The following is a 112,507-nucleotide window of genomic DNA, read 5'->3' as shown; positions in this document are numbered from 1 at the left end:
TTTCCAGCATGATGTTGCGGCGCTATTGGCTTATGCCAATGCGCAAAACCTGCCCAAACCATACTATTTGATCGCGCATTCGATGGGTGGATGCATTGGATTGCGGTCATTGTTGAATGGGTTGGATGTGAAGGCCGCGATGTTCTCGGCCCCGATGTGGGGCATCCAAATGTCTGTGGCATTGCGCCCAATTGCATGGGGCCTTTCCGCCATGAGCAGACAGCTGGGGTTTGACGAAACTCTTGCCCCCGGACAATTCGAGAAACCTTATGTGCTGCGCGCGGCCTTTGAAGGTAACACGCTCACCAATGACCGTGACATGTTTGAAACTCTTGGACGGCAGTTGCGTTCGTACCCTGACCTTGGTCTTGGTGGGCCATCCTTGCGGTGGCTGAATACGTCGTTGCGTGAAATGCACCGCCTGAGCGCCCTACCCTCACCGACCAACATTCCCTGCCTTACGTTTTTGGGCAGCAAAGAGGCCATCGTTGATCCGGCACGTATCCATGAACGCATGGCAAGCTGGCCGGACGGGCAATTGCGTGTGATTGCGGGTGGCCAGCACGAAATGATGATGGATAGCCCGACGTTTCAGGCCAAAATCTTTGATGCGACGGTCTCTCACTTTCTCGATACGACGCATGCCAAGGTAATCGCCTAGATCATCTGTCTTTGACCTGGTTGGGGGCTTTCAACTGCCCTGACAGGCACCTATGTTGTGCCCAAACAATCGGTCAGAGGTATGATATGAATTTTCCACAGCCTGTATTTGATGCGAACGCCGAGGGCGGAAAAGACCTTGGAAACCTTCCTGAATGGGATCTCAGCGATCTTTACACCAGCGACGAAGCACCCGAACTCGCTTCTGATCTAGAATGGCTAGAGACCGAATGCGCTGCCTTCGCAACGGATTACCAAGGCAAGCTAGATCAGCTGGACGCAAGTGGGCTGCTTTCAGCGGTGCAGCGCTACGAACAAATTGACGTGATCGCTGGGCGGATCATGTCATTCGCCGGATTGCGCTATTACCAAATCACAACCGACAGCGACCGCGCTAAATTCATGGCCGACTGTCAGGACAAGATCACGACATTCACCACGCCGCTGGTGTTCTATGGTCTTGAATTCAATCGCCTCGACGATGATCACCTGAACACCCTACTGGCGGAAAACGCAGATCTGGCACGCTACAAACCCATTTTTGACCGTATGCGCGCAATGAAACCTTACCAGCTTTCAGATGAGCTGGAGAAATTTTTGCACGATCAGTCAACCGTTGGTGCGGCAGCCTGGAACCGGCTATTCGATGAAACCACTGCGGGGCTAGAATTCGAGGTAAACGGCGAAACGCTGAACCTCGAAGCAACGTTGAACCTGCTCACCGAACAAGACCGCAGCAAACGCGAAGCCGCGACACATGCGCTAGCAAAAGTGTTCCAAGAAAACATCAAGATATTCTCGCGCGTTCACAACACGCTGGCCAAAGAAAAAGAAATCGAAGACCGCTGGCGGAACATGCCGACACCACAAACTGGTCGTCACCTGTCCAACCATGTCGAACCCGAAGTGGTCGAGGCCCTGCGCGACGCCGTTGTGGCCGCCTATCCGCGTCTGTCGCACCGCTACTATGCGCTCAAGGCAAAGTGGCTAGGCTTGGATCGTATGCAAGTCTGGGACCGCAACGCGCCGCTCCCGATGGAAAGCGACCGTATTGTCGACTGGTCCGAGGCCACAAACACCGTGCTGGATGCCTATCGCAGCTTTGACCCGAAGATGGCTGAAATTGCGCAACCTTTCTTTGACAAAGGCTGGATCGATGCGGCTGTAAAACCCGGCAAAGCCCCCGGTGCATTTGCGCACCCGACTGTCACCCCCGTACACCCCTATGTGATGCTCAATTACTTGGGTAAACCGCGTGATGTAATGACGCTTGCGCATGAATTGGGTCACGGCGTGCATCAGGTGCTCGCGGCTGAACAGGGCGAACTCCTGTCGTCTACGCCGCTGACGCTGGCCGAAACCGCCTCTGTCTTTGGTGAAATGCTAACATTCCAGAAACTATTGGATGGCGCGAAAACCAAAGAAGAGCGCAAAGTCTTGCTGGCCGGAAAAGTCGAAGACATGATTAACACGGTCGTGCGACAGATCGCTTTCTACGATTTTGAATGCAAATTGCATGCCGCCCGCGCCGAAGGCGAACTAACGCCAGATGACATTAACGCGCTGTGGATGTCCGTTCAGGCAGAAAGCCTTGGCGATGTGTTCGACTTTGCACCGGGTTACGAAACCTTCTGGGCCTATATCCCGCATTTTGTGCACTCTCCTTTCTATGTCTACGCCTATGCGTTTGGCGATGGTTTGGTAAACGCGCTCTACGCGGTCTACGCCGAGGGCGACGCGGACTTCCAAGCCAAGTATTTTGATATGCTGCGCGCGGGTGGCTCAAAGCACCACAAAGAACTGCTTGCGCCTTTTGGTCTGGACGCGTCGGACCCAAAATTCTGGGACAAGGGTCTTTCGATGATCGAAGGCTTCATCGACGAACTTGAGGCAATGGAAGATTGACCAATGTCACACTGACGGCGCTCACCCCTGCCTTGGCTGAACAGCTAAGGCAGGTCACTGTCGCCGATGATCAAGTCGTCTTTTCCGGGCAACCCGCCGAATTTATCGACCTCAACGATCCTGCAATCGACGTACATGTCATCATGGCCGACGATCAGGTGGCGGGGATGTTCCGCATTGACCGCGGCTTTCATACCCATCACCAGTTCGCGGCCAGAGCGATCTATGGCTTGCGCACGTTTTTGGTAGATCAATCGCTGCAGGGACGCGGCATTGCCAAAGCTTGCTGTGCGCAGCTACGCGCCTATCTAACCGACCTCTACCCAGAGGCCGAAGCTATCATGCTGACAGTCAACTTACGCAATCCATTGGCCTATCGCGCCTACATCAGCGGCGGTTTCGTTGATACGGGCGCACAGTATATGGATGGCGGAGCTGGACCGCAAAATATCCTCAAACTGCCGCTCAACATAAATCACGAAACTGCCTAGCGCTTTCTGTCGCGACGTCGTCCCCCCACATGGCACGTATACTCAAGTGCATCTAAAACCTGAATTCGTGCAACCGCATCAGATGTCGCTTTGTGCGATTGGGAAACCATGGTGTAGTGCATCGCAACATGTGAATTTTGAGCGACGCCCAAATGGACGTTGCGTGCAGTCAGCCATTGAAAATAGCGATCAGGGGTTCTTATTTTCGTTGGTATCCAGAGGAGACAATTATGATCTGGTGGATAGCAGTTGGATTTATCGCGTTCTTCCTTTTCTTGATTTTCAACGATGTTATCTGGTTCGACAAAGCTGACAGAACGGCCCGGAAGCTCCTCAGAAAACTCAACAAACCAATATCAAAAAGCGAGGTGGATGCGGCGAGGCAGACGATGGAGAACGCAGAGCTGCCCATGGTGTCACTGTCGGTGAAGTTACGCGATAACCTTGAACCTTTGGACACGAGGCTGGGCGGGAAACCTTGGGTCCCGGATGCTGAAAATGACTGGCCCTCGACAGACGACGGTACGCCGCTGTGCTTTCTTACCCAAATCAATTTTGCTCAGGTGCCGCAGACACTCGATCTGCCGCATCAGGGATTGCTACAGGTGTTTGCGGATATCGATCTAGATCAAATGTCCAAGGATCGGCATTCACAAGAATCCCTTAAGCGAAATCAGAACATCTCCCACGTAATCAGATGGTACCCTCATCCTTCGAACGGACGTGTCCTCTCATATCCGTCAGGCGTAGGCAAAGTAGCCAACCAAGTTTCTTTATTGTCACAAGAGCCCGATGAGGAAACACTTGAGGCATTCGATAGCGACGTTTCAGACGAAGAACTCTTGCAGAATGGTTGGGCTGTCGCAATGGAAAGCACAAAGACAAAGCCGCCTGCCCTCGCACTCGCGAAACCGCATTGCAATCTATTCTACCATGACCAAGCCTACGCGAGACGCGTTCCCAAAGATGAACATGCTGCCCAAGCAATTCGGCGCCTTCATAGGAAAAGCCGAGAGCTTCAAAACCAACAGGAGGCTCACCGTATTGGCGGGCATCCCTACCTGTTATCAAAGCAGCAGAAGAAAGAAGCCAGCAAGGCCGGACTAGACAGAGTCCTGCTTCAGATTCGGTTCCAACTAGCCACCAAGATCCGTAGCGACGCCTATTTGATTCTCATGATTGCCCAAGAAGACCTGCGAGCAGGGAATATCGAGAAGGCCCGGTTTTTTTGGTCAGAGCACACATGAGGTTGAACCTCGGCCTCCCGTCTAAGCCGATTCTTTCTACGCGCTGAAACAGTCAGCATAGGTCTGGATAAGCATGTTTAAAGGCTAAGGGGCTTTAGGCAAAAAAACAGGCTCCAAAGTTATCTCTGGAGCCTGTCGTCAAATCATATGCTAAGTGCGACTTAGCGAACCTTCAGAGTGGCCAGACCAATCATCGCGAGGATCAATGATATGATCCAAAACCGGATCACGATCTGCGGTTCTGCCCAGCCCTTTTTCTCGTAGTGATGGTGAATCGGGGCCATCAGAAACACACGCTTTCCTGTGCGCTTGAAATAGAGCACCTGAATGATCACGCTCAGCGCTTCGACCACAAAGACACCGCCTACGATTGCAAGGACGATTTCGTGCTTTGTTGCGACGGCAATTGCACCCAATGCACCACCAAGGGCCAGCGACCCTGTATCCCCCATAAAGACCGCAGCGGGTGGCGCGTTGTACCACAAAAAGCCCAGCCCGCCGCCGATTAGACCTGCACAGAATATCAAAATCTCACCGGTTTGTGGGACATAGTGCACGTCCAGATACTCGGTAAAATCGGTGCGCCCGACAGCATAGGCGATAATCCCAAAGGCCGCGGCTGCAATCATGACTGGCATGATCGCCAATCCATCCAGCCCGTCGGTCAGGTTCACGGCATTGGCCGCACCAACGATCACAACAATTGCAAATGGGACGAACAAAATACCAAGGTTGATCAACGTATCTTTGAACACCGGCATCGCCAATTGGTTTGTCAGGTCATCAGGATGGTATGCCGCCGCCCAATAGCCTGCGATTCCGGCGATCAAAATACCTAGCAAAATGCGCACCTTACCAGAAACACCTGCGGTGTTTTGCTTTGATACTTTTGCGTAATCATCGGCAAAACCGATGGCAGCGAACGACAGGGTCACGAACAAGACCATCCACACGAATGGATTGTCCCAACGCGCCCACAACAAGGTTGATGTCGTCAGCGCACCAACGATCAAAAGCCCGCCCATCGTTGGCGTACCTGCTTTGGCGAAATGCCCTTCTGGTCCATCATCGCGGATGGGTTGCCCTTTGCCTTGTTTGCGGCGCAGCACGTTGATCAACGGCGGTCCAAAAATGAACCCAAACAAAAGCGAGGTCATAAACGCCCCACCCGCACGAAAGGTGATGTAGCGGAACAAGTTGAAAAAGTCGCCGCCATCGGAAAGTGATGTAAGCCAATAAAGCATGTCGGAATCCTATTCTTCTTGGGGGCGGCGATGCCCCAGTTTTCTTATGGCGTCAACGACCAGACTGATTTTACTGCTCGCCGAACCCTTAACCAGCACAACATCACCCGCATCGATCAGGCGTGATACCTGTGGCACCAGATCGGCCGAGCTTTGAGTCCATTTACCACGCTGATGTTGCGGCAAGGCGCGCCACAGGTGATACATGAGCGGCCCCGCGCAATGCACCTGATCAACGGCCTGCAAGTGACGGTTTTGTGCTAGCGCGCCGTGAAATGCTGCGCCATCAGCACCCAGCCCGCCCATATCGCCAAAGATGACAACCCGCCTACCCTTAACAATACGACCAACGTTATCAAAAGGTTGCGCGACGGCGATCATTTCCAGAGATGTATCAACAGAGGTCGGATTCGCATTTAGCGCATCGTCCAACAGTTCAATCGTGTCACTGTCGTTTGCCGGGTCCAGCACGATATGTTCGCGCGTACCACGTCCCGCGGATGGTCGCCACTCCGCGAGATCAAAGGTTGCGGTCACCGTATCTATGCCAACTTCTGCTACAACCCCTAATGCCCCAAGCGCGTTAACCGCAAAATGTCGCCCGGGAACGCCCAGTTTAAAGAGATAATCCTGCCCCTGCCCGCGTGCCATCACGACTGATACCTCGGCACCGAGGCGCAAATGCCGCAATGCCCAATCGCATTCCGACGGACCGAACGAAATAGCGCGACGTTTGCCCGCAGCCTTGCGTAACGGTCCCGCGTATTCTTCCTCTGCGTGGAAAATTGCTACGCCGTTTGCCCCAAGACCATCAAAGATCGTCGCTTTCTCTTGGGCAATCGCAGCGATACTTCCAAAGTTAGCTAAGTGTTCTGCAGCGATGCGGGTGACCAGCGCAACATCGGGTTGGACCAACTGTGAAAGCGGGCGAATATCACCGGGGTGGCGTGCGCCGATCTTGATCACAGCATAAACTGTATCGACCGGCATGCGCACGAGGCTCAACGGGACGTCAATCTGACTGCCGTATCGCGTATCCGACACGTGACAAGGTCCATGTTTCGCGAGCATCACTTTGATCATGCCGATTGTCGATGCTTTGCCAACGGAACCCGTTACAGCGATAATCTTAGCAGTGGTCCGATAGCGCGCGGCCCGCGCCAAATCTGTCAATGCGTGCATCGCATCAGGAACTGCAATACGGATCAGCCCCTTTGGCACGCGTACACCCGTATCAGCGACAATCGCGGCTACTGCGCCATTCTCGTGTGCTCTTGCAAGCGCCCGATCTTCCTGATCCCCCAGATGGATATACAGATCACCGTGTTGTACTGTCTCTGCGTCAATTGACACGCCGCTGGCGCTCCAATCCTCTGGCCCGGTTGCGCCTGTTGCCGCAATGACATCTTCACCTGTCCATAGCGGGGTCATATGCGCCCTTCCAGCGCAGCAACAGCCATGCTGGCCTGTTCGACATCATCAAATGGTAGAACGGTATCGCCAATCGTCTGGCCCGTTTCATGCCCCTTGCCAGCTACCAAGAGCGCATCACCCGATTGAAGCATATCTGTCGCGCGCAAGATTGCCTCTGCGCGGTCACCAACTTCGATGACTTTATCGGCTGCGGCGACCTCTGTCGCGCCGGCAATGACCGCTTTGCGGATTGCTGCCGGATCTTCTGACCGGGGGTTGTCGTCGGTGACAAAAATCAGGTCTGCATTCTCAGCCGCCGCACGCCCCATTAGCGGGCGTTTCGTCGTGTCCCGATCGCCGCCAGCACCAACGATGGCAATGATACGCCCCATGACATGTGGGCGCATGGCCGCAAGTGCGGTCTGAACGGCGTCAGGCGTGTGCGCATAATCTACAAAGACGGCTGCACCGTTTTCGCGCGTTGCGGCCAGCTCCATACGGCCATGCACAGTGCCCAAATGTGGCAAAGTATCAAAGACGTCTGACGGCTCGGCACCCGCAGCAATCACAAGACCAGCAGCAAGCATCACGTTGTCAGCTTGAAACCCACCAATCAAATCAAGGCGTACCTGTCGTGCTTTTCCCTGCCACGTGAATAGAATCTCCTGACCCGTTGCGTCAAACCGTTGTCCGGTGATGCGCAAGCGTGCATTTTCGTGACGTCCAACGCCGATGACTTCTTGGCCGCGCGCCATGCAGATTTCGGCGACCTGAAGGCCCTTGGGGTCATCCAAATTCACGACGGCCACACCATCGTCAGCCAGAACACGCGTGAACAAACCCATCTTGGCCTTGAAATAAGCATCAAAGGTTTCGTGGTAATCCAAGTGATCTTGAGAGAAATTCGTGAACCCTGCCGCCGAAAGCATGACGCCATCTAGTCGCTTTTGATCCAAACCGTGTGAAGATGCCTCCATCGCAGCGTGGGTGACGCCCGATGCGGCAGCCTTGGCCAAAACCGAATGCAAAGTGATTGGTTCTGGCGTCGTATGGCTCAAGGGATGCGTCCAAGCACCTTCGACACCTGTGGTGCCGAGATTGACACCCTTGATGTCCAATTCTTCCCAGATTTGCCGACAGAAGGTGGCAACAGACGTTTTGCCATTCGTACCGGTCACAGCAACCATCGTCTGAGGGTGCGAACCAAACCAAAGAGAGGCCGTTTGCGCCAGTGTTTGACGCGGATCTTGGGCCACAACCACCGCACAGTCTGACGCATCCAAAATATTAGCCGCGATTTGCGCACCTTCGCTATCGGTCAGAATAGCGACTGCACCGCCTGCGATTGCCGTTTCGACAAATGTGGCTCCATGTACGGCACTACCGGGCAAAGCCGCAAACAAGGCACCGGGCTGCACATTGCGACTGTCCACAGTCACCCCTGTGATCTGGGCCTCGCGTCCGTTGATCGCTGTTAGTCCCAGGTCCGCTAGAGATTTCATGGTATGCCTCGATCAGTTTGAAGTGAGTGTTACACTGACAGGTTGCGAACTGTCCACGTGCGGCCGCAAGCCAAGCAACGGCCCGACGCGACGTATCATCTCGGCCGCGACGGGAACAGCTGTCCAACCAGCGGTGCGGCGCGTTTCACCCAATGTGTAAACGGATGGTTCGTCCAGTGTCACAATCAATACATATTGCGGATCGCTGGCCGGAAACACAGAGGCAAAGGTGGCAATCACCTTATCGTCGTAATAGCCGCCACCAGTTTCACGCGGCTTATCGGCAGTCCCGGTTTTTCCCGCCACTTCATAGCCTGCTACCTCGCCCAAAGAGGCGGTGCCGCGTGTCACAACTTGGCGCAACATATGGACGGCGCTTTGGCTGACCGCGTCGCTCATTACGCGTGGGCCAACGACAGGCGTTTCGACCTTGCGCAATGTGGGCTCTACACGTGTGCCGCCATTGGCGACGGCAGCATATGCCGCAGCAAGATGCAAAGGTGAAGAGGAAAGCCCGTGACCATAGGAAATCGTCATCGCGGAAATCTCGGACCAGTGCGGCGGCAGCAATGGTTTACCAGTTGGGGCTTCGACCATCTCAACTGGGGTTGGCTCTAGAAAACCGAGCGATCCTAGGAATTCGCGCTGGCGATCAGCGCCGATCTGCATGGCAATACGGGCGGTCCCGACGTTGGACGATTCAACGATTACGTCAGTCGAGGTAAGTTCTGGACCATAGTCATGGAAATCACGAATACGAAAGCGCCCCCAAGTCAGCGGCCCTTGGGTGTCAATCATCGTGTTTGCGTTAATCAGTCCCAACTCCATGGCCTGCGCAACGGCAAAAATCTTGAATGTCGAACCCAGCTCGTAGACGCCCTGCACAGCACGGTTGAACAGTGGACTGTCTGATTGATCACCAGAAGTCAGCATGCGCGGCCGGTTATTTGGATCAAAGTCAGGCAGCGACACCATCGAAATAATCTCGCCAGTGTGCACATCCATCAAAACTGAGGCCGCGCCCTTGGCCGACATAATCGACATCCCACCCGCCAAAACCTGTTCAGCGGCGGCTTGAACGGTCAGATCAAGCGAAAGCTCGAGCGGCGCGCCCTCGTTTGCGGGATCTCTTAGGAAACCATCAAACTGGCGCTCTACGCCGGCCACACCAATGACCTCGGCGCTTGCAACACCTTCGCGACCATAGCTGGCGCCACCCAAAATATGGGCAGCCACAGAGCCATTGGGATAAAGACGCATTTCACGCGGCCCAAACAGCAAGCCCGGGCTACCAATGTCATGGACCGCCTGCATTTGTTCGGGGCTGATCTGACGCCGAATCCACAGGAATTTTCGCTCGCCCGTAAAATCAGCAAGCAATTCCTGTTCATCCAGTTCCGGGAAAATTGCAGCCAGCCCTTTGGCGGCATTTGCAGGATCAATCATATCGCGCGGATGCGCATAGAGCGAATGCGTCGCTAGATTGGTCGCAAGAATACGCCCATTTCTGTCCACAATATCAGCGCGTTGACCAATAATAGGGTTCCCGACTGTTGTCGCGCGTGGTTCTTCGGGCACCGAAGATGCCAGCGTCCCCATGCGGGCACCGATGGTGATAAAGGCGCAAAAGAACGCCAAACCCAGCACCAGCAAACGCCCCTCGGCACGTTGGCGGGATTTGTCATGCATCTCTTCGTGCCGTTTGGCCCGGATTTCGGCCTCGATCACATCTGGGTTTTCACCTGTTTCCCGCGCTTTCAAAATCCGCGCGAGAGGTCGCAGCGGCATGCGGGTCATAGCGGGTTCTCCACGTTCTGGAACGCGTCGCTGGACAGTTCGATTGGGTTTGTAATCGGCGCAATCGGCGGAAGCGGATAGATAATCTGATCCACGCGACCAAAGGCATCAGGCATAATGGGCAGCAGACCTAAACGGTCGAAATTTAACTCGGCCAGATCAGCCAGTCGATCAGGACGGTTCAGATAGGCCCACTCAGCGCGCAACATGCCCAGCCGTTCATGTGCAGCGCCGATCTGCTGGTGCAGATCTCGCACTTCGGCGATCGCAGCCTGCGTTTTGTAGTTTTCCTGATAGGCCCAAAAGGCCAGCCCCATCACAACAAGAGCGGCGACAACAAATAAAACACCACGCATCTACCTGCCCCCCTTTTTCTTTTTCATTGGCATACCCAGAACCGCAGGATCAATTTCCTCGGCGGGGGCGTCGGTACGGATCGCCACGCGCAACTTAGCCGAGCGCGAACGCGGGTTTTCAGCAAGCTCTTGATCGTCGGGACCAATCGCCTTGCGTTTCTCGATGCGAAATGCGGGCGTCACCTGTTCTGTTTCCGGTGCGTAACGGTTGGCATTTGCCACATTGCCCGAACGCGCCTGCAAGAAACGCTTTACCATGCGGTCTTCGACCGAGTGGAATGTCACCACAGCCAGTTGCCCACCGGGCTTAAGCGCGCGTTCAGCTGCCATCAATCCCGCAGCCAGTTCGCCATATTCGTTGTTCACCGCAATTCGCAGCGCCTGAAACGTGCGCGTTGCAGGATGCGATTGGTTCGGCTTTGCACGTGGCAAACATCCTTCGACGACTTTGGCCAATTGCAAAGTTGTCGTAATCGGACGCGCAGCGACAATCGCGCGTGCAATACGGCGCGAAGCACGCTCTTCACCGTATAAGAAAATAATATCGGCGATTTCGGCCTCATCGGCGGTGTTCACCAAATCCGCGGCAGAGGGACCGTCTTGCGACATACGCATATCCAGTGGTCCATCGCGCATGAACGAAAACCCGCGCTCGGCCAGATCCAACTGCATCGAACTCACCCCCAGATCCAAGACAACTCCGTCGAGATCAGAGGCGTATTCATCAAGCCGCGAAAAAGTACCTTCTTGGAGCGCAATGCGGTCACCGTATTGCCCCACCCAACTTGCTGCCATTTCAAACGCAAGCGGATCGCGATCAACGCCGATCACCTTATCCGCACCCGCAGCAAGCAATTCACGCGTATAGCCACCCGCACCAAACGTCCCATCCAGCCAAACGCCAGAAACAGGAGAGACCGCTGCGATGAGCGGTCTAATCAGAACCGGAATATGTGGTGCGTTGTCGGTGGCAGCTGACATTGTTCAACCTTTACTCATCAAGCAGGCTCAGCGGATCGAAATCATCACCCTGCTCATCCAACCAATCCGTCAGATCATCTGCAATTTCTTCGGCGTATGTCTCTGCTTTCCAGATTTCGAAATGATCACCAAGACCGCTGAACTTTAATTCTCCGTCCGTCAGGCCCAGCTTTTGTCGCTGCTTAATCGGCATGACGGTGCGCCCATCCTTATCGACATCCAGCTTAATGGACTGCCCAATAATCAAGCGCGACAATTTCTTCTTATTCGCAGAACCGCGTGGCATCGCGTTGATCTGATCCACGAGCGCCGTGAATTCGCTGACAGTATAGCCGTGCAGTTCGTTCTTGAGGTGATCACCATACAGCAAATACATGCGCGGCGACAAACCTGTTGTCCATTCAGGGTCTCCAGCTTCGAGCACACGGCGAAAATCAGCAGGGATCGACATGCGCCCCTTACTGTCCACCTTTTGGGTGTGTTCGCCTGTAAAACTCAGAACCACTGTCCCTCGGTCCCTTACCTCTGAATGCGGCCACTTATGCGGCCCTAAATGTAGGAACGGCGAATTGCGCTGCTGCCACTGCACAATCCGCCGCTTTACCCCTTATTTTCGGGGAAAAGTCCGACTGCGCGTGCCACCTGGGGGGATGTCTGCTCGCTCACGCGCCGGATCTGTTTTGGGTAATGACGAAGCCTGTAGAAACCTGCTTTTGCCGGTTGGGGTTCTTAACTGCCCCGTTTGAATGTGTGTCGTCGTTACCGTGCTCTTGTTTTGACAGCACTTGGGAATCGGATCAACAGTTTTTTGGGAATTCATGGAACCTCATGGGGATTTCCGCTGAGGCCAGCTTTGAGCCAGCAAGAATTCATTCGAAATTTAGAGAATTTGTAGTGGAATCAGCGAATTTCGGCACCACATCTAGTAGCGCTAGCCGCGTAGAAAAAATTTCCAGAAATTCCCCGAGACGACATCAAAAGCGCGCCTACTGCCGTCACGCTCGTGAATTTTCTTCAAAAATATTCACATGACGCCCTGGAAACCCGGCCTTAAGTCCGAATCACCAGCAGATTCCATAGTTTCCCATAGCGACCCTCAAAATGCGCAATACCCCGTGGCATTCCCGCCACAACCGGGTCGCCCAAAACAAAAAGAGGCGGCAGAGCATACGCTCGCCGCCCCTTTAGGTTGCTACAAAGAATGCGGCTAAGCCATTCCGCCATCAATAAAGCGGCGAGCCAACTGGCGATATGCATCTGCCATCGCCCCATCGCCAGCCGCGACTGGGACGCCCGCGTCACCAGCAAGTCGTGTATCCAAATCAATCGGCAAAGCCCCCAGCAACGGCACACCCATCGCATCAGCCTCGGCAGCTACACCGCCATGCCCAAAGATATGTGATTCATGCCCGCAATTTGGGCAGTGGAATGTCGACATATTCTCGATCAACCCAAGCACAGGTGTCTTGAGCGTCTTGAACATGTCAATCGCCTTGCGAGCATCAATCAGCGCCACATCCTGCGGCGTGCTGACAACCACAGCGCCGGTCAGATTGGTTTTCTGGCATAGCGTCAGCTGTACGTCACCCGTTCCCGGCGGCAAATCAACGATCAGGACATCTAATTCACCCCAAGCAACCTGCCCCAGCATCTGTTGCAAAGCCCCCATCAACATTGGCCCGCGCCAAACCACGGCCTTGTCGGGATCAACCATGAGACCAATCGACATCATCGTTACACCATGCGCCTTGAGAGGCTCGATGATTTTTCCGTCGGGGCTAGCAGGTCGTTTCGAGACCCCCATCATGCGTGGTTGGCTCGGCCCATAGATATCTGCGTCGAGCAACCCGACGCGGCGCCCCTCTTTTGCCAGCGCAACCGCAAGGTTTGACGAAACCGTGGATTTACCCACGCCACCCTTACCTGACCCAATCGCCAAAATGCGATCCACACCTGCGACAGGTGCAGGCCCGGCCTGCGGTGTCGGATGACGCCCCACCTTTAATGTGGGTGGCTCTGGGGCCTTGGGTGCTGGTCCGTGCGCGGTCAGCACAACCGAAACAGAGCTAACACCATCTAACGCGCCCACCAATTCCTCGGCCGCCTTGCGGATCGCGTCCATCTTGGATGCTTCATCAGGATTGGCAGCCTCGATCACAAAACGCACCGCACCAGATTCGATGGTCAGCGCCCGCACCATATCGCGTGAAACAAGATTCTCGCCGTCGGGCAATGTCAGCCGCGCCAGCTCGCCCAAAATTTCATCACGCGTAATTGCCATCCTTGGCCCCTTATTCACAAAGCGTCTATTTATCGACCAACATCTGGCACGAATTACGCAAACCGCAAGCCCTAGTGCCGATCTGCACAATATTACTACAGATTGATGACGTTAGGTCAGGGATGCTTATGCATTTTCTGCATAGCAGCAATGCCCAAACGTCCGTTGTGCAAGCGCAGCATAATCCTTCATAAGGAGGGCAACCAAGCGATACAGATCGCAACGACGTAAAAGATAGACGAGTAAAGAACATGACATACCAAACACAGACACAATTTGCTGGCGCCTCTTTTGCTGCACGCTTCTCCGCTTTCCGCGCTGAGATCGCTCAAAAAATCGCGAACCGCAAAGTCTACGCTGCAACAATTAACGAGCTGGAAGCTCTGAGCAACCGTGAACTGGCCGATCTGGGCCTGGGTCGCTCTGAAATCAAACGCGTCGCACTCGAAGCTGCGTACGGCAAGTAATTCAAAGATCGGAACTGTCGCTTCCTCCCTGAAAAGACAGTTCTGAACCGGCCCAAGTCTCCTCCTCCTCCCTGAGCTTGGGTCACATATAAGGTGGCGACATTCACCTCCTCCCGGATGTCGCCACTTTACAACAGTTTCGGAACCGCCACCTCCTCCCGGCGGAACCGATTATACCGCAGGCTACGTTCACCTCCTCCCGAGCAACGCCTGCGAGGAAGCGCCTCGCTCTTCTCCTCCCAGAGTAAGCAGGCGCCGATCATAGAGACGGTCATGCTCACCTCCTCCCGGGCATGACCGTTTTTTTGTGCGCAATCGTTGTGACCCTGTGAAAACTTCGTAAGGTGCCAACATGTCCATCCCACCCCGATTTCCAATCTCTGACGATCAGATTACACAGGTTGTTCATCTGTTTTATCAGGCGGTCCGCCACGATCCCGTTCTCGGATCCATTTTCGCACGCCACGTCCACGACTGGTCAACACATGAGGCGACGATTGTTCGTTTCTGGCGGAACGCAATTTTGTTTGAGCGCGACTATCACGGGAATCCGATGCAAACCCACATGCGGATTCAAGAAATAAACCCCAAACACTTTGACATTTGGCTCAGGCTTTTTGACGAAACACTGGAAACGCAGCTACCCGATGAAACAGCAGCTGCGTGGTCCGCATTGGCCCATAGAATTGGACGCGGTCTTCGCTATGCGAGCGAACCCAATGATGGGCCACCTGTGCTGCGTTAGACCACAGGTGCTAAAACGGGATGTCATCCGCCTGATCGGCCGCAACGATAAAGCGTGCCATCACATGTTTACTGCCCGCTTTGTCAAATTCGATGACTAGCTTATCGCCCTCTATCCCAATCAGCTCTCCATAACCGAATTTCTGGTGGAAAACGCGATCACCAACCGTAAAGGCGCTCACGGCCTCTAGGTCGATTGTGATACTTTGCGCACGCGGTTTGGCTGCTTGGCCTCGGTCTTGGCTACGGCTTTGCAGACGCTTCCAACCGGGCGAATCGTAAACATCGGCGCTATGCGCCTTTTGGTGCAGATTCGATTGCGTCGTCCCCGCTATCGTCGCAGACGACATGCCTGCTGCACCGTAGTTTCCTCCATAAAGACCCGGAGGCGTCAGCACCTCAACATGTTCTTCGGGCAGTTCGTCTATAAAGCGCGAAGGCAATTGTGATTGCCACTGCCCATAGACCCGGCGATTTGCAGCAAAGGAAATCGTACAAATTTCCTCAGCGCGGGTAATTCCAACATAGGCAAGGCGTCGCTCTTCCTCGAGGCCCTTAACGCCGCTTTCATCCATGGAACGTTGCGACGGAAACAGCCCGTCTTCCCACCCCGGCAAGAATACAGCCGGAAATTCGAGCCCCTTAGCGGCGTGAAGTGTCATAATACTGACCTTTTCACCCTGCTCTTCGGTGTCGTTCTCCATGATCAGGCTGACGTGTTCCAGAAAACCTTGCAGATTCTCAAAATTCTCAAGTGCCTTCACAAGTTCCTTGAGGTTCTCGAGGCGACCGGGCGCCTCGGGCGTTTTGTCGTTTTGCCAAAACCCTGTGTAGCCAGATTCGTCCAAGATCATTTCGGCCAATTCGACGTGCGTATCTGATTCCGCGATGACCTGTCCGCGCCAACGATCCAGCGCATCGACAAGAATACTGAGCTCTTTTAGCCCCTTACCGCCCAGCAGCTTACCCTGACAGACCAACCGCGCGCCTTCGACAAGCGAAACGCCGTTTTCACGGGCGGTGCGCTGGATTGTCTGAACCGCCTTTTCCCCCAAGCCACGTTTGGGCGTATTCACGATACGCTCAAAGGCTAGGTCGTCGTCATGGCTAACCGCCAAACGGAAATAGGCCATCGCGTCGCGAATCTCCATCCGTTCATAGAAACGCGGCCCACCGATCACACGGTAAGGCAAACCGATGCTTAGAAAGCGATCCTCAAAGGCGCGCATCTGATGTGACGCGCGCACAAGAATTGCCATGCGGTCCAGCCCCATAGGCATCATGCAGCGCGTGCCACGCTGCATGGCTTCGATTTCTTCACCCACCCAGCGTGATTCCTCTTCGCCATCCCAATGGCCGATTAGCCGCACCTTTTCGCCGTCCTCACGCGAGGTAAAAAGCGTCTTACCCAACCGCCCCTTATTGGTAGCAATCACACCAGATGCCGCCGCCAGAATATGTGGGGTTGAACGATAATTTTCCTCGAGCCGGACAACATGTGCACCGGGAAAGTCGGCCTCAAACCTGAGGATATTGCCAACTTCGGCACCCCGCCAGCCATAGATCGACTGATCGTCATCGCCAACGCAGCAGATGTTCTTGTCTTTGCTAGCAAGCAGACGCAGCCACAAATATTGGGCGATGTTGGTATCTTGGTATTCGTCCACCAGTATAAAGCGGAACCACCGCTGATATTGATCCAAAACATCTGGATGCTTTTGGAAGATGGTCACCATGTGGAGCAGGATGTCACCAAAATCCACTGCATTCAGGTCACGCAGCCGCTGTTGATACGCAGAATAAAGCGCGACACCCTGATGATCGAATACGGCATGATCGGCATCCGGGACCTTATCAGGCGTCCACGCTTTGTTTTTCCAATTGTCGATAATCCCCGACAGCATCCGCGGCGGCCAGCGTTTTGCGTCGATCCCAGCCGCTTCGATCAGCTGCTTCATCAGGCGAACCTGATCGTCGCTATCAAGGATGGTAAAATTCGACTTAAGCCCAACCAGTTCGGCGTGCCGTCGCAACAACTTGGCGCAAACCGAGTGGAACGTCCCGAGCCATGGCATCCCTTCAACGGCCTCGCCCATCAGCGCGCCGATCCGTTCTTTCATTTCGCGCGCAGCCTTGTTGGTAAAGGTCACCGCGAGAATTTCATGCGGGCGCGCCGTGCCTGTAGAAAGCAAATGCGCAATCCGCGTCGTTAACGCCTTGGTCTTGCCGGTTCCGGCCCCGGCCAGCATCAAAACCGGACCATGAAGTGTCTCAACCGCCTCGCGCTGCGCTGGATTTAGACTATCTAAATACGGCGTCGGACGCTGCGCCATGGCGCGCTGGCTTAGCGGAACTGCGGCCTCAAAGGCATCTTCTTCGGAAAAATCATTCATGACGCACACGATACCTGCAAAGCGCAGATAGGAAAAGCCTTGTTCACACAATGTTCCCAGCTTCCCTTGTCGAAATTGTTCAGCTACGCATGTCCTATGTTTCAGGTAATTCTTTTGGGAACCCTTGTCAGCGCAATGATCCCCCTTGGGGGCGTGATTGCCGCGAATGAAAATATCCAACGTGACTGGCTACGCACCGAATTGCGTCACAGCGTTGTCGCCTTTGGCGGCGGCGCATTGCTCAGCGCGGTCGCATTTGTTCTAATTCCCCAAGGGGATGAGGCGCTAAATACCTTTGCGGTTATTGGCTGGATCGCGGCGGGGGCGATTGCAATGGCTGTGGTAGATATGCGCCTGACCCGCCAAGGTTCGCACAAGGCACAGCTTGTTGCGATGCTATCAGATTTTATCCCCGAGGCGGTCGCATTAGGTGCGGTTATCGCCAGCGGCAAAAGCTCTGGGTTACTTCTCGCATTGATGATCGCACTTCAAAACCTGCCAGAAGGTTTCAACGCATTCCGCGAACAGCGCGATTCTGGTGCAAAATCGGGGGCAATCCTGCGAAATTTTGTGGGCCTCGCCTGTATCGGCCCAGCCTCGGCGCTCGCAGGATTTCTTTTGCTGGCCGATTTCCCGCAAGTAACCGGCGCGCTGATGCTGACGGCCGCAGGCGCGATACTCTACTTGATTTTTCAGGATATCGCACCGCAAGCCAAACTGGCCAATCGTCATGGCCCAGCACTTGGCGCTGTTGCGGGATTTCTTTTGGGCCTCTGCGGCCATCTCATGATTGGATAGATGCGTGTCACTACATACAAAATACCCAGCTATTGCCGACCTCAAGGCCCGCGCGAAAAAACGTATTCCGCACTTTGTCTGGGAATACATGGATAGCGCGACTGGGCTTGAAACCACGCAACATCGCAATCGTTCATCGCTAGATAAAATCCTATTTCGCCCATCAATCTTGCACGGTGAATTCACGCCGGATCTTAGCACAACGCTACTGGGCCGTGATTACCCGTTACCTATTGGTATCGCACCTGTCGGCATGTCTGGCATTGTCTGGCCCGGCGCCGAACGGATGCTCGCGCGCACCGCCGCGACTGAAGCCATTCCCTACACGCTTTCGACAGTTGCCAGCCAATTGCCCGAAGAAATCGGCCCGCTGGTGGGCGATCAAGGGTGGTTTCAACTCTATCCGCCTCGCGACCCGGAAATCCGCAAAGATATCCTAAGGCGCGCCAAAGATTCGGGGTTTCATACCCTTGTGCTAACTGTGGATGTTCCTGTCGCCTCACGCCGTGAACGTCAGACCCGTGGCGGGATGAGCAACCCGCCTAAACTAACGCCAAGACTTGCAATGCAAGCGGCGCGCTGTCCGGCATGGCTCAATGGAATTCGCAAGACCGGAATGCCCCGCCTGAAATTGATGGAGAGCTATTCTGACATCAAGACAGCCCTGCCCTCGACACAGCATATTGGCTATTTACTGCGGACCTCGCCCGACTGGGAATACCTGCGCTGGCTGCGCGCGCATTGGGATGGGCCACTGATCATCAAAGGGGTTTGCAACCCAGACGATGCCGCACAACTGTCGGACGAAGGCGTTGACGCGATTTGGGTCAGTAACCATGCGGGTCGACAGTTCGATGGTGCACCTGCAGCAATTGACGTTTTGCCCGATGTTCGCGCGGCAACCAACCTACCCATCATCTTTGATAGCGGGATTGCGGGCGGTTTGGATGTGCTCCGTGCAATTGCGCTTGGGGCAGATTTTGTCATGCTCGGGCGCGCATTCCACTATGGATTGGGGGCCTTAGGCGAATCCGGTGCTGCGCATGTCTTAGACATCCTACAGCAGGATATGATCAGCAACATGGGTCAAATTGGTGCTCGTAATCTTGCCGAAATTCAGCGTGCAAAGCTGTAAAACGTCACGTTAGCGCTAACAATGGGTCTGGACAATTGGCCGCAGCCCGCTAAGAATGCTGCAACTGCAAAGGGGAGTGCAATGACCGAGTTCAACAAGATTTTGATTGCCAACCGTGGCGAAATCGCGATCCGCATCATGCGTGCGGCAAACGAAATGGGCAAGAAAACCGTCGCGGTTTACGCTGAGGAAGACAAGCTGGGTTTGCACCGCTTTAAAGCAGACGAAGCCTATCGCATTGGCGAGGGGCTGGGCCCGGTTGCTGCCTATCTTTCGATTGATGAGATCATTCGCGTCGCCAAAATGGCTGGCGCCGACGCGATCCACCCCGGTTACGGGCTTTTGTCAGAAAACCCTGAATTCGTTGATGCCTGCGCCGCAAACGGTATCACCTTTATCGGCCCCAAAGCCGAAACCATGCGTGCCTTAGGCGACAAGGCCAGCGCGCGTCGTGTTGCGATCGAAGCAGGCGTGCCCGTGATCCCAGCAACCGAAGTTCTTGGCGATGATATGGCCAAGATCAAAAAGCAAGCAGCGGAAATTGGCTATCCCTTGATGCTGAAGGCGTCTTGGGGTGGCGGTGGCCGCGGCATGCGCCCGATCATGTCCGAAGACGAACTCGAAGAAAAGGTTCTCGAAGGTCGCCGCGAGGCCGAGGCCGCATTCGGTAACGGCGAAGGTTACCTTGAAAAGATGATCATCAAGGCGCGCCACGTCGAAGTGCAAATCTTGGGCGACACGCACGGGCAGATGTATCACCTATGGGAACGCGATTGTTCCGTCCAGCGCCGCAACCAAAAGGTCGTCGAACGCGCCCCTGCTCCATATCTGTCGGGCACACAGCGTGAACAGCTATGTAATCTGGGCAAGAAAATCTGTCAGCACGTGAACTATGAATGCGCCGGCACTGTCGAATTCCTGATGGATATGGACAGCGGCGAGTTCTACTTTATCGAGGTAAACCCCCGTGTTCAGGTGGAACACACCGTCACCGAAGAAGTCACTGGCATCGACATCGTGCGTGCGCAGATCTTGATCGCCGAAGGCAAGTCATTGGTCGAGGCAACAGGTTGCGCGTCACAATATGACGTTAAACTTGACGGTCACGCATTGCAGTGCCGCGTCACGACCGAAGACCCGCAGAACAACTTTATCCCTGATTACGGTCGCATTCAGATGTACCGTTCTGCGACTGGCCCCGGCATTCGTTTGGACGGCGGTACGGCCTATTCCGGCGCAGTGATCACGCGCTATTACGATAGCTTGCTAACCAAAGTGACTGCCCGCGCACCAACCCCTGAAATGGCAATCGCACGGATGGACCGCGCCCTGCGTGAATTCCGTATTCGTGGCGTTTCGACGAACATTGCATTTGTCGAAAACCTGCTGAAACACCCCACGTTCCTGAGCAACGAATACCACACAAAGTTCATCGATCAGACACCTGATCTGTTCAACTTTAGCAAACGTCGCGACCGTGCGACGAAAATCCTGACCTATATTGCGGATATCACCGTGAACGGCCACCCAGAGACCGCTGGCCGTCCGCGCCCTGCGGCCGAGGTCAAAGCGCCGAAACCTCCGGTAAAACCAATCACCGATTTCACGCCAGGCACCCGCAACATTCTCGAAGACTTCGGGGCAGAAGCCGTTGCCGATTGGATGCGCGACCAGAAACAACTGCTGATCACCGACACCACGATGCGGGACGGTCACCAGTCGCTCTTGGCGACGCGGATGCGGTCAATTGATATGATCAATGCAGCCCCCGCCTATGCGCAAAACATGAACCAATTGTTCAGCGTTGAATGCTGGGGTGGTGCGACATTTGATGTGGCCTATCGTTTCTTGCAGGAATGTCCTTGGCAGCGTCTGCGTGACATTCGTGCAGCGATGCCAAACATCATGACGCAGATGCTGCTGCGGGCGTCAAATGGGGTCGGCTACACCAATTACCCTGACAATGTGGTGCAGAGCTTTGTCTCTCAGGCCGCAAAATCTGGCGTTGACGTCTTCCGAGTTTTCGACAGCTTAAACTGGGTCGAAAACATGCGTGTCGCGATGGATGCGGTTGGCAAGGCCGGCAAGGTCATCGAAGGCACAATCTGCTACACGGGGGATCTGCGTGATCCGAAACGGGCAAAGTATGACCTGAAATACTACCTCAATATGGCGCGCGAGCTAGAAGAAGCTGGCGCACATGTGCTGGGTCTCAAGGACATGGCGGGCCTTATGAAACCTGCCGCAGCCAAAACGCTGATCACTGCCCTAAAAGAAGAAATCGGTCTGCCGATCCACTTCCACACCCATGATACTTCGGGCGCATCCATTGCGACCATTCTGGCGGCATCGAACGCTGGCGTAGATTGTGTGGACGCGGCGATGGATTCATTCTCTGGCAACACATCGCAACCGACATTGGGTTCGATTGTCGAAGCATTGCGCGGCGATGCACGCGACACTGGATTGGACATCGAGGCCATTCGCGAAATCAGCAACTACTTTGAACAGGTTCGCGCCCACTACACGGCCTTTGAATCAGGCCTTCAGGCACCAGCCTCAGAAGTTTACCTGCACGAAATGCCCGGCGGTCAGTTCACCAACCTCAAAGCGCAGGCTCGCAGCCTTGGCCTAGAGGAACGCTGGCACGAAGTGGCGCAGACCTATGCGGATGTGAACCAAATGTTCGGCGACATCGTCAAAGTGACCCCATCATCCAAGGTTGTGGGTGATATGGCGCTGATGATGGTCAGCCAAAACTTGACCCGCGCCCAAGTCGAAGACCCCAAGGTCGATGTCGTATTTCCTGACAGCGTTGTGGACATGATGCGCGGCAGCCTTGGTCAGCCTCCCGGTGGCTGGCCGGAAGCGATCCAAAAGAAAATCCTCAAGGGCGAAAAACCAATCACGGAACGCCCCGGAAAATCTTTGCCGCCTGTCGATCTAGAGGCGACCCGCGCTGACCTGTCCAACCAACTGGATGGTGCCGAAATCGACGATGAAGACCTGAACGGCTATCTGATGTATCCGAAGGTCTTTACCGACTACATGCAGCGCCACAAAACCTACGGACCAGTGCGGACACTTCCGACGCGGACGTTCTTTTATGGCATGGAACCCGGCGAAGAGATTTCAGCCGAAATCGACCCCGGTAAGACGCTCGAAATCCGTCTCCAAGCCGTTTCAGAAATGAACGAAGACGGCGAAGTCAAAGTGTTCTTTGAACTAAACGGTCAACCGCGTGCGATCCGGGTCATGAACCGTTTGGCCGCCGCCGAGAAAGTCTCGCGGCCCAAGGCTGAGGCGGGCAACCCCGACCATATTGGCGCCCCGATGCCAGGTGTTGTCGCATCGGTCGCGGTCACCGCTGGCAAAGAGGTCAAAGAAGGCGATCTACTGCTGACTATTGAGGCCATGAAGATGGAAACCGGTATCCACGCGGAACGCGACGCCATAATCAAGGCGGTTCATGTCCAACCGGGCGGACAAATCGATGCCAAGGATTTGCTGATCGAGTTGGAATAAGGCTCTTGCCTTTGGGCGGCAAATGTCGCCCAAAGGTGTCCTAGACACCTCGAAAGGCAAACCCAATGCTTTCCATAACCGCTATCTATGCAGCATTCATTTCTCTGATTTACTTGACACTGACAATTCGCGTCATTGCGATGCGTCGCGCGCTCAAGATTTCGCTGGGCGATAAAGATAACCCAGCCATCCGGCAACGTATCAGATCTCACGCAAACTTTGCTGAATATGCGCCAATGGGGATCATCCTCGTTGCGATCATTGAACTGAACGGTGGCGCAGCATGGATCGTGCACCTTTTTGGGCTGATGGTGCTTCTGGGTCGCGCAAGCCACGCCGCGGCATTTTGGAAACATCCGATGAATTTCCCGCTCCGCCAGTTGGGCATGTTGCTCACGATGGGGCAACTTGGACTTGCCGCAATTTGGCTCCTTTTAACGGCTGTCTTTTAAGTGCGGCACCTCGCCCTATTGTCGATACTGGTACCTGATTACGATGAGGGCATTGCGTTCTTTGTCGGCACAATGGGGTTTGAACTGCTCGAGGACACTGATCTGGGCGGAGCAAAGCGCTGGGTCCGCGTTGCCCCAAAAGGCGCCCAAACAGGGTTTCTACTCGCCCGCGCCGTCGGTGAACGACAAACCGCCGCCATTGGTAATCAAGGCGGCGGTCGCGTCTGGCTATTCTTGCATACCGACAATTTTGACAAAGATTACGCCGAGTTGCGGGCCAAGGGCGTACATTTCGAAGAAGACCCTCGCGACGAACCCTATGGCCGCTTAGCTGTCTTTAACGACCCTTTTGGCAATCGTTGGGACTTGATCCAACTTATCCCAGAACTGCAGCAATTGCCTTTGCGGTAACATCGACGACTTTGTCGATTTCTGCTTCGGTAATGCAGAACGGTGGGGCGAACCCGATGATATCGCCCTGCGGCATCGCCCGCGCAATGACACCCTGCTCTAGCATATTCGCAACAATCTGCGGGCAGATTTTGTCGGCAGGATCAAAACCCATCCGCGTATCTTGATCTTTGACCAATTCAACCGCGCAAAGCAGCCCTTCCCCGCGTACATCACCAAGGTTGATATGTTTGCCCAGCGCGTCCTGCATGGATTTGTTCAAATAGGCACCCATGCGCACTGCATTCGCAACCAAACCCAAATCGTCCAACAACTTAAGATTGGCCACGCCAGCAGCGGCACAAATAGGATGCGCTGAGTAGGTCCAGCCATGACCGATCGGGCCGTTTTCATCTGTGCCTTGTTCAAGCACTTTCCACATTTTGTCAGACACGATGGAGCCGGATAGCGGCGCGTAGGCCGAGGTTAGACCCTTGGCAATCGTAATCAAATCGGGCTTTAGGCCATAGTGCTCTGACCCAAACATGGTGCCTAATCGGCCAAATCCTGTCACCACCTCATCCGCGACCAGTAGAATATCATGTTTTTCCAGCACAGTTTGGATTGCTTCCCAATACCCAGCCGGAGGAGGAACAATGCCACCGGTGCCCAAAACGGGCTCACCGATAAATGCCGCGATTGTATCTGCACCTTCACGTTCGATCAGGGCCTCTAGCTCAGCCGCGCAATGGGCAGAAAACTGTTCTTCGGACATAGTGGGATCTTGGCGACGGTAGTAATACGGCGCCTCGGTATGAATGACCTGCGCAAGCGGGAGATCAAATTTCTTATGAAATAGGTCTAGCCCTGTCAGCGAACCAGTCATCAAGCCCGATCCATGATAACCACGCCACCGCGAGATGATCTTTTTCTTTTCTGGGCGCCCTAGAATGTTGTTGTAATACCAAATCAGTTTGATGTTGGTTTCATTTGCGTCGGATCCCGACAGACCAAAATAAACCTTGGACATGTGATCAGGTGCGCGATCCATGATCATTTTAGACAAGGTGATCGACGCCTCTGTCCCGTGTCCCACATAGGAATGGTAATAGGCCAATTCCTGCGCCTGTTTCGCAATGGCCTCCGCTATTTCAGTATGACCGTAACCAATATTTACGCAATAAAGCCCTGCAAAAGCATCGAGCAAGTGGTTCCCGTCGCGATCTTGGATGTAGACGCCTTTGGCCCCAGAAATCACCCGCGTTGGCGTTTCGCCGCGCGCATGCATCGCCAAATGGGTCGAGGGGTGAAAGAAATTCTCGCGATCCCATTGTTCGAGCGGGTCGTTCGTAAGCATGATACGTCCTTTTGATTAAGCAGAAATTTCAACGGCAAGCACGGCAAGACAATCGCCCGCGCCAATCAGCCCAGGAAAATGGCGCGCAGTCAGCATGCCATCCATCTGGGCAGTGACGGTTTGCGGCGGGCGGCCTGTGTGACGCTGATCCCAGATATGAGCGAGCACATCCCCGTTGCGCACCGTTTGACCCAGCGCGACGACAAATTCGACCAATCCGCCGTCCTCGGCAAAGTGGAAACACGCATCATCTGGTTGGGTCAGAACACGGGTGGGCGCGATATCCATCTGCCCCTCTATGATACCGGCGTGAATCAACAAATTGCGCAGACCTTTGCGGGCGATCTGTACGGTTTCTGGGGTCGCAGCCCCCCCACCGCCCAGCTCAGTCGTGACAAAGGTTTTGCCCTGCGATTCAGCTGCGTCATCATACATGCCCAGCGCGTCAATCTCGCGCATTTCCATACTAAACGGGGCGTTGAACGCATCACGCGCGGCCCGACAACGGGCCTGCTGCTCGACGTCATCCAACACATGAGACGCAGCAAAGGGCAGGAAATCTAACGTGCGCCCGCCCGAATGGAAATCAAGCACAATATCCGCCATCGGTAACAAAACCCGTTGAAAGTAATCTGCAATCTTTTCCGTCGGTCCACCGTCAGGCCGCCCCGGAAACGCGCGGTTCATATTCACCCCATCAAGCGGCGACACACGGGTGCCAGCCAGAAATGCCGGTAGATTCATGAATGGCACAATAATCACCGTACCCGTGACATCCTCTGCCCGCAGGGTCTGCGCGAGCGACACCAAGGCGAGCGGTCCTTCGTATTCGTCCCCATGATTGGCACCAGTCAAAAGCGCGCGCGGCCCTTCGCCATTCTTTACAATCGTGATCGGGATTTGGATGGTGCCCCAGGCGCTCTCATTATGGCTATGGGGTAATCTTAGATAACCGTGCTGCACACCATCAGCACCGAAATTAACCGTGGGAATGATAGGATTGTTTCGCATATTCTAGTCTTTGATCACGAGTTCACGCGGGGTCTTGCACAGGCACTCAACACCTTGATCAGTGATCAAGATCGGCTCTGTGATCTCTAAGCCACCATCATCCAGCCAAAGTGCGGGCATAAAGTGAAAGGTCATTCCCGGCTCTAGAACGGTTTTGTCCCCAGCACGGAACGACATTGTCCGCTCTCCCCAATCTGGGGGATACGACAGACCAATTGCATAGCCACAACGGCTATCCTTTTCAAAACCCAGTTTATTCAACGTGCCGTTAAAGGCGTTAGCGATGTCTTCACAAAGGTTACCCGGGCGGGCCTGCTCTAGCCCGGCTTCAACGGCCTCGAGGACCGCCTTTTCCGCGTCGAGATACTTTTGCGGCACTTTGCCAAGGAACAGCGTCCGCGACTGCGGACATTGATACCGCCGATGCGCCCCCGCAATTTCAAAGAATGTGCTCTCCCCCTCACGCAGAGGACTATCGTCCCATGTCAAATGTGGCGCGGTGGCGTCCATTCCCGATGGCGCCATGGGCACGATCGCGGGGTAATCCCCCCAATAGCCATCCGCACCCGCAACCGAAGTATGATAAATATCGGCAATCAATGCGTTCTTGGGCATTCCCGGTTCAGCCTTATCGCGAATCGTGGCGTGCATCTGTTCCACGATCCGTGCGGCTGCACGCATATAGCGCACTTCGGTCTCGCTTTTGATCGCGCGTTGCCAGTTCACCAGACCCGTCGCATCGACAAAGCGGGCGGCCTCGACCGCGCCTTGCAAGGTTAGAAATGCGGCGGCGGTGAAATAGTAGTTATCCATTTCGACGCCGATCCGGCACTTGGTCAATCCATAGTCATTCAACAATCGGCCAAGGTCGGACATCGGGTGTTTTGACGGATTTTGAACAAAGGTATCGTCATAACCAACGATATTCGCGTCTTTTAGATAGGTGGTCCGTTGCGCCCCAACCGCGTCCATCGCGCGCCCCCACCAGACGGGTTCGCGATCATGCGTGATCAACACGCCTTGGTGCACATAGAACGACCAGCCGTCATAACCCGTCAACCAAGACATATTCGACGGATCGGTGACAAACAGCGCATCCAAACCACGTGAGGCCATTTCGCTACGGGTTTTTGACAGTCGCGCAACATACTCTTGCACTGTGAACGGCAATTCGGGCATTCATGTCTCCTGGTTCCAAGTGGAGATATTATCTTTATCTTAAGATAATTATCTGCAAATATTCGTAATCTTCGCAGTGTTTTCGCGAAATTCCCCTATCAAAATATGAATTAGACCATGATTGACGACATTGATAAAAAAATCCTGCAACAACTGCAGCGAAACAACCAACTCACCAGTGCCGAGCTATCGGAACGGGTCGGGCTTTCGCCGACTTCTATTCAACGCAGAATTCATCGGCTGCGCGACAATAAAATCATCGAACAGGACATTTCGGTGGTTTCGACCACGGCAGTCGGCCGCCCATTGACGATGCTTGTCTCTGTAGAGCTTGAACGTGAACGATCAGACATCATTGACCGGTTCAAGAAATCCGTCCGTGATTGCCCCAAAGTTCAAAGCGCATACTATGTAACGGGCGAGACTGATTTCGTGATGATTGTGACGGCCAAAGACATGAACGACTACGAAGCGTTCACCCGCGATTTCTTTTATAACAACCAAGATATCAAGGGCTTCAAGACCACTGTTGTGATGGATCGGATCAAAGCGTCCTTTGAATTGCCGCTCGATTAAATCTTGATCGACCGGCCACTTCAGAAAAATGAGCGGCGCTTGTCTTTTTCGCTTGCGCACCGCGCGATTGCTTTATAGATCAGCCGCACAAACGGATGCGGGCGTAGCTCAGGGGTAGAGCATAACCTTGCCAAGGTTAGGGTCGTGAGTTCGAATCTCATCGCCCGCTCCAACAAAACAAGGCCTCTCGGAAACGAGAGGCCTTGTTTGTTTTTACCCTCACAATTTCTTTATACTTGCGGAAATTTTCTAATTTCAGGTCTTGCACCTTGTGCGAAGTGTTTGTAAATCACCCCTCACTAACGGACGCGGGCGTAGCTCAGGGGTAGAGCATAACCTTGCCAAGGTTAGGGTCGTGAGTTCGAATCTCATCGCCCGCTCCAGTTAGAAACAAAAAGGTCGCCTTTCGGCGGCCTTTTGTTTTTTGGAAATGCTTACTGAATTGGGTGTAATTGCCCTTCAGAAATGATCCCAATTGGCGCGACATCACGCAATCCGTCACGGCGCGCAAAGGATTCAAACACCGGCATTCGTACATCCTGTTCCGGGGCGCGATCAGCAAAGATAATCGGCTGCTCTGATAAAGCAGGCGTCAGCGCCGCCACATCAGCATATGACGGAATGGCCGGGGTGTTATCGCTCCCGTCGTCGTCATCATTCGCATCCTCGATGGCGTTTTTCGCAATCCGCGCCATCGCAACATCACGATTCGTTACAGAAGCCACACCAAGCCGCCCCAAAAGCCCTGCATCCGCTGATGCACCGACCAAGGCATGCAAGCTTGGGATCAAATCATAGAGCTCATCCGCACGCGCGCCGATCCGTTCGGTGACCAAAATTGTGCTGACATAGGGATTCGCTCGCTCTGCCGATAGGGCCAGCGCGTGGGTCAGCCTTCCATCGAACGCCTCGTCCATGACCAACAGATCCACCACATCCATCCTCACCAGGGCAGCAGCAACATCGTGACGGTCAACACAAAGGATCTGAAACCCTTTCTCGACAAATACCCGCGCGGTAGCCGCCGCCGCGAACGGGTCATTTCGCATGATCAAAGCCTTCATCGGATTCTCCTGACAGGTAAGCAATTTCTGTCACAATACGAATCCAACCCTTAAATATTGATAAAACTAAGCAGAATTCACGCCTAGGCTTGGCCCCTGCCCTTGTTCCGCCTATAGAAACACCCAAACACAGAAGGACGCGCGACATGCGGACAGCAACGATTACTCGCAAAACCGCCGAGACAGAAATCTCGGTGACCGTGAACCTTGATGGGAACGGTGTCTACGACAATGAGACTGGGGTCGGTTTTTTTGACCACATGCTTGATCAACTGTCCCGTCACGCGCTGATTGACATGACGATCCGAGCAAACGGAGATTTACACGTTGATGACCACCACACGGTCGAAGACGTGGGCATTGCAATTGGTCAGGCCCTGACACAAGCACTTGGTGATAAGCGCGGAATCCGGCGCTATGGCAGCTGCCATCTTGCGATGGATGACGCGCAGGTGCGTTGTGCGCTTGATCTATCCGGGCGCCCGTATTTGGTCTGCAATCTGGAACTTCCGTTTGGCAAAATCGGCACATTTGATACCGAACTCGTGCATGAATTTTTCCAAGCGCTCAGCACGCACGGCGGCATCACATTGCACATCGACAAAATTCACGGCTTCAACGCGCACCACATCACTGAGGCTGCGTTCAAATCTGTGGCGCGCGCGCTGCGCGAAGCTGTTGAGACCGACCCACGCAAATCAGACGCGATTCCGTCGACCAAGGGCAGCCTATGATCACTGCGCTAATTGATTACGACAGCGGCAATCTGCACTCCGCGCAGAAAGCCTTTGAACGCATGACCAAAGAGGTCGACGGCGGAGAAATCGTCGTCACCTCTGACCCTGACGTTGTGTCCAAAGCAGATCGTATCGTGCTACCGGGCGATGGTGCGTTTCCGCATTGCCGGGCACAGCTATTTGCGCGTAGCGGGCTGGCAGACGCCGTTGTCGAGGCCGTCACAACCCGCGCGCGACCTTTCATGGGAATCTGTGTTGGTATGCAGATGCTTGCCACGACGGGGCATGAATACGAGGAAACCCCCGGCTTTGGCTGGGTCGCTGGCGACATCCGCAAGATTACGCCGAGTGATCCATCACTTAAGGTGCCACATATGGGTTGGAACGATCTCATTATTGACGCCCCCCACCCGGTGCTTTCCGGCATTCAAAGCGGCGATCACGCTTATTTTGTGCACTCTTACGCAATGCAGGTCGCTAATCCAGCAGAACGGATTGCACATGTGGACTATGGCGGGGACGTAACTGCGATCATTGGACGCGACACGATCATCGGGATGCAGTTTCACCCCGAAAAAAGCCAAGATGCGGGCTTGCGTATGATCGGCAACTTTCTAACGTGGACCCCGTAACAAAGCGGGGTTTACACATGCTTTCTCGACGCTCACTGATTGTCGCCGCACTTAGTTTTGCCGCGGGGTGCGGCCGCCGCGAACGGCAAGACAACACATCGTCGCGGGCGCAAATTCCACTCTATCCGAATGAAACGCCAGAACTGCGCCGACTAATAGATCGTTACGCGCAGATCCACGATATTCCCGTGACCTTGTTGCATCGGGTGATCGTCCGGGAAAGCACGCACAACCCTGCTGCGCGGAATGGTCCCTACTATGGCCTGATGCAAATCCTGCCACCGACAGCACGCACAATGGGCTATCGCGGCGCACCCGAAGGGTTGCTCGATGCAGAAACCAACCTGATGTACGCGGGCAAATACTTGCGCGGGGCGTGGCTGCTGTCGGATGGTGACGAAGAAACCGCCGTAGGCTGGTATGCACGAGGATATTATTACGAGGCGAAACGACGTGGCATGCTCGTCGAAACCGGGCTTCGTGCGGGATAACAATGACGGATCACAACGGTAAAGAAGCAATCGCGCGTAACGAAATTAAGCGCGTTTTTGGCACCCCCGAAGGTGAAGACAATGTTTCGCTTTTTGTCACTCACCACCTCGATGAGTTGTCATCAGAGGAATGGCGCGAAGTTTGCGGAGCGGGAACCCCTAGCGCGCAACAGATTTTATCGTCTCTAGCGTTGGTCTCTAAATGGAGCAGTCAAGACAGCGAAATCATTGATATATTTGACTTTTCACTTCCCAAAAACACGACGCAATATGTGATTTCTGTCGCTTTTGACGGTGACGATATCTCCAAAATCACCATGGAAAGCTGAAAACAAAAGCCCCCTCATCGCTGAAGGGGCTTTGGCAGATTTCGGTGTTTTAGTTCACGCGTGTCCAGTTCTGGCTTGCACAGATCAGACCACCTGCCACACAGCCGCGAAGACGCAAAGCATTGCCGGATACATCCATCTTACCGACGTAAATCTTGTTGTTAGACGGGCGCCATACCTGCCCCTCGTAGGCACCACCACCTTGGGGCACCATGTCGATGACGATCTGACGCCCAAGGTTTGGTGACTGATATTCCCCACCGCTGTTAAATGTGCGCGAAATCGTACCGCAGACGGCATTCCCACATGGGGCTACAGTGACATGAGCGTATGCGCCATCGTCAACTTCGGTCTGCCATACACCAACGGCGTCTTGCGCTTGGGCAGCGCCTGCGATCGTCAAGGCAGCGGCAATCGCCAATATCCGGTTTTTCATATCTATTCCTCCCTAGATCTGCACAAACCATGCATGTGATCCATGATTCCGATCAAGCATGACGTAAGGTTGCGCCACGCGTTGCATTTCCGCAAGCGCCGTGCATAAACACGCCAAGACAATCGAAAGGCGGCACCAATGATCCTTTACCCTGCAATTGACCTCAAAGATGGTAACGCTGTGCGGCTTGTGCACGGGGATATGGATCAGACGACTGTCTTTAACGACGATCCTGCTGCGCAGGCCAAGTCATTTGTGGCAGCCGGTTGCGAATGGCTGCATCTTGTGGATCTGAATGGCGCTTTTGCCGGTGAACCAGTCAACGCAGCACCTGTTGAGGCAATTCTCAAGGCATGCCCCGTACCCGCACAACTCGGTGGTGGCATTCGCGATATGGCAACCATCGAACGCTGGCTCGACAAAGGTTTGGCCCGCGTCATTTTGGGAACGGTTGCTGTCGAAGACCCGGATCTGGTGCGCGAAGCAGCCAAAGAATTTCCCGGACAAGTCGCTGTCGGTCTAGATGCACGTAATGGCAAGGTCGCAACGCGCGGCTGGGCCGAAGAAACAGACGTGATGGTGACGGACCTGGCCAAATCATTCGAAGACGCAGGTATCGCGGCCATCATCTATACCGACATCATGCGCGACGGCGCGATGAAAGGACCCAATATTGACGCAACTGCGGCGCTCGCCAAGGCAGTCAATATTCCGGTGATTGCATCTGGCGGCGTGTCATCAATGGCGGACCTCAGCGCCCTAAAAGATACGGGCGTCATCGCGGGGGCGATTTCTGGCCGCGCGCTCTATGATGGGGCCATTGATCTGGCTGCCGCGCTCAAACTGCTGGCATAGGCGCAAATCGCTTGCGCTTACCACTGCAAACACGCAGGCTCTGCGCTGCACGACAAAGGCAAAGTAACACATGTTAAAAACACGGATTATCCCCTGTCTTGATGTCGCCGAGGGTCGCACTGTCAAAGGCGTGAACTTCGTTGACCTGATTGATGCAGGCGACCCTGTGGAACAGGCGATTGCCTATAATGCTGCGGGCGCGGATGAGCTGGTGTTCCTCGACATCAAAGCGACCCACGAAAATCGCGGCACAATGTTTGATCTTGCCACCCGCACGGCTGAGCAATGCTTTATGCCGCTGACGATCGGCGGCGGCGTGCGCACCCACCACGACGTGCGTGACCTCTTGCTGGCAGGGGCCGATAAAGTCAGCTTTAACTCTGCTGCAGTCGCCAACCCTGACGTGGTTGCCGAGGCTGCGATGCGTTTTGGCAGCCAATGTATCGTCGTCGCCATCGATGCCAAAACCGTGGCACCAGGCAAGTGGGAAATTTTTACACACGGCGGCCGTAAACCCACGGGGATTGATGCCGTCGAATTTGCGCGCACTGTTGTCGAAAAAGGTGCCGGTGAAATCTTGCTCACTTCAATGGACCGGGACGGCACCAAATCTGGATTTAACATCCCCCTCACCCGCGCAATTTCGGATGCCGTTGATGTGCCCGTAATCGCATCTGGCGGTGTCGGAACCCTCGACCACCTTGTCGAAGGCGTCACCGAAGGCGGCGCATCAGCCGTTCTCGCCGCTTCTATTTTCCACTTTGGGACATATACAATCGCCGAGGCCAAATCTCACATGGCTGCGGCTGGTATTCCGGTAAGACAATGACACTTGATGATCTCGCAACTTTGATTGCCTCTCGTAAAGGGGCAGACCCGGAAACCAGTTGGACGGCAAAACTCTTTGCCAAAGGGCCGGAAAAATGCGCCGAAAAATTCGGCGAAGAAGCCATCGAAGCGATTATCGAAGCCGTCAAAGGCGACAAGGCCAAGCTGACCTCAGAAGCTGCCGACGTGATCTACCATTTGCTGGTCATGCTGGCGGCGCGTGATGTTAGCCTCGATGACGTGGTCGCAGAACTTGCCCGCAGGCAAGGCACCTCCGGTATCGCGGAAAAAGCAAGTCGCAGCTAACTATAGCCCTAATCGCGCAATCTCAATTTTTGGGCAACGGTCCTGTACAACCTTGATGCCCTGCGCCTGTGCTTGCTGCGTGGCCTGTGCGTGTTCAACACCTAACTGCATCCAGATCGTTTGCAAGCCGCTCAGATGTGTAAGAGCGTCATGAACGATACCCGGCACCGCATCGGAGGCGCGAAAAATATCTACAAGGTCAACTTGGTCAGGAATGGATGCCAGATCAGCATAGACCGTTTCGCCAAACATTTGCTTACCAGCAAGCCCCGGATTGACGCCAATTACGCGATACCCCTTTTGGACCAAAAATTCTCCGACCATTCGACTTGGTCGTGCTGGATTAGTCGATGCGCCGACCAATGCAATGGTCTTTGCACTACTCAACACCTCACGCAGAAACTCATCAGAATAATGCATTGTATCCCTCATTTATGCCCATCGAAAAAAGCGCCCGGTCAATGCCGGGCGCAGTTTGGAACGAGGGACAGTGATAACAGGCACGCGCGTTCCAGTTGCGCGCCTTCGATACCAATCTATGTCCCAAATTTCCTAACAAAAGAGGCGCTCATCAAATTGTGATCACATTGCGCCTAATCAAAGATGTCGTCAAAAACATCCTCAATCTCATCCCAGATCTTCGAAAACACACGACGGCCAAATCGCGACGGCTTGCGCTTATCTTTGCGTTTCTTTGGTTTGGGTTGGGCCGGGCGGGCGGGCGTCGCCGCAGGCGCGGTCGGCTGTACCGGCGTCAGCGGAATATTTTTCATTGCCTTCAGCGGCGCACCGCAATTTGAACAGCTTAGCTCATGCCGGTCAGAACCGCGCAAACGCAAGGCTGCACGGGTTCCACAATAACAACATGTCGCAATCTTATTCGCCGGCATAAAAGCTACTTAAGCCTTCGCAGCATAAAGTGCTACCGCTGCGGCGTTCGAAACATTCAGCGACCCAAAACCGCCGACGAAATCAATCCGCACAAGCCCATCGCAGGTCTCTCTGGTCTTTTCGCGTAGCCCCGGCCCTTCGGCCCCCATAACAAGCGCAATCGCGCGATCACGTTTACCATCAACTGCGGCTTCGATCGTTTGTTCTGCTTCACCATCAAGGCCCAAAACCAAATACCCCATATCCTGAAGCGCAATAATCGCGTCCGCGAGGTTTCGTACACGCAGATAGGGCTGACGCTCCAGTGCACCGCTGGCCGTCTTGGCCAACGCCCCAGTTTCCGGGGCGGCATGACGCTGCATAGCGACAACGGCGCGCGCACCAAAAACTTCTGCGGATCGCAGAATCGCCCCCACGTTATGTGGGTCTGTCACGCGGTCCAGCAACACGATGCGTGGTGGCTGCGGACCATCCCCCAATGCCACATCCTCAAGCTTGCCCCAATCCAACGGCTTTACCTCAAGCGCGGCACCTTGGTGCACCGACTGCGGATCAAGAGGCGCTGCAAATTTACGTGGGTCCGAGATTTCGGGTTCAATCCCGCCCTTGGCCACAGAATCGCCCAGTCGTTCGAGCGCGTTACGTGTCACAACCAGACGCAATTTCACCCGGTTCGGGTTTTCAAGCGCGTCACGCACCGCATGCAGCCCAAAAAGCCAGACTGTTTCGTTTGCGGCAGCGCGTTTTCCTTGCTCTTTCGCAATGACCCACTTTGGCTTTTTCATCGTTCGCATCCGTTTCTAAGGCTGTTTTGCAGGGGCGATACCGTACAAAACGAACTCTGTGAAGACTTGTCGCAATTTCCGTCACTTTTGCGGTTGACGGGGCATGGGGCCGCAGGTAATCAGCCCCCCAGTGGGCGACAGGCCGCAAGGTGTGGCAGGGGACTGTAACTCCCTCGAGGCGACTCACGCCTGGTTCGATTCCAGGGTCGCCCACCATTTACTGACATATCAGTGCCTTAGATGCGTGAACTCCCGGTGATCCGGTGAGCCACGCACCTAAAGGGTAAGCATTATCTACTCTAGCAATAACCCGCTTCGCCTCAGGCTTGGCAGATCTTTGATTTGACTGAGAATGCTTATCGCGCTTTCCGAGGTCGCCGCAACAAGGTGGTCCGCATGCGATCCATCGCCTTGGTCTGTGAGGTCAATCATGACAACATTCAGCCCCGCGACATCATCAACGGCATTGAGCTGTCCGACCTTTGGACGCCCGCCAATCAAAAAAGAAGATAATCGAAGCGCCCTATCCTTGCCACTAGTCAAAATAATATAGGGATCATCACGCGGCCCGATCGTGTCGACCTGCCTGCGGAAAATATCAGGATCAATATCCGGCGAAAGCAAGACCACCCCGCTGATGTTATTCAGCACGTCTTGTTGGCCGCCAATCGCTAGCTGACGCATCGCCTCCATCGTGAGCTGGGCACCAAGGGAATGCGCCACAAGCATGATCGGCTTTTGGGCGTCATGGGTGATTTGCGCCAGCAAGGCCGTCAGATCATCGCGGGCAAACACCACGCTATCGCGATCATAGACATAAGCCCCTGGGGCAGCAGCCGAGGCCCATGAAAACACGGCCTTTACATCATCAATCGCAAAATCATGTCCCATTTGCGCAAAGCGATAGACAGCCTCAGTGGTCGTCGAATTGTAGCCATGAACAAACAGCGCCACCTCTCGCTCGGGGGCCTGACGTATCTGCGCAATGAACTGTTCGCGCGTGAGCGGATCATATCCCGCTACAGAAAACCCCTGCGCTTGCGCGGTGGTTTCTTCGACCATTCCCGGACGATGGTTTGGCGGAATCGCAACCGCGACATGCGCAAATGATGGCTCGTTAGGACGATCAACACGTATTGGATCGTCCTCGCGCGCTGTGATTTGTTGCGTTGCTAAATAGACGGTCTCTATCACCGCATCGTCGCTCGGCGGCTGAACGACGATTTCATAGGGGCGCGCGCAGGCCTGCGTCAGCAACAGCAGAGAAAAAACACCGCGCGCCCACATAGCATTAGTCAAGCTCTGTCCAAGGCCAAGGCTTCACTTCGCTGGCGGCAACTTGATAGCGTGCAGCCTTTGCCATCCAGACGCCCATGGTGGTGCCAATCTCGGCAAGCTGTTCATTCGGCTCGCGCTTCTTAAACAACATGATCACAAACTGCGCCACCGTCAGCAAGCCAAGCAGAGAACTCGCCATGCTCATCAGCACAGCAATGATCACCATATGAATCAGTCGCATCCAAATGCTTTCGAAATCTGATTCTACATCGCTCTTTTCGTGCTCGGTCATGCCGTTCTCCTATTTTGCGCCTGCCGCAAAGACCATATCCATCATTTTTTGCGTTCCGCGCGAAAATTCAAGTGGGCATTGATACGCGCCACCCGAACGCACGGCCTCACCAAAGTTTTCGACCTGCAAGACATAGTGGTTAACGCCCGGCCAACGCTCTGTCGTCACGACACGCCCATCAACAGTCAGCAAAAGTTCGGCCTGATCAAAGACGTTGGCATTAAACGGACACGTCAGCTGCAGCACACCTTTGTCGCCATGAAATGTCACCTGCTGGCGATTAAACATCCGCATTGAGACAACGGCCGAATAGCTAAAGCTCGGGAAATTCGCGGCAACCTGCGCAAAGACATCAACCCCATTCTCAAGATCAAGCCGCGCATAGGGAATATCAACTGGCTCTTGTCCAGTCACAAATCGGGCTGCACCAAAGGTATAAACACCTATATCACGCAAGCCTCCGCCGCCCGCCTGCGCCTGATTGCGTATATTTTGAACATCATCGTTAAAGTAGGTGAATGTCGCGTCTACGTGGCGCACCGCGCCGATTGCGCCTGATTGCACCAGTTCCTGTGCGCGCGTGAATTGTGGATGATGCACGATCATAAACGCCTCTGCGGCGACACAGCCAGATTCGTTACGCGCCGCGATGAGTTGATCAAAATCAGCGTCGGACAAGGCAATCGGCTTTTCACACAAAACATGTTTTCCGGCCCTAAGTGCTTTGACAGTCCACTCAACATGCAGGTGGTTTGGTAATGGCACATAAACGGCATCAATTTCTGGATCAGCAAGTAGCGCATCATAGCTTTCATGGATCTTTAGCTCAGGCGCAAAAGCCCGGAACGGCTCTGCCTTGCTGGCATTTGATGTCGCCAACGCCACGAGCTGCGCCCCATTGGCGGCGTGAATCGCCGGCCCCATGTGATTCAGCGCAAAATTCGCAGCGCCCAAAATTCCCCAACGAATAACTTTCATCGAATTCTCCTCTTCGCCGCGATGTTAGCGCTAAGTGCCGTAAAGGCAACGGGCACAATGCACCAACAAAAATCCCCGCCGGACGAACCAGCGGGGATCAATTACTTCAACGCGTTGCAGCAATCAGGCGGCAGGCAACATACCGCGTTCGCGCGCAAGTTCCTGCATTTTGACCTGCAGCTTTTCAAAGGCACGCACTTCAATCTGCCGAATGCGCTCGCGACTAACGTCATACTGGCCGCTCAAATCCTCAAGCGTAACAGTCTCATCAGAAAGACGGCGCTGCACCAGAATATCCTTTTCGCGGTCGTTCAAAACGCTCATCGCCTCTGCAAGCAGCTCACGACGCACGTCGAGTTCGTCATGCTCTTCGTAATCGGCAGCAGTATTGGCACTTTCATCCTCGAGCCAATCTTGCCATTGCATGGTCCCCTCACCTTCGGAACCGACCTGCGCATTAAGCGACGCGTCACCACCTGACATTCGGCGGTTCATGCTGATCACTTCGTCCTCGGTCACACCAAGGTCATTCGCAATCCGCTTAACGTTGTCAGGGTGCAAATCACCATCTTCCAAGGCGCCGATCCGCGATTTCGCCTTGCGCAGGTTAAAGAACAGTTTCTTTTGCGCAGAGGTCGTACCCAGTTTGACCAGCGACCAAGACCGCAGGATATATTCCTGAATAGATGCACGGATCCACCACATGGCATATGTCGCCAGACGGAACCCTTTTTCCGGGTCAAAGCGTTTGACCGCCTGCATCAAGCCAACATTCGCCTCAGAGATCACCTCGGCCTGTGGCAAACCGTAGCCGCGATATCCCATTGCGATCTTTGCAGCCAGACGCAGGTGAGACGTCACCATTTTATGCGCAGCGTCCGTGTCTTCGTGGTCGACCCAGCGCTTAGCCAGCATGTATTCTTCTTCTGGTTCCAGCATCGGGAACTTACGAATTTCTTGCATATAACGATTCAGGCCACCTTCTGGGGTTGGCGCTGGTAGATTCTTATAATTGCTCACTGTCTCTGCCCTCCTAATGTTTAAAGGCTTAACATGGATATGGGAACCAAAACGCGGCGTTTCAAGTATGATCCGCGATTTTTCCTTGAATTTAATATGAACCGTTCAGTTTAGTATTGCGAGGGTGTTTTACGTGCGCTCACGCACATGGGACTAAATATTTCAGCCCTTATACCCAAGCGACGCAAGCAGCTCTTGCATATCTTTGGGTAACTCCGCCTCAAACTGCATGAATTCGCCTGTCACCGGATGCTCAAATCCCAATGTCGCGGCATGCAACGCCTGACGATCAAAACCCGCCGCAGCAGTAACGCCGGCCTCGCCCACGACCTTGGGCGACAATTTACGACGCCCGCCATAGGTCGGATCACCGATCAACGCATGCCCACAATGCGCCATGTGAACACGAATCTGATGCGTCCGGCCCGTTTCCAGCCAGCACTCGATCAGCGCGGCGCAGGCAGGCTGACCAAGCGCCGCAACAATACGCGAACGCGTTACTGCGTGACGCCCGCCTGTGAATGACACAGCTTGACGCTGACGGTCGGTCTTGTGACGGCCAAGAAAGGTCTGCACCTTCAGAATATTGCCGGGCTCAAACGACGTCCCCTTGATCCCCCGCAAGCGCGGATCGTTCGCATCAGGCACACCGTAACACACCGCTAGGTAGCGACGTTCAACACTATGGGCCGCGAATTGTTCCGCCAAATGATGATGGGCACGATCAGACTTTGCCGCAACCAACAGACCTGTCGTTTCCTTATCGATCCGGTGCACGACACCTGGTCGCTTCATACCACCGACACCTGACAAGCTATCACCACAGTGATGGATCAGGGCATTCACCAACGTACCGCTGGGCGTTCCGGGCGCAGGATGCACCACCATACCCGCCGGCTTATTAATCACAATCAGATCATCATCTTCATAGACGACGTCCAACGGAATATCTTCGCCTGATATATGGCTTTCGTCTGCAGGTGCGACCGCGACTTTCACCAAAGCACCTTCGGCTACGCGGTGACGCGGATCGGTAACCACATCCCCATTGATCGTCACAGCGCCCTCAGCAATCAACTTTGACAAGCGTGAACGGCTCAATGCCGCCTCTGCCGGGACATCGCGTCCAAGCGCCTTATCCAATCGCGCAGGAGGATTCGCCTGAATCTCAAAAACAATTACGTCAGACATGGTACGACATCCCCTCGCTTTGGGAAAAATACTCCCGCCGGAGGCAGCGACGGGTCAGATTGCGTGGGGTTTGCGTGATTGGCACGAAAATATCAAGCTTCGGCATATCAGGCAGTAAAGTGATTGAGGATGGTACCGCCTCCCCGGCTCGAACGGGGGACCCCTGGTTCCACAAACCAGTGCTCTAACCAACTGAGCTAAGGCGGCAACGAGGCTTGATTTAGCGACCCCTTCCGATGAATGCAATACCTTCTGATCGAAAACTCACCAGTCTTTTGGACATTACAGCAATACCTTTGAACCCTTGCCATCTGGGGCACTGCACATGTAGGAAAAACAAGGAACAGGGGGACCGTTATGGGTATCAACAGCGAACGCGACATCGAAGCCAACATGCAAATCGGACCAACCGACCAAGGTATGGTGCGAATCTTTATCGAAGCAGGTGGCGTGGAAATTCCAATGGATTTCGAAGCGGAAGAAGCCGACGAAATTGCCGAAGAAATCCGCGCCGCAGCAATTGCCGCTCGCGCGCTTACAAAACGGGCTTAAAACGCGGATCACGCGCAGCATGGGCACGGATCGCCGCGTGCCTTGCAAATTTCTGCGTCATTACCTTGCGCCGTGCTGCCGCCAGTTTATCCTCTGGCGCCATGCGAATGATCTCGGCGCCATAGCCGTCAGCCAAGATTAATCCAGTGCCGTCGGGCAAGATTTCGGTTGGAAAATCGGTGTCCACTGCCCAAAAGAACCGATCACACCAATCAAGATACCCCTGCCATTTATTGTCGGACATAAAGTCCACGCGGCTCGATTTGCATTCGATGATCCAAATCTCGCCCTTTGGCCCCAAGGCCATGACATCCACACGCAAACCTTTGGTGGGTACCAACTCTTCGACACTGACGAAATCATGACTGCGCAAGTGACGACAAACACCACGGGCCAAAATCTGGCCCAGCATTTGGGCATTTTCAATTTGTTCATCGGGCATGCGCTAAATGTGAACAATTAGTGAACAAAAATCAACATAGATTCGTCACGTGAAATCGTCGCGCCACCACCACCAGCCTTGCAGGCAACAATTAACCTTATTTCACAGCAATTTACCCACACATGAGCAACAAACCGCTTTTTTGTTATAAATTCCAACCACTAAGCAAATTGCCGCCGATTGGACAATGCGCCGGGCAGCAAAGTTTATGTTCCAAATAAGGCAAATGACGCGGGATCATTGGTGAATTACCATGAAATCTGTCACTTTTTCGTCTGTTTTGGCCTTCATAAATCAAAGGAACCACGAAGGAGCAATGAATGTCACTTTTCCAAGGTATCACCGTTTACGAGGTTTCTATGGCGCTCATCATGGTTGGCTGTGCGGAACGGCTATTGCTCGCCTATGCCCCGATTGAGATGGTTGGGCCAAACGGCTGGCTGATCAAAGGTGACATCGAAGAATAATTCTTTGGGCAGGCACTTGCCCTAGACCTCAATCGCACCTACCTGTTGCCTCGGCGGGTTTCTGCGCTTCTCGTTGTCCCGGGTACAAATCCAGCGGCCTTAAGCAAATCCTAGGGGGCTGGCTCTGTTCTGACCCTGGTCAGTTTACCTGGCACCCACCTGTACATACAGGTCCTCAGGATTAGCTACCCTTACGGCTGCCGCGGTTCTCGCCACCTTACCATTCTTATTGATCAGAAACGTGATTTGCCAAAATCACCAAGGCCAATCCCGTGGTCAGGAAGTTCACGCCGAGCATCACGCCAATCGCCCAAAGCGCCGTTCCAGGTAATCCCACAATTAACAAGACACCAAGCAAGAGCGTAATCACGCCATTTGCCACCAGCCAGCGTGCCCCAGCCCGGCCACGATGCTGCCGAGCGATGTAGGTCTCGAGCATCCCCTGGATCAACAGCGCGCCCCCAAGCAAGATCGTCAGCCCAATCAACCCGGTCAAGGCAAAGAACGCGAGATAGACACCCAAGGCGAGGTGCATAACAGCGATAGCACCGCTCCAAAGGGCGGATTCCCAATGTTTTGCCTGAAACGCATGATAAAGGAGCGCGGCCCCGGTCAAGAGAAATAGCCAACCAAGAAGAACCTTGGCTGCGATCGAAAAGAATAGTGGAAAAAGGATCGCCAATGCGCCCAGCGCGATCAGCACATATCCAGCATTACGGAATTCTCGGCGCAGCTTAAATAACGCCTCTGGTCGCTCGGCATGGTGTTGTTCTTCAGACATTGCTCGCTCCTTTATAGTGCTAAGCTGTGTCCAAATGGGACCAAATTCAAGGTATGCGCCGACCTACCTTCTGTAGGCATAGATCAGAACTTGTCTGGGTGTGCCTCTCGCGCCATGTGATCAAGCACTGCGTTGACGAACTTTGGCTCTTTGGGGTCGTGCGAAAATGCCTCTGACACCGATACAAATTCGCTGATCACAACCTTTGGCGGGGTTTGGCCATTCTTGAACTCTGCACCAGCAGCACGGAATAGCGCGCGGCACGTTGGGTCGATCCGCGCGATGGGCCATTTTGCAACTAACGCGCGGTCGGTCATCTGATCAATTGCCGCCTGTTCGTTCACCGCAGCTTCCATCAGGCTCCGGAACGTTTTCAGATCGCCTTCGATCATTTCAGCATCATCATAGGTCGCGCCAAAACGGTGATCTTCAAATTCGCGGATCACCTGATCGACGGTTTGCCCTGATGCTTCCATCTGAAACAAAGCCTGCACGGCGTAGAACCGTGCGGCAGATTTCATTTTACGCAGTTGGTTGTTCGAAATGGTCATGCTGTTGTCTTGCCGCTTGTGTTACCAGCCAGCAGAATTTCCTGGGTGAAGCCTACCGGTTTGTCAGATTCGCCCCATTTACGGGCGAGCGCGACAAGGTGCAAGGCTGCAGCAGCGGCACCGCCACCTTTATTCATCTCGGCGGGGTCCGCGCGGACAACGGCCTGATCACGATTTTCAACCGTCAAAATCCCATTGCCGATACAAACACCCTGAAGTCCCAACAACTGCAACGCCCGAGAACTGTCATTACAAACAGTATCATAGTGGCTGGTTTCACCCCGAATGACGCAACCAAGTGCAACATATCCGTCGAAATTGCTGAGACGTTCGGCGATCCCAATGGCGGTTGGAATCTCCAATGCGCCCGGAACTTCAACAATTTCCCACGTACCGCCCGCTTTTTCGATTTCTGCCGTTGCGCCCGAGATCTGATGATCCGAGATATCCTTGTAGTAAGGCGAGGCCACGATCAAAATTTTCACCGGCTTCTCAAATTGAGGCAGTGGAATGATGTAGTGAGAAGGTCCGGCCATTATCCGATCTCCGAGATTTTGCGAGTTCCTGTGATTTCCAATCCGTAGGCCTCTAGGCCGACGACCTTGGGCATCGGTGAATTGGTGAGCAGTTCAATTTTATGCAAACCAAGCGTGCTAAGAATCTGCGCCCCCAAACCATATTGGCGCAGCGTCTGCGGAGAGGTTTCCTCATCCAATTCAATTTGCATATGCAGATCGCGCAGCAAGACGAGCGCGCCTCGTCCTTCTTGGGCAATCACATTCATCGCGTCCCCAAATTCATTCCGCCGCCCCTTTGGACCGCCTCCGACAATATCAAGGATCGGGTCAAGTGCGTGCATGCGCACGAGCACGGGATCGTCGGTGGAGATGTCACCCTTGACCAGGGCGATGTGCTCTGCCCCTTGGGTTTCATCGGTGTAAATGCGCATTTCCCAATCGCCACCGAACTCGGACTGGATTTGTTTAACCGCGCGGACACGTACCAAATTGTCGTGCCGACGCCGATAGGCGATCAAGTCGCTGATCGTCCCGATCTTAAGCCCATGGCGCTGCGCAAAAGCGACAAGATCAGGCAAACGTGCCATCTCGCCGTCTTCTTTCATGATTTCACAAATTACCCCAGAAGGGTTGAGGCCTGCCAATCGGGATATATCTACTGCGGCTTCTGTATGCCCAGCACGGACTAAAACCCCGCCCTCACGCGCGCGCAGCGGGAAAACATGGCCGGGTGTCGCAATGTCCGCTGCACCTTTGGAGGCGTCAATAGCCGTGGCAACTGTGCGGGCGCGGTCATGTGCCGAAATCCCCGTGCTCACACCTTCGCGTGCTTCGATGCTAACGGTAAAAGCCGTTTCGTGACGTGACGAATTATGTGAGGCCATCAAAGGCAGCCCGAGCGCGTCAATACGCGCCCCCGGAAGCGTCAAACAAATCAACCCACGTCCGTGTGTCGCCATGAAATTGATAGCATCCGGCGTCGCCATCTGCGCGGGAATAACTAAGTCGCCCTCGTTTTCGCGGTCTTCATGGTCGACCAGAATGAACATGCGGCCGTTGCGAGCATCTTCGATGATGTCTTCAATCTTGCTTATGGCAGTTGACCAATCCCGCTCAACTGGTCCCGGTGTCTCAAAGCTTTGGCTCATGGGTATCCCCGCAAGTTTGTCTGTTCGGATAGCCGCGCTATCGAATTAAATGGTGAGGTGGATCAAGATCCACCCTACGGCTGTCATCACGCGCAGCAATAGCACGTAGGGTGGGTTTTAACCCACCTGCGGCTCAAAGTAGCTTTCAGCAGTGAGATACCCTGCCAGCTTTCCAGCTTCGCACCATCCTCGTTCGATCCCAGTGTCTCCGACCAACACATAACGGTCAGCTGGCACATTCTCGCGACGCGTGATTTGCGCAAAATAATCTCGGGTCTTAGCCCAGCTTTGGCCAAAAGCTGGTGCTTCGTAGGCGCGATCGATTTGCCCGAGGTCCGCCATATAGGCTGGTGACACAGGCCGATGTGTCAGGACGACACGTGCTGTCGCAACGGTTTGATCCAGTTTTTCCCTGCGATCATGCGGGATCGCCTGCCCGTCACGCATCACCTGCAGTGCGTTCGTCGAAAACATGAACCCGATCAAATCGTGCCCCGTACTTGCCCGAATGCCCGCATAGGTCTTGTAGGGCAGACCCAGCTCTGCAGCACGTTTCACGCGCAGGCGAACCACCTCGATCGGCAGCGTCGGCATCAGGGTTTTTCGCGCTTTGGTCCAAACGTGCTTGCGCCAGGATTGACCCGGCTCAACGACACGGCCCGAGTTATGGCCAATACCGGGCATCATGCGAATTCCTGAAGGCGCGCGACATAGCGTGCCATCGTGTCAATCTCGATGTTGATCAGGTCACCCTCGGACACGCGGCCCCATGTCGTTGCAACTTTGGTATGTGGAATAAAGTTGATGCCAAAATCGCTTCCATCGACTTCGTTCACTGTCAGGGATGTCCCGTTCAGTGCAACCGACCCTTTGGGCGCAATAAACTTTGCCAGTTTTGGTGGTGCGCGAAAGGTGACACGGGTGCTATCACCTTCATCGCGGATGCTAATCACTTGCGCCACACCATCAACATGCCCAGAGACAATATGCCCTCCCAGCTCGTCACCGATCTTCAGCGCCCTCTCAAGGTTCAAGTGGTGCCCAACAACCCATTCGCCGACATTCGTCGCGGCAACCGTTTCTGTTGAAATCTCAACGTCAAACCAATTGCGTGGCTCTTTCCCCAAGGCGATCACCGTAAGGCAAACACCATTGCATGCAATTGACGCGCCAATGTCGATACCGTCAACGTCGTAATCTGTCGCGATACGGGCCAACAAATCACCGCGTTGTTCCAACCCAATAATTTCGCCAATGTCTGTGATGATTCCGGTAAACATAAGCAATTCCTTTCGGTGTGACACACCATGACCTAGCCCGTGACACAGCCGCAAGCAAGCGACCCACGCGCAAGAAATCCTTGTCGAACCCGCTTACCTCTTTGACAAGAGAGGCGTATAGCTGGTTCATATGACGATGGCGCGAAACTTTTTATTCCTACAAGGCCCCCACGGCCCATTTTTTCGCCAATTGGGCAAGATGCTTTTGGCGGCAGGTGTTGGAGTCTATCGGGTTGGTTTTAATGCGGGTGATCGCGCATTTTGGCGCGGCGCAGCGCAGTATATTCCTTATCGGGGCGCTACTGCCGATTGGGCCGACACTCTGGACTCACTGATACGAGAACACCAGATCACTGACATCGTTATGTATGGTGACACACGTCCCATCCACGCCGAGGCCGTCCACCAAGCCAAGGCATTCGGCCTGCGTGTTCATGTGTTCGAGGAAGGGTACATGCGCCCTTACTGGGTGACTTATGAACGCGGTGGCAGCAATGGGCATTCCGACCTGATGCAGATCACAGTTCCGCAAATGCGCGAACGTATTGCCCAAAGCGCCTCTGACATTCCAACCCCACCATCGCATTGGGGGGATATGCGCCAGCATATTTTCTACGGGGCGCTTTATCACTGGTTCGTTATGTTCCGGAACAAGAACTACCCGAATTTTCGCCCCCATCGGGCGCTCTCGATCCGGCGTGAAGCGGCATTGTATTCCAAGCGCCTGCTTTTGATGCCATTTCTGGCGATGCAGCGCGCCAATGCCACCCATCGTATCAGATCAGGCGGCTATCCCTACCATATTGCCCTGCTTCAGCTCGAACATGACGCCAGCTTTCAAGCGCATTCACCATTCACAGATATTCGTGCTTTTCTTGAACTGGTCATCAACGGGTTCGCCGAAGGTGCACCTGCGCACCATCATTTGGTCTTTAAGGGGCACCCGCTTGAGAGTGGGCAATCGCCCGTGCGTCGACTTATCCATGAAATCGCAGGCAACTGCGCAGTGTCGTCGCGGGTCCACTATGTTGCGGGTGGCAAACTTGCCACCTTATTGGATCACGCCAAAAGCGCCGTCACAGTCAATTCCACGGCCGGGCAACAGGCGCTCTGGCGCGGTATCCCGCTCAAGATTTTTGGCACCGCGGTCTATGGAAAACCCGAATTCATTTCGGACCAGCAGCTTGCCGATTTCTTTGCCGCCCCGTCGCAACCTGACGCACGCGCCTATCGGGACTATCGGCAGTTTCTACTTCAAACCAGCCAGATCCCCGGTGGGTTCTACTCGACAAAGGGGCGCCGGCAATTGCTGCGCCAACTCGTTGACAAAATGCTAGCCGATCACGGCCCCTACGAGGTAGGTGATCGCACCCGCACGACTTTTGTGAGTAAATAACCCGATGACAACCGACAGCCCCCGCGCGAACCTTTACGTCTATAATGGCGGCTTCCTGACGCAGGGACGCACGAAGCGTATTCTTGAACTGTCCGGCTATGATATTCGCCTAGGCTTGCCACAAGAAGGAGACAAGATTGGCGTTTGGGGTCATAGCCCGACAGCACCGCGCGGCGAACGTGTTGCAGCCCTTAGGGATGCGCCAATCATCCGGGTCGAGGATAGTTTTCTACGTTCAGTCCGACCGGGGCGCGAAGGGTCAGACCCAATCGGGCTCAACATCGACACACGCGCGGTCCATTTCGACCCCTCTCAGAAATCAGATCTCGAAGTGATTTTGGCTGAGCATCCTCTTGATGATACTGCCCTATTGGATCGTGCGCGTGCCGGGATTGAAATGCTCAAATCAGGGCATCTGTCGAAATACACGAATTTCGATCCTGCATTACCCGCACCCGAACCGGGTTATGTGCTGATTATCGATCAAACTCGCAAAGATGCTTCCATCAAAGCCAGCGGATGCGACAGCAATAGCTTTCGCGAGATGCTGTATTACGCACAAACAGAACACCCCACCGCAAGGATCGTGATAAAGACACATCCAGAGACGCGGCTGGGGCATCGTGAGGGGTATTTTACCCAAGAAGACGAGAACGACCGCATTCGCCTTTGCGATGATCCGATCTCGCCTTGGGCGCTAATGGAGGGTGCAATCGCGGTCTACACGGTTTCTTCTCAGCTCGGGTTCGAAGCCATCCTCGCAGGCCACAAACCCATCGTCTTCGGGCAGCCCTTCTATATGGGGTGGGGGCTGACCGAAGATCGGGCACCACTCCAGCGACGCCAACGCAACCTATCGCGCGCGCAGCTTTTTGCCGGTGCGATGCTGCTCTATCCCAAATGGTATGATCCGTTTCATGACCGTTTATGCAGTTTTGAAGAGGCCGCAGCCACATTAACAGCTACAACACGCGAATGGCGTGAGGATCATCAAGGTTGGGTCGCCGCCGATATGCGCCCATGGAAACGCACGCCACTGCAAAAATTCTTTGGCAGCCACCAAAGGCTGATCTTTGCCAAAGGAAACTCTGCCACAACCAAAGCGCGGAGCAAGAACCGCCAGCTGATGCGATGGGCAAACACAGGTGCAACCGATGCCGTACTGGCAGAGGACGGCTTTTTACGCTCGCGCGGTTTGGGCGCCGATCTGATCGCGCCAATGAGCCTCGTTTTGGATGATCGCGGCATTTATTATGACGCGACCCGTGAAAGCAAACTCGAAGCGTTGATCAATAAGTCAGAGTCCCTTAGCGCCTCAGAACGCGCCCGCAGTGCTGCGCTCATCCAGCGTATTATCGACGCGCATTTATCAAAATATAACCTCAGCCGCCCTGCCCCGATTGACCTGCCAAAGGGGCGGCGCATCCTTGTCCCCGGACAGGTCGAAGACGATGCATCGATCAAGAAAGGATGCACCAACATCGCCAGCAACGCCGCCCTGCTCAAGGCGGCACGCGATGCAAATCCCGCTGCGATTATCGGCTATAAACCCCATCCAGATGTCGAAACCGGCCTACGTCCCGGCGCACTTACAAACGCACATGAGTGGGCGGATGTTGTTTTGGACGACACCGATCCAATTGCTGCGCTCGATCATGTGGATGAGGTTTGGACCATGACGTCACTCATCGGGTTTGAGGCCCTATTGCGCGGTAAAAAGGTAACCTGTTTGGGCATGCCTTTTTACGCAGGCTGGGGGCTGACCGATGATCGTTCGGTTCCGATTGCGCGACGGGTCGCACGACCGGATATAATCGCATTGGCGCATGCCACATTGATTGCCTACCCGCGCTACTATGACCCCATGACGCAGCTGCCCTGCCCCGTCGAAGTCGTCGTTGACCGGCTGGAAAACAACGACATCCCCGCGCCCGGTCGGATGAACCGGATTGTTGCCAAAGCCCAAGGATTATTTGCGAGTTTCGCCCCACTCTGGCGACGCTAAACACGTTGCCAACGATGCAAAACATCATGACCGATCGGTTGCACCGATTTTAGCTGAAACTTTGGCGCATGCGCGAGACGATCAACGCCCATCGCGGCGAGCAATGGCGTGCCTTCGGCACCAATTGCCATCCCCGCCGTAAAGACCGCTAGCTCATCAACAAGCCCAGCATTTAACAGCGACGCGGCAAGCATCCCGCCGCCCTCGCAAAAGACCCGCGTGATCCCCTGTCCGGCAAGCGCCGACATCACATCATGTGGGTTAACTTGCCCCGCTGAGATACCACAGGGCAAGCTGAGCGCACCCTGATCAAGCCAAGGCGTCACATCGCTGTTCTTGCCGTGGCACAGCCAAACCGGCACATCACGCGCCCCGCGTCCCAAATTGCAATCGGGGGAGATTTTGACGCCGCGCGAAACCACCACACGCACAGGTTGGCGCGTAATGCCAAGCCCCCGTACCGTAAGTGTCGGATCATCGGCACGTACCGTTCCCGCACCGACCATAACGGCATCATGACGGGCCCGCATCATGTGAACAGCGCGACGCGCATCAGGCCCTGTAATCCACTGGCTTTCGCCCGTTGCCGTGGCGATGCGGCCATCGACAGTCCCGGCGAGCTTAAGCGTCACAAAGGGGCGATTTTCGGTGATCCGCATTAAGAAACCAGCGTGATCCCGCTGCGCTTCTTCCGCGAGTATTCCAGTCGTTACCGCAATCCCAGCGTCTTGGAGCATGGCAATCCCGCGCCCAGACACCCGCGGATCAGGATCACCCAAGGCAATCACCACACGCGAAATGCCCGCATTGATCAGCGCATTGGCGCAGGGCGGGGTTTTCCCAATATGCGAGCAGGGTTCGAGCGTCACATATGCCGTTGCGTCACGCGCCAATGATCCCGCCTGCGCCAACGCCGCGACCTCTGCATGCGGACGCCCCCCATCAGCCGTGCGACCACGGCCAATGATAATGCCGTCTTTGACGATCACGCAGCCTACAGCCGGGTTGGGCCAAACACGTCCCATCCCACGTCGCCCCAGCCCTAGGGCAATCGCCATATATCGGGCGTCAGTTTGGTTGGTCACTCTTCTGGCAGCGCGTCAGGACGCAACTCGCTCACGAATTTATCGAAATCATCCGCAGCTTGGAAATTCTTATACACGCTGGCAAAGCGTACATAGGCGACGGTATCAATCCGTGCGAGGCTTTCCATCACGATCTCGCCAATTGTGCCGGACGGGATGTCCGTATCGCCAAGGCTTTCAAGGCGACGCACAATGCCGCTAATCATCTGATCAATACGATCAGGTTCGACGGGGCGCTTTTGCAATGCGATACGAATAGAGCGCTCCAATTTCGGCCGGTCGAAGTCTTCGCGACGCCCATTGGTCTTAATCACCACCAGATCGCGCAACTGCACACGTTCATACGTGGTAAACCGCCCACCACAGGCCGGACATAAACGACGACGCCGAATAGCAGAATGATCTTCTGCTGGTCGAGAATCTTTCACTTGAGTGTCAACATTTCCGCAAAAGGGGCAACGCATGTCCGGTCCTTGTCAGCTAGCACTTGGGCGTGTCGCCCAGTTATCCACAGGCACTATATGAAGCTCCGTAGGTTTTGGGTAGAGGGCAATTTGAAACGCTAGATACAGCGCAAAACCGTGACCCAAGGGACTCACTTCTAGGCTGATAGATGGGCAACGACGCGCCGCCGATGCGGGGCATCTCGGTGTTCGAACAAGTAAATGCCCTGCCACGTCCCCAGTGCAAGCCGGCCATTGGACACCGGAATACTTAGCTGAACAGGTAACAATGCAGCCTTGATATGCGCGGGCATGTCATCTGGCCCCTCATATGTATGGGTCAGATAAGACATGCTAGGATCGGTCGTTGGCGGGACCAATCGATGGAAAAAGTTTTGCATATCCACCCGCACCTCAGCATCCGCATTCTCTTGGATCAGCAAACTGGCCGAAGTGTGCTGCACAAAAAGTGTAAGTAATCCGGCGCCTTGAACCCAATCGTTTACATCATTGGTGAATTCATAGAGGCCCGGGCCACGCGTGGAAATCTGAAATACTGTCTGCATAAGGCGCAATGTGCGACCAATCTCGAGCACGTGCAAGTCAGCTTTGCGCTAGAAACCAACCGCGTGACATTCGCCCGAAGGGATCGCATCGGCACTGCTGGGATCCGGCAGAATTTCCATCTCGCAAACCTCGGCAGTCTGTTCCGCCTGATGATCTAGCAAAGCGTCGCTTTCCAGCTCTGACAACATATGCGGCGCAGGCTCTACCGCATATCCATGCAGCGAAGACGCGAGTAAGACAGCAAATGTAACGGTTAGCGGTGTGACAGCTTGATGACGCATCGGACAATCCCCTCTCTGACTTCGAGGTAAGCACGCCGCCCTTCCGTTCAATCTGCACAAACGGCCTCTGGGTTGCGCGTAGCTGCACAGCTATCCGTGATCAAATTTTTCACGTGCCTCTTGAATTGCACTGATGTGATCATCGGCCCAGTCGATAAGCTGCTCAAGAGGAACCAAAAATGATCGCCCCATATCGGTCAGACTGTATTCAACGCTTGGCGGTTTGGTATCAAAAACACGCCGGTTCACCATGCCGTCACGCTCTAGATCACGTAGTGATTGGGTTAACATCCGCTTCGAAATATCCGGCAATGCCCGACCTATGGCGTTAAATCTCTGCGGGCCTTTGCATAGCTCGAGCAATATAAGCGTCGTCCATTTTGCGGCCACGTGATCAAGAACCACGCGCACCGGACAGTTGTTTAGATCAAAACCCTGTGCCTGCCAGTGTTCCAACCTGTCAGCATTCAGATCACGCATGATGGTTCCCTCTGTGTAACCTTTTCACAAAAACCTGCCTCCTTACGGAGTTCATCAAAGGTCTCTATCTGAGACCTATATTCGATTCGAAACCAAAAGGAAAAGAACATGACAACTTATATGGTTACTGGCGCATCTGGACAGTTAGGACAATTAGTCGTCGATCACCTGTCAGATCGCGTTGCCAAAGAGTCAATCGTCGCCCTCGTTAGATCGGACGATGCGGCCAAAGCATTCGCCGCCAAGGGTATCGAAACACGCCGCGCCGATTATGATGACATCGATAGCCTGCGCACGGCATTTGACGGAATCGACCGCCTTTTGTTGATTTCATCCAGCGCAGTCGGCGAACGCCCCCGCCAACATGGTAACGTGATCACCGCCGCGTCAGACGCGGGTGTTGATTTTGTCGCCTATACCTCGATCTTGAACGCCCAGGATAGCGCAATGGCGCTCGCTGCCGAACATAAATACACCGAAGAGGCGCTCGCGCAGAGCGGTATTAAACGCACCGTTTTGCGCAATGGCTGGTATTCAGAGAACCTAACGATGACCTTGCAGCAAGATATTCAACTTGGTCAGCACTTTGGAGCAGCCGCTGAAGGTAAGTTCTCGACCGCCAGCCGTGATGACTATGCGAGCGCCGCCGCGGTGGTCTTAGAGGGTGGATATGATGGAGAAACCCTCGAACTCGCGGGTGACACCGGCTTCACCCTCGCCGAATACGCCAAAGTGATCACCGATCTCACAGGTACAGCCATTGACTATACGGACATGCCACAGCAGGCGTTTACAGCCGCGCTGATTGATGCGGGCCTTCCCGAAGGGTTTGCTCAGGTGTTGGCTGACAGCGACGCACAAGCGGCTAAGGGCGCATTGTTCGACGACAGCAAAACACTCTCGCGCATTATTGGTCGCCCGACCACATCCATCGCGGACACCGTGCGCGCCGCGCTCAATTCCTAACGCCTTGCGCCAAGCGGTCCCGGTGGGGTCACTTGGTGCCGCCCCCTTGCCAACAGGGTTCCTTTGCTGGTTAGCTTTGCCAAAACAGGTGAGGAACCCGCGATGTTCGCAAAAGAAAAGATGACCTACACAGCAGTCCCCCTGCCCGATCGCCCGAACATCACGGACACCGAAGCCAAAGCCAAGGCCACTGCATTTCGGGAATTTATGGCCACACGCCATTCGATCCGCGACTTTTCCGACCGACCGGTGCCGCGCGTCATCATCGAAAACTGTATCATGACTGCGGGCAGCGCCCCTTCTGGCGCGAACCATCAACCATGGTTCTTTGCGGCTGTGTCTGACCCGGCGCTTAAGGCACGCATCAGGGCAGAAGCTGAAGAAGAAGAGCGCAAATTCTACGATGGCGGGGCCAGTGATGAATGGATCAAGGCGCTTGAACCGATTGGCACGAACGCAGACAAACCACACCTGACCACCGCGCCTTGGCACATTGTGATCTTTGCCCAACGGTGGGGAGAGTTCGACGACGGGACGCGCTACAAAAACTACTACGTCCCTGAAAGCGTCGGCATCGCGACCGGTTTCCTGATCGCCGCGCTGCATAACGCGGGGCTGTCCTGCCTGACGCATACACCAAACCCGATGAAATTCCTGAACGCGGCGTTGGACCGACCAGATTCAGAAAAGCCGGTAATGATCCTCACCGTCGGCCACGCCGCAAAAACAGCGACAGTGCCGGAGATAGCGAAGTATAAAAAGCCAATGGATAAGATTGCGCGATTTTACTGAACTAGGCTGGATATGTAATTTTGAACCTGAACTACAAGTGCGTTCGAAATTTCAGTGCTCCGTGTCAGGGTGGCATGCTAAACTTGAACCAACATGCTGCCCCGAAGAATAAGACTTTAGTAGGTGGCTATTGATGGCTTCTTTAATAATCTGATTTTCGCAATTCTCGCGGTAAAGGTTCGAAAACTCATCACCTTGAAACATTCGTGGATCGTTCTCCGCTTCTTCTTCGGTAGCACCCGTGAGCAATATACTTTGGTAAATTCTTCGTTTTGAATGCTGATACTCCGCATCTCTTTTTAAGGTGTTCGCAATCTCAGGCAGTCCCACCAACCTAAATACGTCTACGTAGCTTTCAGACAAACTGTAAAAATCAATGTGTCTCCAAAAATGGGAATAACCTTTACCTCCATCACAGAAACACTGTTCGAAATAGTGTAGTTTCAGGATGGAGTTTTCCAGTACAAAGCATTCGGGGACTGCTTCAATACGAGTTTTCCACGTCCGAGCAAAATCGTAAACTACATCATACGGCGCAACGTCGACTTGTTCAGTAGGACGATACATTTCTTTAGAACGCCGTCGTATCACGTCCTGTACAGGCTCGTCATATTTCGAATGACTTCGCCACTCAGTCTGGCGTTTCTCTTGGTTTTTGACCTGCCAAAAATCATATTTTTCGGTGCCAGCAATAAGAAGAGACAATACGATCAACAACAACAAGCCCCAGTCACCCAAAAAGGTGAATGTTGCATTTAGAAAGTTCACAAAGTCATCAGAAAACACGCGTCACTTTAACCCCGCAATGCTGTCAAACAAAACGCCCCCGTTTCCGGAGGCGTCTTTTCTACTACTGATCCAAGAAGCTCCGTAGCTTCCGGCTTCGACTTGGGTGTTTCAGCTTACGCAGCGCTTTTGCTTCGATCTGCCGGATACGTTCGCGTGTCACGCTGAACTGTTGGCCGACTTCTTCGAGGGTGTGGTCGGTGTTCATACCGATACCAAAGCGCATGCGCAGGACACGTTCTTCGCGTGGGGTCAGTGACGCCAGCACCCGTGTCGTGGTTTCCTTCAGGTTTTCCTGAATGGCAGAATCCAGCGGCAGGATCGCGTTTTTGTCTTCGATGAAATCGCCAAGCTGTGAATCTTCCTCGTCGCCGATTGGCGTTTCGAGTGAGATCGGCTCTTTCGCGATTTTCATGACCTTGCGAACTTTTTCCAAAGGCATTTGCAGCTTTTCTGCGAGTTCCTCTGGCGTCGGTTCGCGGCCAATTTCGTGCAGCATCTGGCGACCTGTCCGAACCAGCTTGTTGATCGTTTCGATCATATGCACTGGGATACGGATGGTGCGCGCCTGATCCGCGATTGAACGCGTGATCGCCTGACGGATCCACCAAGTCGCATAGGTCGAGAATTTATAACCGCGGCGGTATTCGAACTTATCGACCGCCTTCATCAGGCCAATGTTACCTTCTTGGATCAGATCAAGGAACTGCAGGCCACGGTTTGTATATTTCTTGGCGATCGAAATCACGAGACGCAGGTTGGCTTCGACCATTTCTTTCTTGGCCTGACGCGCCTCTTTCTCACCCTTTTGAACCTGCTGCACGATGCGGCGGAATTCGGTGATGTCGACACCAACATACTGGCCGACTTGGGCCATATCGCCGCGCAACTCTTCGATTTTATCAGTTGAGCGTTCGATCAGCATCTGCCAACCACGACCGGATTTTTCGGACATTTCATCCAGCCAGTTGGGATCGAGTTCGCGACCACGGTAGGCGTCAATAAATTCGCGACGGTTAATCCGGGCTTGGTCAGCCAGTTTCACCATCGCACTGTCGATAGACATGATACGACGGTTGATCCCGTAAAGTTGGTCGATCAGCGCCTCGATCCGGTTGTTGTGCAGGTGAAGCGAGTTCACCAACTCAACGATTTCAGAACGCAGCTTTTGATATTTCTTTTCCTGCTTTTCCGAGAACGAAGAATCTTCGTTTAGAGTCGCAGACATCCGCGCGTCTTGCATGTCTGACAATGTGGCAAAGTCACGTGCGATCACCTCAAGCGTATCAAGCACGCGCGGCTTGAGCGCCGCTTCCATTGCAGCCAGCGACATGTTGGCCTGATCTTCATCGTCGTCTTCGTCGTCTTTGGCGATGGGGTTACCGTCGGCATCCAGCTCTTGGGCCTTTTGCACTTTTTCAGGTGTCCCGGCGACAGGTGCGGCAACGACGGTTTCTTCCTCGTCACCCATTTGATTTCCAAATGTGGTCTCAAGATCAATAACGTCGCGCAGCAGAATGTCTTCTGACAGCAATTCGTCGCGCCAGATGGTAATCGCTTGGAAGGTCAGCGGGCTCTCGCAAAGCCCGAGGATCATGGTGTTACGCCCGGCCTCGATCCGCTTTGCAATGGCGATTTCGCCCTCACGGCTCAGCAGTTCGACACTGCCCATCTCGCGCAGGTACATGCGCACGGGATCATCGGTGCGATCTAGCTTTTCGGCCTCGGCACCACCGATAGCGACCTCACGAGACCCGCCAACTGTCGCAACCTCTGTGCTGCCTTGTGGTTCTTCGGTCTCTTCGGATTCCTCTTCTTCGGTGACCTGAATGCCCATTTCGGACAACATCGACATCACGTCTTCGATTTGATCTGAGGATACCTGCTCTGGCGGCAAAACCTGGTTCAACTGATCGTAAGTGATGTAACCCCGTTCGCGCGCATCAGCGATCATCTTTTTGACCGCTGCTTGGCTCATATCAAGGCTGATATCACCGTCTTGGTCGGCGTTCTTACGATCGTCGTTGTCTTTCGCAGCCATCAAGGGGCCCTTTCAAAGTCATCGTTTCCAAGCCGAAATGATTCGGCTGATTCGGTTAGCGTCGAATCAACCCTGCATCGCGATGATTCGCAAGCAGGTCGCGCCTTGTTTTCAAAGTATGTTGCCAATTATGAATCTGACGTGTCTTGCCCTTTGGCATAACCGATTTGTTCCAGAAGCTGATCCAAGGCGCTCAATTCGTCCTTTTTCAGTCGTGCGCCATTCTTGTGGACGGCGTATTCCGCCTTGTCATCGTTATCCCCCCGCCCTGCGTTATTTAGTGCGGCCGAGGCCTGTGCCAAGCGCCAAGTCACCCCTTCGTCGGCAACGCCGGTCAAATCCTCAACAGCGTCTTCGATCTCGCGAGCATGCCCCAGACGCGCATTCAGTTTTGCGAACTCCTCTGCCAAACACATGCGGGCGATTTCATCATTCCCTGCGCGCCGCACCGCTGGGCTAATAGCGACATGGCTCTGGGTCATAAGGTTTTCAAGTACCACGTGGCCCAATTCTTCAACAATCACAGACTTTAGATCGGCAGCGCCAAGGTTTCTCAGCAAACAAGCATGTATGTCGTCATGCGTGTGGTCACGGCAGTGCAGCTGCTCCAACGAGCCTTCGAAATCGAGTGCAACCTGCGGATTGGCAATCAAAGTAGCCAGAATCACCGCTTCGCGCAGATACTCTTCTTTGGCCGCGCCAGTACCAAGCGCCGAGTTCTTACTGGTCGCAACAGGACTAATTTCGCGTTTCCATGCGTCTTGCTTACCCGGCGTCCAGCGTCGCTGGGCAGATTGCCTCTGCGACGGCCTACGTCCCCGGAACAAGTCGCGGCGCATATCCTTGAGCGCCTCACCATAGTGTTCCCGGATCGACGGATCGGCGATGAGCTTAATCTTTTCGCGCAAGGCTTTATCCAGCGCGGCACGTCTTTCGGGGCTGTCATAGACCTTGCCTTCGGTCTCGCGCTGCCAGAGCAGTTGAACCATTGGCATCGCTTGATCCAGCAGCTTTTGCATTGCGCCCGCGCCTTGGGATTTGATCAGATCATCGGGATCCATCCCATCTGGCATCAGAACAAAGCGCAAGGATTGCCCTGCCTGCAAGAGCGGCAAGGCGATATCAATCACCCGCATCGCGGCGCGCAGTCCTGCCGCGTCACCATCAAGCGCGATGACGGGCTCGGGCGCGATACGCCACAGCATTTGCAACTGGTTTTCCGTGACCGCAGTGCCAAGCGGGGCAACAGTGGCTTCAAACCCTGCCTCTGACAGGGCGATAACATCCATGTACCCTTCGGCGACAATCAGTGTCTGCCCTTTGCCCGCAGCCTCACGGGCCGGGCCGTGATTGAACAGACTCCGCCCTTTATCGAACAGCTGCGTTTCAGGCGAATTATAGTATTTTGCCGGATGGTTTGGATCCATCGCACGGCCGCCAAACCCAATCGCCCTGCCACGGGCGTCGCGGATCGGGAACATAATTCGGTCGCGAAAACGGTTATAGAACCCATCGCTCCGGTCGCTCTTGGCCGCAAGCCCCGCGTCGACGATCAGTTTTTGATCGACCCCCTTGGCACGCAATTGCTCTAACGCGCCATTTTGCGCCGGGGCAAAACCGATTTCCCATCGGTCTTGCGCCTCAACAGACAGGCCCCTGCGCGCAAGATAATCACGCGCCGCCGCTGCTGCACCTGTCTGAAGCTGGAGCCGATGGAACTGAACAGCCTGCTCCATCACATCGGTCAACTGTGTCCGGTAGTCGGCCTTTTGCTGCGCCTGCGGGTCCCGCTCTGGTAAGGGCATTCCGGCTTCTGTTGCTAGAATACGAACCGCCTCCATGAAATCCACATTCTCGGTTTCGCGGACAAAGGAAATCGCATCCCCCTTCACATGGCAACCAAAGCAGTAGTAAAACCCCTTGCGGTCATCGACATGAAAACTGGCGGATTTCTCTTGATGGAAGGGGCACGGCGCCCAGAGGTCACCCTTGCCTTGGTTCGACTTGCGGGTGTCCCACATCACCTTGCGACCAACGACTTGCCCTAAGGACAGTCGCGTACGCAATTCATCAAGGAAACCGGCAGGAAGACTCATGCGCACAGTATCACCTACTTCCGCGCAAAGGCCAATCCGTTCTTCACGCCTGATTCCCTACCGTCGCCCAATTTGAGCATTACGAATCAGCCGCCAAGCGCCGCAACGCGCCTAATGCGACAATTACACCAAGCTCACTCGCCAAAATGGCGATTTTCTGCCGAAATTTGACAGCTCAAAACCAACAATAAGGGAAACAATAAGTTCAAATTTATATGATTGAGCACCCCATTCAGCCGAGTTTCCAACAGCCACAAAAATCGCGCCCTATTTTTGCCACGGAGAACAGGCACATTCACAAACAGATTATGAACCCCGGTAGAAATGACGTATGAAATACGTGGTGCATTGCCACGAGGATAGACCATGCCAATGATGAAAAATGTAAAACCGCGCCCGCTCTTCAGAACGCAGTGGAGCGAAAGCATGACACGTCGTTTTCTAAATGACGAAGATGGATCGGTTCTCATCATGACGATCGTCATGCTCATGGTTATGCTACTAGTGGGCGGAATGGCTGTTGACTTTATGCGGTTCGAGTCGCGCCGCGCTGAGCTTCAAGGCGTTGCAGATCGCGCCGTATTGGCCGCAGCAAATTTGCAGCCAAGCGGCGCTGACGCCGCACACGCTGTTAGCCGAGAAGAGATCGCTATCGATTATTTCCGCAAGGCGGGCTACGAGGATGCGATCACGGACGGGCCGCATGTGTTTGTTGCCGGGGGAAACAGCAGCGCGTATGTTGAAGCCGCAGTTGACATCAACACATTCTACTTGAGGCTCGCGGGCATCGACCACCTCTCCGTACCGGCTGCCTCGAGTGCGATTCAAGGCAACGGCAATACCGAGGTTTCTTTGGTGTTGGATATTTCTGGATCAATGCGATTTCGCTTGGATTCGGACACCAATGCATCGCAGTATGAAACAAGCCGTATGGATGAGTTGCAGGCGGCAGCTCGCAATTTTGCTTCTAAGGTTTTGGAACCAAACGGAGCAGCCCCAGGAACTGACGCAAGTGAAGCTGAAATCGCGGCCTATTCCCCGCGCGTATCGCTATCACTGGTGAGCTACTCTGCACATGTAAACGTAGGTCGACAGCTATTTGACCAGTTGCATGTGGATGTGGACAGCGCGACCGGTTGGTATGGACATGATAGTAACGGAAATTACTATGAGAATGGTCAATACGGATCTGCGTGGGGCACAGTTACCAACCCCAGTACCTGTGTGATTTTCCCCGAATCTGAGTATTCCAATGTAGCATTCACCAATTCTGCCGCATCTCCCTTGCGCCATGTAGCATACGCCGACCCCCATTCGACGTGGAGGAGACGGCGTAATGACGGGACTTACAGGTACTATAGCAGTTACGACGACTATATGCTGTGCCCCATGGAATCGGCAGAAGAAATTATTGTTCACGCGGATCAGCCGGACGAAATCAGAACAGCAATCTCAAATTTAACTCCTAGAGCAAGCACTTCAATCCATCTGGGAATGAAATGGGGTGTCACCCTGCTAGATCCGTCTATGCGTGACATCGTTGGAAATTTGCCAATCCATTCTTCGTTCGCAGGCCACCGCCCCAGCAATTACGAAGGTACGAACGATGAGGCCGCTTTGAAATTCGTTGTTCTTATGACCGACGGAGACAATACCAATATGGTCGACATGAAGAAATCAGCGTACAATGAGGCGCGCGAGATTTACCGATTGAGCCAATGGCCAAGAAGATCAAGCGATGACGTGGAAACGATAACATCAGGTGGTCGTCAAGACCAGTTACTTCAGAACATCTGTTCTGCTGCAAAGGATGAAGGAATCATCGTTTATACTATCACGATGACTTCGAACCCTTTGCCACTCACAGAAGAGGGCGCGATCGATTACTCGCGAGCGACGTCAGGCCAGAAACAAATGCACGATTGTGCAAGTTCACCTGCGCATTTCTACTCAACCCAGAACCAAGACCTGTCCACAATTTTTGACTCCATTGCAGAGCAGATCACCGATCTCAGGCTGAACCTATGATAACAGAAATTCGATCATTCTTTCGTCGTTTCAGGGATGATGACGCGGGGCTTGCGACGATTGAGTTCGTCATAATATTCCCGTTCTTTTTCGCATTTTTCCTAATGACCTTTGAAAGCGGTATGATTGCGGTGCGGCAATTCATGCTGGAGCGCGGCGTCGACATTGTTGTGCGAGACATAAGAATTGGTACGCTTTCTGAGCCCAGCGATGAACGCATCAGAGAGAGTATTTGTGAGGTAGCCAGCATTATCCCTGATTGCACCAACCAAGTCTTCGTTGAGATGCGGGTTCAAGACCCTGAAGCAACGTGGACCGCCTTGCAGGACCCGACAAGATGTATCAATCGTAACGAAGATGCACGCCCTGCGACAACTATTCAACATGGTTCCAACAATGAACTTGTGCTCATGCGCGTCTGCGCACGTATTGACCCGCTCATGCCGTTTTCGCGAATTGGGCGTGTTGAAGTCCCAAGTTTGGGAAGCACCATTGCGAACAATAACAGCAATGCACAAGCCGGAGGCTCCTATGCTCTCGTTGCTTTGTCTTCTTACGTAGTGGAACCACAATGATGAAACTGAGACCACTTCGAGAGTTCTGGCGTGATCAGGAAGGGATAGCATCCGTTGAATTGATGCTGTCGGTACCGATACTCGTATGGGCTCTTTTGTCAACGCACGTGTACTTCGACGCTTTTCGTGCAGAGTCTCTCAGTACCCGTGCCGGGTTAACCATTGCCGATATGTATAGTCGACGCGATGTCGTAAATGATGATTACGTGACCGGTTCTTACAGGCTTTTTAACGTACTGACTGGACACAAAATGAGCGGTCCTGGGAATGTGAGGGTTACCTCATTTGAGTTTCTCAATGGGGAAAACCGCACCCCATCTGATGACAGTGTCAGAGTGATCTGGTCGAAGGTTGGGGATGTTGGGCTCGTTCCTCATACCACTTCTTCGCTAAATAACCTTATTGACCGCATTCCAATCATGGACAATCATCAACAAGCAATATTGGTTGAAACATCAACTACATACACCGCTCCTTTTTCTATTGGGCTAGGGCCATTTATGGAAACCAACTTGGACGATGTTGAATTTGATACTTTCACCGTTATTCGACCGCGATTCCATTCCCAACTTTGCTTTGAAGATAGTGACGAAAACACTACTTGTTATTGATTATCTTCCGACAAACGCAGCGCTATCTGCTCGGCCATGAATTTGGTTTGACCTGCTGAGGTTATACCACCCACGCCGACACGGCGCCCAAGGCGCCACCAGAGCCCCGGAGCCCAAGCCCGGGGTTTCGTGTTTTTCAGGATGAGCGTAAAGCCATTCGACGGTTTGATCGCCAGCACACCACGATCAATGTTCTTGATCTCGTCTAACCGCGCGATGCTGGTTCCGTTTGTATCCCGCAATTCGGTTTCCGTCAGTTCGATCGTACAGAATGGCGCGCGCCGTATTTTCTCGGCCAACCAAAGAGCGGCGAGACCAAAGGCGAGCATAAACACCAAGAAGACCGGCGCAGGTGGTTGGCGCAATGCAATGTAGATGACCAAGCATCCCAAAACCAAAGAAACGCAGAATGCGACAATCCGGCGTGGTGTCGACACATGAATAGAGGCTTGAACTTCGGTTTGATCTGACTGCTGCATGGAACACCTCGTTTGCATTTAAGCAGAGTTAGCCCAAGTTGCGCCCAGTTCCTAGAGAGCTTGCGCTTTGACCACTCCACTGCATAGATAGCGCCATGAGATTGACTGCATTTCTATTTGTCGCACTGGCCGCATGTGCAGAGTTCCCGGCGCTTGACGGCACCATTGGTGAAGCCGCGCAAGAGGCCCCCTACCCACGGCTAAGGCAACTTCCTGAATTCGATGCACCGATGCGAAACACCGACGAAGAACTCGCCGCACGTGTTGCGGCATTGCAGGCCCGCGCTGAACGGCTAAGGGCGATCAACATCGCTGCGTTGCAGTAGCCCGCCCTATTCGCTAGTAGGTCCATAACTTAGTAACGAATGGATGGACCCAGACATGACGACACCACTACGCCTTGGAATCGCGGGACTGGGCACCGTGGGTGTTGGCGTTGTCAAAATCGTCCAACAACACGCCGATTTGCTGGAAAAACGCGCGGGACGGCCAGTGGTGATCACTGCTGTCTCCGCCCGATCAAAAGACAAAGACCGCGGCGTAGATCTATCCAAGTACGCTTGGGAAACTGATCCTGTTCAGCTTGCCCAACGTGATGACGTAGATGTTTTTGTCGAAGTTATGGGCGGGCACGAAGGCCCTGCCAAAGACGCCACTGCCGCTGCGATTGAGGCTGGCAAAGATGTCGTGAGTGCGAATAAGGCGCTTTTGGCTATTCACGGGCAATCTCTGGCCGAAGCCGCCGAAACAGCTGGCCGTGTCATTCGATTTGAGGCCGCCGTCGCAGGTGGTATCCCTGTGGTCAAAGCCCTGACAGAAGGTCTTGCCGCGAATGAAATCTCGCGCGTCATCGGTGTGATGAACGGAAGCTGCAACTATATTCTGACCCGCATGGAAAGTGCGGGCCTGAGCTATGAAGCCGTTTTCGACGAGGCCAATAACCTTGGCTATCTCGAGGCGGACCCCGAACTGGACGTGGGCGGGATTGATGCGGGTCACAAACTTGCGCTACTTGCGTCGATTGCCTTTGGAACACAGGTCGATTTTGACGCTGTTGAGCTGGAAGGCATCGGTGCTGTCACCATCGAGGACATCCACCAAGCCGCGGACATGGGCTACAAGATCAAGCTGCTCGGTGTGGCTCAGATGACCGGGCGCGGGCTGGAGCAACGTATGTCGCCCTGTTTGGTACCAGATACCTCGCCCTTGGGGCAGCTTGAGGGCGGCACCAACATGGTCGTTCTCGAAGGCGACGCCGTCAGCCAAGTCGTGCTGCGCGGACCAGGCGCGGGCGAAGGCCCCACGGCGAGTGCAGTAATGGGCGACGTCATGGATATCGCGCGTGGAATTCGGATTTCGACCTTTGGGCAGCCTGCAAACACGTTGCGCAAGGCCCGTGCCGCGCGGGCGGCAATCCCTGCGCCCTACTATTTGCGGCTTCAACTGCTCGACAAACCCGGCGCATTGGCCAAGGTCGCCCATGCCTTGGGAGAGGCCGGGATTTCGATTGATCGCATGCGCCAATACGGACATCTTGATACCGCTGCCCCCGTATTGATCGTCACCCATAAAACGACACGCGCAGCGCTTGAGGAAGCTCTCGAAGCTTTCCACACGACAGGCGTTGTGTCGGGTGATCCAGTGGCAATTCGCATCGAGGAATTGTAGGTCTACGCGACAATTTGCCTAATTTGCAGCAACCTCTGGTTTTGCTTAAGCCAATCCAGATCGGTTAGCGCAAACAGTATTGCAGCGCAGGCGTCGACAAGGTTTAGGGGTCTCATAGATGAAAGGACCCCCTTACCGTGACCAAAGCTGCCGATTTTAACGACCGCTCACTTTCACTGGGACTTGCCCGCGTATCCGAAGCTGCCGCAATCGCCTGCACCCCTCTTATCGGGCGTGGCGATGAAAAAGCTGCCGATCAGGCCGCAGTGGATGCGATGCGTACACAATTGAATAAACTCAATATTGCCGGCGTTGTCGTCATCGGCGAAGGCGAACGCGACGAAGCTCCGATGCTATTTATCGGCGAAGAAGTTGGATCAGGAACCGGCCCTGGCGTGGATATCGCGCTTGATCCGCTTGAAGGTACGACACTGACTGCCAAAGATATGCCAAATGCGCTGGCTGTGATCGCGATGGGCCCGCGCGGGTCGATGCTGCATGCACCAGACGTTTATATGGATAAGCTCGCCATCGGGCCTGGCTACGACAAGGGCGTCGTGACATTGGACATGTCGCCTAGCGAGCGTGTCCATGCCCTTGCTAAGGCGAAGGGATGCAGCACACGTGATATCACTGTCTGTGTGCTAGAACGCCCACGCCACGAGGAAATGATCGCTGAGCTGCGCGAAACAGGTGCCGCTATTCGGTTGATCACCGATGGTGATGTGGCTGGTGTTATGCATTGCGCCGAACCCGCTGTTACTGGCATTGATATGTACATGGGCTCTGGCGGCGCGCCCGAGGGCGTGCTGGCTGCCGCCGCATTGAAATGCATGGGAGGTCAAATCATGGGCCGCCTGTTGTTCCGCAACGATGATGAACGTGGCCGCGCGCGCAAAGCGGGAATAACCGACTTTGATCGTGTGTACGAACGCGATGATCTGGTGACTGGCGATGTGATTTTTGCAGCAACCGGCGTTACTGACGGATCTTTGGTCAGCGGGATCAAACGCGAAGTTGGTTACGTCACCGCAGAAACCATCCTGATGCGTTCGAAAACGGGATCAGTCCGTCGCATGATCTATCGTAATCCAGTCGCGTAAACGCAACTATGATTTGAGTATTTGATACAAAGCGAGAATAGGGCGTGGCACCAGTCGCGCCCTTTCTCTATTGTCGGTCATGATGACACAGACACAACATAAAGCGTTTCTTGGCGTGAGCGAATCTGCAACGGGCAGACGCTGGATCGGTCCAAGTATCGAAGAAGACCGCCAATCTGAGGCGATGGTGCAAGCAACGGGTTTGCCCGCGCCGCTTTGTCGGACGTTGGTCAGGCGCGGCGTTCAATCACAAGAGACCGAAGCTTTTCTGGCCCCGACGCTACGCGATCTATTGCCTGATCCACATGAAATGCGTGACATGGAGCAAGCCGCAGCACGTTTTTTGCAAGCCGTGCGTAACCGCGAACGCATCGCGATATTCGCAGATTACGATGTCGATGGCGGTACTTCAGCCGCGCTGCTGATCAATTGGCTACGCGAGATGGGACAAGAGGCGACGCTCTATGTGCCGGACCGCATCGACGAAGGCTATGGCCCCAATGATGAGGCGATGGCAAAGTTGGCTGCAGATCATAGCCTTATCGTTTGCGTGGATTGCGGGACTTTGTCCCATGGCCCAATCGCGGCGGCGAAAGGGGCCGATGTCGTCGTTTTGGATCACCACCTCGGTGGCGAGACATTGCCCGATGCTGTGGCTGTCGTGAACCCGAACCGACAAGATGAAAGCGGTGACCTTGGCCATCTATGCGCGGCTGCGGTGGTGTTCTTGATGCTTGTTGAAGCAAATCGCCAACTGCGCGCACAATCTGCTCGGGGTCCGGACCTGATGGCCATGTTGGATTTGGTCGCGTTAGCCACGGTCGCCGATGTCGCCCCATTGATTGGCGTGAACCGCGCATTTGTCCGCCAAGGGCTGACCGTCATGGGACGCAGGCAGCGGATCGGCCTAACCGCGCTAGCCGATGTGGCCGGATTGGATCAGGCACCCAGCAGCTATCACCTTGGTTTTCTACTGGGACCACGGGTGAATGCGGGCGGGCGCATTGGTCAGGCCGACCTTGGCGCGCGCCTGTTAGCCAGCAACGACCGACACGAGGCCGACGCCATGGCGAGCAAACTTGACCAGCTCAACACCGAGCGCCGTGAAGTCGAAACCCAAGTGCGCGACCAAGCACTCGCGCAAGCGACTGCACGCGGGCTTGATGGACCTCTGGTTTGGGCCGCGGGCGAAGGCTGGCACCCCGGTGTCGTGGGAATCGTTGCATCCCGCCTTAAAGAAGCCACCAACCGCCCTGCCATTGTTATCGGCCTCGATAATGAAGAGGGTAAAGGCTCTGGCCGGTCAGTATCGGGCATTGATTTGGGTGCGGCCATTCAACGTACTGCTACTGAGGGGCTCTTGATCAAAGGGGGTGGGCATAAAATGGCCGCTGGTTTGACCGTCGCCCGCGATCAGTTGGAACCCGCAATGGAAAGATTGGCCGAGTTGCTCGCGAAACAAGGGGCCGCAGATATCGGGCCAGCAGATTTGCGGCTAGATGGTGTATTGATGCCCGGCGCAGCCACGGTCGAACTGGTCGAGCAGATCGAGCAAGCTGGACCCTTTGGCGCAGGTGCACCTGCCCCACGCTTTGCCTTTCCCGATGTACAGATCCTCTTTGCGAAACAAGTGGGGGCGAACCACCTCAAGGTTACCTTTGGAGATGGGCTGGGCGCGCGGATTGATTCCATTTGCTTTGGTGGGATGGACGGGCCGCTTGGCCCCATGTTGATGAACCACAAAGGGGCACGGTTTCACCTTGCGGGCCGCCTAGAGGTGAACACATGGCGCGGACGTCAATCGGTGCAATTACGTCTCGAAGATGCCGCCCCCGCCCATTAATCGGTTTCGCCGAAAAATGTGAAATTAATTGAAAATATCTCTTGCGCCCTACCCCGGCTTTTCCTAAAAGCGCGTCACACCAGAGCGGTCCCTTCGTCTATCGGTTAGGACGCCAGGTTTTCAACCTGGAAAGAGGGGTTCGATTCCCCTAGGGACTGCCATGGTGATTATCACTGAACCAGTGATACATATCTCGTGCGGTCCCTTCGTCTATCGGTTAGGACGCCAGGTTTTCAACCTGGAAAGAGGGGTTCGATTCCCCTAGGGACTGCCATGATACCCCCCAAGCCAATTCAATATAGTTTGACATCGTCCATTTTGGCATTTGCCTTGGGCGTGCTGCGCACTAGGGTCATTTGAGACATCAGACAAAGGAACAACCAATGGCCCTCAGATATTTACACACGATGGTCCGCGTGAAGGACCTCGAGAAAACGATGGCGTTCTTTACCCTGCTTGGCCTGAAAGAAACGCGCCGGATTGATAACGAAGGCGGCCGCTTTTCATTGATTTTCATGGCACCCGAGGGTCAAGAGGAATGCCCGGTTGAGTTAACCTATAATTGGGATGGTGACGAAGGCCTGCCAGCGGATAGCCGTCACTTTGGTCACCTCGCCTATGCTGTTGATAATATTTATGAAACTTGCCAGCTCTTGATGGACAACGGGATCACGATCAATCGCCCACCGCGCGACGGGCACATGGCGTTTGTGCGTTCCCCTGACAATATTTCAATTGAACTTTTGCAGGCAGGCGAGAGCCTCGCACCGGCGGAACCATGGGCGAGCATGGAAAACACTGGTCACTGGTAAGGGCCACGCTGATCGCCGGGCTGTGTTGCGCGGCATTGCCCGCACAGGCCTGTCGATTGGCGTTGGTTCTTGCCATTGATGTGTCGTCCTCGGTTGATGAACGCGAGGACCGACTTCAGCGCAGCGGGTTAGCTGCTGCGCTTATCGCGCCCGATGTAGTTGACGCGTTTATGACAAACCCCGACCCGGTTGCAATTTTCATCTTTGAATGGAGCGGGCGGTATAATCAGCGCGATCTTGTCCCGTGGACACTAATTGAAACCCAAGACGACCTATTTACCACCGCTGAGACAATCATCAACAGCAGCCGCGCACATGATGATTTTCCGACCGCTATGGGCTATGCCTTGGGTCATGCTGCGATACAGTTGCGCGACGTTCCCAATTGCACACAGCACACGATTGATATCGCGGGGGATGGCGCCAACAACGAAGGCTTTGGCCCGGCTGCGGCATATCGCGCCTTTCCCTTTGATAACGTTACAGTTAATGGGCTTGTTATCCGATCCGATGATGCGCTCTCGGCCCCTGATCCTGTCGTGTTCTACCAACAACACGTGATCCGTGGTCCCGGCGCATTTATCGAGATCGCCGAAGATTTTGATGACTATGAGAATGCAATGCGACGCAAACTCATCCGCGAAGTGACGCCTCCAATTGTGGGGCAACTGCCAAGTGACCAAGGATCACGTGGATGATCCGTGCTGCAACGCTCCTGATTTGCCTACCAGCATTTGCAGACGCCGCATGTCGGCAGGCTCTTGCTCTGGGATTGGATGTATCTGGTTCTGTGGACACACATGAGTACAGGCTGCAACTCGAAGGCCTCGCAACGGCGCTGCAAAGCGATCGGGTGCAAGAGGTTCTATTTCTACAGGCCGCCGCACCTATTCGTATTTCTGTCTACGAATGGAGCGGCCCGCAGGATCAGCACCTCATTCTTCCGTGGACAACGCTACAATCAGTAAAGGATTTGCAACGCGCCGTGGGTCAACTCTGGGTGCATCAACGCAACGTCGCCGCGCCGACAACGGCGATTGGTTCGGCATTGCTCACCGGGTTCGCCCTGCTTGATCAACAGCCCGATTGTTGGAAACGAACCTTGGATATTTCTGGTGATGGTCGCGCGAATACGGGTCCACGCCCCCAAGATATTTCTTCCACACGTCTACCAGACGGGGTGACCGTGAATGGGCTGGTTATTGACGGGTCGCCAACGGCTGAACTGGCCAATTATTACGAATCTTATGTTATTCGTGGTTCAGGCGCATTTGTTGAAACGGCACAAAATTTCGAAGAATACGCAAAGGCGATGGAACGCAAACTGCTACGCGAGTTGGAAAGCATCGCAACGGGCGCATTGGAATAGATACGGGCCGACGCGACTACGTCGACCCAAGGGAAACCTAGTAAATCACTAACCAACAATGCTGCAGGAGAACGCATCAATAGATGTAGCGGATCTGTTCGGTCCAATAGCGTTCAACCCTACGCAATGACGTTGTGATATCCTCAATCCCTTCATGATCGAGCACCCCACGGGCAACTAATCCTTCGGCGTGGGTGGCAAAGAGTTTGGCAACAATCATCCGAACCTCTCGCCCTTTCTCTGACAGGCGGACACGGACGGATCGGCGATCAACCTCGCTGCGTTGATGATGCATATAGCCCAGATCGACGAGCTTCTTAAGGTTATACGAGACATTCGATCCCTGATAATAACCACGCGTTTTTAGCTCTCCGGCGGTCACTTCGTTATCACCAACGTTGAAAAGCAAGAGCGCTTGAACTGCGTTAATTTCCAGAATCCCGACACGTTCGAATTCGTCCTTAATCACATCAAGCAGCAGCCTATGTAGCCGCTCGACCAAGGTCAGGGTATCCAAATAGCTCGCCATAAAGCTCGCGCTACTTGCCGCCGAAAGGCGCGTGGGCTCTGGCCCGTCAATACCGGTGTGAATACTCATCTCAATACTCCGTCTTCAGCTTGTCATCACAGCTAAAGCGAAATCAAAAACATTCAGTTAAATGATAAAATTGAAATGAAGTTTCCATGTGTGACGATCAAATGCGATGATTACTGCCCTAGGTGTTTTTCGGACAAGCGCCGCATCTTGACTTGCCACAGATAGCGCGGGCCCGGAACATAGCCCGTCTCAAAGGCACGCCCATTAAACACCTCTGGGACGGATTGCAGCAGACTTTGATAATGCTCTCGCGAACCATCAAGCGCATATGCCTGATACAAATTGAGCCAGTTCAACTGGGCAATCTCACCAACAGGTGCCAATGTGTCAATTTGCGTATCCCCGATATCGAGCCGCTCAAGTGATGGTAGTTGCGCAAGCGGCGACAGGTCGGACACCCATGATCCGCCCATGTCCACCGATTTCAGTTTTGCGAGACCAGCAAGTGGTGTGAGGTCCACAACGAACGTATCGCGCATCACCAGATCCTCAAGCTGAGTATGCCGAGACAGATCTGTTAGATCTGCAATACGTGTGCCATTGATATTCAAACGCTGGAGGTTTTCGACCTCATTAAGGTTGCCAGGTAGATCGGCGAGCTGCGGAAACTCTCTTAGGTCAATGGAGGTCGTGCCACGGCCGATTTCCTGCGCGACATGTGCCTCGGCCTGATCATATGCGGCATCGGATTGCTTGGTCAGCTCGCGTTGCTTTACCAGCACAAACCCAGCGCCGCCCAAGAGCAGAATTATGAAAAACAAAAATAGCCGTTTCATGCGAAACCCCGATATGAATGCATGCGCTGCATCATAAGGGAATTTACAGTCATGACATCCCGCACATAAAAAACGGCGAGATATGTTGTATTTTGCGCAACGCGGTCGCTCAGGTCGGTCGGGTAATCCCGTGCGCACCTGCGGTGATCTCTGCAATCAACGCGGTGTATTTCTCGGGCGCTACGATCTGCCCGCCAATCCACGCATAGATATCATGGTCGTTTTCTGCCAATAGATCGTCATAAAGCGCAAGCTCTGCATCAGCCATATGATCAAGGTGGGCATCAGCATAGGCAGAAAGGATCAAGTCCATTTCTTTGATCCCGCGCCGCATAGAGCGCATGCGCATCCGTTTCACCATTGCTTCGCGTGTCTCGGTCATTGCTGTTCCTTAATTGCAGTGCGCAGGCGCTTTTCCAGCTGCCCCAGTTTTTTACCCGACTGGGTGATCTGAGACCGCAAAAGCCGCATTTCCGAGAGAAGATCAAGTAAGTCTGAAGAAATTTTCGAGCCCTCTTCGGGGGCTTCGGGGCCCTCGCCCTCACCAGTGAGCAACCAGCTTAGTGAAACACCTAAAATGCCAGAGAGCATCTGAAGGCGGTTTGCGCGTGGCTCTTTGGTATCATTTTCCCACCCTTCGATCACCGAAGGTTTCACGCCCAATCGCCCGGCCAAGGATTTTTGCGTCAATCCGGCTGCTTCGCGTGCGCCAGCGAGGCGATCCCCAAATGTCGCGGCGTCTTCTCCAAACCAGTCGTCCTGCGTTTCGGGCATCTTAGATATCCTTGTTGCTTGCCTTTGTGGATTACCCCATCCTATGACAGGCATAGCCGTAATTTACCACCGGATGATAGAAATGACTTTCCTTTCAGCGACTCTCGACCGTGTTAAGCCGTCACCCACCATTGCCGTGACCACCAAAGCGGCAGAGCTAAAGGCCGCTGGGCGTGATGTAATTGGCTTGGGCGCCGGCGAACCCGATTTTGACACCCCCCAAAACATCAAGGATGCGGCGATTGCAGCGATCAACGCAGGCAAAACAAAATATACGGCCGTTGATGGGGTGCCAGAGCTCAAGCAAGCGATCTGCGCAAAGTTCAAACGCGACAACGACCTCGAGTACACACCAGCCAAAGTAACCGTGGGCACAGGTGGCAAACAGGTGCTGTACAATGCCTTCATGGCGACACTGAATCCCGGCGATGAGGTAATCATCCCCGCCCCCTATTGGGTTAGCTACCCCGATATGGTGCTGCTGGCGGGTGGCGAACCGGTGCCTGTTGCAGCCTCGCTCGAGACGAATTTCAAGATTACTGCCGCACAGCTTGAGGCGGCAATCACCCCCAAGACCAAATGGTTCTTGTTCAACTCACCATCGAACCCCACTGGTGCTGGCTATTCATGGGACGAACTTAAGGCGCTGACCGATGTGCTCATGCGTCACCCGCACGTGTGGGTCATGACCGACGATATGTATGAACATCTGGCCTATGACGACTTCAAATTCTGCACCCCGGCCCAAGTGGAACCCGGACTTTACGACCGTACATTGACAATCAATGGCGTTTCCAAAGCCTATGCAATGACCGGATGGCGTATTGGTTATGCCGCCGGACCCGAGGCATTGATCAAAGCAATCCGTAAGGTGCAGTCGCAGTCTACTTCGAACCCCTGTTCGGTCAGCCAATATGCAGCGATTGAGGCATTGAACGGCACGCAAGATTTCCTTGCTCCGAATAACGAAATGTTTGTGCGCCGCCGTGATCTGGTGGTCGACATGCTCAACGCCGCCGAAGGGATTGTCTGCCCCAAACCAGAAGGGGCGTTCTACGTCTATCCTTCTATCGCGGGCTGCATCGGCAAAACTTCTGCTGGGGGCACGTTGATCGAAAATGACGAAGTCTTTGCGACGGCATTGCTTGAAGAAACTGGTGTCGCGGTGGTCTTTGGGGCGGCCTTTGGCTTGTCGCCAAATTTCCGCGTCAGTTACGCCACATCTGACGAAACTCTCAAAGAGGCCTGCACGCGTATTCAAAACTTCTGCAAAGGTCTGTCATGAACGATCTACCTCGCCACTATTTTCGAGTGCGCGAAAACGGCGCTGCGGTTTTTCGGCTCGACACTGAAAACCGTCAGCGACGGATCGAGATGGAGCAAATCGCCGTGATCAACACCAATCGCGGCGACTACAAAGCGCAAAGCGGCTATACGTTGCTCGACGATGATATCGCAGCGATCGAAGAATGGCTGGCGGAACGCGCGACGCTGAACGCGCAACGCAATATCGACGATATCCACCGCGCGATTGACCAAATGAACATCACCACCCACTGGGTACAATCCAAGGCGACCGACGAGCAACTCGAGGAAATCACCGACCGTTTCTTGTTGGCGATGCACGACCTGCGCAGCGTTCTTGTCCGTAAGAAAGCCGACCGGATGAACAAGCCGGCTGACGACTAGATCACGTCAACTTAGACCGCTTGTGGCAATGGCTTTCCAGCCGCCCAAGCAATGATATTATCGAGCGCCATTTGCCCCATGGCTTCGCGCACCTCAAGCGCCGCCGTTCCAAGATGCGGCAGCAGAACTACATTTTCCATCTCGCGGAATGCATCAGGAACAATGGGTTCTTTGGCAAAGACATCCAAGCCCGCACCAGCAATCTGACCGGCCTGTAGCGACCTAATCAATGCATCCTCATCAACCACATCGCCCCGGGCGATATTGACGAATATTCCACGTGGTTTCATTGCGCCAAGGGCCTGTGCATCAATCAGATGCGTGTTGCTACCGCCACCCGGCACAGTCACCACTACGATGTCGGACTGAGCCATCAACTCAGCGAGCGTATCCACTTGCGTCGCCGGAAGATCGACATCTTTGCGCGAGCGGTTGAAATAAAGCACGGGCATCTCAAACCCGTAATGGCAGCGACGCGCGACAGCTTGACCAATGCGCCCCATCCCGACGATACCAACTGTTTTGCCCGTGACGTGCGTGCCCAACATCTCGGTCGGGCCCCAGCCGGTCCACTGATCCGCCCGCACAAGGCGTTCGCCCTCACCTGCGCGGCGACAGGTCGCGAGGATCAGTGTCATCCCAATATCTGCCGTAGCGTCAGTGACAACATTGGGCGTATTCGACACGGCGACACCAGCAGCCCGGGCTGCATCGGCGTCGATATGGTTATAGCCAACCCCAAAGTTTGCCAGCACGCCGCACCGCAAATCGCCGGTAAATGCGTCGGCGCTGAATTGATCGCCAAGCGTCGTCAGGATGGCATCATAGTCCCGTAATGCCGCATTTGCCTCTGCCACGGTTAAGCCAACTGTCTGATCGCGCAAGGTGACATCAAATTGCGCACGCGCAGCATCAATGGTCGCCTGCGGAAATGCACGCGTAAGTAGTAGTTTTTTCAATGTAACCGTCCCCCCAACGGCACGTCTTGATCAGGACCGACCAAGACAACTTCGCCATTCTTATCCGGCATCCCCAACACCAACACCTCGGACATGAATTTACCGATTTGCCGTGGTGGAAAGTTCACGACTGCGAGCACTTGCTTGCTGATCAACGCCTGCGGATCGTAATGCGCTGTAATCTGCGCTGATGTCTTTTTCTCGCCGATCTCTTCGCCGAAATCGATCCAAAGCTTGATCGCAGGTTTGCGTGCCTCTGGATATGGCTCTGCGCGCAGGACGGTCCCGACGCGCACATCGACCTTGAGAAAGTCGTCAAATGTGATCTCACTCATTCGCCAACTCGCGCGAGCGTGCAGCGGCCGCCGCGACAGTCCGTTTCATCAAATCAGCTAGCCCACCATCCTCGGCCATCAGCACCTCAAGCGCCGATTGCGTCGTGCCATTGGGTGACGTAACATTCACACGCAACTGTGCCGGATCGTCGTCAGAATTTTCGGCCAGATCACCTGCCCCGCCGACAGTTGCCTTGGCGAGCTCCATCGCAAGTTCCGCTGGCAAACCTTCAGATTCTCCAGCAGCGGCAAGGGTTTCGATCAAATGAAATACATAGGCCGGACCAGATCCAGACACGGCTGTGACGGCATCCATCTGTTCTTCATTGTCGAGGCGCACAGTTTGGCCGATCGACCACAGCAGCGCCTCTGCCAGCTCCATATCCTCGGACTTGATCACCCCATTCCCGATGAGAGCAGTAATACCATGACCAATCGCAGCAGGAGTATTCGGCATCGCACGGATGATCGGCGTGCTCGACCCGAGCATATCTTCAAAGGTACGAATCGGCGTACCTGCCGCAACAGAAATCACCAATGTGGTGCCACCGCCCATAGATTTCACGTTGGGCAGAACCTCAGCCATGACCTGCGGCTTGACGGCAACCAATGCAATCGCCGGATCATCTGGCAAATCGCCGCCAATATTGACGCCCTGTGCCTTTAACCAATCAGAGGGATGTGGCTCGACCACCCATACAGATTTTGCCGGCAGGCCGTTGCGCAACCACCCAGCAAGCATGGCGGAACCCATCTTGCCACAGCCCAAAAGAACTAGACCACGCTTAGCGACGTCATTCATGTCCATAATACGCACCTTCTCGCTATAGTGGTGCAAGGTTACGCAAAGTTAGGCGGGCTTTAAACCCACCTTAAGCTTAAATTTACGCGCGCCCGTATGCGCCACCAATGGCAATTTGCACGGCTTCTGCCGCAGTTTTATCTGCCCAAGTCACCAATTGGACCGCTGGATAGTATTGTTCGCAGGCTGTCACAGCGGCGCGGATCATCGTATCGACCTGATCAGAGCCTGCGACCTGCTCCCCCGCGAGCATCAGCCCATAGCGATACACCATCAGCTTTTGCTCTTCCCACCAGGTAAACGACCCAGCCCAGCAGCGATCATTGATCGTGTTGAGAACTTCAAAGATAGCGGGCAGACGATCTTTGGGTGGTTCCATTTCATATGTGCAGATCAGCCGCAGCGTCTCGTCATATGCTGACCACGCTAGGGTGATCGAATAGCTGCGCCACTGACCTTCGACGACCATGGCGATCTGGTCGTCATGGATGCGGTCAAATTCCCATTCATGGTGCTCTGCGAGTTGCTCCACCAGATCAATTGGGTGTAGTTCCTCAGCCTCGAGGTAATGCTCGGACAATGCCATTTGCTCGGCCTCGCTAACTTGGCGCATGGGTCATGGCAGTGCCCAAGCGCTAGGTGCCTGCTCTAGGGGCGGTGTTGTTCACGTTTAACCCCTACCACATATCGTGCGGCCATTCAGGGGATTCTGTAAAGCAATTTCTTGGGGATAAGTCAGACGCACGGAAAATTTACTGGGGATAATTGTATTTCCGCGCCGCAGAAATCACACTGAGGTCAAAATACAGGAGCCCTCACAATGAATACCGACCTACTCAAGCGCCTTTGCGAGACCCCCGGCGTGCCCGGCAACGAAGAAAGGGTCCGTGACCTGATCACAAGCGAAATCGACGGGCTGTTCGACGAGATTTCCGTCGATCCAATGGGGTCGCTGCTGTGTAAGCGCGCGGCATCTGGCCCAGATCCGCTGAAAATTATGCTTCTTTGCCACATGGATGAGATCGGCTTTCTGGTCAGTCACATTACAGAAAGCGGCTTTGTGCATGTACAGCCCGTTGGGGGTTTCGATCCGCGTAACCTGTTCTCGCGCCGCGTTCTGGTCTGCACCGATAACGGTGACTTCAAAGGGGTAATGAACCCCGGCGGCAAGCCGATTCACATATCTTCCCCCGAAGACCGCAAGAAAGTTCCCGAGGTTACCGAATTCTTTGTTGATCTGGGGCTAGGCGAGAAAACCCGCGACGTTGTGAAGGTCGGGGATTTTGTCGTCATGGATGAACCTTTCCTCGAAATGGGCGACAAATTTGTCTCAAAGGCATTGGATAACCGTATTGCATGCTGGCTCGGCATCGAAGCCATCCGCCTGCTGGGCGACAAGGGGCGCGGTGCCGAAATTCACGTCGCCTTTACCTGCCAAGAAGAAGTCGGCCTGCGCGGCGCGCGTACTGCGTCATATGCAATCAAACCCGATATTGGCTTGGGCATCGATGTCACACTCGCTTGTGACACCCCCGGCATCCCAGAAAAAGACGCGACAACGCAACAAGGCAAGGGTTTTGGGCTACACGTGCGCGATAGCTCTTTCATCGCTGACAAAAAATTGGTTGGCGAGATCGAAGCATTAGCAATCAAGAATAACATCCCCTACCAACGCACGATGCTCGCCGCAGGTGGTCAAGACGGCGCAGCAGCACAACAAGCCGCCGCAGGTGCACGTGCTGTCGGCATCACCGTTGGCACCCGCTACATCCATACAGTGACGGAAATGATCGAGAAATCAGACCTCGAAGCCGCGCGTGATATTCTCGTGGCGTACCTGAGCGAGTTCTAATCGGTTTGAAGTCGCACTAAGATTTGGCGCGCGTTATGCGGGCCAAATCAACCACGGCGAATTAAGCGAAGGCGATTCCAACCAACGGCAACCAGCCCTTGAGGATCGCAGATTTTCCCACCACTAGTGTAAGCGCAGTGAATGCTGCAGGGCGCACATAAAAGGCCACAACCAGCCATACGCCCAAGAACAACATGATCCAGTAGTAGACATTATCAACCAACGCACCATATCCCAATGGGGTGAGCAGCATTGTCACGGTCGGAGATGGAACTACAGATAGCCCGCCAAGTCCGACAATACCTATGGAAAATAGGATAAGCCCGGCCAATAGCGATACAGTCTGTAATAGATAACGTGACAAATAGCTCACCACAAAGATAGGATACGAGGAGGAACTCCACTCTACCTATAGTATAATTAGCTTTTCATCAACTATGAAATATTCAGCCGTGATTACGCCTTAACGGATTTAGCGGCAGAAACAGGTGAACGACCGCCATCAAAGCGTCGAATCGCATTTACAGCAGGCTTTTCCGCACGTGGCGCGCCGTAGAATACGACGGTCATCAGAAGTGTGATCAGTACAAAGTCAAGCATGGAACCTCTCCTCAAGGTTGCGATGCCATATGAATACATGACCCCATAATTTCACGATAGGGGGAAAATGCCCGGAAAAGTTGCAACGTTGGGTCACAACTTTTCACGCAAGGGTGCATCCGTTCGCTGAACGCACTTAGAAATCTAAATTATTTCGCCTCAAGCGCCGCTATTCTTGCGGCCAGCGCTTCGTTCTCTTCGCGCGCCTTTTGCGCCATCGCGCGTACCGCGTCGAATTCTTCACGGGTGACAAAGTCGCGATCTGCCAACCAACGATCCATCATTGACGACATTGCGGTCGCAGCCTCGTCTTTTGCACCTTGGGCAACGCCCATCGCATTGGTCATCAACTGGCTCAGGTCGTCAAAGATCTTGTTCTTGGATTGCATGTTATTCTCCATTCGCGGCTATGCCCTATATGGGGTTAGATGCCTCATGGCACAAGTATTCTAACAGGTTGACTTCACCTCGACGCCAAGAGAGGAATAGCCCATGATTGCTGCACTCCCCTTTCCCGATATTTCACCTGAAATCTTCTCTTTCTCTCTATTCGGGGCGGAAATCGCATTGCGCTGGTACGCAATGGGCTATGTCGTCGGGATCGCGATTGGCTGGCAGCTGATTAAACTGGCGCTACGCCGCCCACAGATTTGGCGCGATGGACCGCCGATTCAGGAAAGCCAGCTCGAAGACTTGCTGACCTATATTGTGATTGGCGTGATCGCAGGGGGGCGGATTGGATATGTGCTCGCTTATAATCTGTCGGGCTTTTTGGCGAACCCAATTGATATCATCAAAATTTGGCAAGGCGGGCTGTCATTTCATGGCGGTTTCATCGGGGTTGTGGTCGCCGTTGCGCTGTTTAGCCACCGCAAAGGGGTCAGCCTACCTGCACTCTCTGACATCATCGCAGTTTCAGCCACCCCTGCTATTCTCCTTGTCCGCTGTGCGAACTTCATCAACGCCGAACTCTGGGGGCGCCCTACTGATTTGCCTTGGGGGGTCGTATTTCCGGGGGCAGCGGCCCAATCATGTGCAACCGCACCCCAAGAATGCGCGCGCCATCCCTCTCAGCTTTACGAAGCTGGGCTAGAAGGGTTGCTGTTAGGTGCGGTGCTCCTGATCCTTGCCTTTCGGTTCAATGCTCTAAAACGCTCTTGGCTCCTGACTGGCGTATTCTTTGTCGGTTATGGCTGCGCACGGTTCTTGGTCGAATTTTTGCGCCAACCCGATGCCCAATTCCAAAGCGCAGGAAACGCGCTTGGGTTAGCCCTACATTATAATGGCTATGGGCTGACCATGGGACAATTGCTCAGCCTGCCAATGATCATCGTTGGTGGCATCGTGGTCATTGCGGCGCTCCGCCGATGAACCCGCTTGCCACAGAACTTCGTCAGCGGATCGATCGTTCTGGCCCGCTGAGCATCAGCGAATTTATGGCGGAATGTCTGCTGCATCCAAAATATGGCTACTATGCCACCCGTGATCCGCTAGGCGCGTCTGGTGATTTTGTCACTGCCCCAGAAATCAGCCAAATGTTTGGCGAACTCATCGGGCTATCGCTCGCGCAAAGCTGGCTTGATCAAGGTGCGCCCAGTCCGATCACCTTAGCGGAACTCGGTCCCGGACGGGGCACCTTGATGGCTGATATCTTGCGTGCAACCCGTGCAGTTCCCGGATTTCATGCAGCGCTTGGCGTGCATTTTATCGAGGCCTCGCCTGTCCTTCGCGCAGCACAAAAACAAGCAGTGCCAGACGCTAAGTGGCATGACGATATCAGCACCCTGCCCGATCAGCCGCTCTGGTTGATCGCGAACGAATTTTTCGACGCGCTCCCTATTCGGCAATTCATCCGCGACGGCGACGGCTGGCGCGAGAAAGTTGTCGGGGTGAAAGACACGCATTTGACCTTTGGCCAGTCAGCCGCGGCACCGCTGGCAGCCCTTGAACATCGTATCAAAGATACGCGCGACCGTGATCTGGTCGAATACTGCCCTGCCCTGCCCGGGATCATTGGCCATATCGGCAAAACCATCCACGCGCACGGAGGTGCCGCGCTGATCATTGACTATGGTGATTGGCAGTCTTTGGGCGATACGCTTCAGGCAATTGCGGCTCATGAAAAGGTCGATCCGCTAAATGACCCCGGCAACGCGGACCTGACCGCGCATGTTGATTTCGCTGAAATCGCACGCCACGCGACCCCAGCCAAGTTCAGCCGATTGACCCCCCAAGGGGTCTTTCTAGAGCGTCTGGGCATCACACAGCGGGCGCAAAAATTGGCACAAAAACTGCAGGGACCAGCGCTGGATCGGCACATACAAGCACATCGACGCTTGACCCACCCTACGCAGATGGGCGACCTTTTTAAGGTCATCAGTATCTACCCGGCCAATGCAACACCGCCCCCTGGATTGGAAATATGACCCTCGATATTATCACCAGCCCGACGCTGATCGGCATCAAACACGGCTTTTTCACGCGGCGTGGCGGCGCGTCGTCAGGTGTGTTCGCGGGGCTGAATTGCGGCTATGGCAGTTCCGATCAGCACGAAATCGTCAGCATCAATCGGGCAAGGGTCGCAGAATCGATGGGCGTTGCGCCAGACCACTTGGTCGGTGTGCATCAGATCCATTCGGCAGATACCGTTGTCATCGACAGCTCCCCCGCCCAGGCGCATAAGGCAGATGCGCTCGTCACGGCGACACCGGGCATAGCACTGTCGATTCTCACTGCTGACTGCCAACCTGTTCTATTCGCCGACCCCGACGCCGGTGTAATCGGCGCCGCACATGCCGGGTGGAAAGGCGCGCTCAACGGTATTCTGGAAACGACGATTGAGAATATGAAATCCTTGGGGGCTAGGATCGATAATATTCACGCGGTGATTGGCCCGTGCATCAGCCAACATGCATATGAGGTCGGCCCAGATTTTCGAGAAACCTTCATCAATCATGACCCCAAGTTTGATCGCTTTTTCGTTAACGGTCAGGAAGATAGGTTCCACTTTGACTTGCCAACATTCGGCCTGACCAAACTACGCGAGGCAGGTGTAACGAAAGCGGCTTGGACACAAAATTGCACGTATAGCGATCCCGATAGATTTTACAGCTATCGCAGAACGGTACACCAAAAAGAAGCCGACTACGGTCGCTTGATCGCTGCAATCAGCCTGTAGCTCCAGGGTAATTCTCCTTCAATACGCCAAAATAATGCCCGAATTCGCGATAATGCTGCCTCTATCGGGCCCAAGCGGGTCCCCACCGATCAGGAGGGAAGACGATGAAGCAGCGCTGGCAGGCCGCGGTTCATACCGCAATTCGTAAGTACACGATTGTAATGCCTTGGCAGCGCGGCAAGCCGCGGCAGGCAATGATTGCCCGCCGTACTGCTGAGGCAATTGAATTTGGCAAAGATTCGCCAACAAAAAACGGAGCTTTTGACTTTTGAAATGTGTTCGCGTTTGATCGCAGCGCTAAAATAATCAACCAAATCGGCATGTTAGGCCGGATCACGAACCAATATCGGATCGCATTGAATGAATACACCCCCAAACACAGGGGCAAACGCCACAGTAGACACAAGAACCGGAACGCCCTTACGCCGCTCCGCCTCGGCACCGATGCGTAAGTATGAAGTCAGCTATTTGCGTTCAAATGGCGACATTGGCGAATTATCACGTATGGCCCCGGCGCTTCCGACGTTTGAAAATGCCTTTGGCGTATTAGGACGTGGCGCAATGGTCGCGACTGAAAACGGGCCAATGACTGTCGAAGACTTGCTCCCCGGGGATCGTATCAAGCTGGCAACCGGCGAATTCGAAACATTGCTATGGCGTGGCAGCATCCTCATTCATCCGGACCAAGATGGTCATCACAGCGAATACAATCGTTTGACACGGATCACGGCTGATGCGCTTGGGCCGGCACGCCCCTCGCCCGATTTGATCCTCGGGCCGACGGCCAATTTGCTTCATCGTGCAACTGGGGTGCGTACCCTCACCGGTAAGCGTGCCGCGTTTATTCCCGTCAGAGACTTTATTGATGGTAGTCAATTTATCGAATTGCGTCCCGCAATGCCAGTAAACGTCTATCAGCTGGGGTTCGCGCGCCAAGAAAGCCTCTTGGTGAATGGTATCGAAATCGAAAGCTTACACCCCGGTACTTTCTTTGGGCTGGGCCTGCGCGGCGAATTATTGGCGCAATATCTGACTTTATTCCCGCACAAAATCGACTTGGACGACTTTGGCGAAATGCGCCATCCGCGGCTGCGTTTGCGTGATTTGGAACTGCTTGAATAACTAGCTGCCAAAGCGCGGAACGCGCGCCCAAAAACGCCACATCAACAAAACGGCCGCGACCGACAGGCCGATCACAAGGCCGAACCACAGCCCCTCGGCGCCGAAATCAAAAACAAATGCCAAGATGTAGCTGCTCGGCAAACCGATGATCCAATAGCTGACTGCCGCGATAATCATGGGCACCGCAGTATCTTGGACACCCCGGAGCAAGCCCAATGCCATGACTTGCGCAGCATCGACCATTTGAAAGACGGCAGCCAAAAACAACAGCTGCGTACCAATCGCAAGCAGTGTCACCTTTTCAGGCTCGTTCGGGTCAATGAACAATGACACCAGTGTTTCAGGTAGCAAGATAAAGGTAGCCGAAGCCAAAATCGCAAAAAACGCCGACATGCCAATCGCGGTCAGCCCGCCGCGCCGCAACGAATCTGTGTCTTTGCGCCCAACGGCCCGACCGGCACGAACTGTCGCAGCCTGACTAAAGCCGATGTGCACCATAAAGGTAAGACTGGCCAATTGGATCGCAATCCCGTGGGCAGCCAATTCAAGTGGCCCAATCCACCCCATCATGATGGCGCTCGCGCTGAATAACCCACCTTCGGCCAAAGAGGTCAGCCCAATAGGCCAACCGAGGCGGAATACACGGATCAGGATTTCTCGGTCGCTGCGCCAGAAATTCTTGAACAGCTGATACTGCGGTAACACACGCAGGGTATAACCGATCAAGATCAGCACAGATACGATCGTCACCGTCAAAGACGCAATCGCCGCCCCTTGGATGCCTAGCTCTGGCGCGCCCCAATTCCCGAAAATCAGTGCGTAGTTCACAAACCCGTTGAGCACCGCCGTTCCAACCGTCGCCCAGAGCAACACCGCCGTATGTTCAAGCGCCGCCAAGAACGATTTCAGCGCCATCACTAACAATGCCGGGATCATCTGCCATATCGTAATCTGGAGGTAGAGATGCGCCAAATGCGCGACATCCGCGTCTTGACCAATGGCGAGCAAAATCTCTTCGGCCCAAAAGAAAGGCACAGTGACCAAGAACCCGTAAAAGATAGACAGCCACAAAGACATGCGCGTTACACGACGCACTTGGGTGTCGTCGTTTTCCTCGGCAGCAGCCGCAACCAGAGGTGTCACGGCCTGTCCAAAACCTGCACCGACGATAAACACCACGAATAGCATTGTGGTCGCAATTGTCGAGGCCGCCAGCGCCGTGACATCATACCAGCCCAGCATAATCGTATCCGTCATGTGAATTGCAAATTGCGCAACATGGCTAAGGATAAGAGGCGTACCCAAACGAAAAATGGCACGTGTATGTGCAGCGTATGATTGTGTGGTGATTTCCATGAGAAAAGGCTTAGGTTGGAAATGAGGAGCCGTCCAGAGCCGAATAACGCCCCCGTGTCGGGGAGGTGGATCAAGATCCACCCTACGGTTTTTCGCGCGTCAGCCACCCTTGGTAATGCACAATCAAGGCCCCCGTGAAGGGCGCGTAAAGCGCCACGTCAAAGTGAAACTTGCCGCTGTCCTCGAATTCACGCGCAACGCTGCGTGGCAAAGCGAATTTCGGCAGTGGGATCGGACCACAGCGTCCACGCGTCACAGGAAAGACAAGCTGGCCGTGATCGACATGCAATCCAATATCGAAAGTCAGAGGTCCAAAGCGTTCGGTCATATGCCCATTTTGAACACGCAGATGTGATACGAATTGGTCGCCAGCGAAATCTCGCTCCCATCGCTCTTGGCCATTTTCCGGGGTGATCGTCACACTTACGGGCATGTCGTCATGTGCAGGTGGAAACCCGAGGATCTTGGCCAAGAGGCGCGCAAACATAGACGTTCCACGCTTGACCTTTGCTCGTCCAGCCCAACGCCTGATCCCATATGTGCTGTGCAACGCGCGCACTTGCGGTGCAAGCTGATCAAACTGCGAACCAAGATGCTGTGGGAATATCGGGATCTGCTCATGCGTCACAATTTCGGTCGTAACTGCCAAGTCCGCCATGGCCGCTTCCAGTGCATCCAATGGGACCTCTGCAATCGCCGGACGCGCACCCGGTTCAATTTGCGCCATATCGCGTGCGATTGTCCGTGCGGCGACGGCTGGGATGAATGGACCGTCACCTTCTTTCGCGACCAACCGCCAATTGCGCAATTGCCAATCCCGCCCGCTCCGCACAGACACTGCGACCGACATGCCCCCCACATCCGTGCCAAACGGATAAAGCATCTTGGACACCTTCAGCGCGATACCAACCAGCGCATTTGGCACCCGAAACGGCCATTTACCGCGCAACCATGACAGCACCGCCAGCGACCAATTCATGATCCCCAGCTCGAGCCCGGCCCGAAACTGAACAGAACGTGCGCCAAAAGCGTCGGCAAAGAGCCGATGATCTGGCACCTCAATCACCCATCCACGACGGCGAATCCCCTGCCCAAGGTCAAACATTTCAGGCCGCGACCAGCTCCGGATTGGGGTCGATGTTCCGTCCGTCACGACATCGAATGTCTCGCCGCATTGGTTCAAAATGCTCGATACGACAGAGCGTCCGCGCGGCGCGCGATTGCCCGGCAGGATTGCTGTGCTGATCGTGTCGATTTCATCGGTATCTTGGCTAAGTGCGGCGACGACCGCCGACGAAATCGCTGGCACACTGGACGCTCCAGACAATGCAAATACACCTGCGGCCCTAGCCTGCCGGTCAAGCGTCGTAATCCCCGCGCAAAATGACGGATCGTCACAAAGATCGAGGTAATTCACACCCTGTCCAACACAGGCCTTCGCAAAGGCATAGGGGTCATCGCCATAGGCGTGAAACGGCCCCGCGGCATCAACAATCAGATCAGGATTCAACGCCCACAACGCCATCAAGTCTCCGGTACGATCAACGGCCACATGTCCGGCGCCGTACTGAGCAGCGAGTGCTTCTGCCTTCTCAGCAGAACGCCCGGCGACGATAACCTCGTGCTTGTCACGGGTGAGCAATTCAACCAGCTTGGCCCCGAACACGCCGTAGCCACCAAGGACGATAATTCTCACGACAGTAACCTCGCGCGGAACTTCGGGTCGAGCAAGGCACACATATCCCCGCGCCCAAAGATTGCATAGCGATTGCGGGCCACGCGGGCATACAGCCAATTGCGGATGGGACGCGGAATCACCCGCAACGCCACGAACAATCGGCCCCACCCGCCAGAGCGCTGCCCAACCCGGATCAACGCATCAAAATCGCGCCAAACCGTCCCGTTTTCAATAAATAACCAAGTATCGGGATCCAACGGATCAAGCCCATTGTCACGCATCAGCCCCGCCCCGGTATCAGATTGGATCCGTGCGATCTTAATCTCGCCCGACTTATCAAGCCGATGGATCATACGCGCGCCCCAACTGCATAAGGCGCAGGTAGCGTCCATGACGGCGACTGGCTCAGAGGTTTTCATGCTTAACAACCAACACGCTAATTCCAAATCTGCATGTCATGCGCAGTCAATTCGATCCAATCGGGCTTACGATTGTCATAAACGGACACTTGCGGCATCGGCAAATCGCCGGGTGCAAAGGCTCCCACGGGAATAGCTATGCCATCTGTCTGATCATTTTCGTACCAAACAGTCACACCGCAGTTCGGACAAAAATGGTAAGTTATCACGCTACCCTCGTCGCCTGTACGAACAAAACTGCGGCTTTCTCCGCTCAGACGAATGGCATCAGCCGCAAACCGGGCATTCCAAGAAAACGCACTCCCGGTCCGGGTCCGACAGTCATTACAGTGACATATAGCGACACGTAACGGTTCACCTGTCGCAACAGCATTCAAACTACCACAGGCGCATGAAGCCGTACGTTGTCTCATTTCACTTGCCCCCTTGAAGTCGTAGTCGTTGGGATTTGCCTACATCGAAGGTTCCTAGCCCAACACATCCCGCCAGGAATGCTTGGGCGCGAACCCGACCATCTGCTTGGCCTTGTCATTGGCGTAAAACGTCTCGTCCGGGCGCATCTTTCGTTTGACTGGCACGCCTTCATAAAACTGCGCGATGACTTCGTCGGATGTGATCCCAACTGACATGTCGTCGTTGGCGACGTTGAACACCTCATACCCCAGTCCGTCGGTTTTTAGGCAGCAATCCACCATATGCCCCAGATCACGCGCGTCGATGTAGGCAAAGATGTTACGGCGGCGCAGCGCGGGGTTTTCCATAAAGGCTGGGAAGTTCGTCGCGTATTCATGAGGCTCGATCACGTTGTTGATCCGTAGCCCATAGATGTCGATGCCTGAACGGGCCTGAAACGACTTGGCCGTCATCTCGTTACACACCTTGGACATGGCATAGCTGTCGTGCGGCACGGTGGGGTGATCTTCGTCAATAGGCACGTATTCGGGTCTCACCTCACCATCAGCGAAACAAACGGCATAGGTGGTTTCGGAACTTGCGAAAATGACCTTGGGGATACCCAGCTTCACGGCCGCTTCGATCACATTGTATGTGGTGATGGTATTCTGGCGAAAGCATTCGCCATCTGTGCCAATCATGACACGCGGTACAGCCGCAAAATGCACGACGGCATCGTACTTCGGCACGCCGGTCCCAGCGTCTAGTTCATGAAAATCCGTGAATTGCGACATGGCACCAATGACTTGCCCTGCATCGGTCAGATCGACCAGCAATTCGGACACATCAAGACCCGAAGGTTTCATGTCCACGTTGACGACCGTATGGCCCTGCCCTTGCAGATACTGGATCGCGTGTTTGCCGGCCTTGCCGCTACCGCCTGTAAAAAAGATACGCATGTTCTCTCTCCCTCAGGGCGACCCTAACCTGCCTACCAGCAAGAGCAATGGCAGATTCGGCACCAATCCACGCCCTTTGCCAATTGCCCCAACCGCGACGGCCTGCCATATTGGCACAAACCAAAGAATATGAGCAGACCATGGCCGACGATCTCTTGTCCGGGGCAGCACCCGAAGATTACAACGCTTCTTCTATCGAAGTTCTCGAAGATATGGAGCACGTGCGCCTGCGCCCGGGCATGTATATCGGGGGTAAGGACGAACGCGCGCTGCACCACATGGTCGCCGAAATCATCGACAACTCCATGGACGAAGCGGTCGCTGGACACGCCACATGGATTGAGGTCGAGCTGCACGAAAACGGTCACGTCACTGTGCGCGACAATGGGCGCGGTATCCCAACCGACCCACACCCCAAGAATCCCGAAAAATCGGCGCTCGAAATCATTTTCTGTACGCTCAACGCGGGCGGTAAATTCTCGGGCGATAGCTACCAAACCTCGGGCGGTCTGCATGGGGTTGGCTCTTCGGTCGTGAACGCGCTGTCTGATTATCTCAAGGTCGAGGTCGCGCGGAACAAAGAACTGTTCATGATGGAATTCTCACGCGGGGTTCCTCAGGCTCCGCTCGCCAAAGTTGGCGGCGCACCAAATCGGCGCGGCACTGCGGTGACATTCCACCCAGACGCAGAGATTTTTGGCAAGCTGACGCTCAAACCCAAGACCCTGTTCAAGATGGCGCGGTCCAAGGCTTACCTGTTCTCAGGGGTCGAAATTCGCTGGAAAACGGGCATCAACGATGGCGACACCCCGCTTGAGGCGACGTTCAAATTCCCCGGCGGTTTGGCCGACTACCTGACTGAAACACTCTCCGGAGCGACAACGTATTCCGACAAACCTTTTGCGGGCACCGTGTCGTTCCAAGACAAATTCAACGTCCCCGGCAAGGTCGAATGGGCCATCAACTGGACGCCAGCACGCGACGGTTTCATCCAATCCTACTGTAACACCGTTCCGACCCCCGAAGGCGGTACCCACGAGGCCGGTTTCTGGTCAGCGATCCTCAAAGGGATCAAAGCCTACGGCGAACTGGTCGGCAATAAAAAGGCGGGGACAATCACGCGCGAAGACCTGACCACGGGTGCCGGTGCGCTTGTGTCCTGCTTTATCCGCGAACCGGAATTCGTCGGGCAGACAAAAGACCGCCTAGCCACCACAGACGCCCAGCGAATGGTCGACGCCGCCGTGCGCGACCACTTTGACAACTGGCTCGCCGCAGATACCAAATCCGCAGGTGCGATCCTTGATTTCCTTGTCCTGCGCGCCGAGGAACGTCTTCGCCGCAAAAAAGAAAAAGAAACGTCGCGCAAATCCGCGACGAAGAAACTGCGCCTTCCCGGTAAACTGACCGATTGCACGTCGAAGTCGCGCGAAGGGACAGAGCTTTTCATCGTCGAGGGTGACTCTGCGGGTGGCTCGGGCAAAGGCGCGCGCAACCGCGAGACCCAGGCGCTCTTGCCACTCAAGGGCAAAATCCTCAACGTACTCGGGGCCGCTTCAAACAAACTGTCCTCGAACCAGGAAATCAACGACCTCTGCGAGGCCTTGGGCGTTGGCATGGGCACGAAGTTCAACGTCGATGATCTACGCTATGACAAGATCATCATCATGACCGATGCGGACGTCGACGGGGCGCATATCGCGTCACTGCTGATGACCTTCTTCTTTACGCAAATGCGGCCGCTGATCGACCAAGGACACCTCTATCTGGCCTGCCCACCGCTCTACAGGCTGACCCAAGGCGCGCGACGCGTCTATGTGGCCGACGACGCCGAAAAAGACGCGATGATGGCCAAGGGCCTTGGCGGCAAAGGCAAGATCGACGTGCAGCGGTTTAAGGGTCTGGGCGAGATGGACGCAAAAGACCTCAAAGAAACCACGATGGACCCCGCCACCCGCAAACTCATCCGCGTCACCGTCCACGACGACGAACCCGGCGATACAGCCGATCTGGTCGAGCGCCTGATGGGTAAAAAACCAGAACTGCGGTTCCAGTATATTCAAGAAAACGCGCAGTTCGTGGAGGAGTTGGATGTCTAGGGTGAGTAACTAGATTGCTACACCAGCAGCTTTCTCGACTCGCCCTAGAATACGCATCAGAACGAACAAAAGCTTTTGCTGGTAGCGAGTTCGGAAGCTTCGTTCGGCATGACATAGGGCTTACAGCTAAGAAACAGCTAGTATTTCTGCCATATGACCTGAAGGTAAAAGCAAGTGTTGGAGCAGGAAATTGGGCGTCAGTTCCATGGCTAGGCTTTTTTGATCCGTTGATCACGGAGAGCGCTACCAAAGGTTTTTATGTGGTCTATCTTATAAATGCCCAGACAAGAGAAATTTTCCTATCACTAAATCAAGGCACAACAGCCGCTTATCAGAGCTTTGGTGAAAACCGCGGCAGGGAGCACCTCAAGCGCACCGCGCTAGAGATTTCAGAAAAAGTGCCAAAGTTTGCTCGCTATTTCGATACTTCGCCAATAGACTTGAGCTCGCAAGATTCACTCCCCAGCGGCTACATGGCAGGGCATGCATTTGGTCGCAGATATGATGCTCTAAGCATAGATGAGAAACAGTTCTATTCTGATTTTGAGAAAATGCTGGCAGCGTATGAAGCTCTAATTGATGCCGGAGGTACTACGCCTGCAGAAGTAATGATGGAGGAAGCGGGTACCAGCGATATCGAAGAAAGCAGAACTTACACTCTATTTCGACGGATAGAACGATCGCCCAACGTACGCGTTCCAGTCTTGCAAAAGCGAGGAGCTGTATGTGAAGGATGCGGTTTGAACCCGGCCAGAGACTACGACTATCAAGGCCCCTTAAAGCATACCCCCCTTGATGTTCATCATTCCAAGCCAATTGCCGGCATGGCGGAAGGCGAAACAAGGCGTTATAAAATACCTGACGACTTTCTCGTACTTTGTCCGACTTGCCACCGGGTCATTCATAAACAAGCAAACCCAGCAGACTTAGAAAGATTACGACGCACTGTGAAGTTCAAGCATTAGGTCACACAAGGGCATCGCTTGGACCTCGGGGTGGGTGCGAAGCGCCCTCCCCATGGGGGAGGTCCGGGCGCTGCCCGGCGATGCCGGGCGGGACTTGGATCAGGCCAGACCACTCCACCGCACGCGCCGTTAATCCGGCCAACGCCACACAGAGGTCCGACGCTTTGCCGACGCAAATCCGACGAGATGCCGACAACCCCAAACCCTTAAAACAAGGTCGTTAACCTATGTTTCGACCGCCCCGCCCCGTAGGGTGGGTTTCAACCCACCGCACGCTGGCAAAAGCAGCCCTACTCTTCACGCTGTAGCAGCGCAATATAATCAGTCAGCAGCAGCAGCTTGGTCGGCACAGGCGTTCCCAACCCATTTTCCTCGACAATCACCGTATCACCCAGATCACCTGCGCCGAATTCCGGCATCGCCACGCTAAAGTGCGCATCGCGTTGCAACCCGTCGATGGTGCTCATGACTTGGTCCCGCGGAAACACCCCACCATTACGCGACGCGATTGTCGTCAGGTCCGGCGGCACAGTATCCAACCCGCGCGCGAATGGCCCGTCACCGCGCGCATCCGCGCCGTGGCAGCCTGCACATTCGCTGGCGTAGATCTGGGCCCCGGTTTCAGGTTCCTCAACACAAGCAGCTAAAACTAGCCCCGCAAAGATCATAAAATAGCGCATCACTTTCTCCCTCGTTTTTCTCACGATAGCAGAACAGGCGATGCAAACTTTGATCTAGATCATCTCCAACACGCCAGCGGTCAGGCGCACCTGTCGGTCCATCCGTGCAGCAAGTTCAAGGTTATGTGTCGCAATGACCGCCGCCAGCCCGGTGTCGCGCACCAACGTCATCAGCGCGTCAAACACTTGGTCCGACGTATCCGGGTCAAGGTTCCCTGTCGGCTCATCAGCGAGCAACAGCGCGGGTTCATTCGCAAGCGCCCGGCAGAACGCCACCCGCTGCTGCTCCCCACCCGATAGCGCCGCGGGACGATGCGATGCCCGTTCTGCGATGCCAACCTTGCCCAGCAAATCCAGCGCACGTGCGTGCGCCGCCTTTTCACTTACCCCATTCGCTAACTGTGGCAGCACGATATTTTCAAGCGCGGTAAACTCTGGCAGCAAGTGGTGGAATTGATAGATAAATCCAACCGTATCGCGGCGTGCGGCCGTACGTTTGCGATCCGACAGATTGGTCATATCCGTCCCGCCAATCGTCACCGTCCCGGTGTCTGGCGTATCCAAAAGCCCCGCAATATGCAGCAACGTAGACTTACCCGCACCCGATGGCGCGACAAGGCCCACAACCTCACCCGGTTTTACAGACAGGGATACGCCTTGCAACACACTAACTTCGTTCGGTTTTCCGGTGTTGTAGGTTTTGGTCAGGTCCGCGACCTCAAGCGTGAACTCATTCATAGCGCAGTGCCTCAACAGGATTCATCCGGGCGGCACGGCGCGCCGGGAAAATTGTGATAATCCAAGACAGCCCCAGCGACAGCGACACTGATTTCAGAACGTCAGATAGGTGGAGTTCAGCAGGCACAGCATAAATCCCTCGGATCGAAGGATCCCAAACGCCGCCGCCCGAGACAAAGTTCACAAAGCTGAAAATCTGGTCAATGTAGATCGCAAACAGGCAGCCCAACACGACACCGCAAAGCGTCCCGACAGTTCCGATCCCTGCACCGCAGATAAAGAACACCCGCATGATCGACCCTTCGGTTAGCCCCATGGTCCGCAAGATGCCAACATCGCGCCCCTTGTTTTTGACCAGCATGATGAGACCACTGATGATATTCATCGACGCCACAAGCACGAGGATCGACAGGATGATGAACATCACGTTGTCCTCGATAGTCAGCGCGCGCAGGTAACGCCGCACGCGGTCTTCCCAGCTATAGGCCCACATGCCAGCCCCTGCGGCATCCGCGATGGGTTGCTTGAGCCCTTCTGAGAGGGTGATATCGTCTAGCTGAACCGCCAGTTCATCCGCCACGCCATCGCGGTTAAAGATAAACTGCGCGACATCCAGCGGCAGATAGGCGCGGACTTCGTCAATCTGATAGCGCCCAGTCGAGAAAATATAGACGACCTCATAGGCATTGCGCCGCGTTGATTGCCCCATGGGTGTCGCAGCACCGGCACGTGTCGTGATTTCAATCCGGTCGCCGATGGTCACACCCAAATTCGCGGCGAGTTCCAACCCCAGCGCAATACCGTTGTCCAGATTATCAAGGTTGCCGTAGCTACGATCGCTTTCGACAATTGCGTCCGAAACTTTCAAATCCTCGAGCTTAATCCCGTAGATATCCGCAAGCCCCAACCGACCAGAGGCATTGGCCATCGCCTGCCCCCGCACAAGTGGAAAGACATCGGTGACATGATCTTGCGCAAGGATACGGTCAGCGACCTCTTCGTAGTTCTCGATAGTTCCACCGGGCTGCTGCACTGTGACATGTGCGTAAGCACCTGCAATCGTATCGACAAATTCAGCGCGAAAGCCCGACCGCACGGCAAGTGTCGCAATCAAAGCGAAAACCGCCAAAGTGACCCCGATGAGGCTAATCCAAGTCATAACGCTAATGCCACCTTCGGCACGTTTAGCACGGATGTATCGCCACGCGATCATCCATTCGAATTTGGCAAATGGGCGGGTCGAGGTCATGAAATCTCTTTTTCTGTTACCAATGATTTCCGGGGCTTTGGAACTGTGAAACGTCCTGCCCGCGGGCTGCGGTTTTGCTTTGTGCAGCCCACAATAACCCGCGACGTAGCATCTCGTGCGCGGGGCCGCCAGCGATCACGTTTGCTTGGTGCCCCAAAGAATTGTAGTAAACCCGTCCCAATCCCCAGGCCCGTGTCCATGCCACAGGCATTTCGACCGCGCCGTTCGGGCTGTGATACCATGTCACAACATCAGTACGGCTTGTTGCGAGGACGTTGTTGGCGGGATCGACGTGCAGATAGTATTGTTCGGTCTCGACGTCGAAATCATCAATCCCTGCGACTAATGGATCGTTCGAAGTGATTGTGATCCGATGTTTGACGCCGTCGCCGCCGGGATGCGCGACCCAGTTTGCACCAGTGATGAACTGCCATAGCGGTGAGCCGCGAAATGCATCGCACATGCCGCCGTGGCAACCCGCCATACCGGTGCCATGTGCAACGGCCTCGGACACATTGGTCGCTGCTTCGCGCGTTATTTCACTCATGGTCCAGACCGGCACGATCAGATCATAAGTCCTGAGTTGCTCCGCATCATCAAAGCAATCAAGACTATCGGTAACGACTGTTTCTATCCCGGCGTCTGCCAATATCTGATCAAAGATCGCCGCGACCTTATCTGGTTCGTGACCGTCCCAACCACCCCAAGTAATAAGCGCCTTTGTCATCGGCGGGCACCCGATAGTGGGCGAATGTGGCTCTTGGGCTGTTCTGACGCAGGGCGGCGCACTGGTGGGTCCATACGAGTAGGTTTCGTCGCTGCGGTTCCTGTCCGTGTCTGCGCCCTTGTTTTGCGCCGGAAGGGCATCGTCAAAAGACCAAGGACACTGCCAAGCGCGGCCCAACCGCCAACAAATCCAGCCCCGGCCGCAGCCGCCCCGGCCGTGCTCACAGGGACGGCGGGGGTGTAGTCTTGCCAGACTGCTTGAAAAGTGTCCCGATCAGTCATGCGATGCGGCATGAGCATGCGCTCGATCGGTGTCGCCGCGCGCAATGCGGTCATGTTTTCGTTTAAACGGGCATGCCGGGCGATGGTGCGGCGCCACATGGCCTCTTGCCCTTGTGTCAAAGGTAGCGCTGACATTGCCTCAAGCATTTCTTCGCGCCCCATCCCATCTTGCAATGCAGTTGCATCGAATTCCTTGATCTGGCGCGATAATTCATCGACCTGACCACCCAGTCGCTGCAAATATTGCTGGGAAAACTCTGGAAACTGCGACAGTCCTGCCGCCCCAGCGATACCACCCGCAAGGCAAAGAATCCGGATCATGACCGGTCTCTGGATATGTTTCTGCGTGTCATCTGCGGCCTCAACACATGTTCTTTTGGGGCAGCATAACAGAGTTTTTGCGACCCGTTAACGCATCTTGGAAAAATGGGCGCTGATCCGCAAGGACCGCGCCCATTCCATCACATCAATGTGCGGTGTTCGCTCAGGCGATACCTTCGTAGATCTTGGTGATTTTTGCGACGGCCTCTGCGGCAGGCATCTCGGTCGCCTCGCCAGTGCGGCGGCAGGTGACTTCGACGACACCGTTTTTGATACCACGCGGGCCGATAGTGATCCGCCAAGGCAGACCAATCATGTCCATTGTGCCAAACTTGGCACCCGCGCGCTCATCACGGTCATCGTAGAGCGGCTCAAGTCCCGCAGCAGTGAACTGTTTGTACAGATCTTCACAGGCTGCATCGCAGGCTTCATCCCCGGTGCGCATGTTCAAGATACCAACGTGGAACGGGGTAACACCTTCTGGCCAGATGATACCTTTGTCATCATGGCTCGCCTCGATGATCGCACCCAACAGGCGGGAAACGCCAATACCGTGGGACCCCATATGAACAGGTACTTTGCCACCTTTGCCATCATCGACCGTTGCGCCCATTGCCTCTGAGTATTTGGTACCAAAATAGAAAATTTGGCCAACTTCGATGCCGCGCGCTGAACGACGACGCTCCTCGGGGACATCAGCAAAGATGGCCTCGTCATGGGTTTCATCGGTACGTGCGTAACGGCTGGTGAATTCCTCGAGCACTGCTTCGCATTGCTCGCGTGAATCGTAATCAATCTCGCGGTCACCGAATTTTAGATCGGTGATTTCGCTGTCAAAGAAGACCTCTGATTCACCAGTTTCCGCCAGTACAAGGAATTCATGCGTGTAGTCGCCACCAATAGGGCCACCGTCCGCACGCATTGGAATCGCCTGAAGGCCCAGACGTTCGTAGGTGCGCAAGTAGCTGACCAAGTGACGGTTATAAGCGTGCAGCGCGTCTTCTTTGGTGAGATCAAAGTTGTAGCCGTCTTTCATATAAAATTCGCGCCCCCGCATCACACCAAAACGCGGGCGCACTTCGTCGCGAAACTTCCACTGGATCTGGTAGAGCGTCAGCGGCAGGTCTTTGTAGCTGGTTACATGCGACCGGAAGATATCTGTCACGAGCTCTTCGGCTGTCGGGGTAAACAGCATTTCACGACCGCCACGGTCTGTGATGCGCAGCATTTCTTCACCGTAGGCATCATAGCGGCCGCTCTCGCGCCACAGGTCCGCCGACTGGATGGTCGGCATCTGGATCGCAATGTGGCCCGCGCGCGCCTGTTCTTCGTGCACGATGTTTTCGATTTTGCGCAACACCTTAAAGCCCAGAGGCAACCACGAATAAATCCCGGCACTGGACTGTTTGATCATCCCAGCCTGCAACATATAGCGATGGCTGACGATCTGCGCCTCGCGAGGCGTCTCTTTGAGTACGGGGAGAAAGTAGCGGCTCATGCGCATTGCGGTGACCTTCCTAGTAAAACGAGTTAGCACGGGTGTAATCCGCGCGTCCGCGCCTATCAAGCGCTGACATGTGTCCAAATCAACAGCAATATGGTGCAATTTTATGCGCTGCTCTTGCGCTGGCAGGTCCCATACCGCATCTAAATGACGAAACAATCGAGGAAAGCGGATGGCATTACCGATTCAACAACAGGCAAAATACTGGGGAATCGTCGCAACTGTATTGCTTGTCGTGCTTTGGTTCTTGGGCGATGTGATCCTGCCGTTTGTTCTGGGCGGGGCAATTGCCTATTGTTTTGACCCGGTTGCAGATCGGTTGGAAAAAGCGGGGCTTAGCCGTGCGGCGGCGGTGACAGTAATTACGTTGGTTGCGGTCGTCTTGTTCATTTTGCTGATCCTATTGGTGATCCCGACCCTGATTTCGCAAACGACACAGTTGATTGATACCGCGCCTGAACTATTTAGCCGCTTACGCGATGCATTGACAGAACGCTTCCCGTCGCTCGTCGATTCAGAAAGCACGGTCCATAAACAACTCTTGGCAATTGGAGAAGCAATCCAATCCAAAGGCGGCGAGCTGATAAACGGGATACTAAGTTCCGCAATTGGCCTGCTGAATGTTGTTATCCTACTGGTAATTGTGCCCGTCGTTGCGTTTTATCTGCTGCTGGACTGGGACAATATGACAGCCCGGATTGACGAGCTATTACCGCGCGATCACGTGGGCACGGTGCGCAAATTAGCCCGCGAAATCGATCGCACCTTGGCTTCGTTTATTCGCGGCCAAGGAACCGTCTGTCTGATCTTGGGGACCTATTATGCCGTAGCCCTGATGATTGCGGGTTTGAAATTCGGGCTGATCGTTGGATTTATCGCCGGGCTGGTCACATTTATCCCCTATGTCGGGGCACTGGTCGGTGGTGTTCTGGCGGTTGGGCTCGCGCTGTTTCAGTTCTGGGGCGGCACCGAAGTAATCGACGGTGAGACCGTGACCGTCACGACAAACTGGCTACGGATCGGCATTGTCGCGGGGATATTCTTTTTTGGGCAATTCCTCGAAGGGAATATTCTAACCCCTAAACTGGTTGGCGGGTCGGTTGGATTGCACCCTGTTTGGCTGCTCTTTGCGCTGTCTGTATTCGGGTCGCTCTTTGGATTTGTCGGTATGCTTGTTGCGGTTCCGCTTGCTGCAGTGATTGGCGTCCTGACACGATATGGGATAGAGCACTACAAAAGCGGGCGGCTCTATCGCGGATTATCCACGGACGAATAACTATGGCGGATCAACTGACATTTAACTGGCCAACAGGTGTTGCGCTGGGACCGAACGATTTTTTCGTATCGGGCGCCAATGCACAGGCCTTTGCGATGCTGACTGCGCCGCAATCGTGGCCAGATCGCAAGCTCGTGGTTGCGGGCCCCACCGGCTGTGGCAAAAGCCATTTGGCGCGTATCTTTCAGATCCAGACTGACGCCAAAAAAATCTCGGCAAGCGATATCACCCCGGATTTTCAAACCGACACCAAATTCGTCATTGTCGAAGATATGGAACAATTGCCCCAGAATTCTGAAGAAGCGATGTTCCATCTGCACAATCACCTGCGTAACACGGGCGGGACGTTGTTGATGACCGCGCAAAGCGCGCCAAGCCGCTGGCCCGTCGCCCTGCCCGACCTTGCCAGCCGCATGCAAGCCACAACAGTGACGCAAATCGAAAATCCGGATGACGCGCTTTTGTCAGCCTTGATCATGAAGCTATTTGCGGATCGGCAGATCATGCCCAAACCGGCCTTGGTTCAATATCTCACGACGCGCATTGAGCGATCCTTTGCGGCTGCGGCCGATATCGTTGCCCGACTAGACGAAGCTGCGCTGGCCACCGGGCGCAAGATCAATAAATCCCTTGCAGGTGATTTGCTGGACAACTGACCGGCGGATCGCGATAATTGTCACAAAGTCGCAACAGATGCGGCACATAAGGCAATTATGAACATATCAAACTTTCTCGACGCCGATTTTCCCCCGGCCGCCGCATGCGACATTGACCCATCCACCCCTGCCCGCTTCGTAAACCGCGAACTCAGCTGGCTTGGGTTCAACTGGCGTGTTCTGGAAGAGGCCGAAAACCCACGTGTTCCGCTGCTCGAGCGGCTGCGCTTTTTGTCGATTTCCGCAACGAACCTTGATGAATTCTTCAGCGTCCGCGTCGCGGGTCTACGCGAGTTGGCTAATGCCGGTAACGTGACCCCTGCGCTTGACGGTCTTAGCCCCGCCGAACAGCTTGTGCTCATCGATGCGGATGCACGGCGTTTGATGGCCCGTCAGCAGACAGTTTTTACCGCCCTCCAAGAGGAAATGGCGACCCAAGACATCCACCTGCTGACCCGTGATCAGCTAACAAAAGAAGACATCAGCTATCTTGAAGACGTGTTTTTGGAACAGGTCTTTCCGGTGCTATCGCCCTTGGCGATCGACCCTGCGCACCCCTTTCCGTTTATCCCGAACGAAGGGTTCGCTCTGGCGCTGCAACTTGAACGCCCCAGCGATAAACGTGGGCTGCGTGCACTGCTGCCAGTACCTGCGCAAATCGACCGGTTCATCGCGCTGCCTACCGCACAGGGCAACCGGTTTTTGCCGCTCGAAGAACTGCTCTTGCTGCATATTGGGCAGTTGTTCCCAGGCTATAAGGTCAAAGGAAACTGCGCGTTCAAGGTTCTGCGCGACAGCGACCTCGAGGTCGAAGACGAAGCCGAAGACCTCGTGCGTGAATTTGAGGTCGCACTGAAACGCCGTCGGAGAGGCGAGGTTGTTCGGCTGAAAATTTCGGCCGAGGCCCCGGCAGCGTTGCAAACGCTGATCATGTCGGAATTGCACGTCACGTCCGAGGCCGTTGTCGAAGTTGACGGGATGATTGGGATATCCGACCTGAGCGAACTGGTCCTAGAAAGCCGCCCCGATTTACTATGGCCGTCATTTTCGCCGCGTGTGCCTGAACGCGTGCAGGATCACGACGGTGATATGTTTGCGGCGATCCGTCAAAAGGACATGCTGCTGCACCACCCCTATGAAACATTCGATATGGTGGTACGTTTCCTTCAGCAGGCGGCACGTGACCCTGATGTTGTTGCGATTAAACAGACGCTCTACCGGACATCAAAACGCTCACCAATTGTCGAAGCGCTCTGCGAGGCGGCGGAGGACGGAAAATCGGTCACGGCACTGGTTGAGCTAAAAGCACGCTTTGACGAGGCAGCCAACATTCGGCAATCTCGGCGGCTCGAACGTGCGGGCGCCCATGTGGTGTACGGTTTTCTCAACTACAAAACCCACGCTAAGATCAGTACCGTTGTCCGCCGCGAGGGCGACAAATTGGTCACCTACACGCATTTTGGCACCGGGAACTATCACCCGATCACCGCACGTATTTATACAGACCTTAGCTTGTTTACTTGCGATGCCAAACTGGGCCGCGATGCGACCAAAGTGTTCAATTACCTATCAGGTTATGCGCAACCTGAAACGCTCGAAAACCTCGCAATTTCGCCCCTCAGCCTAAAGCAAACCCTGTTGGACCGGATCGCGGCAGAGGCGGAAAACGCGCGCGCAGGCAAGCCTGCGATGATTTGGGCAAAGATGAATTCACTCATCGAATCCGATGTGATCGACGCGCTCTATGCTGCTTCACAGGCGGGCGTGAAAATCAGTCTCGTCATTCGTGGCATCTGCGGCTTGCGCCCCGGCGTCAAAGGATTGTCCGAAAATATCCGCGTCAAATCTATCGTGGGACGGTTTCTAGAGCATTCCCGGATCGTGTGTTTTGGCAACGGATCAGAACTGCCCTCCAAAAAAGCCAAGGTTTATATCAGCTCGGCCGATTGGATGGGGCGAAACCTAAACCGTCGCGTCGAAACCTTGGTCGAGATCAAAAACGCCACCGTCAAAGCACAAATCGTCGGTCAAGTCATGGCCGCCAATATGGCTGACGTTGCGCAAAGCTGGATCATGGGGCCCGACGGCAGCTTTACCCGAGCAACAGTTGCCGAGGGTGAATTTGCATTCAACTGCCACCGGTTCTTTATGGAAAATCCATCGCTTTCCGGGCGTGGATCAGCAGGGGCATCTGACGTACCAAGGTTGACGCATACGGACGATTGACCGATACCTGAAAAGGTAAACGGCGGAGTTCCAATGACGACACAACCAGATCCGGACACCATTGATTGGGGTCCCTTTGGCCGACCATTATTCGAAGATCCTGCGGCCAAAAACCTGAGCCGCGTTGGCGTAATTGATGTGGGGTCGAACTCGGTGCGGTTGGTCGTCTTTGACGGTGCGGCGCGTTCTCCTGCGTATTTCTACAACGAGAAAATCATGTGCGCCTTGGGCGCCGGGCTGTCCGAAACTGGACATCTCAACCCCGAGGGCCGCAGACGCGCCCTGTCAGCAATCCGCCGGTTTGCCGCGCTCGCCGAAGGCATGGGGATTCTCCCACTCACTGCGGTCGCCACAGCCGCCGTCCGTGAGGCAAGCGACGGCCAAGATTTCCGTGACGAAATCCTACGCGAAACGGGCGTGAAACTGTGGATCATTGACGGCAAAGAAGAAGCACGCCTATCGGCCCAAGGTGTCTTGCTAGGTTGGCCCGGCAGCTATGGGCTGGTCTGCGATATTGGCGGGTCGTCGATGGAGTTAGCTGACCTCGCCGAAGGGCGCGTCGGGCAGCGCGTGACCTCTGCGCTTGGCCCGCTCAAACTCCGCGAGATTAAGGGAGGCAAAAAGGCGGTTAAGGCCTATGTGCGCGAAACCATGGCCCGGCTTCATGATGAGATGGGCAATGAAACCGGGATGCGGCTGTTTTTGGTCGGTGGGTCTTGGCGCGCAATCGCGCGTGTCGATATGGAGCGTCGGAACTATCCGCTGACTGTTTTACATGAATACCGCATGTCATCGCGCCAAATCAGCAAGACAGCGAAATACATCGCAGAATCAGACCTTCAGGATCTGCGCGGACGTTGCAACATTTCCGATAGCCGGATGTCGCTGGTGCCTCTTGCCTCTATTGTGCTCAAGGAATTGATGCGGACTTTTAAACCCAAAGATGTCGCAATTTCATCTTATGGTATTCGCGAGGGCATGCTGTTCGAACAAATGCCACGTGAGCTGCGTGACCGCGATCCGTTGATCGAGGCCTGCCGTTTCGCCGAGGCCAAAGACGCAAGGCTGCCCGGCTTTGGTCGGTTGCTATACGACTTTGTTAAGCCGCTGTTTCCCCGCGCGAATTGGCAGCGTAAACGCATCATAAAGGCGGCATGCCTATTGCATGACGTAAGCTGGCGCGCCCATCCCGATTACCGCGCAGAGGTCACCTTCGACAACGCGACCCGCGCTAATCTGGGCGGCCTAAAGCACTATGAACGTGTGCTGTTGGGTCTCGCGCTCATGAACCGCTACACCAACAAAACAGATAAAACACGGTTTGCCCCGCTGTTTGAAATGCTTGAGCCCGCGCAAATCAAAGAGGCCGAGGTATTAGGCAAAGCGTTGCGCCTTGGCGCTATGCTTTGGCTGTCGGCAGATGAGCCGCCGGGTAAGCTCAAGTGGAAAGCAAAATCTGCAGAATTACAGCTGATCCTGACCGCGCATGCCAAACCTCTGTACGGAGAGGTCGCCGAGTCACGTTTTGCCGCGCTGGCCAGTGCACTGGGCGCCACACCAACAGTGAAATTCACCAAGTAACTAGCTGGGAATATCCAGCACCACAGGAAAGTGATCCGATGCGGTCAGCAGCGCGTTACGCAGCGGTTCATTTTCATAACAATCAGGATGATCGAACGGGTGCCAAATTTGCCAGCGTGGATTTTTGTCGCGCACACCCGGCGACACCATAATGTAATCCAGCAGTGCTTGCAGATAGGGTTGTCCCTTACGCTTAAAGCGCGCCGTGGTGGGCGACGCCCCGATCCGACGGCTCAGTGCGAGCCGGGCATGTGGATCAAAAAGCTGCGTCCCGTTGCCTTCACCAAGGACGATTTCGACGCCAGATCTGCCAAATAGTTTTTCGTATTCGTCCAAACCGGGACCATCATTAAAATCGCCCATGACAATCAAGTCATCACCAGCCATCAGATGGTCTTCGACGCGGCCACGCAACCAGACACATTGAGCGAGTTGCTTGCGCCTATTCTCGATTGAGATGCGGATCGCTTCGGCGTCGTTTCGTGCACCATGAGGGGCCTTGGATTTGGCGTGCACACCAATCATCCGAAAATCCCCGACAGGCGTTGTCAGCGCCAGTTCAAGCGGCGGCTTGGACCATCGTATCGGTTCTGGCGCAGCATCGACATCCAAATCCATCGCAAATGTCTGATCAAAGCGAGGGTACTTTGGCGACGCCTTTGGATCATGCGTAGCGTTGATCACATCCGGATCATACAAAAGCGCGATTTCTTGTTGCGTATCATTTGGGTAACCGATGGTGGCAGAACGCGCGCGCAACCCAACAGTCGCGGCAAATTGTTCGAGCGCCGTAACCGTATGACGATGCGGGCTAGTGTCCGGTGCCTCGATGATCATCACAGCGTCCGCATCAAGCGCGGTGAAAACATCCGCGAGCGCTGCCAACTGCTGCGCTCGCGTTACGTTCCAACGCGACGACCAGGCATCATCATCAAGCAAACTGCCATCATCGCCGAACAGATTGTTGAACCATTCGACATTATAGGTCGCAATTCTCATCCGCGGCTGCCTTGGATTTCTTCCCAAGCGCGGTTGATCGCAACGAGCCGCCGTTCAGCGAGCTTGACCGCCTCTTCGGGAACACCACGCGCAATCATCTGATCAGGATGGGTTTCACGCACCAATTTGCGCCACGCTGTACGGACCTCATCAATGGTCGCGTCGGATGCGATACCTAAAACATCATATGGGTCACGCTCGGCCCCGGCGACGAATTGGGCGCGAATTCCGCGAAAACGGCGTTCGTCGAACCCAAAAATCTCGGCAACCTGATGCAGGAAATCATCTTCTTTCGGGTGGTACACCCCGTCGGCCATCGCGATTTGAAACAACCCTTCCATCAGGTGACAAAGCGGACGATCATCGTCGCCAAACATCGCCTTGATCTGACGCGCGTAGCTCTCGTAGCCAGCAACATCCTGCCGCGCCAAATTAAAGACGCGTGCTGCGTTTTCCTCTTCTTCCGGTGGAATGACAAAGACCTCGCGGAATGCGACTACTTCGTCGCGGGTTACGATACCGTCAGCCTTGGCCATCTTTGCACCCAAGGCGATTACGGCAATCGCAAAAGCAACAGTCCGATCCGGAGTCGTCCGCAGTTTTTCAAAAACAGCAGAAAGCCCCTCACCCGCAGTCAGGGCAGCAAGCGCTTCGGCAATGCGCGTCCAGATTGACATATGCGTTCCTTTCACAGGTGCTTTTGCATCAATACCAGATCGATCCAACGGCCAAACTTGAACCCGACTTCGCGAAGCGTTGCAACCGTTTGAAACCCAAGCGCGGCATGAAAGCGCACCGCATCCGGATTTTCACCGCTACAGCCAGCAAAGAGCGTATGCATCCCAGCGGCTTTGGCATCCGCACAAATCGCATCCATCAATTTGCGCCCTGCCCCTTGGCCTTGTGCATCGGGGTGCAGCATAATCGTATGTTCAACAGTAAAACGATACCCAGCCCCACCACGAAACTGAAAATACCGGGCAAACCCCAATACACGGCCTTCGTATTCCCATACGAAACAGGCATTTTTGATCAGCTCCGCCACCTCGGCGACGGATTTTTCATCGGGGTTAAAGGTTATAGTCGTATCCCGAATTGCGCTATTCCAAATCTCTGCAACCTCGGGGGCGTCAGCGTCAGTCGCGGCACGTATCATGATAGTTCTTTTACTCCATCGGGGCCCTCAAATCGGGCAACAAAGCTTGATTCACCCTGTTCAAACCGGATGCGCGGGTCATTAATTGGGATGAGACCCTGCAACATCGCGGCCTCTGGGTGGATCACCACGAATTCGATCAGGCGCAGACCTGAGGGCGGCAAAGACTGCGATGGTGGCGTGATCCCATCAGCCCATTTCAGCAATGTCGGGAAACCACCACCAAATGGCAGGCGACCGTCACCCGGAACGGTAATCGACCAACGCAGGTCCCCCCGAGATAGCTGTTGAACGGGTCCAGCATGATTTGCGTATGCCGATGGAACATCCGCCCGACAAATCCAATTCGCCACACGCGGCGGCCCCGAAAACCGATCAAGATCAAACCATGAATGCCCAGCAAGTGGGTTTACATGCGGGTCTTTTGCGATCACCTCTAGGTACAGACCATCGGCCAAACCCAGCAACTTATTGTGAGTACCGTATTTCTCGTGGTGTCCACCGGGTTGCAGCGCAACACCTAGCCGGTCTTCGACCCAAGCCACCCCTGCATCTAACGATTCAGCCCCAACGGCCAGATGGTCCAGAATAAACATCAGAAATAGCCCTTTGATGCGATCAATTGAGCGCACCAAAGCGGCATTTCAAATGCGATGCAAGCCGCGAAGCTTTTAGGCGCGTGCTTCGCGGATCAGTTTCAAAATATCCTGGGCCGCAATAGGAATATTGGTCCCCGGCCCAAAGATCGCTTTGACACCATTATCATACAGGAACTGATAGTCCTGCTGTGGGATTACGCCGCCACAGATTACAATGATATCTTCGGCACCTGCATCTTTGAGCGCCTGCACCAACTGCGGCGCGAGGGTCTTGTGCCCTGCCGCCTGAGAGCTAATCCCAATCACATGCACGTCGTTATCTATTGCGTCTTGCGCGGCCTCGGCTGGGGTTTGGAAGAGCGGGCCAACATCAACGTCGAACCCGATGTCTGCAAAAGCGGTCGCGATCACTTTGGCACCACGGTCGTGACCGTCCTGTCCCATTTTGACGACCAACATACGTGGGCGACGCCCTTCGTCCTCGGCGAAGGCTTCGACGCTGCGCTGAATTTCAGCAAAGCCCTCGTCGCCCTCATAGGCAGCGCCATAAACGCCTGCCAGCGTTTTCACTTCGGCTCTGTGCCGACCAAATGTCTTCTCCATTGCCATGCTGATCTCTCCGACTGTGGCGCGGGCGCGCGCGGCTTCGACTGCAGCTTCCAAAAGATTTCCGCCTTCGCTTGCACGGCGGGTGAGTTCGCTCAGCGCTGCCTCGACGGTCGCACTGTCGCGGGCCGCTTTGGTTCCGGCAATACGTTTGACCTGCCCCTCGCGAACGGCGTTGTTATCGATATCCAGAATGTCGATCGGGTCTTCTTTGTCTTTGCGATATTTATTCACCCCAACAATGACTTCTGTACCGCGATCAATATCGGCCTGACGGCGCGCTGCAGTTTCTTCGATCCGCAGCTTTGGCATCCCAGAGGCCACTGCTTTGGTCATCCCGCCCATTTCCTCGACCTCTTCGATCAACGCCCATGCCTTTTCGGCGAGTTCATTGGTCAGGCTCTCCACGTAATAAGACCCAGCCAAAGGATCGACGACATTGGTGATCCCGGTCTCTTCTTGCAAGATAAGCTGGGTATTCCGCGCGATCCGGGCGCTAAATTCAGTTGGCAGCGCAATCGCCTCGTCCAGTGCATTGGTGTGCAGCGATTGTGTACCGCCCAGCGCGGCCGCCATCGCCTCATAAGCGGTGCGGATCACGTTGTTGTATGGATCCTGCTCTTGCAAGGAAACGCCACTGGTCTGGCAGTGGGTCCGCAACATTGATGATTTCGGGTTCTTTGGTTCGAACTCTTCCATGATCCGCGACCACAAAAGACGTGCCGCGCGCAGTTTGGCCGCCTCCATAAAGAAGTTCATCCCGATGGCGAAGAAGAAGCTAAGCCGCCCCGCGAATTTATCGACATCCATACCACGCGCAATCGCCGCGCGCACGTATTCACGGCCATCTGCCAACGTATACGCAAGCTCTTGAACGAGGTTCGCACCCGCCTCTTGCATGTGGTAGCCAGAAATCGAAATCGAATTGAACTTCGGCATCTCATTCGAGGTGTATTCAATGATATCCGCAATGATCCGCATCGAAGGCTCGGGCGGATAAACATACGTATTGCGCACCATGAATTCTTTTAGAATGTCATTTTGAATAGTGCCTGCCAAAAGCGATCTGTCGTGCCCTTGTTCTTCGCCGGTGACGATGAAATTGGCCAAAATTGGAATGACTGCACCGTTCATGGTCATCGACACGCTGACCTTATCCAGCGGGATACCGTCGAACAGTATCTTCATGTCCTCGACGCTATCAATGGCAACCCCTGCCTTACCGACATCACCAACGACACGTTCGTGGTCGCTATCATAGCCTCGGTGGGTGGCTAGGTCGAAGGCCACAGAAACCCCCTGCTGACCCGCTGCCAGCGCTTTGCGATAAAATGCATTCGATTCTTCGGCGGTCGAGAAACCTGCGTATTGCCTGATCGTCCAAGGGCGACCAGCATACATCGTCGCCTTTACCCCACGGGTAAAGGGGGCGGCACCGGGGATGCCCCCCATATGCGGCAGGTCTGCGGTATCTTCGGCGGTGTAGAGTGGCTTTACCGCGATCCCCTCTAACGTATCCCAATTCAGCGCTTCCAAGGGCTTGCCACGCAGTTCTTTGGTGGCGATTTCTTCCCAAGTTTTCTTATCTGTCATGATCAGCTCCTGCTCAGCGCGGGTGATTTATTGCGCTCTTTTGCGCTTGGCCCTTAGAATTTGGACAAAGCACCGCTATATCTAATGTTATGAAGTTACTAACGCGCATCGGCTTAGCGATCTTGGTCGCCATATGCGGCCAGCTTTCAGCGGCCCAAGAACAATCTGTTCTCGAACGGTGGGAAACGGATCGTTCCCAAATTTTTGATGCGGCAGAGGTCAATCTTGCCGATTTACAGTGGCTTGCCCGACCGTTGATCGTCTTTGCCGACAGCCCAAACGACCCGCGTTTTCGGCAACAGCTTGACCTCATTGCTGATGGTCTTGAAGATCTTGCGGAACGTGATGTCATTTTGATAACCGATACGTCGCCGGACGCACGTAGCGCCGTGCGCACGACGTTGCGGCCACGCGGATATTCGATGGTATTGCTCGGCAAAGATGGGCGGGTTGCATTACGCAAACCAAGCCCGTGGATGGTTCGCGAGATTTCCCGCTCGATCGACAAAATGCCCCTGCGCCAGCAAGAGATCGAAGATCGCCGCTTGCTCGCGCAGTAAGTCATTACTCGAATTCCATGATCACATCATCAACGGCAAGGCTGTCACCGGCAGATGCGTTGATCTTTTTGACCACACCTTTCTTTTCGGCGCGTAGGATGTTTTCCATCTTCATCGCCTCGACGGTGCATAGCGCCTGCCCCTCTTGGACCTCGTCGCCCTCGGAGACATCGACTTTTACGATCAAGCCGGGCATCGGGCAGAGCAAGAATTTCGACGTATCCGGCGGCAATTTTTCTGGCATCAGTTTTGCGAGTTCCGCCTGACGCGGGGTTCGAACATGAACCTTCAAATCCGCTCCGCGATAGCGCAGACGGAAGCCGCCCGAAACCTTGCCAACCTTCATGACCAAAGGCGCACCATCAACCATTATCTCAGCAAGTGGATTGCCCGGTGTCCAGTCGCTTTCTATACGAAGGGTCTTGCCAGCGATTGTCACGTTGGACCCGTCATGGTCCGCGTCAATCGTGACGTCATATTCTTGGCCTTGCAGTGTGACGACCCAGCTTTCACCCACGTGTCGTTCATGATTGCCCATGCGGCCAGAAATGCGCGTCCGGCGAATTTCACCAACCCTGTGCATTGCGGCTGCGGCAGCTGCAATTTGCTCTAGCGCCGCGTCGCCTAGCGTGACCCCATCAAATCCATCCGGGTATTCTTCAGCGATAAACGCTGTTGTCATATCACCAGATACGAATTTCGGGTGATCCATCACGGCTGCCACGAATGGCAGATTGTGCCCGATGCCTTCGACCTCAAAACTATCGAGCGCGTGGCGCATGGTTTCAATCGCCTCTGCGCGGGTTGGACCCCATGTACACAGCTTGGCAATCATCGGATCGTAATACATGCTGATTTCACCGCCTTCATAGACGCCAGTATCGTTGCGTACGTTTCCGTCACCAAGCGCGCCTTCGGCTGGTGGCCGATACCGTGTGAGGCGGCCAATAGAGGGCAAGAAATTGCGATATGGGTCTTCGGCGTAAAGCCGGTTTTCGATGGCCCAACCGTTGATCTTTACATCATCTTGGGTGATCGACAGTGGCTCACCATTGGCGACACGGATCATCTGTTCGACCAGATCAACACCTGTGATCAGTTCAGTTACCGGGTGTTCCACCTGCAAACGGGTGTTCATTTCGAGGAAATAGAAATTGCGGTCACCATCGACGATGAATTCAACCGTACCCGCACTCGTGTAGCCAACCGCCTTGGCCAAAGCGACAGACTGATCGCCCATGGCTTTGCGCGTCGCCTCATCTAGGAATGGGCTTGGCGCCTCTTCTACAACCTTTTGGTTTCGGCGCTGAATCGAACATTCGCGTTCGTTCAAATAGATGCCGTTGCCATGCGCATCGCAGAGCACCTGAATCTCGATATGACGCGGCTGAGTGACGAATTTTTCAATGAAAATCCGGTCGTCACCAAAGCTGTTTGCCGCCTCGTTTTTCGACGATTGAAACCCTTCGCGGGCCTCTTCGTCGTTCCAAGCGATACGCATGCCTTTGCCACCGCCACCGGCAGAGGCTTTGATCATCACCGGATACCCGACCTCATTCGAGATCCTCACCGCTTCTTCGGCGTCTTCGATCAGGCCCATATATCCGGGAACGGTGGAAACGCCCGCCTCTTGCGCGATTTTCTTTGAGGTGATCTTGTCACCCATTGCCTCGATTGCGCCCTTTGGTGGCCCGACAAAAGCGATGCCAGCCGCCTCGAGGGCTTCGGCAAATTTGGGGTTTTCTGACAAAAAGCCATAACCGGGATGAACCGCTTGTGCGCCAGTTTGTTTAATCGCGTCCATCACTTTGTCGATGACGATATAGGACTGGTTTGCAGGGGGCGGCCCGATATGCACCGCCTCATCCGCCATTTTGACGTGCAAGGCGTTTTTATCCGCGTCCGAATAGATCGCGACCGTTTTGATCCCCATCTTCTGTGCGGTTTTCATCACCCGGCAGGCGATCTCACCACGGTTCGCAATCAAGATTTTTTCGAACATTATTCTCCGTCCCCCAAACACAAAATCGCCGCCGAGGCGGACCCCGAGCGGCGATTCATTTGATTTAGACGCGCCGAAAGAGCGCGCGTTTGTGTATTACTTACAACCGTTGATCCCGGCGTCATCGCACAGCACGCCAACAGCTGCGCCAGCGATTGCTGTACCGGTTGGATCTGTGCCCAGCACTTCAGCCGCGACAAGACCGCCTGCCGCGCCTGCAACGCCGCGTTCAACGTCACCCTCAAGGCAACCTGAAAGTCCAAAGATCGCCACAGTGGCAAGAATGATAGATGTCTTTTGCATAGTGATCTGCCCTTTAAATATGTGTTTGCGGGCCCAGAATTGGCCTTAACCGCAGGCAAATCAATAGACACAGTTGCGTGATATTCAATAACAGACGCATTTCCGCCGATCTGATCACGCAATTGTGGTGCTGGTTCGCCCAGTGAGGAGGCAAACCAGCCAAGAGTTGGGTCAGGATATTGAGGAACTCTTTTATCGGTCGTCGCAAAATTGACGAACCTGTCGAAGGTTGTGCAAGACAAGCTGGCAACTTGATACTCACTTGTTGTGCCCCCCCATAAATGGGGAGATATTCGCATTTTCAGCGAAGCGCACGACATATGATGATCAAGGCCTGCCATGACTATTTTCCAAACACCTCTGGAAAGCTGACTTCTGCTACGGCGACGTCAATGCGCAGCATTGCCTCATAATCAGCAGGATCAAAGGGATCTTCGGCGGGGATCACCTCGCGACCAAACAACCAGCTTAGGCGCCCGGCATCCAAATTGCCGCGCACGAATGGTTCTTCGCCGAAATGTTCCCACAGCGCCTGCATAAATCCTGCGTCAGCCCGTTTATCGGGCGGCCTGCGATCTGGATAGCGGACACGCTCTGTGATTTCGGTCGCACCATTCTTGTTGGCACGACGCAGCACGAATTGATAATCCGTACCGGGCAAGCGCCCAGGAAAGCCGCGATGTTTATCCATATATGGCAGCGCCATTGTTGTTCCCTTTCGATGTGATCTTTGCTGCGTGCATTAACCACGCAGCGCCACAATATCACAGCGGAATGTTGTCGTGTTTTTTCCAAGGGTTTTGCAGCTTCTTGCTACGCAAGCTGGCAAAGGCCCTGCAGACGCGTTTGCGTGTCGAATGCGGCATGATCACCTCATCGATAAAGCCCTTTTCGGCTGCAACGAATGGATTAGCAAAGCGGTCCTCGTATTCCTTTGTACGCTCGGCAATTTCCTCGGGGGATTTGCCACGGTGGATGATTTCTGTCGCACCTTTTGCCCCCATCACGGCGATCTCAGCCGTTGGCCATGCGTAGTTGAAATCACCGCGCAGGTGTTTCGACGCCATCACATCATAGGCACCGCCGTATGCTTTGCGTGTGATCACTGTCACTTTGGGTACGGTGGCCTCACCATAAGCAAAGAGCAATTTCGCCCCATGCTTGATCACGCCACCGTACTCTTGTGATGTACCAGGGAGGAAACCGGGCACGTCAACCAATGTCAGAATCGGGATTTCAAAGGCATCGCAGAACCGCACAAAACGCGCAGCCTTGCGCGAACTGTCGATATCAAGGCAGCCAGCAAGGACCATCGGCTGGTTGGCAACCACGCCAACGGTCGATCCTTCGAGCCGGATAAAGCCAGTCAGGATATTCTTGGCGAACTCTTCCTGTATTTCATAAAAATCACCCTCATCGGCCAGCTTATGGATCAGCTCTTTCATATCATAGGGTGCGTTTGGATTGTCGGGGATCAACGTATCAAGGCTGTCTTCGATCCGGGCAACATCATCAAAGAACGGGCGTACTGGCGGCTTTTCTCTGTTGTTCAGCGGCAGGAAATCGACCAGACGGCGCACCTCGGCCAAGGCTTCGACATCGTTTTCAAAGGCACCGTCAGCCACACTGGATTTTTTCGTATGGGTCGAAGCACCGCCGAGCTCTTCGGCAGTGACGACTTCGTTCGTGACGGTTTTCACAACGTCGGGACCCGTCACAAACATGTAGCTGCTGTCTTTGACCATAAAGATAAAGTCGGTCATCGCAGGGCTATAAACCGCCCCACCCGCACATGGCCCCATGATCACGCTGATTTGCGGCACGACACCAGAAGCCATGATATTGCGCTGGAAAACCTCAGCGTATCCCGCAAGTGACGCAACGCCTTCTTGGATACGTGCACCACCAGAATCGTTGATCCCGATGACGGGCGCACCGTTCTGGACCGCCATATCCATGATTTTGCAAATCTTCTGCGCATGCGTTTCAGAGAGCGACCCACCGAATACAGTAAAGTCTTGGCTAAACACATAAACCATGCGCCCGTTGATGGTTCCCCACCCGGTGACAACCCCGTCACCCGCTGGGCGATCTGCATCCATGCCGAAATCTGTGCAGCGATGGGCGACGAACATGTCGAACTCTTCGAACGACCCCTCATCCAACAGCAGTTCGATCCGCTCGCGTGCGGTCAGTTTACCTTTGCTATGCTGCGCGGCGATCCGGCGCTCACCGCCACCCAAACGCGCCACATCGCGCCGATTTTCGAGCTCTTGTAAAACGTCCATTTGATCGCCCCCTCATCTAGTCGATACTCATCCATATCCTTTGTTTGGAATTTTCCGAAGCGGGAATGCGAATATTTGCAAATAAATGACTTTTCTAATTCTAAAATTTGCAAATATGCAAACTTTGCCCTTTTGATCAAAAATTTAACCCCACCCCAATAGACTTCACCATGACGCGAACCTAACTCTTAGCAATGAACAATTTACCGTTGATCCGATTTGGGGATCGCAGCACTCCGCCGCACATCATTACGCTCGTCCTGATTACAGGGATGTCCGCGCTTAGCATGTCAATTTTCTTGCCATCGCTCGCCAAGATGACTGCGTATTTCGAAACCGATTATGCCATCATGCAAATCGCCCTTTCGGGGTATCTCGCCACAACGGCCATCATACAGGTCTTTATTGGGCCGATTTCTGATCGGTTCGGCCGACGGATTATGATTATGGGTGCGCTCAGCATCTTTGTGATCGCCTCCATTGGGGCGGTTTTTGCGACTTCTGTTGGGATGTTCCTGTTTTTTCGGATTATGCAAGCCGCGGTTGCCACCTCCATTGCACTCAGCCGTGCAATCGTGCGTGATATCGTTTCCCAAGAACAGGCCGCATCCATGATGGGCTATGTCACGATGGGAACGGCGCTGGTCCCGATGTTTGGCCCGATGATTGGGGGACTGCTGGAACAAACCTTTGATTGGCACGCGACATTCGTATTCCTGGCCCTCGCGGGCGCTGCGACGCTCGCTCTCGTTTTCTTTGACCTCGGCGAAACCGTCGCCCCCGGCGGGGTAAGCTTTGGCGACCAACTCAAGGGATACCCGGAACTGCTGCGCTCTCCTCGGTTCTGGGGTTACGCATTGTGTAGCGCATTTTCATCGGGTGCATTCTTTGCCTTGCTTGGCGGCGCATCCTTTGTCGGCAGTACCATCTTTGGCCTCTCTCCAATGTGGAGCGGCATTGCACTCGGCACCCCCGCCATTGGCTATGCGGTGGGGAATTTCATCTCTGGGCGCTACGCGATCCGTTTCGGCATCAACAGAATGGCGCTTTTTGGCACATCGCTCACAATCGTTGGGCTTGGGATCTCTGCGATTTTGACGTTCAGCGGTATTTCGCACCCACTAAATTTCTTTGGGTTCTGCATCTTTCTAGGACTTGGGAATGGGATCGTTCTGCCGAATGTCATGGCCGGATCAATTTCGGTTCGCCCACATTTGGCGGGCACGGCCAGCGGGCTGAGTGGCGCGATCATGATTGGCGGCGGCGCGGCCCTTTCCCAGCTTGCAGGCGGCATCCTGACAGAGGACACCGGAACGATGCCGCTTCAGCTATTGATGGTTGGCACCTGCATTTTATCGCTGCTTTCAGTCCTCTTTGTCGTTTGGCGCGATAGCAAGATCACTTGACCGGCCATTTGCATTAGCTA

Annotated in this window: 120 protein-coding genes and 6 tRNA genes (1 of these 126 cut by a window edge); 56 read left to right on the top strand and 70 right to left on the bottom strand. The window is 54.5% G+C overall.

Annotated features, from left to right (window positions below; genetic code table 11):
- From TW80_RS02795 to TW80_RS02780, 4 genes are all read left to right on the top strand, one after another.
- Window positions 1–661: the 3' portion of an alpha/beta hydrolase gene (locus TW80_RS02795; RefSeq protein WP_045995831.1), read on the top strand. 296 nt of this gene lie to the left of the window's left edge; only the last 661 of its 957 coding nucleotides appear in the window; its start codon lies off the left edge, out of view; it ends in the stop codon at window positions 659–661.
- A gap of 86 nt (window positions 662–747) precedes the next feature.
- Window positions 748–2,565, top strand: coding sequence for a M3 family oligoendopeptidase (locus tag TW80_RS02790; RefSeq protein ID WP_045995830.1), 1,818 nt, complete (start codon window positions 748–750; stop codon window positions 2,563–2,565).
- Window positions 2,562–3,056, top strand: coding sequence for a GNAT family N-acetyltransferase (locus TW80_RS02785; protein ID WP_045995829.1), 495 nt, complete (start codon window positions 2,562–2,564; stop codon window positions 3,054–3,056). The genes TW80_RS02790 and TW80_RS02785 overlap by 4 nt, the downstream gene beginning before the upstream one ends.
- Window positions 3,057–3,286: 230 nt before the next feature.
- Entirely contained in the window at window positions 3,287–4,303 is a 1,017-nt protein-coding gene (locus TW80_RS02780; protein ID WP_162197146.1) for a DUF1963 domain-containing protein, read from the top strand.
- 161 nt (window positions 4,304–4,464) lie between these two features.
- On the opposite strand, the gene mraY is transcribed toward TW80_RS02780, so the two are convergent.
- The 8 genes from mraY to TW80_RS02740 all read right to left on the bottom strand — a co-directional run bounded on the left by mraY (window position 4,465) and on the right by TW80_RS02740 (window position 13,877).
- The gene (mraY, locus tag TW80_RS02775; protein ID WP_045995827.1) at window positions 4,465–5,547 is read right to left on the bottom strand and encodes a phospho-N-acetylmuramoyl-pentapeptide-transferase; all 1,083 of its coding nucleotides are present in this window, start codon (window positions 5,545–5,547) and stop codon (window positions 4,465–4,467) included.
- 9 nt (window positions 5,548–5,556) lie between these two features.
- Complete coding sequence (locus TW80_RS02770) at window positions 5,557–6,978, bottom strand: UDP-N-acetylmuramoyl-tripeptide--D-alanyl-D-alanine ligase (RefSeq protein WP_045995826.1); 1,422 nt, start codon at window positions 6,976–6,978, stop codon at window positions 5,557–5,559.
- Complete coding sequence (locus TW80_RS02765; RefSeq protein WP_045995825.1) at window positions 6,975–8,462, bottom strand: UDP-N-acetylmuramoyl-L-alanyl-D-glutamate--2,6-diaminopimelate ligase; 1,488 nt, start codon at window positions 8,460–8,462, stop codon at window positions 6,975–6,977. The genes TW80_RS02770 and TW80_RS02765 overlap by 4 nt, the downstream gene beginning before the upstream one ends.
- A 12-nt stretch (window positions 8,463–8,474) precedes the next feature.
- The gene (locus tag TW80_RS02760; protein ID WP_045995824.1) at window positions 8,475–10,259 is read right to left on the bottom strand and encodes a peptidoglycan D,D-transpeptidase FtsI family protein; all 1,785 of its coding nucleotides are present in this window, start codon (window positions 10,257–10,259) and stop codon (window positions 8,475–8,477) included.
- The gene (gene ftsL, locus TW80_RS02755) at window positions 10,256–10,615 is read right to left on the bottom strand and encodes a cell division protein FtsL (RefSeq protein ID WP_045995823.1); all 360 of its coding nucleotides are present in this window, start codon (window positions 10,613–10,615) and stop codon (window positions 10,256–10,258) included. Before ftsL ends, TW80_RS02760 begins: the two co-directional genes overlap by 4 nt.
- Window positions 10,616–11,596 carry a 16S rRNA (cytosine(1402)-N(4))-methyltransferase RsmH gene (gene rsmH, locus TW80_RS02750; RefSeq protein ID WP_045995822.1) on the bottom strand — a complete coding sequence of 327 codons (981 nt, stop codon included), beginning with the start codon at window positions 11,594–11,596 and terminating at the stop codon, window positions 10,616–10,618.
- Window positions 11,597–11,606: 10 nt separating this feature from the next.
- Window positions 11,607–12,101 (bottom strand): division/cell wall cluster transcriptional repressor MraZ, encoded by a 495-nt coding sequence (locus tag TW80_RS02745; protein WP_084625706.1) that lies wholly within the window; start codon window positions 12,099–12,101, stop codon window positions 11,607–11,609.
- Window positions 12,102–12,803: 702 nt separating this feature from the next.
- Window positions 12,804–13,877: an Mrp/NBP35 family ATP-binding protein gene (locus TW80_RS02740; RefSeq protein ID WP_045995820.1), complete on the bottom strand. Its 1,074-nt coding sequence runs from the start codon at window positions 13,875–13,877 to the stop codon at window positions 12,804–12,806.
- Between the two features lie 251 nt (window positions 13,878–14,128).
- On the opposite strand from TW80_RS02740, the gene TW80_RS02735 reads away from it, so the two are divergent.
- Together TW80_RS02735 and TW80_RS02730 are read left to right on the top strand one after the other, a co-directional pair.
- A complete protein-coding gene (locus TW80_RS02735) occupies window positions 14,129–14,344 on the top strand; it encodes a DUF1127 domain-containing protein (RefSeq protein WP_045995819.1) in 216 nt (71 codons plus the stop codon).
- 352 nt (window positions 14,345–14,696) lie between these two features.
- Window positions 14,697–15,089, top strand: coding sequence for a group III truncated hemoglobin (locus TW80_RS02730; RefSeq protein WP_045995818.1), 393 nt, complete (start codon window positions 14,697–14,699; stop codon window positions 15,087–15,089).
- 10 nt (window positions 15,090–15,099) lie between these two features.
- Here TW80_RS02730 and TW80_RS02725 read toward each other — a convergent pair whose 3' ends face one another.
- On the bottom strand, window positions 15,100–17,481 hold the full coding sequence (locus TW80_RS02725; RefSeq protein WP_045996963.1) for an ATP-dependent helicase: 2,382 nt from the start codon (window positions 17,479–17,481) through the stop codon (window positions 15,100–15,102).
- Window positions 17,482–17,577: 96 nt separating this feature from the next.
- Between TW80_RS02725 and TW80_RS02720 the strand changes: the two genes are divergently transcribed.
- The 5 genes from TW80_RS02720 to TW80_RS02700 all read left to right on the top strand — a co-directional run bounded on the left by TW80_RS02720 (window position 17,578) and on the right by TW80_RS02700 (window position 23,802).
- Window positions 17,578–18,279: a ZIP family metal transporter gene (locus tag TW80_RS02720; protein WP_045995817.1), complete on the top strand. Its 702-nt coding sequence runs from the start codon at window positions 17,578–17,580 to the stop codon at window positions 18,277–18,279.
- Window positions 18,280–18,283: 4 nt separating this feature from the next.
- Complete coding sequence (locus tag TW80_RS02715; RefSeq protein WP_084625705.1) at window positions 18,284–19,414, top strand: alpha-hydroxy acid oxidase; 1,131 nt, start codon at window positions 18,284–18,286, stop codon at window positions 19,412–19,414.
- Between the two features lie 81 nt (window positions 19,415–19,495).
- Window positions 19,496–22,939 carry a pyruvate carboxylase gene (locus TW80_RS02710; RefSeq protein ID WP_045996962.1) on the top strand — a complete coding sequence of 1,148 codons (3,444 nt, stop codon included), beginning with the start codon at window positions 19,496–19,498 and terminating at the stop codon, window positions 22,937–22,939.
- A gap of 65 nt (window positions 22,940–23,004) precedes the next feature.
- Window positions 23,005–23,391, top strand: a complete 387-nt coding sequence (locus tag TW80_RS02705) for an MAPEG family protein (RefSeq protein WP_045995815.1) — start codon at window positions 23,005–23,007, stop codon at window positions 23,389–23,391.
- Window positions 23,392–23,802 (top strand): VOC family protein, encoded by a 411-nt coding sequence (locus TW80_RS02700; protein ID WP_045995814.1) that lies wholly within the window; start codon window positions 23,392–23,394, stop codon window positions 23,800–23,802.
- On the opposite strand, the gene TW80_RS02695 is transcribed toward TW80_RS02700, so the two are convergent.
- From TW80_RS02695 to doeA, 3 genes are read right to left on the bottom strand one after another with little or no spacing between them, the layout of a single operon-like run.
- Window positions 23,768–25,138: an aspartate aminotransferase family protein gene (locus TW80_RS02695; RefSeq protein ID WP_045995813.1), complete on the bottom strand. Its 1,371-nt coding sequence runs from the start codon at window positions 25,136–25,138 to the stop codon at window positions 23,768–23,770. The two genes, TW80_RS02700 and TW80_RS02695, sit on opposite strands and share 35 nt — an antisense overlap.
- Before the next feature lie 15 nt (window positions 25,139–25,153).
- Entirely contained in the window at window positions 25,154–26,149 is a 996-nt protein-coding gene (gene doeB / locus TW80_RS02690; RefSeq protein WP_045995812.1) for a N(2)-acetyl-L-2,4-diaminobutanoate deacetylase DoeB, read from the bottom strand.
- A gap of 3 nt (window positions 26,150–26,152) precedes the next feature.
- A complete protein-coding gene (gene doeA / locus TW80_RS02685; protein WP_045995811.1) occupies window positions 26,153–27,328 on the bottom strand; it encodes an ectoine hydrolase DoeA in 1,176 nt (391 codons plus the stop codon).
- Between the two features lie 117 nt (window positions 27,329–27,445).
- Between doeA and TW80_RS02680 the strand changes: the two genes are divergently transcribed.
- From TW80_RS02680 to TW80_RS02670, 3 genes are all read left to right on the top strand, one after another.
- Window positions 27,446–27,904 (top strand): Lrp/AsnC family transcriptional regulator, encoded by a 459-nt coding sequence (locus TW80_RS02680; RefSeq protein ID WP_045995810.1) that lies wholly within the window; start codon window positions 27,446–27,448, stop codon window positions 27,902–27,904.
- 97 nt (window positions 27,905–28,001) lie between these two features.
- Window positions 28,002–28,076, top strand: a tRNA-Gly gene (locus TW80_RS02675).
- Between the two features lie 136 nt (window positions 28,077–28,212).
- Window positions 28,213–28,287: transfer RNA gene (locus TW80_RS02670), tRNA-Gly, on the top strand.
- Between the two features lie 51 nt (window positions 28,288–28,338).
- On the opposite strand, the gene TW80_RS02665 is transcribed toward TW80_RS02670, so the two are convergent.
- Complete coding sequence (locus tag TW80_RS02665; protein WP_052700870.1) at window positions 28,339–28,968, bottom strand: hypothetical protein; 630 nt, start codon at window positions 28,966–28,968, stop codon at window positions 28,339–28,341.
- A 146-nt stretch (window positions 28,969–29,114) separates the two neighbouring features.
- On the opposite strand from TW80_RS02665, the gene hisB reads away from it, so the two are divergent.
- From hisB to TW80_RS02645, 4 genes are read left to right on the top strand one after another with little or no spacing between them, the layout of a single operon-like run.
- Window positions 29,115–29,702, top strand: coding sequence for an imidazoleglycerol-phosphate dehydratase HisB (gene hisB, locus TW80_RS02660; RefSeq protein ID WP_045995809.1), 588 nt, complete (start codon window positions 29,115–29,117; stop codon window positions 29,700–29,702).
- Window positions 29,699–30,337 (top strand): imidazole glycerol phosphate synthase subunit HisH, encoded by a 639-nt coding sequence (gene hisH, locus TW80_RS02655; protein ID WP_045995808.1) that lies wholly within the window; start codon window positions 29,699–29,701, stop codon window positions 30,335–30,337. Before hisB ends, hisH begins: the two co-directional genes overlap by 4 nt.
- 17 nt (window positions 30,338–30,354) lie before the next feature.
- Window positions 30,355–30,828 (top strand): lytic transglycosylase domain-containing protein, encoded by a 474-nt coding sequence (locus TW80_RS02650; protein WP_045995807.1) that lies wholly within the window; start codon window positions 30,355–30,357, stop codon window positions 30,826–30,828.
- 2 nt (window positions 30,829–30,830) lie between these two features.
- A complete protein-coding gene (locus tag TW80_RS02645) occupies window positions 30,831–31,157 on the top strand; it encodes a DUF2004 domain-containing protein (RefSeq protein ID WP_045995806.1) in 327 nt (108 codons plus the stop codon).
- Between the two features lie 49 nt (window positions 31,158–31,206).
- Here the strand turns inward: TW80_RS02645 and TW80_RS02640 are convergent, their stop codons facing one another.
- On the bottom strand, window positions 31,207–31,593 hold the full coding sequence (locus tag TW80_RS02640) for a DUF2147 domain-containing protein (RefSeq protein WP_045995805.1): 387 nt from the start codon (window positions 31,591–31,593) through the stop codon (window positions 31,207–31,209).
- Between the two features lie 138 nt (window positions 31,594–31,731).
- Here TW80_RS02640 and hisA point away from each other — a divergent pair, with 138 nt between their 5' ends.
- From hisA to TW80_RS02625, 3 genes are all read left to right on the top strand, one after another.
- Entirely contained in the window at window positions 31,732–32,448 is a 717-nt protein-coding gene (gene hisA / locus TW80_RS02635; RefSeq protein WP_045995804.1) for a 1-(5-phosphoribosyl)-5-[(5-phosphoribosylamino)methylideneamino]imidazole-4-carboxamide isomerase, read from the top strand.
- 70 nt (window positions 32,449–32,518) lie between these two features.
- Window positions 32,519–33,277 carry an imidazole glycerol phosphate synthase subunit HisF gene (gene hisF / locus TW80_RS02630; RefSeq protein WP_045995803.1) on the top strand — a complete coding sequence of 253 codons (759 nt, stop codon included), beginning with the start codon at window positions 32,519–32,521 and terminating at the stop codon, window positions 33,275–33,277.
- Window positions 33,274–33,582 (top strand): phosphoribosyl-ATP diphosphatase, encoded by a 309-nt coding sequence (locus tag TW80_RS02625; protein WP_045995802.1) that lies wholly within the window; start codon window positions 33,274–33,276, stop codon window positions 33,580–33,582. Before hisF ends, TW80_RS02625 begins: the two co-directional genes overlap by 4 nt.
- Here TW80_RS02625 and TW80_RS02620 read toward each other — a convergent pair whose 3' ends face one another.
- The 3 genes from TW80_RS02620 to rlmB all read right to left on the bottom strand — a co-directional run bounded on the left by TW80_RS02620 (window position 33,583) and on the right by rlmB (window position 35,258).
- Window positions 33,583–34,002, bottom strand: coding sequence for a CoA-binding protein (locus TW80_RS02620; protein WP_045995801.1), 420 nt, complete (start codon window positions 34,000–34,002; stop codon window positions 33,583–33,585).
- A gap of 173 nt (window positions 34,003–34,175) precedes the next feature.
- Window positions 34,176–34,472, bottom strand: coding sequence for a hypothetical protein (locus TW80_RS18525; protein ID WP_045995800.1), 297 nt, complete (start codon window positions 34,470–34,472; stop codon window positions 34,176–34,178).
- A gap of 9 nt (window positions 34,473–34,481) precedes the next feature.
- Window positions 34,482–35,258: a 23S rRNA (guanosine(2251)-2'-O)-methyltransferase RlmB gene (gene rlmB, locus TW80_RS02610; protein ID WP_045995799.1), complete on the bottom strand. Its 777-nt coding sequence runs from the start codon at window positions 35,256–35,258 to the stop codon at window positions 34,482–34,484.
- 132 nt (window positions 35,259–35,390) lie between these two features.
- On the opposite strand from rlmB, the gene TW80_RS17985 reads away from it, so the two are divergent.
- Window positions 35,391–35,474, top strand: a tRNA-Tyr gene (locus tag TW80_RS17985).
- Window positions 35,475–35,552: 78 nt separating this feature from the next.
- Here TW80_RS17985 and TW80_RS02605 read toward each other — a convergent pair.
- The 6 genes from TW80_RS02605 to TW80_RS02580 all read right to left on the bottom strand — a co-directional run bounded on the left by TW80_RS02605 (window position 35,553) and on the right by TW80_RS02580 (window position 40,224).
- Window positions 35,553–36,557, bottom strand: a complete 1,005-nt coding sequence (locus TW80_RS02605; protein ID WP_157033194.1) for an alpha/beta hydrolase — start codon at window positions 36,555–36,557, stop codon at window positions 35,553–35,555.
- Complete coding sequence (locus tag TW80_RS02600) at window positions 36,550–36,828, bottom strand: DUF4389 domain-containing protein (protein WP_045995798.1); 279 nt, start codon at window positions 36,826–36,828, stop codon at window positions 36,550–36,552. The genes TW80_RS02605 and TW80_RS02600 overlap by 8 nt, the downstream gene beginning before the upstream one ends.
- A gap of 9 nt (window positions 36,829–36,837) precedes the next feature.
- Complete coding sequence (locus TW80_RS02595; protein ID WP_045995797.1) at window positions 36,838–37,806, bottom strand: Gfo/Idh/MocA family protein; 969 nt, start codon at window positions 37,804–37,806, stop codon at window positions 36,838–36,840.
- 123 nt (window positions 37,807–37,929) lie between these two features.
- Window positions 37,930–38,826 carry an RNA polymerase sigma factor RpoH gene (gene rpoH, locus TW80_RS02590; RefSeq protein WP_045995796.1) on the bottom strand — a complete coding sequence of 299 codons (897 nt, stop codon included), beginning with the start codon at window positions 38,824–38,826 and terminating at the stop codon, window positions 37,930–37,932.
- A gap of 162 nt (window positions 38,827–38,988) precedes the next feature.
- Window positions 38,989–40,017, bottom strand: coding sequence for an RluA family pseudouridine synthase (locus tag TW80_RS02585; RefSeq protein WP_045995795.1), 1,029 nt, complete (start codon window positions 40,015–40,017; stop codon window positions 38,989–38,991).
- Window positions 40,018–40,147: 130 nt separating this feature from the next.
- Window positions 40,148–40,224 (bottom strand) — tRNA-His (locus TW80_RS02580).
- Window positions 40,225–40,374: 150 nt separating this feature from the next.
- Here TW80_RS02580 and TW80_RS02575 point away from each other — a divergent pair.
- Window positions 40,375–40,569, top strand: coding sequence for a DUF6324 family protein (locus tag TW80_RS02575; protein WP_045995794.1), 195 nt, complete (start codon window positions 40,375–40,377; stop codon window positions 40,567–40,569).
- Here the strand turns inward: TW80_RS02575 and TW80_RS02570 are convergent.
- Window positions 40,553–41,011, bottom strand: a complete 459-nt coding sequence (locus TW80_RS02570) for an MmcB family DNA repair protein (RefSeq protein ID WP_045995793.1) — start codon at window positions 41,009–41,011, stop codon at window positions 40,553–40,555. The genes TW80_RS02575 and TW80_RS02570 overlap by 17 nt on opposite strands.
- Window positions 41,012–41,331: 320 nt before the next feature.
- Between TW80_RS02570 and TW80_RS18255 the strand changes: the two genes are divergently transcribed.
- Window positions 41,332–41,478 (top strand): hypothetical protein, encoded by a 147-nt coding sequence (locus TW80_RS18255; RefSeq protein ID WP_204218463.1) that lies wholly within the window; start codon window positions 41,332–41,334, stop codon window positions 41,476–41,478.
- 226 nt (window positions 41,479–41,704) lie between these two features.
- Here TW80_RS18255 and TW80_RS02565 read toward each other — a convergent pair whose 3' ends face one another.
- The 6 genes from TW80_RS02565 to TW80_RS02540 all read right to left on the bottom strand — a co-directional run bounded on the left by TW80_RS02565 (window position 41,705) and on the right by TW80_RS02540 (window position 45,756).
- Window positions 41,705–42,259 carry an HdeD family acid-resistance protein gene (locus tag TW80_RS02565; RefSeq protein ID WP_045995792.1) on the bottom strand — a complete coding sequence of 185 codons (555 nt, stop codon included), beginning with the start codon at window positions 42,257–42,259 and terminating at the stop codon, window positions 41,705–41,707.
- 83 nt (window positions 42,260–42,342) lie between these two features.
- Window positions 42,343–42,810: a transcription antitermination factor NusB gene (gene nusB / locus TW80_RS02560; RefSeq protein ID WP_045995791.1), complete on the bottom strand. Its 468-nt coding sequence runs from the start codon at window positions 42,808–42,810 to the stop codon at window positions 42,343–42,345.
- Window positions 42,807–43,346, bottom strand: a complete 540-nt coding sequence (locus TW80_RS02555) for a 6,7-dimethyl-8-ribityllumazine synthase (RefSeq protein WP_045995790.1) — start codon at window positions 43,344–43,346, stop codon at window positions 42,807–42,809. The genes nusB and TW80_RS02555 overlap by 4 nt, the downstream gene beginning before the upstream one ends.
- Window positions 43,346–44,476: a 3,4-dihydroxy-2-butanone-4-phosphate synthase gene (gene ribB / locus TW80_RS02550; protein ID WP_045995789.1), complete on the bottom strand. Its 1,131-nt coding sequence runs from the start codon at window positions 44,474–44,476 to the stop codon at window positions 43,346–43,348. Before ribB ends, TW80_RS02555 begins: the two co-directional genes overlap by 1 nt.
- A 117-nt stretch (window positions 44,477–44,593) precedes the next feature.
- Window positions 44,594–45,163, bottom strand: coding sequence for a hypothetical protein (locus TW80_RS02545; protein ID WP_045995788.1), 570 nt, complete (start codon window positions 45,161–45,163; stop codon window positions 44,594–44,596).
- Window positions 45,160–45,756, bottom strand: a complete 597-nt coding sequence (locus TW80_RS02540) for a riboflavin synthase (RefSeq protein WP_045995787.1) — start codon at window positions 45,754–45,756, stop codon at window positions 45,160–45,162. The genes TW80_RS02545 and TW80_RS02540 overlap by 4 nt, the downstream gene beginning before the upstream one ends.
- Window positions 45,757–45,886: 130 nt before the next feature.
- Here TW80_RS02540 and TW80_RS02535 point away from each other — a divergent pair, with 130 nt between their 5' ends.
- Window positions 45,887–47,152 carry a capsule biosynthesis protein gene (locus TW80_RS02535; RefSeq protein ID WP_045995786.1) on the top strand — a complete coding sequence of 422 codons (1,266 nt, stop codon included), beginning with the start codon at window positions 45,887–45,889 and terminating at the stop codon, window positions 47,150–47,152.
- 4 nt (window positions 47,153–47,156) lie between these two features.
- Window positions 47,157–49,157, top strand: a complete 2,001-nt coding sequence (locus TW80_RS02530) for a capsular polysaccharide biosynthesis protein (protein ID WP_045995785.1) — start codon at window positions 47,157–47,159, stop codon at window positions 49,155–49,157.
- On the opposite strand, the gene ribD is transcribed toward TW80_RS02530, so the two are convergent.
- The 5 genes from ribD to TW80_RS02505 all read right to left on the bottom strand — a co-directional run bounded on the left by ribD (window position 49,154) and on the right by TW80_RS02505 (window position 52,013).
- A complete protein-coding gene (gene ribD, locus TW80_RS02525; protein WP_275041298.1) occupies window positions 49,154–50,242 on the bottom strand; it encodes a bifunctional diaminohydroxyphosphoribosylaminopyrimidine deaminase/5-amino-6-(5-phosphoribosylamino)uracil reductase RibD in 1,089 nt (362 codons plus the stop codon). The two genes, TW80_RS02530 and ribD, sit on opposite strands and share 4 nt — an antisense overlap.
- The gene (gene nrdR, locus TW80_RS02520) at window positions 50,239–50,706 is read right to left on the bottom strand and encodes a transcriptional regulator NrdR (protein ID WP_045995783.1); all 468 of its coding nucleotides are present in this window, start codon (window positions 50,704–50,706) and stop codon (window positions 50,239–50,241) included. The genes ribD and nrdR overlap by 4 nt, the downstream gene beginning before the upstream one ends.
- A 137-nt stretch (window positions 50,707–50,843) precedes the next feature.
- A complete protein-coding gene (locus TW80_RS02515) occupies window positions 50,844–51,251 on the bottom strand; it encodes a secondary thiamine-phosphate synthase enzyme YjbQ (protein WP_045996959.1) in 408 nt (135 codons plus the stop codon).
- Between the two features lie 48 nt (window positions 51,252–51,299).
- Entirely contained in the window at window positions 51,300–51,533 is a 234-nt protein-coding gene (locus TW80_RS02510; protein ID WP_045995782.1) for a hypothetical protein, read from the bottom strand.
- 90 nt (window positions 51,534–51,623) lie between these two features.
- Window positions 51,624–52,013, bottom strand: coding sequence for a winged helix-turn-helix transcriptional regulator (locus TW80_RS02505; RefSeq protein ID WP_045995781.1), 390 nt, complete (start codon window positions 52,011–52,013; stop codon window positions 51,624–51,626).
- A 108-nt stretch (window positions 52,014–52,121) separates the two neighbouring features.
- Between TW80_RS02505 and TW80_RS02500 the strand changes: the two genes are divergently transcribed.
- Together TW80_RS02500 and TW80_RS02495 are read left to right on the top strand one after the other, a co-directional pair.
- Window positions 52,122–52,979 carry an SDR family oxidoreductase gene (locus tag TW80_RS02500; protein ID WP_045995780.1) on the top strand — a complete coding sequence of 286 codons (858 nt, stop codon included), beginning with the start codon at window positions 52,122–52,124 and terminating at the stop codon, window positions 52,977–52,979.
- A gap of 102 nt (window positions 52,980–53,081) precedes the next feature.
- Window positions 53,082–53,771 (top strand): nitroreductase family protein, encoded by a 690-nt coding sequence (locus TW80_RS02495; RefSeq protein WP_045996958.1) that lies wholly within the window; start codon window positions 53,082–53,084, stop codon window positions 53,769–53,771.
- A gap of 51 nt (window positions 53,772–53,822) precedes the next feature.
- Here the strand turns inward: TW80_RS02495 and TW80_RS02490 are convergent, their stop codons facing one another.
- The 3 genes from TW80_RS02490 to dnaG all read right to left on the bottom strand — a co-directional run bounded on the left by TW80_RS02490 (window position 53,823) and on the right by dnaG (window position 58,694).
- Entirely contained in the window at window positions 53,823–54,557 is a 735-nt protein-coding gene (locus tag TW80_RS02490) for a hypothetical protein (protein ID WP_157033193.1), read from the bottom strand.
- 64 nt (window positions 54,558–54,621) lie between these two features.
- Window positions 54,622–56,598, bottom strand: coding sequence for an RNA polymerase sigma factor RpoD (rpoD, locus tag TW80_RS02485; RefSeq protein WP_045995778.1), 1,977 nt, complete (start codon window positions 56,596–56,598; stop codon window positions 54,622–54,624).
- A gap of 128 nt (window positions 56,599–56,726) precedes the next feature.
- Window positions 56,727–58,694: a DNA primase gene (gene dnaG / locus TW80_RS02480; protein ID WP_045995777.1), complete on the bottom strand. Its 1,968-nt coding sequence runs from the start codon at window positions 58,692–58,694 to the stop codon at window positions 56,727–56,729.
- Between the two features lie 366 nt (window positions 58,695–59,060).
- Here dnaG and TW80_RS02470 point away from each other — a divergent pair, with 366 nt between their 5' ends.
- Genes TW80_RS02470 through TW80_RS02460 form a run of 3 tightly spaced genes read left to right on the top strand, consistent with a single transcriptional unit; the run spans window position 59,061 to window position 61,908 of the window.
- The gene (locus tag TW80_RS02470; protein ID WP_084625704.1) at window positions 59,061–60,722 is read left to right on the top strand and encodes a TadE/TadG family type IV pilus assembly protein; all 1,662 of its coding nucleotides are present in this window, start codon (window positions 59,061–59,063) and stop codon (window positions 60,720–60,722) included.
- Window positions 60,719–61,297: a TadE/TadG family type IV pilus assembly protein gene (locus TW80_RS02465; RefSeq protein WP_045995774.1), complete on the top strand. Its 579-nt coding sequence runs from the start codon at window positions 60,719–60,721 to the stop codon at window positions 61,295–61,297. Before TW80_RS02470 ends, TW80_RS02465 begins: the two co-directional genes overlap by 4 nt.
- Window positions 61,294–61,908, top strand: coding sequence for a TadE/TadG family type IV pilus assembly protein (locus tag TW80_RS02460; RefSeq protein ID WP_052700868.1), 615 nt, complete (start codon window positions 61,294–61,296; stop codon window positions 61,906–61,908). Before TW80_RS02465 ends, TW80_RS02460 begins: the two co-directional genes overlap by 4 nt.
- Here TW80_RS02460 and TW80_RS02455 read toward each other — a convergent pair.
- Window positions 61,902–62,387 carry a hypothetical protein gene (locus TW80_RS02455; RefSeq protein ID WP_052700867.1) on the bottom strand — a complete coding sequence of 162 codons (486 nt, stop codon included), beginning with the start codon at window positions 62,385–62,387 and terminating at the stop codon, window positions 61,902–61,904. The two genes, TW80_RS02460 and TW80_RS02455, sit on opposite strands and share 7 nt — an antisense overlap.
- 95 nt (window positions 62,388–62,482) lie before the next feature.
- Here TW80_RS02455 and TW80_RS02450 point away from each other — a divergent pair, with 95 nt between their 5' ends.
- The 9 genes from TW80_RS02450 (at window position 62,483) to TW80_RS02410 (ending at window position 69,182) form a co-directional block, all read left to right on the top strand.
- Window positions 62,483–62,713, top strand: coding sequence for a hypothetical protein (locus TW80_RS02450; protein WP_045995772.1), 231 nt, complete (start codon window positions 62,483–62,485; stop codon window positions 62,711–62,713).
- Window positions 62,714–62,768: 55 nt separating this feature from the next.
- Window positions 62,769–64,055, top strand: a complete 1,287-nt coding sequence (locus TW80_RS02445; protein WP_045996956.1) for a homoserine dehydrogenase — start codon at window positions 62,769–62,771, stop codon at window positions 64,053–64,055.
- 137 nt (window positions 64,056–64,192) lie between these two features.
- A complete protein-coding gene (glpX, locus tag TW80_RS02440) occupies window positions 64,193–65,158 on the top strand; it encodes a class II fructose-bisphosphatase (protein ID WP_045995771.1) in 966 nt (321 codons plus the stop codon).
- An 82-nt stretch (window positions 65,159–65,240) separates the two neighbouring features.
- Window positions 65,241–67,001, top strand: coding sequence for a single-stranded-DNA-specific exonuclease RecJ (gene recJ / locus TW80_RS02435; RefSeq protein WP_045996955.1), 1,761 nt, complete (start codon window positions 65,241–65,243; stop codon window positions 66,999–67,001).
- A gap of 86 nt (window positions 67,002–67,087) precedes the next feature.
- Window positions 67,088–67,162: transfer RNA gene (locus TW80_RS02430), tRNA-Glu, on the top strand.
- A 38-nt stretch (window positions 67,163–67,200) separates the two neighbouring features.
- Window positions 67,201–67,275, top strand: a tRNA-Glu gene (locus tag TW80_RS02425).
- A gap of 109 nt (window positions 67,276–67,384) precedes the next feature.
- On the top strand, window positions 67,385–67,813 hold the full coding sequence (locus tag TW80_RS02420) for a VOC family protein (protein WP_045995770.1): 429 nt from the start codon (window positions 67,385–67,387) through the stop codon (window positions 67,811–67,813).
- Window positions 67,780–68,511, top strand: coding sequence for a DUF1194 domain-containing protein (locus TW80_RS02415; protein ID WP_204218462.1), 732 nt, complete (start codon window positions 67,780–67,782; stop codon window positions 68,509–68,511). The genes TW80_RS02420 and TW80_RS02415 overlap by 34 nt, the downstream gene beginning before the upstream one ends.
- On the top strand, window positions 68,508–69,182 hold the full coding sequence (locus tag TW80_RS02410) for a DUF1194 domain-containing protein (protein ID WP_045995769.1): 675 nt from the start codon (window positions 68,508–68,510) through the stop codon (window positions 69,180–69,182). Before TW80_RS02415 ends, TW80_RS02410 begins: the two co-directional genes overlap by 4 nt.
- Window positions 69,183–69,258: 76 nt before the next feature.
- Here TW80_RS02410 and TW80_RS02405 read toward each other — a convergent pair whose 3' ends face one another.
- The 4 genes from TW80_RS02405 to TW80_RS02390 form a co-directional block, all read right to left on the bottom strand.
- A complete protein-coding gene (locus tag TW80_RS02405; RefSeq protein WP_084625703.1) occupies window positions 69,259–69,780 on the bottom strand; it encodes a MarR family winged helix-turn-helix transcriptional regulator in 522 nt (173 codons plus the stop codon).
- Window positions 69,781–69,890: 110 nt separating this feature from the next.
- Entirely contained in the window at window positions 69,891–70,556 is a 666-nt protein-coding gene (locus tag TW80_RS02400) for a leucine-rich repeat domain-containing protein (protein WP_045995767.1), read from the bottom strand.
- Between the two features lie 109 nt (window positions 70,557–70,665).
- A complete protein-coding gene (locus TW80_RS02395) occupies window positions 70,666–70,938 on the bottom strand; it encodes a succinate dehydrogenase assembly factor 2 (protein WP_045995766.1) in 273 nt (90 codons plus the stop codon).
- Window positions 70,935–71,330 carry a helix-turn-helix domain-containing protein gene (locus TW80_RS02390; RefSeq protein ID WP_045995765.1) on the bottom strand — a complete coding sequence of 132 codons (396 nt, stop codon included), beginning with the start codon at window positions 71,328–71,330 and terminating at the stop codon, window positions 70,935–70,937. The genes TW80_RS02395 and TW80_RS02390 overlap by 4 nt, the downstream gene beginning before the upstream one ends.
- An 82-nt stretch (window positions 71,331–71,412) precedes the next feature.
- Here TW80_RS02390 and TW80_RS02385 point away from each other — a divergent pair, with 82 nt between their 5' ends.
- Both TW80_RS02385 and TW80_RS02380 read left to right on the top strand, forming a co-directional pair.
- Window positions 71,413–72,615, top strand: a complete 1,203-nt coding sequence (locus TW80_RS02385; RefSeq protein WP_045995764.1) for a pyridoxal phosphate-dependent aminotransferase — start codon at window positions 71,413–71,415, stop codon at window positions 72,613–72,615.
- Entirely contained in the window at window positions 72,612–73,019 is a 408-nt protein-coding gene (locus TW80_RS02380; RefSeq protein ID WP_045995763.1) for a hypothetical protein, read from the top strand. The genes TW80_RS02385 and TW80_RS02380 overlap by 4 nt, the downstream gene beginning before the upstream one ends.
- A gap of 11 nt (window positions 73,020–73,030) precedes the next feature.
- Here TW80_RS02380 and TW80_RS02375 read toward each other — a convergent pair whose 3' ends face one another.
- From TW80_RS02375 to TW80_RS02360, 4 genes are all read right to left on the bottom strand, one after another.
- Entirely contained in the window at window positions 73,031–73,978 is a 948-nt protein-coding gene (locus TW80_RS02375; protein ID WP_045995762.1) for a 2-hydroxyacid dehydrogenase, read from the bottom strand.
- Entirely contained in the window at window positions 73,975–74,313 is a 339-nt protein-coding gene (locus TW80_RS02370) for a tRNA-binding protein (protein WP_045995761.1), read from the bottom strand. Before TW80_RS02370 ends, TW80_RS02375 begins: the two co-directional genes overlap by 4 nt.
- Window positions 74,306–75,121, bottom strand: a complete 816-nt coding sequence (proC, locus tag TW80_RS02365) for a pyrroline-5-carboxylate reductase (protein ID WP_045995760.1) — start codon at window positions 75,119–75,121, stop codon at window positions 74,306–74,308. The genes TW80_RS02370 and proC overlap by 8 nt, the downstream gene beginning before the upstream one ends.
- Window positions 75,122–75,197: 76 nt before the next feature.
- Entirely contained in the window at window positions 75,198–75,701 is a 504-nt protein-coding gene (locus TW80_RS02360; RefSeq protein ID WP_045996953.1) for a YbjN domain-containing protein, read from the bottom strand.
- Window positions 75,702–75,935: 234 nt separating this feature from the next.
- Between TW80_RS02360 and TW80_RS02355 the strand changes: the two genes are divergently transcribed.
- Window positions 75,936–76,967 carry a M42 family metallopeptidase gene (locus TW80_RS02355; protein ID WP_045995759.1) on the top strand — a complete coding sequence of 344 codons (1,032 nt, stop codon included), beginning with the start codon at window positions 75,936–75,938 and terminating at the stop codon, window positions 76,965–76,967.
- Window positions 76,968–77,028: 61 nt separating this feature from the next.
- Here the strand turns inward: TW80_RS02355 and TW80_RS17980 are convergent, their stop codons facing one another.
- From TW80_RS17980 to TW80_RS02345, 3 genes are all read right to left on the bottom strand, one after another.
- Window positions 77,029–77,331 carry a hypothetical protein gene (locus tag TW80_RS17980; protein WP_157033192.1) on the bottom strand — a complete coding sequence of 101 codons (303 nt, stop codon included), beginning with the start codon at window positions 77,329–77,331 and terminating at the stop codon, window positions 77,029–77,031.
- Window positions 77,332–77,423: 92 nt separating this feature from the next.
- Entirely contained in the window at window positions 77,424–77,567 is a 144-nt protein-coding gene (locus tag TW80_RS17975) for a hypothetical protein (RefSeq protein WP_157033191.1), read from the bottom strand.
- 149 nt (window positions 77,568–77,716) lie between these two features.
- Window positions 77,717–77,956: an accessory factor UbiK family protein gene (locus TW80_RS02345; RefSeq protein WP_045995757.1), complete on the bottom strand. Its 240-nt coding sequence runs from the start codon at window positions 77,954–77,956 to the stop codon at window positions 77,717–77,719.
- A gap of 103 nt (window positions 77,957–78,059) precedes the next feature.
- Between TW80_RS02345 and lgt the strand changes: the two genes are divergently transcribed.
- From lgt to TW80_RS02325, 5 genes are all read left to right on the top strand, one after another.
- On the top strand, window positions 78,060–78,938 hold the full coding sequence (gene lgt / locus TW80_RS02340) for a prolipoprotein diacylglyceryl transferase (RefSeq protein ID WP_045995756.1): 879 nt from the start codon (window positions 78,060–78,062) through the stop codon (window positions 78,936–78,938).
- Window positions 78,935–79,993, top strand: coding sequence for a class I SAM-dependent methyltransferase (locus TW80_RS02335; RefSeq protein WP_045995755.1), 1,059 nt, complete (start codon window positions 78,935–78,937; stop codon window positions 79,991–79,993). The genes lgt and TW80_RS02335 overlap by 4 nt, the downstream gene beginning before the upstream one ends.
- A complete protein-coding gene (gene pgeF, locus TW80_RS02330) occupies window positions 79,990–80,745 on the top strand; it encodes a peptidoglycan editing factor PgeF (protein ID WP_045995754.1) in 756 nt (251 codons plus the stop codon). Before TW80_RS02335 ends, pgeF begins: the two co-directional genes overlap by 4 nt.
- Before the next feature lie 104 nt (window positions 80,746–80,849).
- Window positions 80,850–81,017 carry a hypothetical protein gene (locus TW80_RS17970; protein WP_157033190.1) on the top strand — a complete coding sequence of 56 codons (168 nt, stop codon included), beginning with the start codon at window positions 80,850–80,852 and terminating at the stop codon, window positions 81,015–81,017.
- An 88-nt stretch (window positions 81,018–81,105) separates the two neighbouring features.
- Window positions 81,106–81,867 (top strand): Hint domain-containing protein, encoded by a 762-nt coding sequence (locus TW80_RS02325; protein WP_239450477.1) that lies wholly within the window; start codon window positions 81,106–81,108, stop codon window positions 81,865–81,867.
- On the opposite strand, the gene TW80_RS02320 is transcribed toward TW80_RS02325, so the two are convergent.
- The 5 genes from TW80_RS02320 to TW80_RS02305 all read right to left on the bottom strand — a co-directional run bounded on the left by TW80_RS02320 (window position 81,868) and on the right by TW80_RS02305 (window position 86,672).
- Complete coding sequence (locus TW80_RS02320) at window positions 81,868–83,223, bottom strand: MATE family efflux transporter (RefSeq protein ID WP_045995752.1); 1,356 nt, start codon at window positions 83,221–83,223, stop codon at window positions 81,868–81,870.
- Window positions 83,224–83,305: 82 nt separating this feature from the next.
- Window positions 83,306–84,919 (bottom strand): SDR family oxidoreductase, encoded by a 1,614-nt coding sequence (locus tag TW80_RS02315; RefSeq protein WP_045995751.1) that lies wholly within the window; start codon window positions 84,917–84,919, stop codon window positions 83,306–83,308.
- Entirely contained in the window at window positions 84,916–85,320 is a 405-nt protein-coding gene (locus tag TW80_RS02310; RefSeq protein WP_045995750.1) for a thiol-disulfide oxidoreductase DCC family protein, read from the bottom strand. The genes TW80_RS02315 and TW80_RS02310 overlap by 4 nt, the downstream gene beginning before the upstream one ends.
- A 17-nt stretch (window positions 85,321–85,337) precedes the next feature.
- Complete coding sequence (locus TW80_RS17820) at window positions 85,338–85,733, bottom strand: GFA family protein (protein WP_084625702.1); 396 nt, start codon at window positions 85,731–85,733, stop codon at window positions 85,338–85,340.
- 54 nt (window positions 85,734–85,787) lie between these two features.
- Window positions 85,788–86,672: an NAD-dependent epimerase/dehydratase family protein gene (locus TW80_RS02305; RefSeq protein ID WP_045995749.1), complete on the bottom strand. Its 885-nt coding sequence runs from the start codon at window positions 86,670–86,672 to the stop codon at window positions 85,788–85,790.
- Between the two features lie 140 nt (window positions 86,673–86,812).
- Between TW80_RS02305 and parE the strand changes: the two genes are divergently transcribed.
- The gene (gene parE / locus TW80_RS02300) at window positions 86,813–88,771 is read left to right on the top strand and encodes a DNA topoisomerase IV subunit B (RefSeq protein WP_045996952.1); all 1,959 of its coding nucleotides are present in this window, start codon (window positions 86,813–86,815) and stop codon (window positions 88,769–88,771) included.
- 14 nt (window positions 88,772–88,785) lie between these two features.
- On the top strand, window positions 88,786–89,736 hold the full coding sequence (locus tag TW80_RS17555; RefSeq protein ID WP_052700866.1) for an MrcB family domain-containing protein: 951 nt from the start codon (window positions 88,786–88,788) through the stop codon (window positions 89,734–89,736).
- Between the two features lie 290 nt (window positions 89,737–90,026).
- On the opposite strand, the gene TW80_RS02290 is transcribed toward TW80_RS17555, so the two are convergent.
- The 6 genes from TW80_RS02290 to proS form a co-directional block, all read right to left on the bottom strand.
- The gene (locus tag TW80_RS02290; RefSeq protein ID WP_045995748.1) at window positions 90,027–90,416 is read right to left on the bottom strand and encodes a c-type cytochrome; all 390 of its coding nucleotides are present in this window, start codon (window positions 90,414–90,416) and stop codon (window positions 90,027–90,029) included.
- Between the two features lie 54 nt (window positions 90,417–90,470).
- Complete coding sequence (locus tag TW80_RS02285) at window positions 90,471–91,154, bottom strand: ABC transporter ATP-binding protein (protein ID WP_045995747.1); 684 nt, start codon at window positions 91,152–91,154, stop codon at window positions 90,471–90,473.
- On the bottom strand, window positions 91,147–92,403 hold the full coding sequence (locus tag TW80_RS02280) for an ABC transporter permease (RefSeq protein ID WP_045995746.1): 1,257 nt from the start codon (window positions 92,401–92,403) through the stop codon (window positions 91,147–91,149). Before TW80_RS02280 ends, TW80_RS02285 begins: the two co-directional genes overlap by 8 nt.
- A gap of 16 nt (window positions 92,404–92,419) precedes the next feature.
- Window positions 92,420–93,130: a ThuA domain-containing protein gene (locus tag TW80_RS02275; RefSeq protein ID WP_045995745.1), complete on the bottom strand. Its 711-nt coding sequence runs from the start codon at window positions 93,128–93,130 to the stop codon at window positions 92,420–92,422.
- Entirely contained in the window at window positions 93,127–93,732 is a 606-nt protein-coding gene (locus tag TW80_RS02270) for a DUF2937 family protein (RefSeq protein ID WP_045995744.1), read from the bottom strand. Before TW80_RS02270 ends, TW80_RS02275 begins: the two co-directional genes overlap by 4 nt.
- Before the next feature lie 163 nt (window positions 93,733–93,895).
- Complete coding sequence (gene proS / locus TW80_RS02265; RefSeq protein WP_045995743.1) at window positions 93,896–95,236, bottom strand: proline--tRNA ligase; 1,341 nt, start codon at window positions 95,234–95,236, stop codon at window positions 93,896–93,898.
- Window positions 95,237–95,408: 172 nt separating this feature from the next.
- On the opposite strand from proS, the gene TW80_RS02260 reads away from it, so the two are divergent.
- Genes TW80_RS02260 through TW80_RS02245 form a run of 4 tightly spaced genes read left to right on the top strand, consistent with a single transcriptional unit; the run spans window position 95,409 to window position 100,975 of the window.
- Window positions 95,409–96,512 (top strand): AI-2E family transporter, encoded by a 1,104-nt coding sequence (locus TW80_RS02260; RefSeq protein ID WP_045995742.1) that lies wholly within the window; start codon window positions 95,409–95,411, stop codon window positions 96,510–96,512.
- Between the two features lie 2 nt (window positions 96,513–96,514).
- Window positions 96,515–97,168, top strand: a complete 654-nt coding sequence (locus TW80_RS02255; RefSeq protein ID WP_045995741.1) for a DnaA ATPase domain-containing protein — start codon at window positions 96,515–96,517, stop codon at window positions 97,166–97,168.
- Window positions 97,169–97,225: 57 nt separating this feature from the next.
- On the top strand, window positions 97,226–99,394 hold the full coding sequence (locus TW80_RS02250) for an RNA degradosome polyphosphate kinase (RefSeq protein WP_045995740.1): 2,169 nt from the start codon (window positions 97,226–97,228) through the stop codon (window positions 99,392–99,394).
- 33 nt (window positions 99,395–99,427) lie between these two features.
- Window positions 99,428–100,975, top strand: a complete 1,548-nt coding sequence (locus tag TW80_RS02245) for a Ppx/GppA family phosphatase (protein ID WP_045995739.1) — start codon at window positions 99,428–99,430, stop codon at window positions 100,973–100,975.
- On the opposite strand, the gene TW80_RS02240 is transcribed toward TW80_RS02245, so the two are convergent.
- The 5 genes from TW80_RS02240 to scpA form a co-directional block, all read right to left on the bottom strand.
- A complete protein-coding gene (locus TW80_RS02240) occupies window positions 100,976–101,974 on the bottom strand; it encodes an endonuclease/exonuclease/phosphatase family protein (protein WP_045995738.1) in 999 nt (332 codons plus the stop codon). It lies immediately after the preceding gene.
- On the bottom strand, window positions 101,971–102,651 hold the full coding sequence (locus tag TW80_RS02235) for a molecular chaperone DjiA (protein ID WP_045995737.1): 681 nt from the start codon (window positions 102,649–102,651) through the stop codon (window positions 101,971–101,973). Before TW80_RS02235 ends, TW80_RS02240 begins: the two co-directional genes overlap by 4 nt.
- 11 nt (window positions 102,652–102,662) lie before the next feature.
- Window positions 102,663–103,130 carry a GNAT family N-acetyltransferase gene (locus TW80_RS02230; RefSeq protein WP_045995736.1) on the bottom strand — a complete coding sequence of 156 codons (468 nt, stop codon included), beginning with the start codon at window positions 103,128–103,130 and terminating at the stop codon, window positions 102,663–102,665.
- Window positions 103,127–103,726 carry a VOC family protein gene (locus tag TW80_RS02225; protein ID WP_045996950.1) on the bottom strand — a complete coding sequence of 200 codons (600 nt, stop codon included), beginning with the start codon at window positions 103,724–103,726 and terminating at the stop codon, window positions 103,127–103,129. Before TW80_RS02225 ends, TW80_RS02230 begins: the two co-directional genes overlap by 4 nt.
- 75 nt (window positions 103,727–103,801) lie before the next feature.
- Window positions 103,802–105,928, bottom strand: a complete 2,127-nt coding sequence (gene scpA / locus TW80_RS02220; protein WP_045995735.1) for a methylmalonyl-CoA mutase — start codon at window positions 105,926–105,928, stop codon at window positions 103,802–103,804.
- Between the two features lie 89 nt (window positions 105,929–106,017).
- On the opposite strand from scpA, the gene TW80_RS02215 reads away from it, so the two are divergent.
- On the top strand, window positions 106,018–106,488 hold the full coding sequence (locus TW80_RS02215) for a DUF4174 domain-containing protein (RefSeq protein ID WP_045995734.1): 471 nt from the start codon (window positions 106,018–106,020) through the stop codon (window positions 106,486–106,488).
- A gap of 4 nt (window positions 106,489–106,492) precedes the next feature.
- On the opposite strand, the gene TW80_RS02210 is transcribed toward TW80_RS02215, so the two are convergent.
- From TW80_RS02210 to TW80_RS02195, 4 genes are all read right to left on the bottom strand, one after another.
- Window positions 106,493–108,490: an acetyl-CoA carboxylase biotin carboxylase subunit gene (locus TW80_RS02210; RefSeq protein ID WP_045995733.1), complete on the bottom strand. Its 1,998-nt coding sequence runs from the start codon at window positions 108,488–108,490 to the stop codon at window positions 106,493–106,495.
- A 96-nt stretch (window positions 108,491–108,586) separates the two neighbouring features.
- Entirely contained in the window at window positions 108,587–108,793 is a 207-nt protein-coding gene (locus TW80_RS02205; protein ID WP_045995732.1) for a hypothetical protein, read from the bottom strand.
- A gap of 343 nt (window positions 108,794–109,136) precedes the next feature.
- Window positions 109,137–109,484 carry a hypothetical protein gene (locus tag TW80_RS02200; RefSeq protein ID WP_204218483.1) on the bottom strand — a complete coding sequence of 116 codons (348 nt, stop codon included), beginning with the start codon at window positions 109,482–109,484 and terminating at the stop codon, window positions 109,137–109,139.
- Window positions 109,485–109,557: 73 nt separating this feature from the next.
- Window positions 109,558–111,081 carry an acyl-CoA carboxylase subunit beta gene (locus TW80_RS02195; protein WP_045995730.1) on the bottom strand — a complete coding sequence of 508 codons (1,524 nt, stop codon included), beginning with the start codon at window positions 111,079–111,081 and terminating at the stop codon, window positions 109,558–109,560.
- A gap of 194 nt (window positions 111,082–111,275) precedes the next feature.
- On the opposite strand from TW80_RS02195, the gene TW80_RS02190 reads away from it, so the two are divergent.
- Entirely contained in the window at window positions 111,276–112,487 is a 1,212-nt protein-coding gene (locus TW80_RS02190) for a multidrug effflux MFS transporter (protein WP_045995729.1), read from the top strand.
- Window positions 112,488–112,507 lie beyond the last annotated feature (20 nt).

Origin of the sequence: Loktanella sp. S4079 (assembly GCF_000967725.1) — a bacterium.
Lineage (GTDB): Bacteria > Pseudomonadota > Alphaproteobacteria > Rhodobacterales > Rhodobacteraceae > Yoonia.
The sequence above is the reverse complement of the archived record's forward strand: the minus strand, read 5'-3'. Positions and strand labels throughout refer to the sequence as shown.

Excerpts from the sequence above, each read along its gene's own strand:
- TW80_RS17820 (WP_084625702.1), bottom strand. The coding sequence starts at position 85,733 with ATGAGACAACGTACGGCTTCATGCGCCTGTGGTAGTTTGAATGCTGTT.
- TW80_RS02740 (WP_045995820.1), bottom strand. The coding sequence starts at position 13,877 with ATGGCAATTACGCGTGATGAAATTTTGGGCGAGCTGGCGCGGCTGACA.
- ftsL (WP_045995823.1), bottom strand. The coding sequence starts at position 10,615 with ATGCGTGGTGTTTTATTTGTTGTCGCCGCTCTTGTTGTGATGGGGCTG.
- TW80_RS18525 (WP_045995800.1), bottom strand. The coding sequence starts at position 34,472 with ATGCCGGCGAATAAGATTGCGACATGTTGTTATTGTGGAACCCGTGCA.
- TW80_RS02600 (WP_045995798.1), bottom strand. The coding sequence starts at position 36,828 with ATGACCGAGCACGAAAAGAGCGATGTAGAATCAGATTTCGAAAGCATT.
- TW80_RS02640 (WP_045995805.1), bottom strand. The coding sequence starts at position 31,593 with ATGAAAAACCGGATATTGGCGATTGCCGCTGCCTTGACGATCGCAGGC.
- TW80_RS02405 (WP_084625703.1), bottom strand. The coding sequence starts at position 69,780 with ATGAGTATTCACACCGGTATTGACGGGCCAGAGCCCACGCGCCTTTCG.
- TW80_RS02535 (WP_045995786.1), top strand. The coding sequence starts at position 45,887 with ATGACGATGGCGCGAAACTTTTTATTCCTACAAGGCCCCCACGGCCCA.
- pgeF (WP_045995754.1), top strand. The coding sequence starts at position 79,990 with ATGACCCTCGATATTATCACCAGCCCGACGCTGATCGGCATCAAACAC.
- TW80_RS02385 (WP_045995764.1), top strand. The coding sequence starts at position 71,413 with ATGACTTTCCTTTCAGCGACTCTCGACCGTGTTAAGCCGTCACCCACC.
- hisH (WP_045995808.1), top strand. The coding sequence starts at position 29,699 with ATGATCACTGCGCTAATTGATTACGACAGCGGCAATCTGCACTCCGCG.
- TW80_RS02770 (WP_045995826.1), bottom strand. The coding sequence starts at position 6,978 with ATGACCCCGCTATGGACAGGTGAAGATGTCATTGCGGCAACAGGCGCA.
- TW80_RS02585 (WP_045995795.1), bottom strand. The coding sequence starts at position 40,017 with ATGTCTGACGTAATTGTTTTTGAGATTCAGGCGAATCCTCCTGCGCGA.
- TW80_RS02415 (WP_204218462.1), top strand. The coding sequence starts at position 67,780 with ATGGGCGAGCATGGAAAACACTGGTCACTGGTAAGGGCCACGCTGATC.
- TW80_RS02255 (WP_045995741.1), top strand. The coding sequence starts at position 96,515 with ATGGCGGATCAACTGACATTTAACTGGCCAACAGGTGTTGCGCTGGGA.
- hisA (WP_045995804.1), top strand. The coding sequence starts at position 31,732 with ATGATCCTTTACCCTGCAATTGACCTCAAAGATGGTAACGCTGTGCGG.
- TW80_RS02275 (WP_045995745.1), bottom strand. The coding sequence starts at position 93,130 with ATGACAAAGGCGCTTATTACTTGGGGTGGTTGGGACGGTCACGAACCA.
- TW80_RS18255 (WP_204218463.1), top strand. The coding sequence starts at position 41,332 with ATGTCACTTTTCCAAGGTATCACCGTTTACGAGGTTTCTATGGCGCTC.
- rsmH (WP_045995822.1), bottom strand. The coding sequence starts at position 11,596 with ATGTCAGCTGCCACCGACAACGCACCACATATTCCGGTTCTGATTAGA.
- TW80_RS02225 (WP_045996950.1), bottom strand. The coding sequence starts at position 103,726 with ATGTTTATTCTGGACCATCTGGCCGTTGGGGCTGAATCGTTAGATGCA.
- TW80_RS02305 (WP_045995749.1), bottom strand. The coding sequence starts at position 86,672 with ATGCGTATCTTTTTTACAGGCGGTAGCGGCAAGGCCGGCAAACACGCG.
- TW80_RS02230 (WP_045995736.1), bottom strand. The coding sequence starts at position 103,130 with ATGATACGTGCCGCGACTGACGCTGACGCCCCCGAGGTTGCAGAGATT.
- TW80_RS02460 (WP_052700868.1), top strand. The coding sequence starts at position 61,294 with ATGATGAAACTGAGACCACTTCGAGAGTTCTGGCGTGATCAGGAAGGG.
- recJ (WP_045996955.1), top strand. The coding sequence starts at position 65,241 with ATGACACAGACACAACATAAAGCGTTTCTTGGCGTGAGCGAATCTGCA.
- TW80_RS02510 (WP_045995782.1), bottom strand. The coding sequence starts at position 51,533 with ATGCGTCATCAAGCTGTCACACCGCTAACCGTTACATTTGCTGTCTTA.
- lgt (WP_045995756.1), top strand. The coding sequence starts at position 78,060 with ATGATTGCTGCACTCCCCTTTCCCGATATTTCACCTGAAATCTTCTCT.
- parE (WP_045996952.1), top strand. The coding sequence starts at position 86,813 with ATGGCCGACGATCTCTTGTCCGGGGCAGCACCCGAAGATTACAACGCT.
- TW80_RS02395 (WP_045995766.1), bottom strand. The coding sequence starts at position 70,938 with ATGACCGAGACACGCGAAGCAATGGTGAAACGGATGCGCATGCGCTCT.
- TW80_RS02780 (WP_162197146.1), top strand. The coding sequence starts at position 3,287 with ATGATCTGGTGGATAGCAGTTGGATTTATCGCGTTCTTCCTTTTCTTG.
- TW80_RS02565 (WP_045995792.1), bottom strand. The coding sequence starts at position 42,259 with ATGTCTGAAGAACAACACCATGCCGAGCGACCAGAGGCGTTATTTAAG.
- TW80_RS02720 (WP_045995817.1), top strand. The coding sequence starts at position 17,578 with ATGTTTCAGGTAATTCTTTTGGGAACCCTTGTCAGCGCAATGATCCCC.
- TW80_RS02790 (WP_045995830.1), top strand. The coding sequence starts at position 748 with ATGAATTTTCCACAGCCTGTATTTGATGCGAACGCCGAGGGCGGAAAA.
- TW80_RS02540 (WP_045995787.1), bottom strand. The coding sequence starts at position 45,756 with ATGTTTACCGGAATCATCACAGACATTGGCGAAATTATTGGGTTGGAA.
- proS (WP_045995743.1), bottom strand. The coding sequence starts at position 95,236 with ATGCGCATGAGCCGCTACTTTCTCCCCGTACTCAAAGAGACGCCTCGC.
- TW80_RS02360 (WP_045996953.1), bottom strand. The coding sequence starts at position 75,701 with ATGGCATTGTCCGAGCATTACCTCGAGGCTGAGGAACTACACCCAATT.
- TW80_RS02760 (WP_045995824.1), bottom strand. The coding sequence starts at position 10,259 with ATGACCCGCATGCCGCTGCGACCTCTCGCGCGGATTTTGAAAGCGCGG.
- TW80_RS02215 (WP_045995734.1), top strand. The coding sequence starts at position 106,018 with ATGAAGTTACTAACGCGCATCGGCTTAGCGATCTTGGTCGCCATATGC.
- mraY (WP_045995827.1), bottom strand. The coding sequence starts at position 5,547 with ATGCTTTATTGGCTTACATCACTTTCCGATGGCGGCGACTTTTTCAAC.
- TW80_RS02470 (WP_084625704.1), top strand. The coding sequence starts at position 59,061 with ATGCCAATGATGAAAAATGTAAAACCGCGCCCGCTCTTCAGAACGCAG.
- TW80_RS02455 (WP_052700867.1), bottom strand. The coding sequence starts at position 62,387 with ATGCAGCAGTCAGATCAAACCGAAGTTCAAGCCTCTATTCATGTGTCG.
- TW80_RS02200 (WP_204218483.1), bottom strand. The coding sequence starts at position 109,484 with ATGGATAAACATCGCGGCTTTCCTGGGCGCTTGCCCGGTACGGATTAT.
- TW80_RS02650 (WP_045995807.1), top strand. The coding sequence starts at position 30,355 with ATGCTTTCTCGACGCTCACTGATTGTCGCCGCACTTAGTTTTGCCGCG.
- TW80_RS02515 (WP_045996959.1), bottom strand. The coding sequence starts at position 51,251 with ATGCAGACAGTATTTCAGATTTCCACGCGTGGCCCGGGCCTCTATGAA.
- scpA (WP_045995735.1), bottom strand. The coding sequence starts at position 105,928 with ATGACAGATAAGAAAACTTGGGAAGAAATCGCCACCAAAGAACTGCGT.
- TW80_RS02355 (WP_045995759.1), top strand. The coding sequence starts at position 75,936 with ATGAATACCGACCTACTCAAGCGCCTTTGCGAGACCCCCGGCGTGCCC.
- TW80_RS17975 (WP_157033191.1), bottom strand. The coding sequence starts at position 77,567 with ATGCTTGACTTTGTACTGATCACACTTCTGATGACCGTCGTATTCTAC.
- TW80_RS02575 (WP_045995794.1), top strand. The coding sequence starts at position 40,375 with ATGGGTATCAACAGCGAACGCGACATCGAAGCCAACATGCAAATCGGA.
- TW80_RS02530 (WP_045995785.1), top strand. The coding sequence starts at position 47,157 with ATGACAACCGACAGCCCCCGCGCGAACCTTTACGTCTATAATGGCGGC.
- TW80_RS02625 (WP_045995802.1), top strand. The coding sequence starts at position 33,274 with ATGACACTTGATGATCTCGCAACTTTGATTGCCTCTCGTAAAGGGGCA.
- TW80_RS02235 (WP_045995737.1), bottom strand. The coding sequence starts at position 102,651 with ATGTCAATCTGGACGCGCATTGCCGAAGCGCTTGCTGCCCTGACTGCG.
- TW80_RS02680 (WP_045995810.1), top strand. The coding sequence starts at position 27,446 with ATGATTGACGACATTGATAAAAAAATCCTGCAACAACTGCAGCGAAAC.
- doeA (WP_045995811.1), bottom strand. The coding sequence starts at position 27,328 with ATGCCCGAATTGCCGTTCACAGTGCAAGAGTATGTTGCGCGACTGTCA.
- TW80_RS02250 (WP_045995740.1), top strand. The coding sequence starts at position 97,226 with ATGAACATATCAAACTTTCTCGACGCCGATTTTCCCCCGGCCGCCGCA.
- TW80_RS02465 (WP_045995774.1), top strand. The coding sequence starts at position 60,719 with ATGATAACAGAAATTCGATCATTCTTTCGTCGTTTCAGGGATGATGAC.
- TW80_RS02595 (WP_045995797.1), bottom strand. The coding sequence starts at position 37,806 with ATGAAAGTTATTCGTTGGGGAATTTTGGGCGCTGCGAATTTTGCGCTG.
- nrdR (WP_045995783.1), bottom strand. The coding sequence starts at position 50,706 with ATGCGTTGCCCCTTTTGCGGAAATGTTGACACTCAAGTGAAAGATTCT.
- TW80_RS02665 (WP_052700870.1), bottom strand. The coding sequence starts at position 28,968 with ATGAAGGCTTTGATCATGCGAAATGACCCGTTCGCGGCGGCGGCTACC.
- TW80_RS02205 (WP_045995732.1), bottom strand. The coding sequence starts at position 108,793 with ATGCAAAAGACATCTATCATTCTTGCCACTGTGGCGATCTTTGGACTT.
- TW80_RS02730 (WP_045995818.1), top strand. The coding sequence starts at position 14,697 with ATGTCCATCCCACCCCGATTTCCAATCTCTGACGATCAGATTACACAG.
- TW80_RS02400 (WP_045995767.1), bottom strand. The coding sequence starts at position 70,556 with ATGAAACGGCTATTTTTGTTTTTCATAATTCTGCTCTTGGGCGGCGCT.
- TW80_RS02370 (WP_045995761.1), bottom strand. The coding sequence starts at position 74,313 with ATGAGTGAGATCACATTTGACGACTTTCTCAAGGTCGATGTGCGCGTC.
- TW80_RS02620 (WP_045995801.1), bottom strand. The coding sequence starts at position 34,002 with ATGCATTATTCTGATGAGTTTCTGCGTGAGGTGTTGAGTAGTGCAAAG.
- TW80_RS02325 (WP_239450477.1), top strand. The coding sequence starts at position 81,106 with ATGAATACACCCCCAAACACAGGGGCAAACGCCACAGTAGACACAAGA.
- TW80_RS02335 (WP_045995755.1), top strand. The coding sequence starts at position 78,935 with ATGAACCCGCTTGCCACAGAACTTCGTCAGCGGATCGATCGTTCTGGC.
- TW80_RS02765 (WP_045995825.1), bottom strand. The coding sequence starts at position 8,462 with ATGAAATCTCTAGCGGACCTGGGACTAACAGCGATCAACGGACGCGAG.
- dnaG (WP_045995777.1), bottom strand. The coding sequence starts at position 58,694 with ATGAGTCTTCCTGCCGGTTTCCTTGATGAATTGCGTACGCGACTGTCC.
- TW80_RS02410 (WP_045995769.1), top strand. The coding sequence starts at position 68,508 with ATGATCCGTGCTGCAACGCTCCTGATTTGCCTACCAGCATTTGCAGAC.
- TW80_RS02285 (WP_045995747.1), bottom strand. The coding sequence starts at position 91,154 with ATGAATGAGTTCACGCTTGAGGTCGCGGACCTGACCAAAACCTACAAC.
- TW80_RS02345 (WP_045995757.1), bottom strand. The coding sequence starts at position 77,956 with ATGCAATCCAAGAACAAGATCTTTGACGACCTGAGCCAGTTGATGACC.
- TW80_RS02735 (WP_045995819.1), top strand. The coding sequence starts at position 14,129 with ATGACATACCAAACACAGACACAATTTGCTGGCGCCTCTTTTGCTGCA.
- TW80_RS02390 (WP_045995765.1), bottom strand. The coding sequence starts at position 71,330 with ATGCCCGAAACGCAGGACGACTGGTTTGGAGAAGACGCCGCGACATTT.
- TW80_RS02320 (WP_045995752.1), bottom strand. The coding sequence starts at position 83,223 with ATGGAAATCACCACACAATCATACGCTGCACATACACGTGCCATTTTT.
- TW80_RS02195 (WP_045995730.1), bottom strand. The coding sequence starts at position 111,081 with ATGGACGTTTTACAAGAGCTCGAAAATCGGCGCGATGTGGCGCGTTTG.
- TW80_RS02705 (WP_045995815.1), top strand. The coding sequence starts at position 23,005 with ATGCTTTCCATAACCGCTATCTATGCAGCATTCATTTCTCTGATTTAC.
- ribB (WP_045995789.1), bottom strand. The coding sequence starts at position 44,476 with ATGAGCCAAAGCTTTGAGACACCGGGACCAGTTGAGCGGGATTGGTCA.
- TW80_RS02695 (WP_045995813.1), bottom strand. The coding sequence starts at position 25,138 with ATGCTTACGAACGACCCGCTCGAACAATGGGATCGCGAGAATTTCTTT.
- rlmB (WP_045995799.1), bottom strand. The coding sequence starts at position 35,258 with ATGAAAAAGCCAAAGTGGGTCATTGCGAAAGAGCAAGGAAAACGCGCT.
- TW80_RS02570 (WP_045995793.1), bottom strand. The coding sequence starts at position 41,011 with ATGCCCGATGAACAAATTGAAAATGCCCAAATGCTGGGCCAGATTTTG.
- TW80_RS02445 (WP_045996956.1), top strand. The coding sequence starts at position 62,769 with ATGACGACACCACTACGCCTTGGAATCGCGGGACTGGGCACCGTGGGT.
- TW80_RS02245 (WP_045995739.1), top strand. The coding sequence starts at position 99,428 with ATGACGACACAACCAGATCCGGACACCATTGATTGGGGTCCCTTTGGC.
- TW80_RS02380 (WP_045995763.1), top strand. The coding sequence starts at position 72,612 with ATGAACGATCTACCTCGCCACTATTTTCGAGTGCGCGAAAACGGCGCT.
- proC (WP_045995760.1), bottom strand. The coding sequence starts at position 75,121 with ATGGACATGAATGACGTCGCTAAGCGTGGTCTAGTTCTTTTGGGCTGT.
- TW80_RS02270 (WP_045995744.1), bottom strand. The coding sequence starts at position 93,732 with ATGATCCGGATTCTTTGCCTTGCGGGTGGTATCGCTGGGGCGGCAGGA.
- hisF (WP_045995803.1), top strand. The coding sequence starts at position 32,519 with ATGTTAAAAACACGGATTATCCCCTGTCTTGATGTCGCCGAGGGTCGC.
- TW80_RS02505 (WP_045995781.1), bottom strand. The coding sequence starts at position 52,013 with ATGCGTGATCTGAATGCTGACAGGTTGGAACACTGGCAGGCACAGGGT.
- TW80_RS02190 (WP_045995729.1), top strand. The coding sequence starts at position 111,276 with ATGAACAATTTACCGTTGATCCGATTTGGGGATCGCAGCACTCCGCCG.
- TW80_RS02240 (WP_045995738.1), bottom strand. The coding sequence starts at position 101,974 with ATGAGAATTGCGACCTATAATGTCGAATGGTTCAACAATCTGTTCGGC.
- TW80_RS02310 (WP_045995750.1), bottom strand. The coding sequence starts at position 85,320 with ATGAAAACCTCTGAGCCAGTCGCCGTCATGGACGCTACCTGCGCCTTA.
- TW80_RS02290 (WP_045995748.1), bottom strand. The coding sequence starts at position 90,416 with ATGCGCTATTTTATGATCTTTGCGGGGCTAGTTTTAGCTGCTTGTGTT.
- TW80_RS02210 (WP_045995733.1), bottom strand. The coding sequence starts at position 108,490 with ATGTTCGAAAAAATCTTGATTGCGAACCGTGGTGAGATCGCCTGCCGG.
- TW80_RS02280 (WP_045995746.1), bottom strand. The coding sequence starts at position 92,403 with ATGACCTCGACCCGCCCATTTGCCAAATTCGAATGGATGATCGCGTGG.
- TW80_RS02500 (WP_045995780.1), top strand. The coding sequence starts at position 52,122 with ATGACAACTTATATGGTTACTGGCGCATCTGGACAGTTAGGACAATTA.
- TW80_RS17970 (WP_157033190.1), top strand. The coding sequence starts at position 80,850 with ATGAAGCAGCGCTGGCAGGCCGCGGTTCATACCGCAATTCGTAAGTAC.
- TW80_RS02645 (WP_045995806.1), top strand. The coding sequence starts at position 30,831 with ATGACGGATCACAACGGTAAAGAAGCAATCGCGCGTAACGAAATTAAG.
- rpoD (WP_045995778.1), bottom strand. The coding sequence starts at position 56,598 with ATGGCTGCGAAAGACAACGACGATCGTAAGAACGCCGACCAAGACGGT.
- TW80_RS02420 (WP_045995770.1), top strand. The coding sequence starts at position 67,385 with ATGGCCCTCAGATATTTACACACGATGGTCCGCGTGAAGGACCTCGAG.
- TW80_RS02450 (WP_045995772.1), top strand. The coding sequence starts at position 62,483 with ATGAGATTGACTGCATTTCTATTTGTCGCACTGGCCGCATGTGCAGAG.
- doeB (WP_045995812.1), bottom strand. The coding sequence starts at position 26,149 with ATGCGAAACAATCCTATCATTCCCACGGTTAATTTCGGTGCTGATGGT.
- nusB (WP_045995791.1), bottom strand. The coding sequence starts at position 42,810 with ATGACCATTTCGAACAACCAACTGCGTAAAATGAAATCTGCCGCACGG.
- TW80_RS02710 (WP_045996962.1), top strand. The coding sequence starts at position 19,496 with ATGACCGAGTTCAACAAGATTTTGATTGCCAACCGTGGCGAAATCGCG.
- TW80_RS02495 (WP_045996958.1), top strand. The coding sequence starts at position 53,082 with ATGTTCGCAAAAGAAAAGATGACCTACACAGCAGTCCCCCTGCCCGAT.
- TW80_RS02260 (WP_045995742.1), top strand. The coding sequence starts at position 95,409 with ATGGCATTACCGATTCAACAACAGGCAAAATACTGGGGAATCGTCGCA.
- TW80_RS02555 (WP_045995790.1), bottom strand. The coding sequence starts at position 43,346 with ATGGCCGGACCTTCTCACTACATCATTCCACTGCCTCAATTTGAGAAG.
- TW80_RS02725 (WP_045996963.1), bottom strand. The coding sequence starts at position 17,481 with ATGAATGATTTTTCCGAAGAAGATGCCTTTGAGGCCGCAGTTCCGCTA.
- hisB (WP_045995809.1), top strand. The coding sequence starts at position 29,115 with ATGCGGACAGCAACGATTACTCGCAAAACCGCCGAGACAGAAATCTCG.
- TW80_RS02545 (WP_045995788.1), bottom strand. The coding sequence starts at position 45,163 with ATGATGCCCGGTATTGGCCATAACTCGGGCCGTGTCGTTGAGCCGGGT.